The 115,343-nt window shown below is 32.9% G+C and carries 94 protein-coding genes, 1 tRNA gene and 20 pseudogenes (2 of these 115 cut by a window edge); 58 read left to right on the top strand and 57 right to left on the bottom strand.

Annotation, left to right across the window (positions count from 1 at the left end):
* On the bottom strand, positions 1–636 hold the 5' portion of the coding sequence (ald, locus tag P5P87_RS22010) for an alanine dehydrogenase (protein ID WP_278020619.1). 483 nt of this gene lie to the left of the window's left edge; only the first 636 of its 1,119 coding nucleotides appear in the window; it begins with the start codon at positions 634–636; its stop codon lies beyond the left edge, outside the window.
* Positions 637–837: 201 nt separating this feature from the next.
* Here ald and P5P87_RS22015 point away from each other — a divergent pair, with 201 nt between their 5' ends.
* A complete protein-coding gene (locus tag P5P87_RS22015; RefSeq protein ID WP_198858269.1) occupies positions 838–1,296 on the top strand; it encodes an Lrp/AsnC family transcriptional regulator in 459 nt (152 codons plus the stop codon).
* Between the two features lie 64 nt (positions 1,297–1,360).
* Here P5P87_RS22015 and P5P87_RS22020 read toward each other — a convergent pair whose 3' ends face one another.
* Positions 1,361–2,809 (bottom strand): glyceraldehyde-3-phosphate dehydrogenase, encoded by a 1,449-nt coding sequence (locus P5P87_RS22020; RefSeq protein WP_278020620.1) that lies wholly within the window; start codon positions 2,807–2,809, stop codon positions 1,361–1,363.
* Between the two features lie 203 nt (positions 2,810–3,012).
* Complete coding sequence (locus tag P5P87_RS22025) at positions 3,013–4,413, bottom strand: trypsin-like peptidase domain-containing protein (RefSeq protein WP_198858271.1); 1,401 nt, start codon at positions 4,411–4,413, stop codon at positions 3,013–3,015.
* Positions 4,414–4,574: 161 nt separating this feature from the next.
* Here P5P87_RS22025 and dapF point away from each other — a divergent pair.
* From dapF to P5P87_RS22045, 4 genes and pseudogenes are all read left to right on the top strand, one after another.
* A pseudogene (gene dapF / locus P5P87_RS22030) lies at positions 4,575–5,358 on the top strand (diaminopimelate epimerase).
* Between the two features lie 12 nt (positions 5,359–5,370).
* The gene (locus P5P87_RS22035) at positions 5,371–5,904 is read left to right on the top strand and encodes a GNAT family N-acetyltransferase (RefSeq protein WP_198858273.1); all 534 of its coding nucleotides are present in this window, start codon (positions 5,371–5,373) and stop codon (positions 5,902–5,904) included.
* A 10-nt stretch (positions 5,905–5,914) separates the two neighbouring features.
* Positions 5,915–6,955 (top strand): endolytic transglycosylase MltG, encoded by a 1,041-nt coding sequence (gene mltG / locus P5P87_RS22040; protein WP_278020621.1) that lies wholly within the window; start codon positions 5,915–5,917, stop codon positions 6,953–6,955.
* Positions 6,956–7,438: 483 nt separating this feature from the next.
* Entirely contained in the window at positions 7,439–8,077 is a 639-nt protein-coding gene (locus P5P87_RS22045) for a peptidoglycan-binding protein LysM (protein WP_278020622.1), read from the top strand.
* A gap of 42 nt (positions 8,078–8,119) precedes the next feature.
* Here the strand turns inward: P5P87_RS22045 and P5P87_RS26210 are convergent, their stop codons facing one another.
* The 12 genes and pseudogenes from P5P87_RS26210 to dnaA form a co-directional block, all read right to left on the bottom strand.
* Complete coding sequence (locus P5P87_RS26210) at positions 8,120–8,584, bottom strand: cobalamin-dependent protein (protein ID WP_422854078.1); 465 nt, start codon at positions 8,582–8,584, stop codon at positions 8,120–8,122.
* Positions 8,565–8,828: a methylmalonyl-CoA mutase family protein gene (locus P5P87_RS26215; RefSeq protein WP_422854104.1), complete on the bottom strand. Its 264-nt coding sequence runs from the start codon at positions 8,826–8,828 to the stop codon at positions 8,565–8,567. The genes P5P87_RS26210 and P5P87_RS26215 overlap by 20 nt, the downstream gene beginning before the upstream one ends.
* Positions 8,800–10,247, bottom strand: a pseudogene (gene scpA / locus P5P87_RS22050) (methylmalonyl-CoA mutase). The gene P5P87_RS26215 and the pseudogene scpA overlap by 29 nt, the downstream one beginning before the upstream one ends.
* Before the next feature lie 44 nt (positions 10,248–10,291).
* Complete coding sequence (locus P5P87_RS22055; protein WP_278020623.1) at positions 10,292–11,656, bottom strand: methylmalonyl-CoA mutase subunit beta; 1,365 nt, start codon at positions 11,654–11,656, stop codon at positions 10,292–10,294.
* A 14-nt stretch (positions 11,657–11,670) separates the two neighbouring features.
* Positions 11,671–12,003, bottom strand: a complete 333-nt coding sequence (locus P5P87_RS22060) for an FtsB family cell division protein (protein ID WP_198858278.1) — start codon at positions 12,001–12,003, stop codon at positions 11,671–11,673.
* Between the two features lie 156 nt (positions 12,004–12,159).
* Positions 12,160–12,768 (bottom strand): uridine kinase, encoded by a 609-nt coding sequence (gene udk / locus P5P87_RS22065; RefSeq protein ID WP_111363887.1) that lies wholly within the window; start codon positions 12,766–12,768, stop codon positions 12,160–12,162.
* A 371-nt stretch (positions 12,769–13,139) separates the two neighbouring features.
* Positions 13,140–14,022, bottom strand: a pseudogene (locus P5P87_RS22070) (SDR family oxidoreductase).
* Between the two features lie 77 nt (positions 14,023–14,099).
* Positions 14,100–15,226, bottom strand: a pseudogene (locus P5P87_RS22075) (methionine aminotransferase).
* 218 nt (positions 15,227–15,444) lie between these two features.
* On the bottom strand, positions 15,445–15,906 hold the full coding sequence (locus P5P87_RS22080; protein ID WP_278020624.1) for a hypothetical protein: 462 nt from the start codon (positions 15,904–15,906) through the stop codon (positions 15,445–15,447).
* Positions 15,907–16,156: 250 nt separating this feature from the next.
* Positions 16,157–16,871, bottom strand: a pseudogene (locus P5P87_RS22085) (SAM-dependent methyltransferase).
* A 67-nt stretch (positions 16,872–16,938) separates the two neighbouring features.
* Positions 16,939–17,394: pseudogene (locus P5P87_RS22090) on the bottom strand (low molecular weight protein-tyrosine-phosphatase); the annotation flags it as partial.
* A 7-nt stretch (positions 17,395–17,401) separates the two neighbouring features.
* The gene (gene dnaA / locus P5P87_RS22095) at positions 17,402–18,829 is read right to left on the bottom strand and encodes a chromosomal replication initiator protein DnaA (protein WP_095931847.1); all 1,428 of its coding nucleotides are present in this window, start codon (positions 18,827–18,829) and stop codon (positions 17,402–17,404) included.
* Between the two features lie 187 nt (positions 18,830–19,016).
* On the opposite strand from dnaA, the gene P5P87_RS22100 reads away from it, so the two are divergent.
* Complete coding sequence (locus P5P87_RS22100) at positions 19,017–19,421, top strand: acyl-CoA thioesterase (protein WP_177212343.1); 405 nt, start codon at positions 19,017–19,019, stop codon at positions 19,419–19,421.
* 31 nt (positions 19,422–19,452) lie between these two features.
* On the opposite strand, the gene P5P87_RS22105 is transcribed toward P5P87_RS22100, so the two are convergent.
* The 3 genes from P5P87_RS22105 to ribD form a co-directional block, all read right to left on the bottom strand.
* Positions 19,453–20,085, bottom strand: coding sequence for an IMPACT family protein (locus P5P87_RS22105; protein WP_198858284.1), 633 nt, complete (start codon positions 20,083–20,085; stop codon positions 19,453–19,455).
* A 139-nt stretch (positions 20,086–20,224) separates the two neighbouring features.
* On the bottom strand, positions 20,225–20,827 hold the full coding sequence (locus tag P5P87_RS22110; RefSeq protein WP_278020625.1) for an HAD family hydrolase: 603 nt from the start codon (positions 20,825–20,827) through the stop codon (positions 20,225–20,227).
* Entirely contained in the window at positions 20,820–21,866 is a 1,047-nt protein-coding gene (ribD, locus tag P5P87_RS22115; protein ID WP_278020626.1) for a bifunctional diaminohydroxyphosphoribosylaminopyrimidine deaminase/5-amino-6-(5-phosphoribosylamino)uracil reductase RibD, read from the bottom strand. The genes P5P87_RS22110 and ribD overlap by 8 nt, the downstream gene beginning before the upstream one ends.
* 130 nt (positions 21,867–21,996) lie before the next feature.
* Between ribD and P5P87_RS22120 the strand changes: the two genes are divergently transcribed.
* The 3 genes from P5P87_RS22120 (at position 21,997) to P5P87_RS22130 (ending at position 23,975) form a co-directional block, all read left to right on the top strand.
* Positions 21,997–22,482 (top strand): GNAT family N-acetyltransferase, encoded by a 486-nt coding sequence (locus P5P87_RS22120; protein WP_278020627.1) that lies wholly within the window; start codon positions 21,997–21,999, stop codon positions 22,480–22,482.
* Positions 22,483–22,566: 84 nt separating this feature from the next.
* A complete protein-coding gene (gene prmC / locus P5P87_RS22125) occupies positions 22,567–23,433 on the top strand; it encodes a peptide chain release factor N(5)-glutamine methyltransferase (RefSeq protein WP_278020628.1) in 867 nt (288 codons plus the stop codon).
* A 23-nt stretch (positions 23,434–23,456) separates the two neighbouring features.
* Positions 23,457–23,975 carry a hypothetical protein gene (locus P5P87_RS22130; protein ID WP_278020629.1) on the top strand — a complete coding sequence of 173 codons (519 nt, stop codon included), beginning with the start codon at positions 23,457–23,459 and terminating at the stop codon, positions 23,973–23,975.
* A 20-nt stretch (positions 23,976–23,995) separates the two neighbouring features.
* On the opposite strand, the pseudogene P5P87_RS22135 reads toward P5P87_RS22130, so the two are convergent.
* A pseudogene (locus P5P87_RS22135) lies at positions 23,996–25,241 on the bottom strand (ABC transporter permease).
* A gap of 244 nt (positions 25,242–25,485) precedes the next feature.
* On the opposite strand from P5P87_RS22135, the pseudogene hisS reads away from it, so the two are divergent.
* The 12 genes and pseudogenes from hisS (at position 25,486) to P5P87_RS22195 (ending at position 36,399) form a co-directional block, all read left to right on the top strand.
* A pseudogene (gene hisS / locus P5P87_RS22140) lies at positions 25,486–26,911 on the top strand (histidine--tRNA ligase).
* Between the two features lie 256 nt (positions 26,912–27,167).
* A tRNA-Trp gene (locus tag P5P87_RS22145) sits at positions 27,168–27,238 on the top strand.
* Between the two features lie 329 nt (positions 27,239–27,567).
* Positions 27,568–28,146, top strand: a complete 579-nt coding sequence (locus P5P87_RS22150) for a nucleotide exchange factor GrpE (RefSeq protein ID WP_198858292.1) — start codon at positions 27,568–27,570, stop codon at positions 28,144–28,146.
* A gap of 70 nt (positions 28,147–28,216) precedes the next feature.
* Complete coding sequence (gene dnaJ, locus P5P87_RS22155) at positions 28,217–29,326, top strand: molecular chaperone DnaJ (RefSeq protein WP_278020630.1); 1,110 nt, start codon at positions 28,217–28,219, stop codon at positions 29,324–29,326.
* Positions 29,327–29,487: 161 nt separating this feature from the next.
* Positions 29,488–30,417 (top strand): ABC transporter ATP-binding protein, encoded by a 930-nt coding sequence (locus P5P87_RS22160; RefSeq protein ID WP_198858294.1) that lies wholly within the window; start codon positions 29,488–29,490, stop codon positions 30,415–30,417.
* Between the two features lie 79 nt (positions 30,418–30,496).
* Positions 30,497–31,814 (top strand): annotated as a pseudogene (locus P5P87_RS22165) (ABC transporter permease).
* Positions 31,815–31,925: 111 nt separating this feature from the next.
* Positions 31,926–33,091: pseudogene (locus P5P87_RS22170) on the top strand (sigma-54-dependent transcriptional regulator).
* Between the two features lie 101 nt (positions 33,092–33,192).
* Complete coding sequence (locus tag P5P87_RS22175) at positions 33,193–33,852, top strand: DEAD/DEAH box helicase (RefSeq protein ID WP_278020631.1); 660 nt, start codon at positions 33,193–33,195, stop codon at positions 33,850–33,852.
* 85 nt (positions 33,853–33,937) lie between these two features.
* Positions 33,938–34,753: an alpha/beta hydrolase gene (locus P5P87_RS22180; protein WP_278020632.1), complete on the top strand. Its 816-nt coding sequence runs from the start codon at positions 33,938–33,940 to the stop codon at positions 34,751–34,753.
* Between the two features lie 13 nt (positions 34,754–34,766).
* The gene (locus P5P87_RS22185) at positions 34,767–34,985 is read left to right on the top strand and encodes a putative signal transducing protein (RefSeq protein ID WP_091133675.1); all 219 of its coding nucleotides are present in this window, start codon (positions 34,767–34,769) and stop codon (positions 34,983–34,985) included.
* Between the two features lie 55 nt (positions 34,986–35,040).
* Positions 35,041–35,862, top strand: a complete 822-nt coding sequence (locus P5P87_RS22190) for a Cof-type HAD-IIB family hydrolase (RefSeq protein ID WP_233074208.1) — start codon at positions 35,041–35,043, stop codon at positions 35,860–35,862.
* Positions 35,863–35,868: 6 nt separating this feature from the next.
* Positions 35,869–36,399: a GNAT family N-acetyltransferase gene (locus P5P87_RS22195; protein WP_278020633.1), complete on the top strand. Its 531-nt coding sequence runs from the start codon at positions 35,869–35,871 to the stop codon at positions 36,397–36,399.
* A gap of 78 nt (positions 36,400–36,477) precedes the next feature.
* Here P5P87_RS22195 and P5P87_RS22200 read toward each other — a convergent pair whose 3' ends face one another.
* Positions 36,478–37,002, bottom strand: a complete 525-nt coding sequence (locus tag P5P87_RS22200; protein WP_198858300.1) for a hypothetical protein — start codon at positions 37,000–37,002, stop codon at positions 36,478–36,480.
* 487 nt (positions 37,003–37,489) lie between these two features.
* On the opposite strand from P5P87_RS22200, the gene mtaB reads away from it, so the two are divergent.
* Entirely contained in the window at positions 37,490–38,824 is a 1,335-nt protein-coding gene (gene mtaB, locus P5P87_RS22205) for a tRNA (N(6)-L-threonylcarbamoyladenosine(37)-C(2))-methylthiotransferase MtaB (protein ID WP_278020634.1), read from the top strand.
* A gap of 178 nt (positions 38,825–39,002) precedes the next feature.
* Here the strand turns inward: mtaB and P5P87_RS22210 are convergent, their stop codons facing one another.
* From P5P87_RS22210 to P5P87_RS22255, 10 genes are all read right to left on the bottom strand, one after another.
* On the bottom strand, positions 39,003–39,515 hold the full coding sequence (locus tag P5P87_RS22210; protein WP_278020635.1) for a hypothetical protein: 513 nt from the start codon (positions 39,513–39,515) through the stop codon (positions 39,003–39,005).
* Positions 39,516–39,607: 92 nt separating this feature from the next.
* Positions 39,608–40,324, bottom strand: coding sequence for a 3-ketoacyl-ACP reductase (locus P5P87_RS22215; RefSeq protein ID WP_278020636.1), 717 nt, complete (start codon positions 40,322–40,324; stop codon positions 39,608–39,610).
* A 113-nt stretch (positions 40,325–40,437) separates the two neighbouring features.
* A complete protein-coding gene (locus P5P87_RS22220; protein WP_198858304.1) occupies positions 40,438–41,025 on the bottom strand; it encodes an LURP-one-related family protein in 588 nt (195 codons plus the stop codon).
* Between the two features lie 40 nt (positions 41,026–41,065).
* Entirely contained in the window at positions 41,066–41,350 is a 285-nt protein-coding gene (locus P5P87_RS22225) for an SIMPL domain-containing protein (protein WP_278020637.1), read from the bottom strand.
* Positions 41,325–41,774 (bottom strand): hypothetical protein, encoded by a 450-nt coding sequence (locus P5P87_RS22230; RefSeq protein ID WP_278020638.1) that lies wholly within the window; start codon positions 41,772–41,774, stop codon positions 41,325–41,327. The genes P5P87_RS22225 and P5P87_RS22230 overlap by 26 nt, the downstream gene beginning before the upstream one ends.
* A gap of 38 nt (positions 41,775–41,812) precedes the next feature.
* Positions 41,813–43,933 (bottom strand): vWA domain-containing protein, encoded by a 2,121-nt coding sequence (locus P5P87_RS22235; protein ID WP_278020639.1) that lies wholly within the window; start codon positions 43,931–43,933, stop codon positions 41,813–41,815.
* A gap of 80 nt (positions 43,934–44,013) precedes the next feature.
* Positions 44,014–44,982 carry a hypothetical protein gene (locus P5P87_RS22240; RefSeq protein WP_278020640.1) on the bottom strand — a complete coding sequence of 323 codons (969 nt, stop codon included), beginning with the start codon at positions 44,980–44,982 and terminating at the stop codon, positions 44,014–44,016.
* Positions 44,983–44,984: 2 nt separating this feature from the next.
* Positions 44,985–45,485, bottom strand: a complete 501-nt coding sequence (locus P5P87_RS22245) for an RNA polymerase sigma factor (RefSeq protein ID WP_198858308.1) — start codon at positions 45,483–45,485, stop codon at positions 44,985–44,987.
* 212 nt (positions 45,486–45,697) lie between these two features.
* Positions 45,698–46,165 carry a hypothetical protein gene (locus P5P87_RS22250; RefSeq protein ID WP_278020641.1) on the bottom strand — a complete coding sequence of 156 codons (468 nt, stop codon included), beginning with the start codon at positions 46,163–46,165 and terminating at the stop codon, positions 45,698–45,700.
* 10 nt (positions 46,166–46,175) lie between these two features.
* The gene (locus P5P87_RS22255) at positions 46,176–47,012 is read right to left on the bottom strand and encodes a DUF6929 family protein (protein ID WP_198858310.1); all 837 of its coding nucleotides are present in this window, start codon (positions 47,010–47,012) and stop codon (positions 46,176–46,178) included.
* Between the two features lie 92 nt (positions 47,013–47,104).
* On the opposite strand from P5P87_RS22255, the gene P5P87_RS22260 reads away from it, so the two are divergent.
* The 3 genes from P5P87_RS22260 (at position 47,105) to P5P87_RS22270 (ending at position 50,292) form a co-directional block, all read left to right on the top strand.
* Complete coding sequence (locus tag P5P87_RS22260; protein WP_278020642.1) at positions 47,105–47,989, top strand: PPK2 family polyphosphate kinase; 885 nt, start codon at positions 47,105–47,107, stop codon at positions 47,987–47,989.
* A 208-nt stretch (positions 47,990–48,197) separates the two neighbouring features.
* Entirely contained in the window at positions 48,198–49,247 is a 1,050-nt protein-coding gene (locus P5P87_RS22265; RefSeq protein WP_278020643.1) for a sensor histidine kinase, read from the top strand.
* A 331-nt stretch (positions 49,248–49,578) separates the two neighbouring features.
* Positions 49,579–50,292 (top strand): LytR/AlgR family response regulator transcription factor, encoded by a 714-nt coding sequence (locus P5P87_RS22270; RefSeq protein WP_278020644.1) that lies wholly within the window; start codon positions 49,579–49,581, stop codon positions 50,290–50,292.
* A gap of 2 nt (positions 50,293–50,294) precedes the next feature.
* Here P5P87_RS22270 and P5P87_RS22275 read toward each other — a convergent pair whose 3' ends face one another.
* Positions 50,295–51,230, bottom strand: coding sequence for a DUF6268 family outer membrane beta-barrel protein (locus P5P87_RS22275; protein WP_278020645.1), 936 nt, complete (start codon positions 51,228–51,230; stop codon positions 50,295–50,297).
* A gap of 166 nt (positions 51,231–51,396) precedes the next feature.
* Positions 51,397–51,914 (bottom strand): annotated as a pseudogene (locus P5P87_RS22280) (hypothetical protein).
* Between the two features lie 190 nt (positions 51,915–52,104).
* On the opposite strand from P5P87_RS22280, the pseudogene P5P87_RS22285 reads away from it, so the two are divergent.
* From P5P87_RS22285 to P5P87_RS22295, 3 genes and pseudogenes are all read left to right on the top strand, one after another.
* A pseudogene (locus P5P87_RS22285) lies at positions 52,105–53,491 on the top strand (MATE family efflux transporter).
* A 110-nt stretch (positions 53,492–53,601) separates the two neighbouring features.
* Positions 53,602–53,829, top strand: a complete 228-nt coding sequence (locus P5P87_RS22290) for a hypothetical protein (RefSeq protein WP_008468034.1) — start codon at positions 53,602–53,604, stop codon at positions 53,827–53,829.
* Between the two features lie 36 nt (positions 53,830–53,865).
* Positions 53,866–55,803 carry an LTA synthase family protein gene (locus tag P5P87_RS22295; protein ID WP_278020646.1) on the top strand — a complete coding sequence of 646 codons (1,938 nt, stop codon included), beginning with the start codon at positions 53,866–53,868 and terminating at the stop codon, positions 55,801–55,803.
* Positions 55,804–55,928: 125 nt separating this feature from the next.
* Here P5P87_RS22295 and meaB read toward each other — a convergent pair whose 3' ends face one another.
* The 3 genes from meaB to P5P87_RS22310 all read right to left on the bottom strand — a co-directional run bounded on the left by meaB (position 55,929) and on the right by P5P87_RS22310 (position 58,376).
* On the bottom strand, positions 55,929–57,023 hold the full coding sequence (gene meaB / locus P5P87_RS22300; protein WP_278020647.1) for a methylmalonyl Co-A mutase-associated GTPase MeaB: 1,095 nt from the start codon (positions 57,021–57,023) through the stop codon (positions 55,929–55,931).
* Positions 57,024–57,268: 245 nt separating this feature from the next.
* A complete protein-coding gene (locus P5P87_RS22305; RefSeq protein WP_177212378.1) occupies positions 57,269–57,910 on the bottom strand; it encodes an NAD(P)-dependent oxidoreductase in 642 nt (213 codons plus the stop codon).
* Between the two features lie 58 nt (positions 57,911–57,968).
* A complete protein-coding gene (locus P5P87_RS22310) occupies positions 57,969–58,376 on the bottom strand; it encodes an RrF2 family transcriptional regulator (protein WP_113679775.1) in 408 nt (135 codons plus the stop codon).
* 254 nt (positions 58,377–58,630) lie between these two features.
* Between P5P87_RS22310 and P5P87_RS22315 the strand changes: the two genes are divergently transcribed.
* Both P5P87_RS22315 and P5P87_RS22320 read left to right on the top strand, forming a co-directional pair.
* The gene (locus P5P87_RS22315) at positions 58,631–59,542 is read left to right on the top strand and encodes an AEC family transporter (RefSeq protein ID WP_278020648.1); all 912 of its coding nucleotides are present in this window, start codon (positions 58,631–58,633) and stop codon (positions 59,540–59,542) included.
* Between the two features lie 112 nt (positions 59,543–59,654).
* Positions 59,655–60,293, top strand: a complete 639-nt coding sequence (locus P5P87_RS22320) for a peroxiredoxin (RefSeq protein WP_198858320.1) — start codon at positions 59,655–59,657, stop codon at positions 60,291–60,293.
* Between the two features lie 188 nt (positions 60,294–60,481).
* Here P5P87_RS22320 and P5P87_RS22325 read toward each other — a convergent pair.
* The 4 genes and pseudogenes from P5P87_RS22325 to P5P87_RS22340 all read right to left on the bottom strand — a co-directional run bounded on the left by P5P87_RS22325 (position 60,482) and on the right by P5P87_RS22340 (position 65,740).
* Positions 60,482–62,720: pseudogene (locus P5P87_RS22325) on the bottom strand (cation:proton antiporter).
* Positions 62,721–62,933: 213 nt separating this feature from the next.
* A complete protein-coding gene (gene purB, locus P5P87_RS22330; protein WP_278020649.1) occupies positions 62,934–64,280 on the bottom strand; it encodes an adenylosuccinate lyase in 1,347 nt (448 codons plus the stop codon).
* Between the two features lie 69 nt (positions 64,281–64,349).
* The gene (locus tag P5P87_RS22335; protein ID WP_278020650.1) at positions 64,350–65,042 is read right to left on the bottom strand and encodes a sterol desaturase family protein; all 693 of its coding nucleotides are present in this window, start codon (positions 65,040–65,042) and stop codon (positions 64,350–64,352) included.
* Positions 65,039–65,740, bottom strand: coding sequence for an SIR2 family NAD-dependent protein deacylase (locus P5P87_RS22340; protein WP_278020651.1), 702 nt, complete (start codon positions 65,738–65,740; stop codon positions 65,039–65,041). Before P5P87_RS22340 ends, P5P87_RS22335 begins: the two co-directional genes overlap by 4 nt.
* 165 nt (positions 65,741–65,905) lie before the next feature.
* Here P5P87_RS22340 and cysC point away from each other — a divergent pair, with 165 nt between their 5' ends.
* The 4 genes and pseudogenes from cysC (at position 65,906) to P5P87_RS22360 (ending at position 68,820) form a co-directional block, all read left to right on the top strand.
* Positions 65,906–66,433, top strand: a complete 528-nt coding sequence (cysC, locus tag P5P87_RS22345; RefSeq protein ID WP_278020652.1) for an adenylyl-sulfate kinase — start codon at positions 65,906–65,908, stop codon at positions 66,431–66,433.
* 4 nt (positions 66,434–66,437) lie between these two features.
* Complete coding sequence (locus tag P5P87_RS22350; RefSeq protein ID WP_278020653.1) at positions 66,438–67,127, top strand: aspartyl/asparaginyl beta-hydroxylase domain-containing protein; 690 nt, start codon at positions 66,438–66,440, stop codon at positions 67,125–67,127.
* 1 nt (position 67,128) lies between these two features.
* Positions 67,129–68,097 (top strand): sulfotransferase family protein, encoded by a 969-nt coding sequence (locus P5P87_RS22355; RefSeq protein WP_278020654.1) that lies wholly within the window; start codon positions 67,129–67,131, stop codon positions 68,095–68,097.
* A 59-nt stretch (positions 68,098–68,156) separates the two neighbouring features.
* A pseudogene (locus tag P5P87_RS22360) lies at positions 68,157–68,820 on the top strand (TrmH family RNA methyltransferase).
* 156 nt (positions 68,821–68,976) lie between these two features.
* Here P5P87_RS22360 and P5P87_RS26220 read toward each other — a convergent pair.
* From P5P87_RS26220 to P5P87_RS22380, 5 genes and pseudogenes are all read right to left on the bottom strand, one after another.
* On the bottom strand, positions 68,977–70,086 hold the full coding sequence (locus tag P5P87_RS26220; RefSeq protein WP_422854105.1) for a hypothetical protein: 1,110 nt from the start codon (positions 70,084–70,086) through the stop codon (positions 68,977–68,979).
* Positions 70,084–72,320: pseudogene (locus P5P87_RS22365) on the bottom strand (preprotein translocase subunit SecA); the annotation flags it as partial. The gene P5P87_RS26220 and the pseudogene P5P87_RS22365, both read right to left, overlap by 3 nt.
* An 87-nt stretch (positions 72,321–72,407) precedes the next feature.
* Positions 72,408–72,629, bottom strand: coding sequence for a DUF2795 domain-containing protein (locus tag P5P87_RS22370; RefSeq protein WP_007138072.1), 222 nt, complete (start codon positions 72,627–72,629; stop codon positions 72,408–72,410).
* Between the two features lie 238 nt (positions 72,630–72,867).
* Entirely contained in the window at positions 72,868–73,437 is a 570-nt protein-coding gene (locus P5P87_RS22375; protein ID WP_095931074.1) for a cob(I)yrinic acid a,c-diamide adenosyltransferase, read from the bottom strand.
* Between the two features lie 82 nt (positions 73,438–73,519).
* Positions 73,520–74,212: an ABC transporter ATP-binding protein gene (locus P5P87_RS22380; protein ID WP_198858331.1), complete on the bottom strand. Its 693-nt coding sequence runs from the start codon at positions 74,210–74,212 to the stop codon at positions 73,520–73,522.
* Between the two features lie 292 nt (positions 74,213–74,504).
* Here P5P87_RS22380 and P5P87_RS22385 point away from each other — a divergent pair, with 292 nt between their 5' ends.
* Together P5P87_RS22385 and P5P87_RS22390 are read left to right on the top strand one after the other, a co-directional pair.
* Positions 74,505–74,762, top strand: coding sequence for a hypothetical protein (locus P5P87_RS22385; RefSeq protein WP_278020655.1), 258 nt, complete (start codon positions 74,505–74,507; stop codon positions 74,760–74,762).
* A 38-nt stretch (positions 74,763–74,800) separates the two neighbouring features.
* Complete coding sequence (locus tag P5P87_RS22390) at positions 74,801–75,166, top strand: DUF6565 domain-containing protein (protein ID WP_278020656.1); 366 nt, start codon at positions 74,801–74,803, stop codon at positions 75,164–75,166.
* Between the two features lie 53 nt (positions 75,167–75,219).
* On the opposite strand, the gene P5P87_RS22395 is transcribed toward P5P87_RS22390, so the two are convergent.
* The 4 genes and pseudogenes from P5P87_RS22395 to P5P87_RS22410 all read right to left on the bottom strand — a co-directional run bounded on the left by P5P87_RS22395 (position 75,220) and on the right by P5P87_RS22410 (position 79,479).
* Entirely contained in the window at positions 75,220–75,999 is a 780-nt protein-coding gene (locus P5P87_RS22395; RefSeq protein ID WP_278020657.1) for a class I SAM-dependent methyltransferase, read from the bottom strand.
* 22 nt (positions 76,000–76,021) lie between these two features.
* Positions 76,022–76,495, bottom strand: a complete 474-nt coding sequence (locus P5P87_RS22400; RefSeq protein WP_278020658.1) for an FKBP-type peptidyl-prolyl cis-trans isomerase — start codon at positions 76,493–76,495, stop codon at positions 76,022–76,024.
* Positions 76,496–76,562: 67 nt separating this feature from the next.
* A pseudogene (locus tag P5P87_RS22405) lies at positions 76,563–78,424 on the bottom strand (ABC-F family ATP-binding cassette domain-containing protein).
* 89 nt (positions 78,425–78,513) lie between these two features.
* Complete coding sequence (locus P5P87_RS22410; RefSeq protein ID WP_278020659.1) at positions 78,514–79,479, bottom strand: T9SS C-terminal target domain-containing protein; 966 nt, start codon at positions 79,477–79,479, stop codon at positions 78,514–78,516.
* Between the two features lie 138 nt (positions 79,480–79,617).
* On the opposite strand from P5P87_RS22410, the gene P5P87_RS22415 reads away from it, so the two are divergent.
* Complete coding sequence (locus P5P87_RS22415; protein WP_278020660.1) at positions 79,618–81,036, top strand: undecaprenyl-phosphate glucose phosphotransferase; 1,419 nt, start codon at positions 79,618–79,620, stop codon at positions 81,034–81,036.
* Between the two features lie 6 nt (positions 81,037–81,042).
* Here the strand turns inward: P5P87_RS22415 and P5P87_RS22420 are convergent, their stop codons facing one another.
* On the bottom strand, positions 81,043–81,780 hold the full coding sequence (locus tag P5P87_RS22420; protein ID WP_278020661.1) for a tyrosine-protein phosphatase: 738 nt from the start codon (positions 81,778–81,780) through the stop codon (positions 81,043–81,045).
* A 111-nt stretch (positions 81,781–81,891) separates the two neighbouring features.
* Between P5P87_RS22420 and P5P87_RS22425 the strand changes: the two genes are divergently transcribed.
* The 14 genes and pseudogenes from P5P87_RS22425 to P5P87_RS22490 all read left to right on the top strand — a co-directional run bounded on the left by P5P87_RS22425 (position 81,892) and on the right by P5P87_RS22490 (position 93,626).
* The gene (locus tag P5P87_RS22425) at positions 81,892–83,082 is read left to right on the top strand and encodes a DUF5009 domain-containing protein (protein ID WP_278020662.1); all 1,191 of its coding nucleotides are present in this window, start codon (positions 81,892–81,894) and stop codon (positions 83,080–83,082) included.
* A 406-nt stretch (positions 83,083–83,488) separates the two neighbouring features.
* Complete coding sequence (locus P5P87_RS22430) at positions 83,489–84,403, top strand: BamA/TamA family outer membrane protein (protein WP_278020663.1); 915 nt, start codon at positions 83,489–83,491, stop codon at positions 84,401–84,403.
* 31 nt (positions 84,404–84,434) lie between these two features.
* Positions 84,435–85,598: a glycosyltransferase family 2 protein gene (locus tag P5P87_RS22435; protein ID WP_278020664.1), complete on the top strand. Its 1,164-nt coding sequence runs from the start codon at positions 84,435–84,437 to the stop codon at positions 85,596–85,598.
* A gap of 84 nt (positions 85,599–85,682) precedes the next feature.
* A complete protein-coding gene (locus P5P87_RS22440; RefSeq protein ID WP_278020665.1) occupies positions 85,683–87,038 on the top strand; it encodes a dihydrolipoamide acetyltransferase family protein in 1,356 nt (451 codons plus the stop codon).
* A gap of 218 nt (positions 87,039–87,256) precedes the next feature.
* Positions 87,257–88,028: pseudogene (locus P5P87_RS22445) on the top strand (exonuclease domain-containing protein).
* A gap of 88 nt (positions 88,029–88,116) precedes the next feature.
* Positions 88,117–88,728, top strand: coding sequence for a fumarylacetoacetate hydrolase family protein (locus P5P87_RS22450; protein WP_111289096.1), 612 nt, complete (start codon positions 88,117–88,119; stop codon positions 88,726–88,728).
* The gene (locus P5P87_RS22455) at positions 88,728–89,072 is read left to right on the top strand and encodes an Hpt domain-containing protein (protein ID WP_008468078.1); all 345 of its coding nucleotides are present in this window, start codon (positions 88,728–88,730) and stop codon (positions 89,070–89,072) included. Before P5P87_RS22450 ends, P5P87_RS22455 begins: the two co-directional genes overlap by 1 nt.
* A 188-nt stretch (positions 89,073–89,260) precedes the next feature.
* On the top strand, positions 89,261–90,502 hold the full coding sequence (locus P5P87_RS22460) for a CinA family nicotinamide mononucleotide deamidase-related protein (RefSeq protein WP_278022823.1): 1,242 nt from the start codon (positions 89,261–89,263) through the stop codon (positions 90,500–90,502).
* 71 nt (positions 90,503–90,573) lie between these two features.
* Positions 90,574–90,811 (top strand): annotated as a pseudogene (gene rpmB, locus P5P87_RS22465) (50S ribosomal protein L28).
* 27 nt (positions 90,812–90,838) lie between these two features.
* Positions 90,839–91,021: a 50S ribosomal protein L33 gene (rpmG, locus tag P5P87_RS22470; protein ID WP_011963553.1), complete on the top strand. Its 183-nt coding sequence runs from the start codon at positions 90,839–90,841 to the stop codon at positions 91,019–91,021.
* A gap of 77 nt (positions 91,022–91,098) precedes the next feature.
* Positions 91,099–91,251, top strand: coding sequence for a DUF4295 domain-containing protein (locus tag P5P87_RS22475; protein WP_070261881.1), 153 nt, complete (start codon positions 91,099–91,101; stop codon positions 91,249–91,251).
* 189 nt (positions 91,252–91,440) lie between these two features.
* Positions 91,441–92,395, top strand: a pseudogene (ftsY, locus tag P5P87_RS22480) (signal recognition particle-docking protein FtsY).
* Positions 92,396–92,908: 513 nt separating this feature from the next.
* A complete protein-coding gene (locus P5P87_RS22485) occupies positions 92,909–93,349 on the top strand; it encodes a lipocalin-like domain-containing protein (protein WP_198858345.1) in 441 nt (146 codons plus the stop codon).
* Positions 93,330–93,626, top strand: a complete 297-nt coding sequence (locus tag P5P87_RS22490) for a DciA family protein (protein ID WP_095931056.1) — start codon at positions 93,330–93,332, stop codon at positions 93,624–93,626. The genes P5P87_RS22485 and P5P87_RS22490 overlap by 20 nt, the downstream gene beginning before the upstream one ends.
* A gap of 143 nt (positions 93,627–93,769) precedes the next feature.
* Here the strand turns inward: P5P87_RS22490 and P5P87_RS22495 are convergent, their stop codons facing one another.
* The 3 genes from P5P87_RS22495 to bshC form a co-directional block, all read right to left on the bottom strand.
* Entirely contained in the window at positions 93,770–94,189 is a 420-nt protein-coding gene (locus P5P87_RS22495; protein ID WP_012026941.1) for a nucleoside-diphosphate kinase, read from the bottom strand.
* 171 nt (positions 94,190–94,360) lie between these two features.
* Positions 94,361–95,632 carry an acyltransferase family protein gene (locus P5P87_RS22500; RefSeq protein WP_278020666.1) on the bottom strand — a complete coding sequence of 424 codons (1,272 nt, stop codon included), beginning with the start codon at positions 95,630–95,632 and terminating at the stop codon, positions 94,361–94,363.
* A gap of 123 nt (positions 95,633–95,755) precedes the next feature.
* Positions 95,756–97,345: a bacillithiol biosynthesis cysteine-adding enzyme BshC gene (gene bshC / locus P5P87_RS22505; RefSeq protein ID WP_278020667.1), complete on the bottom strand. Its 1,590-nt coding sequence runs from the start codon at positions 97,343–97,345 to the stop codon at positions 95,756–95,758.
* 272 nt (positions 97,346–97,617) lie between these two features.
* Between bshC and P5P87_RS22510 the strand changes: the two genes are divergently transcribed.
* From P5P87_RS22510 to P5P87_RS22530, 5 genes are all read left to right on the top strand, one after another.
* Positions 97,618–98,064, top strand: a complete 447-nt coding sequence (locus P5P87_RS22510) for an MFS transporter (RefSeq protein ID WP_278020668.1) — start codon at positions 97,618–97,620, stop codon at positions 98,062–98,064.
* Positions 97,976–98,440: an MFS transporter gene (locus tag P5P87_RS22515; protein WP_278020669.1), complete on the top strand. Its 465-nt coding sequence runs from the start codon at positions 97,976–97,978 to the stop codon at positions 98,438–98,440. The genes P5P87_RS22510 and P5P87_RS22515 overlap by 89 nt, the downstream gene beginning before the upstream one ends.
* Positions 98,391–98,897, top strand: coding sequence for an MFS transporter (locus tag P5P87_RS22520; protein ID WP_278020670.1), 507 nt, complete (start codon positions 98,391–98,393; stop codon positions 98,895–98,897). Before P5P87_RS22515 ends, P5P87_RS22520 begins: the two co-directional genes overlap by 50 nt.
* Positions 98,898–99,000: 103 nt before the next feature.
* The gene (locus P5P87_RS22525) at positions 99,001–99,255 is read left to right on the top strand and encodes an autorepressor SdpR family transcription factor (protein WP_198858349.1); all 255 of its coding nucleotides are present in this window, start codon (positions 99,001–99,003) and stop codon (positions 99,253–99,255) included.
* Positions 99,256–99,258: 3 nt separating this feature from the next.
* Positions 99,259–99,918 carry an SdpI family protein gene (locus tag P5P87_RS22530; RefSeq protein ID WP_278020671.1) on the top strand — a complete coding sequence of 220 codons (660 nt, stop codon included), beginning with the start codon at positions 99,259–99,261 and terminating at the stop codon, positions 99,916–99,918.
* A gap of 122 nt (positions 99,919–100,040) precedes the next feature.
* Here P5P87_RS22530 and P5P87_RS22535 read toward each other — a convergent pair whose 3' ends face one another.
* Genes P5P87_RS22535 through P5P87_RS22545 form a run of 3 tightly spaced genes read right to left on the bottom strand, consistent with a single transcriptional unit; the run spans position 100,041 to position 111,347 of the window.
* Positions 100,041–104,108 carry a DUF7948 domain-containing protein gene (locus P5P87_RS22535; protein ID WP_278020672.1) on the bottom strand — a complete coding sequence of 1,356 codons (4,068 nt, stop codon included), beginning with the start codon at positions 104,106–104,108 and terminating at the stop codon, positions 100,041–100,043.
* A gap of 8 nt (positions 104,109–104,116) precedes the next feature.
* Positions 104,117–107,533 carry a T9SS type B sorting domain-containing protein gene (locus P5P87_RS22540; protein ID WP_278020673.1) on the bottom strand — a complete coding sequence of 1,139 codons (3,417 nt, stop codon included), beginning with the start codon at positions 107,531–107,533 and terminating at the stop codon, positions 104,117–104,119.
* Positions 107,493–111,347: a hypothetical protein gene (locus tag P5P87_RS22545; RefSeq protein WP_278020674.1), complete on the bottom strand. Its 3,855-nt coding sequence runs from the start codon at positions 111,345–111,347 to the stop codon at positions 107,493–107,495. The genes P5P87_RS22540 and P5P87_RS22545 overlap by 41 nt, the downstream gene beginning before the upstream one ends.
* Before the next feature lie 187 nt (positions 111,348–111,534).
* On the opposite strand from P5P87_RS22545, the pseudogene P5P87_RS22550 reads away from it, so the two are divergent.
* A pseudogene (locus P5P87_RS22550) lies at positions 111,535–113,734 on the top strand (B12-binding domain-containing radical SAM protein).
* Here P5P87_RS22550 and P5P87_RS22555 read toward each other — a convergent pair.
* Positions 113,731–114,495, bottom strand: a complete 765-nt coding sequence (locus P5P87_RS22555) for an MBL fold metallo-hydrolase (RefSeq protein ID WP_198858354.1) — start codon at positions 114,493–114,495, stop codon at positions 113,731–113,733. The pseudogene P5P87_RS22550 and the gene P5P87_RS22555 sit on opposite strands and share 4 nt — an antisense overlap.
* 95 nt (positions 114,496–114,590) lie before the next feature.
* Here P5P87_RS22555 and P5P87_RS22560 point away from each other — a divergent pair, with 95 nt between their 5' ends.
* Positions 114,591–114,896 (top strand): GIY-YIG nuclease family protein, encoded by a 306-nt coding sequence (locus P5P87_RS22560; RefSeq protein WP_278020675.1) that lies wholly within the window; start codon positions 114,591–114,593, stop codon positions 114,894–114,896.
* A gap of 314 nt (positions 114,897–115,210) precedes the next feature.
* On the opposite strand, the gene P5P87_RS22565 is transcribed toward P5P87_RS22560, so the two are convergent.
* Positions 115,211–115,343: the 3' portion of a response regulator transcription factor gene (locus P5P87_RS22565; RefSeq protein WP_198858356.1), read on the bottom strand. It continues 554 nt past the right edge of the window; only the last 133 of its 687 coding nucleotides appear in the window; its start codon lies off the right edge, out of view — the gene reads right to left on this strand; its stop codon occupies positions 115,211–115,213.

Below are 115,343 nucleotides of genomic sequence, written 5' to 3' on the forward strand. Positions count from 1 at the left end.
AGGCATGATATCATCCAATTGACGTAAACGAGGTAAGCTTAAGTCCATAATTGTAACCTGAGCACCTAATCCAGCGACCATTTTAGCGACTTGAGTTCCTACGATTCCTCCACCTAAAACCAATACTTTTGCTGGTGGAACACCTGGAACACCGCCTAAAAGAATTCCTCTTCCTTTTAATGGTTTTTCAAGATATTTTGCTCCTTGCTGAATTGCCATACGACCAGCAACTTCAGACATTGGCACTAGTAATGGTAAACTTCTGTCTGTTTTTTCTACAGTTTCGTAAGCTAAACAAACAGCTCCTTTTTCTAACATTGCATGCGTTAATTCTTCTGAAGAAGCAAAGTGGAAATAGGTGAATAACAATTGATCTTTCTTGATTAATGGGTATTCAGATGCAATTGGTTCTTTTACTTTAATGATCATTTCAGCAATAGCGTAAACTTCTTCAATCGTTGGTAAAACAATCGCACCAGCTTCTGCATATTCTGCATCAGCAAAACCACTTCCTAAACCAGCTGTAGCTTGAACATAAACTGTATGTCCGTGTTTTTTCATTTCAGAAACACCTGCAGGAGTTAAGGCAACTCTGTTTTCATTATTTTTTATTTCTTTAGGAACACCTATTATCATTTTGTTATATTTTTTTGTTTTTATTGAAATTGTTTTACAAATCTACAGATAGAGAATAAATTATGGTTTAATGCTTTATAAATAAGAAAATATTATTTTATTTTTTATTTTTACAGAAAAATATTCTGTTTTGAAGTGGAATTGATTCTTCAAAAAGAAAAAATGACTAAATCGGACTAATTTTAATAAAACGTTTTCGTTATGGCTTTAGATGAAATTGACAAAAAAATACTACGTCTTTTACAAGAAGACGCGCACTACACATTAAAAGACATTGCAAACAAAATAAATCTGTCTTTGACTCCTGTTCATGATCGAGTGAAACGTCTTGAAAAAGATGGCATTATAGAGAAATATGTGACTATTTTAGATAAGAAAAAACTTGGAAATAATTTGACAGTTTATTGCCAGGTTACATTGACAAAACAGACTTATGATACTTCGGAAGGGTTTAATCAGTCGATTTTGAATTTACCGGAGGTTGTCGAATGTAATTATGTTTCAGGAAACTTTGATTATATGCTGAAAATCATAATTCCAGACATGGAAAGTTATCATCATTTTCACCAAAAAAAATTATCTATTCTTCCTGAGGTTTCTCTAATAAATACCGTTTTTGTGATTTCGGAGGTTAAAAGCACAACAGTTCTTCCTATTTAAAGTAAAACAAAAAACCATCAAGAAGATCCTGATGGTTTTAAGAAAAAAAGTTAGTTTGGTTGAATTAATAATAAGTATAACGTCTTACTTTGGCAATATATTTTGCTAAGCGAATTACTTGATGGCTGTAACCATATTCGTTATCGTACCAAATATAAAGTACTATATTTTTTCCATCCTTTGAAACAATCGTTGCGTTGCTGTCATAAATAGATGGAGCAGATGTTCCAACGATATCAGATGAAACTAGTTCGTTATTTAAAGAATATTTTATTTGCTCTACAAGTTCTCCTTCTAGAGCATATTTCTTCATAATTTTATTGATTGCTGTAATAGATGTAGGTTTCTTAACTTCTAAATTTAAAACTACAAGAGATCCATTTGGAACGGGAACTCGAATAGCATTTGAAGTTAGTTTGCCTTCTAATGATGGTAAAGCTTTCGCGACAGCACTTCCTGCGCCAGTTTCGGTAATTACCATATTTAAAGCAGCGGCTCTCCCACGACGGTATTTTTTATGCATGTTATCAACCAAATTTTGGTCATTGGTGTAAGCATGAATTGTTTCTAAATGCCCTTTAACAACTCCAAGAGTTTCTTCAACAACTTTTAGAATTGGAGTAATGGCATTTGTTGTGCAAGATGCGACCGAAAAAATATTTACTTCGTCGGGATTAAAATCGTTATGATTAACACCATGTACAATATTTGGAACTCCTTTTCCTGGAGCAGTCAGTAAAACTTTACTAGCTCCGTTTGAAGTTAAATGTCTTTTTAATGCTTCTTCGGTTGTAAATGCTCCAGTATTATCAATTACTAAAGCATCATTTATTCCGTGTGCGGCATAATCGATTTCTTCTGGTGAATTTGCTGTAATGATATGAACCGTTGTTCCGTTTATAATTAAGGCATTATTTTTAGCATCGGCTATTACAGATCCTTGAAAATCTCCATGAATGGAGTCATATCGCAATAGAGAAGCTCGTTTCTCTAAGCTCGTTGCATCGTTTTTATCGCGTGTTACAATTGCTCTCAGGCGCAATTGATTTCCTTTTCCAGTTTTCGACATTAGCTCTCTCGCTAATAAACGTCCGATTCTTCCAAAACCATATAAAACAACATCTTTTGGTTGAATCTCTTTTGAGGATTTTGCTTTTTTCAGCTTATCTATAACAAAATATCTTGCATCTGGATATCTTTCATCCTCTAGGCGATACTCATAAGTAAGTTTTCCTAAATCTATTTTTGCTGGCGGAAGGTCTAATGATAAGACAACTCTTGCGATTTCAACCGAATCAAAAATGGTGATTGGTTTGCCTACAAATTCTCCAGCATATTGATGAAGATTGATAATATCGCTAACGTTTTTATCCAATAATTGATTTTTGAATAAAACCATTTCGATTGATTTGTCATACCATAAATCGCTTATGATTTTAATTAATTCGACGCCGGCTTTTCTTCGGTCGACTTGTAAGGATACCTCTTTTTGGTACAATGATTTGTTACTCATAATTGAAAAAATAAAATGCTCACTATTTTAAAATTTTGCGCAAAAGTATCTATTTCAATCGATTTCGTAAACTATTTTAGCATTTATTTTTGAAAATAAAAAAGCCACCTTAATTTTCTTAAAATGGCTTTTTTGAAGTTTTTAGTCTCGGTCGCAGTTTTCAGTTTTTTTGATTCTTGAAAACTGTCACTGCAAACAGCGACTTAGATTATAATTCTGAAAATCTCTCCATTTCTGTTGATCATTTCAATTCTTACGCTTTGTCCTTCGTCTTTTTTGCTTAAAAGTTTAGAAACAGTTTCAACATTTGTTGCTTTTACATTATCAATGCTAAGAATAATATTTCCTAGTAATTCGTTTTGATATTGCATTAAATTCTCATTGCTGATGTTTTTAATTTTAACACCATAATCAATTCTGAATTTTTTCTTGTCAGTAGCATCAATGTTTTCTAATTCGATTCCTTTAAATTCGGCACTGTAAAACTCATTTTTGCTTAAAGTTACAGGAACCGTTTTGGTTTTTCCTTCTTTAATATAAGTTACTTTTACAACATCGTTTGGACGTTTTGTATTGATATAACCCGATAAATCAGCATAAGTTGCAATATTTTGATCATCCAGTTTTACAATAATATCTCCTTTTGTTAAACCAGCTTTTTCTGCTCCTGAGTTTTTAGAAACTCTATTAATATAGAATCCTTGTGTTTCTGTTACTCCCAATTCTTTAGAAGCAGTTGCATTCAATTCGCCTCCTTCAACGCCAAGAATGCCTCTTTGGACATTTCCATATTCCATGATGTCCTCAATAATTTTGCGAGCAATATTAGAAGGAACAGCAAAAGAATATCCAACATAAGAACCCGTCATAGAAGAAATCATCGTATTAATTCCAATTAATTCTCCTCTTGCATTTACTAACGCTCCACCGCTATTACCTGGGTTTACCGCAGCATCAGTTTGTATGAAAGATTGGATTCCGCTTTGGTCTAAATTTCTGGCTTTTGCCGAAACAATTCCTGCAGTTACTGTTGAAGTTAAATTATACGGGTTTCCAACTGCCAATACCCATTCTCCAACTTTCACATTATCAGAATTGGCAAAAGCGGTGTAAGGAAGTTTTTCATCGGCATTGATTTTTAAAAGAGCAATGTCCATTTTAGAATCTGTACCAATTAACTTCGCTTTGTATGATTTTTTATTGTTTAAAGTAATTTCAATTTCTGTCGCGTCTTTAATTACGTGATTGTTAGTCACAATGTATCCGTCTTCAGAAATAATTACACCAGAACCAGTTCCTACTTGTTCTTGCTGTTGCTGTCCGCCATATCCGTAGAAAAACTCAAGCATCGGATTGCTTACAGTTCTTCTTGAGACATTTTTTACGTGAACAACAGTATGTACCGTTTTGTCTGCGGCTTCGGTAAAATCTAATGTTTCAGCACCTAAACCAACATTTTTTCCATAAGAGTTAGGGGCAAGAGTTACAACAGAATTTCCTTTTCCAAAAAAAGAATTGTTGCTTTCAAATAATAACTTGTAAGCACCAAGAGTAATAGCACCACTTAACAATGACACTAAAAATAAGGCTGAAAATCTTTTCATATTAGAATTTGTAATTAAGTTATTAGAATTTAAGTTTCATGTTTTATTTAACGTAAAATTACTTCAAAAAATTATTTGGAAAAACGGTTTAACTCTCTTTAACAATGATTAACATTTCATTAATTAATAGTTCGTACTTTTGTATTTCTAACAACTAAAAAATGCAAGTAGAATTTTATAAATATCAAGGTACAGGAAATGATTTTGTAATGATTGATAACCGTACAAATTTCTTTCCAAAAGACGATGTAAAACTTATTGAACGTCTGTGTGACAGACGTTTCGGAATTGGAGCTGATGGATTAATTCTTTTAGAAAATGATACCGAAACCGATTTTAGAATGGTGTATTACAACTCTGATGGAAACCAAAGTTCAATGTGTGGAAATGGTGGTCGTTGTCTTGTTGCTTTCGCTAATCAATTGGGAGTAATTGATGATAAAACGACTTTTATTGCAACAGACGGATTACATCATGCTTCTGTTAATGCAGATTCAATCGTTTCGTTGCAAATGATTGATGTGAACGAAATTCAGAAAAAAGATTCTTATACTTTCCTAAATACTGGTTCGCCTCACCATGTTCAAATTGTAGACGATTTGGAACATTATAATGTAAAAGAAAACGGAGCAGACAATTCGTTACGGTGAATTGTATGGTGAAAAAGGCGACAATGTAAACTTTGTAAAAAAAGTAGATAACGATACTTTTTCTTTAAGAACATACGAAAGAGGTGTTGAAGACGAAACTCTTGCTTGCGGAACTGGCGCGACTGCAGTAGCGATTGCTATGAACGCAATTGGCGAAACAGATAAAACTTCAATAAACTTAAATGTTGAAGGTGGAAAACTTGTCGTTTCTTTTGATAAAGATAATGATGGTTATACCAATGTTTTCTTGACAGGACCTGCGAAATTTGTATTTAAAGGAACAATCGAGATTTAAATCTAAAATTGAATGATAACTTTAAAAGGCGATTCTATTTATTTGCGTGCACTCGAACCTCAAGATTTAGAGTTCATTTATTCTATAGAAAATGATGAGAATATCTGGGAAGTTAGTAACACGCAAACTCCATACAGCCGTTTTTTGATTAAACAATATTTAGAAAATGCCCACCAAGATATTTATGAGGCAAAACAACTTCGTTTGGCAATTTGTCAAGATGAAGATTTTCCTGCAATTGGATTGATTGATTTGTTTGAATTTGATCCTAGAAATAATAGGGCAGGTATTGGTATTGTAATTCAGAAAGAAGAAAATCAAGGTAAAAATATTGGTTCTGAGGCTTTAGAACTTTTAATTAATTATTCTTTTACCAATTTAAATCTACATCAATTGTATGCAAATATTGGCGTACAAAATGTAGCGAGTATTGCACTTTTTACTAAATTTGGTTTTAAGAAAATCGGAATAAAAAAAGACTGGATTTTGTATCATAATCATTATCATGATGAAGCAATTTTTCAGCTAATTAATAAACAAATTTAAACTTTAAGCTTTGAGTCTAAAAAAAATAATCACAATAACTGCAGTAGCCATAATTTCAGCTTTATTGATTTATGGTTTTATTTTAATCAGTAGAATTTTTAGTTCTAACACTAAATTTGAAGAAAAAGAAGTCTACGTTTACGTGCCTACAGATGCGAATTACACTGATGTAAAAAAGATTTTGGCACCTTACATAAAAAACTTTGACAACTTTGAAATGGTTGCTGAAAAAAGAGATTATCCGCAAAATGTAAAATCGGGTCGTTTTCTTTTGAAAAAAGACATGAACAATATTGACTTAGTACGAGCAATGCGTTCTAACATTCCTGTAAAATTAGTTTTTAACAATCAAGAGCGCTTAGAAAATTTTGCTGGAAGAATAGGCAAAGAAATCGAAGCGGATAGTTTGTCTTTAATGAAAGCCATCAAAGATTCTACTTTCTTAGCAACAAACGGATTTAACGAAGAAAATGTTTTTGCAATGTTTATTCCTAATACTTATGAAATTTATTGGAATACTTCCGCTGAAAAGTTTCGTGATAAAATGATTAAAGAATATCACAATTTCTGGACGGCAGATAGAATCGCTAAAGCAAAAGCACAAGGTTTAACCCTGGTTCAAGCTACTATTTTAGCTTCAATTGTCCATAAAGAATCAGTTAAAAAAGACGAAAGACCTCGTATTGCTGGTGTTTATTTAAACCGTTTGCGTTTAGAAATGCCATTACAAGCAGATCCAACAGTCATTTATGCTTTAAAATTAAGAGACAACGATTTTGATCAAGTTATTAAACGAGTTTTTTATAATGATTTGGTAATGAGATCTCCATATAATACTTATGTAAATAAAGGACTTCCTCCAGGACCAATTGCAATGCCTGATATTACAGCTTTAGAAGCAGTTTTAAACCCAGAAAAGAACGATTATATCTATTTCTGTGCAAGTGTTGATCGTTTCGGATATCATGAATTTGTCGCAACACTAGCAGAACATAATGTAAATGCAAAAAAATATTCAGACTGGATTGCAAGTCAAGGAGTAACAAGATAATCTGATTTGTTTAAATAATATTAGAAAACCGAAGTCAATTTTGCTTCGGTTTTTTTGTTTTTTTCTGATGTAAAAAAGTCTTTGAAATTGAAAAATTATGAAATTGCTATTTTGTGTATTTTTCGATTTGGCATAATAAAAAAATAACCATTTTTTAATGATGAATTTTATAAAATTCGAAAACCACCTTTTCAAAATCTGCATAAAAACTACATTTTTTATGTGGGTTAATTCTTTCTTTTTTGTAGAAAAAGCTTAAAATTTCTATAAAATGCGATTTTTTTTGACCCAAAATTTCAATTTTTAGAGCTGAAATAAGTCACTTCAAATCTTTCGGAATCCATTAGTATATCTGGGATGAAAGCGAATTGCGTTTTTAAGTGGTAAATGTTAAAGTGTTGATTTATAGTATATTTTGAAAAGACTTATCTTTGCACCGTAGAAATTTCAAGAGGGTGACAGCATCTTGAAGAAAAACAATTTATGATAAAGAAATGGTATTTTTATGCGAGTTTAGTCGTTATTATTACATTTTTAAGTTTGGGATTTATTCCCTCAGAAAAAGAAACCAAACCTTGGTTTTTAATTGAAAAAACAGATGGATCAGAATACATTTTTCCATCAAAAGAAAAAGATGATTATCCAAACACCAACGTCCCATACACAGGAAATCATCTAATAGGATTTAAAGAAGCAGTAGCTTTTAAAGAATCACAAGGGCAATACAGACTAGTAAATTCTCTTGGTTATATGGGCAAATATCAATTTGGTTCTAAAGCTTTAAGAGCAATCGGAATTAATGATAATAAAGCCTTTTTAAAAGATCCTGCGCTACAAGAAAAAGCTTTTATGGCTTTGTTAGCCAAAAACAAATGGATTTTACGTTACGAAATCGAAAAGTATCAAGGTAAAATCATCAGTGGTATTGAAATTACCGAATCTGGAATTTTAGTCGCAGCGCATTTAGGTGGTGCAGGTTCTGTAAAGAACTTTTTCAAAAACAAAGGAAGCAGACATTTTAGAGATGCTTTTGGAACTTCTTTGAAAAGCTATATGAGAGATTTTGCAGGTTACGATCTTTCTTTTATAGAAGCAGATAGTAACGCAACAGTAAACGACTAAATGAAAAAAAGAAAAATCCCTTGTAAAAAGGGATTTTCTTTTTTAATCTATTAAAGCTTCTAAGATTTTTATAGTCGCTTCACTTATTTTAGTTCCAGGACCAAAAACAGCCGATGCGCCAGCATCAAACAAAAATTGATAGTCCTGAGACGGAATAACACCGCCTACAATTACCATTATATCTTCACGTCCATGTTTTTTTAGTTCTTCTATTACTTGCGGTACCAAAGTTTTGTGTCCAGCAGCAAGTGATGAAACGCCTAAAATGTGAACATCATTCTCGACAGCTTGTTTTGTTGCTTCGGCCGGAGTTTGAAATAGCGGACCTATATCAACATCAAAACCAACATCTGCATAACCTGTAGCAACCACTTTTGCGCCTCGGTCATGACCATCTTGTCCCATTTTTGCAATCATAATTCTAGGACGTCTACCTTCTTGTTTAGCAAAAACATCTGCAAGTTGTTTTGCTCGCTCAAAATTCTCGTCATTTTTTATTGTCTGCACTATACACTCCGCTAAAAGATTTAATTTGTGCTTTAAAACGACCAAAAACAGTTTCCAATGCATTACTGATTTCGCCAAGTGTTGCTCTATTTCTAGCCGCTTCAATCGCGATTTCTAATAAATTACCTTGCCCTGTTTGTGCACAAAGGATTAATTTTTCTAGTGACTTATTTACTTTTTCAGAATCTCTAGTTTGTTTTATTCCTTCCAGACGTTCAATTTGTCTGCTTACGAACCAATTGATTGTCTACATCCAAAATATCCAACGGATCTTCTTTTTCTAAACGGTATTTATTTACGCCGACAATAATATCTTGTCCACTGTCAATTCTTGCCTGCTTTCTTGCCGCCGCTTCTTCAATTCGAAGTTTTGGAATTCGGCCTCAATCGCTTTGGTCATTCCGCCAAGTTCTTCGACTTCTTCAATTAGCTTCCATGTTTTTTCAACAATGTCGTTAGTCAAACTTTCAACATAATAACTTCCAGCCCAAGGATCTACTGTTTTGGTAATTTTGGTTTCTTCTTGAAGAAATATTTGAGTATTTCGAGCAATTCTAGCAGAGAAATCTGTTGGAAGTGCAATTGCCTCATCTAAAGCATTAGTATGGAGAGATTGTGTTCCTCCAAAAACCGCTGCAGAAGCTTCAATACAAGTTCTGGCAACGTTATTAAACGGATCTTGTTCTGTTAAGCTCCATCCGCTGGTTTGACAGTGCGTTCTTAAAGCCAAAGATTTTTCGCTTTTCGGATTAAACTGCTGTAATAATTTAGCCCAAATCATACGGCCGGCTCTCATTTTGGCAATTTCCATAAAATGATTCATGCCGATTGCCCAAAAGAAAGATAATCTTGGAGCAAAATCGTCAATGGTCATTCCTGTAGATAATCCAGTTCTAATGTATTCTAAACCATCTGCCAAAGTATAAGCCAATTCAATATCTGCAGTTGCTCCAGCTTCTTGCATGTGATAACCAGAAATAGAAATGGAATTGAATTTTGGCATTTTTTTGCTGGTAAATTCAAAAATATCAGCAATTATTTTCATAGAAGGGGTAGGAGGATAGATATAAGTATTTCTAACCATAAACTCCTTTAAAATATCGTTTTGGATTGTTCCTGCTAATTTTTCAGGACTAATACCTTGTTCTTCTGCGGCAACAATGTAAAAAGCCATAATTGGTAAAACGGCTCCATTCATGGTCATAGAGACAGACATTTCGTCCAATGGAATCTGATCAAAGAGTACTTTCATATCTTCAACAGAGTCAATTGCAACTCCAGCTTTTCCGACATCACCAACAACTCTTTCATGATCTGAATCGTAACCGCGATGCGTTGGTAAATCAAAAGCAATTGAAAGTCCTTTTTGGCCTGCGACTAAATTTTTTCTATAAAAAGCATTACTTTCTTCTGCGGTAGAAAATCCCGCATACTGGCGAATGGTCCACGGACGTCTGACATACATGGTAGCATATGGTCCGCGCAAATTTGGTGCAAAACCAGCTCCGAAATCAAGAAATTCCAATTCTTCGATATCTTTCTCCGAATAGTTTTTTTTGATTTCGATTCCTTCAGCTGTAATGAAGTTGTCAGAATTAGAATTAACTTCTGGTTCCTCACTTTTAACTTCTAGCTTTATATGTTTAAGGTCTTTTCTTGTCATTGAAACGCTTTGTTTGAATTTGTAATTAATTACTTTTTCTGAGATTATTCCAATTCCAGTCTTTCCTGCTCCATTTTCTCTGCCAATCTCTTTTCGATAATTGGTGTAATTAATGTTTTTCTTGGTTTGATTTTCACAAAAGGAAACAATTCTAAATCATGTTTCATTCTGTCTTCTTTGTTCGGATATTTGTTTGTTCCTAGAAGAATTTCTTTTTTAGAATCGAATGATTCTTGTTCTTTATTGGAACTTTCTTGAATTTTCTTCTTGATTGTGCCATCGTTTAAAAGTTTCAAGAATCCACCGTTGGCTTCAATTTCTTTAAATAACGCCAAACTTTTCTCAGCCAATTGCATTGTTAAACTTTCAATATAATAACTTCCGTCAGCTGGATTATTTACTTTGTCAAAATAACTTTCGTGTTTTAAAATCAAAAGCTGGTTTCTAGAAATTCGATCTCCAAATTCGTTGTCTTTATGGTACAATGCATCGTAAGGCAAATTGGCAATTACATCTGCACCACCCAAAATTGCCGACATACACTCAGTTGTTGTACGAAGCATATTTACGTTGTAATCGTAAATTGTTTTGTTTCGTTTAGTTGGAGTTACCAAGAAATGACATTTTATTTCTGGATTATATTCTTTAGCAATTAAATCAAAAAGCATTCGAAGTGCTCTAAGTTTGGCAATTTCGAAGAAATAATTGGTTCCAACTGAAATCTGAAAAACAATTGATTTTGTTTCGGCAGAAAAACGATTTAAATATTCGTTTGCGTGTGCTAAGCTGTAAGCAATCTGCTGTGTAATATTGGCACCTGAATTTTGATATAATCCTAGATCAACACTTAACAAATTTAGATTGGTTGTGTTTTTAAATAATAAAGACAATGTCTCAAAATTGTTTTTTTCGGGAGTTGTAAACCAATTTCCTTCGCGTGCTAATTCTCCAATTGGATCAAAATTACAATAGAAAATGGCTTTTTTCTGTATCGAGATCGTGTCTAATTTTTTAACGAAATCGATTGAGATGAAATTGAAATTAAAGTAAACGATTTTGTTTTCTAAAGGAAGATTCTCTAGTAATTTCTGAACATCAGTTTTTTCATTCTGAATTGTAAATCGTAAACTTTCAGCGCCTCTTTCTAAAGTGTTTAAAGCACGTTCGATAGATTTTTCTACATCGAAAACAAAGATATTCTGGCAGATTTTAAAATCTGAGGCTTGAGTTTTTACATTTGCGGCTTTTGTAAATTCATCTATATGATAAAAAGGTTTAACCTGAATATCTTCTGGCGAATTCCAAATAACAGTTTGATTGTAATCGGCTCCATCTAATTCAAACTGAATTTTTTGTTTCCATTGTTTGGATGAAATCGGATTAAAATCGTCGAATAGGTTAGTGGCCATTGTATTTTGTTTGATTATTCTTTGTCTTGAATGGTATCTCCTTCAAATTGTATGATATAAATATCTTCGCTATCTTTTTTCATGAAATACTTTTCACGTGCGTATTTCTCAATTTGTTCAGGATTTTTGAGCTGTTTGATCTGCTCCTGATCTTTTCTGATTTCTTCCTGATAATACTTTTTATTATCTTGAAGTTCATGAATTTGTTCATCTAAAAAACGATGATCAAAATAGGAGTAATTATCTAAAAATAACATCCAAACTATAAAAAATAGCAAAACCCAAACATATTTGTTTCCAAGGTATTTGAACCATTTTTTGTCTTTGTATGGATTTTTAAATTTCATTTTAAACGAATATTTCTTTTGTATTTGTTATCTCTAGCCCCGATATCTCCCGATTTAGAAAAACAAGGCTTTTTTGCCGTAGTTTTTCTTTATCGGGAATAAAGGCGAAAGCGGTAATAAGCTCCTAATTATTATGGTTTAAATTTACGATAAAAATTATGAAATACGCTGATTAATTACGGCCCGAACTACATCAATTGCTACCGTATTGTATTTATCATTCGGAATAATAATATCGGCAAATGCTTTAGTTGGCTCTATAAATTGCTCGTGCATAGGCTTTAAAGTAGTTTGATAACGATTTAAAACCTCGTCAATATCACGTCCTCTCTCTGAAATATCTCTTTTTAAACGACGGATTAATCTTTCGTCAGAATCGGCATGAACGTAGATTTTGATGTCAAAAAGCTCACGCAATTCTGGATTAGTCAAAATTAAGATACCTTCAACAATCATTACTTTTCTAGGATGTGTCGTAATTGTATCATCAGTTCTGTTATGCTGAATAAATGAGTAAACAGGCTGATCAATAGTTTCACCTGCTTTTAAAGCTTTTAGATGTTTTACTAACAATTCAAAATCGATGGCACGAGGGTGATCAAAATTGATTAATGCTCTCTCGTCAAAAGACAAGTTATGGTTTTCTTTATAATACGAATCTTGAGAAATTACACCAACTTCAGTGTCTGGTAATTCGTTCATGATTTGGTGTACAACTGTTGTTTTTCCGCTTCCAGTTCCTCCTGCAATTCCAATAATGAGCATAAAATTTTTGTTTGATATTTGTTTGGCAAAAATAATAATTTAACTGAATCGCTAAACATTTAAAATAATTTAACCATATAAGTAACCTAAGTAAATTTAAGCTAGAAAATATTTAAGCAAAATGTTACTTAACTGAAATTATTGCCGTTATATTGATAAAAGACCGAATTATTTGTTTTAAATCATTTAAGCAATATAAGTAAATATAAATAGTCTTTTTTTTTGACTTAAAGAACTTTAAAAATCCCACTAAACTTAATCTCTTATAAGAACTTATATGGTGAAAAAAAAATCCCGAAAGTAAACCTTCGGGATTTCGTGCAATCAGTATAGTTTTAAAAAAATATTCTGAATTTAGTAAGCACTTGTAATTATTTATTCTTTTTTGCTTTAATCATCATTTCAAGCTGATCCCAAAGTTCTTCTGGAATTGCTTCTAATAAATTGAATTGTCCAGCGCCTTTTAACCATTCACCTCCATCAATTGTGATTACGTCTCCATTAATATATGAAGAGAAATCGGAAACTAAATAAGCCGCTAAATTGGCCAATTCTTGGTGATCTCCAACTCTTTTTAATGGCACTTTTTTAGCCATGTCAAATTTCTCCGAAAGATCGCCAGGCAATAATCTGTCCCAAGCTCCTTTTGTAGGGAATGGCCCTGGAGCAATTGCGTTAGAACGAATTCCGTATTTTGCCCATTCTACAGCAAGACTTCTTGTCATTGCCAAAACTCCCGCTTTTGCCGTAGCACTAGGAACAACATAAGCAGATCCTGTCCAAGCGTAAGTGGTTACTATATTTAAAATTGTTGCCGACGTTTGTTTGGTATCGATCCAATGTTTTCCAAAAGCAAGTGTACAGTTTTTAGAACCTTTTAATACAATATCAATTACGGTATCAAATGCATTTGCTGACAATCTTTCGGTTGGCGAAATAAAATTACCTGCTCGCATTATTTAAAAGAACATCTACTTTTCCGAATACTTTTAAAGTTTCCTGAAGCATGTTTTCTACTTCTTCGTAATGACGTACATCACATTGTAAAGGAAGACATTTACCTCCAGTTTGACTTTCCAGTTCGGCTGCAGTAGTTTTTAACTTTTCCAGATCTCTAGAAGTTATGGCTACTTGAGCTCCTAATTCGAGAAAATATTTGGTCATAGCTTTACCTAAACCGCTTCCGCCGCCTGTAACGACAATGACTTTGCCTTGTAAAGCATCATCACGTAACATTTTATCTGTGTAGCTCATAGTTTTTCTTTTTTTTGCAATATTAATTAAATAAAATAGGATGCGCGCATAATAATGTTATAAAATTTCGATAAATTTTATATTTCACATAATTTTTTTGCTGCAGACTCGAGTGTGAAGTTGTCTTTGGCAAAACAAAAGCGAATAAGTTTTTGATCTTTATGATCGGAATAAAAAGTAGAAATAGGTATTGCGACAACACTATGATCGATGATTAGTTTTTTGCAAAAAGTAACATCATCTTCGTTTGAAATATTGGCATAAGAAGCAACCTGAAAATAAGTTCCTTCGCAAGGTTTTAATGCAAAACGGCTATTTTGGAGCAGTTTCTGGAAATAATCTCTTTTTCCTGATAGAATTTTCCAAGAAGATTTACATCAACAATATCTAAATATTCGCTAATTGCAAACTGAGAAATACTGTTTACGCTGAAAACCAAAAACTGGTGAACCTTTTTAATTTCTTTCATTAAATGTTCAGGAGCAATAGTATAACCAATTTTCCAGCCTGTTATATGAAAAGATTTTCCAAAAGAAGAAACCATAACGCAACGGTCTAAAAGAAAATCTTTGGTATGTGCCGAAATATGTTTTTCTTCGAAAGTAATGTACTCGTAAACTTCGTCAGACAAAACAATAAGTTTTGGATATTTTTCAAGAAGGTTTTTTAACTGAATAAAATCATTTTCGGTTAATATTTTTCCTGTCGGATTATGCGGATTATTGATGATAATCATTTTGCTCTTTTCAGAACAAGCTTTTTCTATTGTTTCCCAGTTTGGCGTGTAATCATCATTTAGGGCAACTCGAACAGGTTTTGCTTTACAGAGTAAAACAGGAGATTCGTAAGAATCGTAACTTGGATCTAGAATTATGACTTCATCATTTTCTTTTACTAAAGCCAATATTGTAGTAAAAATACCTTGCGTAGCACCGGCTGTTACTAAAAGTTCTGTTTCTGGATTAATTGTTCTATTGTATGAATCTTGAATTAACTTTCCAATTTTGTTCATCAACGGAGGATAACCTGCCATTGGGGTATATTGGTGAACATTTTCCTTAGCTAGTTTTGCAACGATATCTGTTAATCTTTCATCAACAGGAAAATTAGGAAATCCCTGAGAAAGATTTATTGCATTATATTCAGTTGCCATTTTAGACATTACTGTAAAAATGCTAGTGGTTACATTTGGGAGTTTACTCATAATTTATTCTAGAAATGTTACACATAAAAGTAATTGTTTTGAAATGAATTTGAACAATTTTTCTTTCTTTAAGAGCATAAAAAAAAGACATTAAAGAAAAACTATTTCATAAATAGCTGTTGTTTAATGTCTTTTGCGGAATTTTTTTAAGGATTATTTAATTATTTCTCCAGTTGGTTTTACCACTAGATTCTGAACGGTTTTGTCTTTTTTGATTTTTAGATTGTATTCTTTTTTTCAATATCACCTTCTTTTTGAGTATAAAGAAATTTGTCTTTTATAATGGTCCATCCTGGATATTCTTTATAAATAGAGTAAATGACTTTAGCAGGAAGCTGTACGTTTTGATAATTTTCAACCACACTAGTTAGTTTTCCATTTTCATTGTAAGTTGCAGACAAAGAACCTTTAGGAGATTCTAACACCACCAAGAATTCATTATAGCCTTGATAATCTTTTCCTAAATCATAAGAAATGAATTTTTGTTGAAGTGCTCTCACATTTTCATCAGGATTTCTGTCCGGCAAGTAAACAGAAAAATCTTTACCAGCACTTTTAATTACAACTGCAGGTAAATCGGCCATTTTAATTTCGTCCTCTTTTATATCACCGTTTTTAACTTGAGAAAAAGAGTTTGAGATTAAACCAAAAAATAATAATACAAAAAGAAATGTTCTCATGATATTTATTTTTAAATATTAAATTACTTAGGTTAATCTTAATGATTTAAAAATGATGAGGGTTTCTTGAAATGGTTTGATGCTTAAATCATTAAAGTTTAAGGCGCGAACAATTTTTTTTAGCTAATAAAATTACTTCTTTTGTTGATGTGGGAGAGTTAAATATATCTTTAAGGATTGTTAATTAAAAAGAATTTAATCAAAAAAAATGCGTCAAAAATTGACGCATATATTTTTAAAGAGATTACTGCTACATTTTATGGATAATAAAAATTGTAGGACGTTTATCAATGTCAATTTTTAACTTTTTCCAATCTGAAACTCGCATTGTTTTTATGAATTCTGTTGGCAAAGTAATATCTGTTGCAATGCATAAATGTGTTGACGGATTTAAAATCTGCAAAAGATCTTCAATCAATTTGTTGTTTCTGTATGGGGTTTCAATGAATAGTTGCGATTGGTTTTTATCCTGAGATAATCTCTCGAAATGGCGTATTGCCGATTTTTTTCTCGTCTTTATCTATCGGTAAATATCCATTGAAAGTAAAACTTTGCCCATTCATTCCAGAAGCCATCATAGCCAGTAGGATAGAAGAGGGGCCAACTAAAGGTACAACCTGTATTCCTTTTTCGTGAGCCAATTTTACAATTACAGCTCCAGGATCTGCAACTCCAGGACAGCCAGCTTCGCTCATTAGTCCCATGTTTTTGCCTTCTAATAAAGGTTTTATAAAATCTAAATGCTCACTCGGTTCTGTACGTTTGTTAAGAGTAAAAAGAACCAGTTCAGATTGTTTTTTTTCTGGATAAACGGCTTTTATTGATTTTCGAGCTGTTTTATCATTTTCAACAATATAATGGTCGATAACTTCTATCGTTCTTCTAACAGTTTGTGGCAAAACATCCATCGGATCGCTTTCGCCCATTGTGGTTGGAATTAGATATAATTTTCCGAAAGATTTCATGTGCTTTTGTTTTAAAATTAAAAAATTCAATTATCTCTTTTTTAGAAACAATTGAATTAGGAGTGTTTTTTAGCGACTGATCTGCAATTAAATCGGTTACTTCGTCCAGCATTTGATAAACGTTGTCAAAACCGTTTGTTGAGCCGTAATATGGATCTGGAACATCGACATTTTCGTCTGGAAATAAATCGTTTAAAATTAAACGAACCTTATTTTTATGTTCGGGAGTTTTAGCTAAATGAACCACATCGCGATAATTCGAATTATCCATAACATAGATATAATCAAATTTGTCAAAATCAGAAACTTGAATTTGTCTTCCTTTTTGCGCACTGATATTGATTCCGTTTTTTCTTGCAACGTCAATAGAACGTTTGTCTGGACAATGGCCAACATGCCATGAGCCTGTTCCTGCAGAATCAACTAAAAATTTATCTTGAGGTAATTTAGAGGCTAAAATCCCTTCTGCTAGAGGAGATCTGCAGATGTTCCCTAAACAAACCATTAAGATTTTTACAGGCATGGTACTTCTAAAGCGTTAGTTTTTTGTTGATGTCTTCGACAAACTTTTTAAATTGTTTGTCTGTAGAAACTAAATTGTCAACTGTTTTACAAGCGTGAAGAACAGTTGCGTGGTCGCGGTCTCCAATTTGTGAACCAATATTAGCAAGAGAAGCTTTAGTGAATTTCTTAGCAAAGAACATCGCTAGTTGTCTTGCTTGCACCACATGCCTCTTTCTGGTTTTAGATTGAAGTGTCTCAATATCTAATTGGAAATAGTCTGAAACAATTTTTTGGATATAATCGATAGAGATTTCTCTCTTTACGTTTTTAACAAATTTCTCTACAACACTTTTTGCCAATTCAATCGTAACTTCTTTTTTATTGAAAGAAGATTGAGCGATTAACGAAATAATAGCGCCTTCAAGCTCTCTAACATTTGATTTAATGTTTCGAGCAACATATTCTAGAATATCTTCTGGCATTTCTACACCATCACGGTATAAAATGTTTTTTAAGATTGAGATACGAGTTTCGTAATCAGGCTGATGTAATTCTGCAGATAATCCCCATTTAAAACGAGACAATAATCTTTGTTCGATGTCCTGCATGTCAACAGGAGCTTTATCTGAAGTTAAGATTACTTGTTTTCCGTTTTGATGTAAATAGTTGAAAATATGGAAGAATACGTCTTGCGTTCCTGATTTTCCAGACAAGAACTGAACATCATCAATAATCAAAACATCGATTAACTGGTAAAAGTGAATAAAATCATTACGATTATTCTTTTTAACAGAATCAATATATTGTTGTGTGAAAATCTCAGCAGAAATATATAAAACGGTCTTTTCCGGATACTTATCTTTTACTTCTACGCCTATAGCATGTGCTAGGTGTGTTTTGCCTAAACCAACTCCTCCAAAAATCAACAAAGGATTAAATGAAGTTCCTCCAGGTTTGTTAGCAACAGCCATACCTGCAGAACGAGCTAAACGGTTTGAATCTCCTTCTAAGAAATTGTCAAAACTATAGTTCGGATTTAACTGAGACTCAATTTTTAAATTTCTAATTCCAGGAATTACAAACGGATTTTTTAGCTCAGGATTTAAGTTTTTAAACGGAGCGTCAACCTCTTGCGGTTTCATTGGCACTCTGTTGGCACTTGGCAGCTGCTCGGTAAACGGCTGTTTATTGCCATAAGTGTTCTCCATTTTAATTTTATAGAGTAACTTTGCGTTTTTTCCCAGTTCTTTGGTAAGCGCAACTTTCAATAATTTTACGTAATGCTCTTCGAGCCATTCGTAGAAAAATTTACTCGGAACCTGAATGTATAATGCGTTATCGGTTAGCTCAACTGATTTGATTGGTTCGAACCAAGTTTTATATGCTTGGTCTTGAATATTATCCTTTATAAAGGACAAACAGTTTTCCCATACCGATTGAGCAGTTTTAGTCATAGATTCAGATAAATTTTTATTATTGTTATAAAGATTCTCCTAATAAAAAAGGAGCAATTTTATTCCGTATTTCGGGATAACAAATATGTGAACAAATTTCTGTAAAAAAAAATATTTTGGTATCTAATTTTATAAAAAAAAGTTGTAATGAGGCTTTTTAAATTCGAAATTTTTTAATATTTTATAAATGAAAAATCATCAGACTCAAGTACGAGTTCGTTACTCAGAAACTGACCAAATGGGAGTTGTTTATCACGGAAATTATGTGCCTTATTTTGAGATTGGACGCGTGGAATGGCTTAGAAATAAAGGGGTTTCGTATAAAAGCATGGAAGAAAGCGGAATTGGTCTTCCAATTGTCAACATGAATATCAATTACAAAAAATCGGCGAGATACGACGAACTTTTGACAATTCACACCACTTTCAAAAGTCACTCTTCTGTAAAGATCGAATTTGACTGTGCGATTTACAATGAGGCAAATGAGTTATTAACAACTGCGACGTTTATTTTAGTATTTGTTGCGTTAAAAACGGGTCGTCCAACTGCTCCTCCAGAGTACATTTTGGAAATATTTAAATCACTCGAATAATTGTTAAAACGAATAGGGTTTTGATGTTAAATTATACTAATTTAATATCGATTTCGAACATTAAATCAAAAATGCTGAACACCGTTTCGGCATTTTTTTTTCGCGTTTTTGTCACAATTTTGCCAATTGGCAGTCCTGAAATTTCATCCATTTCCATTTCCTGAGACACGATTTCTAATTTCTTTTCTTTGATAACGCGCATTACTTTATTCATGTTTTTGTAATCAAAAGAAATTAAAAATTCGACATCGATTGTCTTTTCAACGATTTCACAAATTTCCAAAGTCTGTTGTGCCGTTGTTCGATATGCGGCTATTAAACCGCCAACGCCTAATTTTACTCCTCCAAAAATTCGAACTACTACAACAAGAACGTTTGTAACTCCAAAAGATTGTATCTGGCCATAAATTGGTGCTCCGGCAGTGTTGCTTGGTTCACCATCATCATTGGCACGGTACGAAACTTTATTTCCGACGCCTAATTGGTAGGCATAGCAATAATGCACCGCATGCGGATGCTGTTTTTTAAGGTCTTCTATTATGGGTTTTACTTCGTCCTCATGATCTATCGGAAAAGCATAACCAAAGAACTTACTGCCTTTTTCTTTAAACAGTATTTCTTCAGATGCAGATGCAATAGTTTGATAAGTATCGTTAATTTCCAATTGTAAGGGTTTAAGTTTTTTTTAGCCACAGATTAAAAGGATTAAAAAGATTCTCACAGATTTTCTTTTAAAAAAGCAAAAAAAGAAATCTTTTTAATCCTTTTAATCTGTGGCTAAATATTTTTTACTAGAAAGTGTGTTACAATAATCCTTTGGTGAATAGATCAACAACATCTTCTTTGCCAACTTGAAGATTCCATACTTTGATTCCTAAAGTTGCGGCGCTGTCAGTATTTTCTGTTTTATCGTCAACAAATAAAGTGTTTTCTGCAATTAAATTATTCTGGTCCAAAACAAATTGATAAATTTTCGGATCTGGTTTTCTCATTCCAATATCAAAAGAAAAATATACTTTTTCAAAACAATTGTAAAAATCTTTATAAAAAGAAACGCCACTTTTTTCTTCAAAAGTATTGATGTGAATTGAATCGGTATTACTCAACAAAAACAAACGATATTTTTTTGATAACTCTTGAAGAAATTCCAAACGATAAAAAGGAAAATCTGCTAAAACAGCATTCCATGCTTTTAAAATATTTTCTCTTGAAGCGTTTGGCAATTGTTTTTGAAAACCAGCAATGAATTCTTCTGGCGAAATAGATCCCGTTTCAAAAGAGAGATTTAACTGATCCAGTTCGTTGTTCCATTCCTTCATCCCCAATTTTTGTAAACCAGAAATAGTAGCAGGTTTATCCAAATTGATAAAAATATCCCCAAAGTCAAAAATTATCGCATCAATCATAATTTCTAATTTGTATTAATTCGTCACCTAAAATATTGGTCTTTGAACTGTTTTTTCTTGAAATTTCTGGAGCTTTCGTTCCTTTTTCAAAACTTGTTTTTCCGATAAAAATTCGAGCTTCATCCCAAAGATTTTCATCTATAAAAGATTGAAGCGTTTGTCTTCCGCCCTCAATAATTACAGATTGAATTTGATTCTGATACAAAACGTCTAAAATCTGAGGAATGATATTTTTATCAAAATCAATTATCTCAAATTGAGTATTTTCTTTTGACGGTTTTGAATCTTTAGAAAAAATAATAGTTTTTACCGTATCATCAAAAATAAAACTGTTTTCGTCAATTCGATTATTTTGATCAATAACAATTCTCGTCGGATTATTTCCTTGCCAATCTCGAACATTCAATTTTGGATTATCATCAATGACGGTTTGTGTTCCAACAAGAATAGCTTGTTCTTCAGTTCTCCATTTATGAACCAATTGTCGCGAATATTGATTTGTAATCCAAATTGGTTTTCGGTCTTGATTCGAGACTTTTTCAGGAGCCAAAAATCCATCTTGACTTTCTGCCCATTTTAAAATAATATAGGGTCTCTTTTTTTGATGAAAAGTAAAAAAGCGTTTATTAAGCTCGTTGCAATCATCTTCTAAAACTCCGACAGTAACATTCGCACCAGCTTCAATCAATTTTAAAATGCCTTTTCCCGCTACTTTTTCATTTGGATCAACTGTACCGACAACAACATTGGGAATTTCATTGGCGATAATCAAATCACAGCAAGGAGGAGTTTTGCCAAAATGACTGCAAGGTTCTAAGCTTACATAAATTGTAGCTTTTTTCAACAGCGATTTATCTTTTACAGATCGCACCGCATTAACCTCTGCATGTGGCTCTCCAGCCTTTATGTGCCAGCCTTCGCCAATAATTTTATTCTCGTAAACAATTACGCTACCAACCATGGGGTTTGGATACGTTGTTCCAAGTCCATTTTGTGCCAGTTCGATGCGGCGTTTTATATATTTTTCATGTATATTCACAGTGCAAAAGTAGTTAATTTTAAGATTATCATTAACTGAAAAGGGTTAAGTTGTGAAACAATCCCGATAGTTATAGTAGTATTCAAAACTATCTTTACTTTTGTGTTTATAATGATTTAGAATAAAAAAAATGGTAAATTGGCTTATACGAGCAATTAAAAAAGAAGACAATCAAGCAGTTGCAAGTTTGATACGTTCTGTCTTTGATGAAATGGAAATTCCAAAAGTTGGAACAGCATATGAAGATCCTTATTTAGATTTGATGTTTGAAGAATATAGCAAACCCAATTCGGTATATTTTGTTGTTGAAAATGACGGAGAAATTGTTGGCTGCGCTGGAATTGCGCCTTTAGAAAATGGAAATCCAGAAATTTGTGAATTGCAGAAAATGTATTTTTTGCCCAAAACTAGAGGTTTAGGAATTGGAACACAGATGATGGAGAAATGTTTAGAACAAGCCAGAATTTTTGGTTTTGAAAAATGTTATATCGAAACTATGCCATTTATGCATGCTGCACAAAAGTTGTATAAAAAATCCGGTTTTGAATATTTAGATGCACCATTAGGTTGTACAGGGCATAATTCTTGTCCAGTGTGGATGTTGAAAGTTTTGTAGAAAAGTTGTAACAAATCTTAACAAACAAGACTTATTGAAGGGTTAGAATCAGCTTTGGCTGAATAAAATATTCAAAAAAATAAAATGAAAATTAAACAATATCGTACTCAGTTTATTAAAGAATTAGCTCCTTTTTACGATGCGTACGAAGCGGAGAGTTTTTTTTATTTAATTCTGGAAAATAAACACCAGCTTCGTCAGATTGATTTAGCTTTAAATCATGAATTGGCTTTTGATGAGAATGATTTTGTAGTGTGGGATGAACTTCTAAAACAACTTAAAAAAGAAGTGCCAATTCAGTATTTGCTTGGTAAAACAAATTTTTACGGTTTAGATTTTGAAGTGAATGAAAATGTTTTGATTCCGAGACCTGAAACTGAAGAATTGGTCGAATGGATTATTAACGAAAATACAAGTCGAGATAAAAATAAAAAGATAAGAATTCTAGATATTGGAACGGGAACGGGCTGTATTGCGATTTCGTTAGCAAAAAATCTTCCCAACGCAGAGGTTTTTGGAATTGATGTTTCTAAAAAAGCTATAGAAACTGCCAAAAGAAATGCTGTGGCAAATAATGTAGATGTTACTTTTATGTTGCTGAATATTTTAGAAGCAGAAGAATTTTCTAATCAGTTTGATATTATTGTTTCAAATCCGCCTTATGTTCGAAATCTGGAAAAAGTAGAAATCAAAAAGAATGTACTGGATTATGAACCACATTTAGCACTTTTTGTAGAAGATAATGATCCGCTTATTTTTTATAGAAAAATCGCTTCTTTGGCACAAAACGGACTTCAGAAAAAAGGGAAATTATATTTTGAGATCAATCAATATCTTGGAAAAGAAATGATTGAATTACTAGAAAATATGAGTTTTGAAAACGTTGAGCTTCGAAAAGATATTTATGACAATGATCGTATGATTTCGGGTAAGGTTTTGAAAGACTTATAATTTGATAATTCAGTTAGTATCTTATGGAATATCGAACTAACCCCAAAGAAAACTATATTGTAATTGATGGTTATTTTTCGTTAGACGGAATTAAATCTGTTAAAGATGTTGTTGAAAAACGTTTTGAAAATCGATTAAAAACAAATTTCTATAATGATTTTATGAATTGGTCTAAAGCTGAAAATGAAATTCTGTTAGGAACATTTCGATCGTCTGCTGCTTGGCCTATAAGTACAGATTTAGGATGTATTTTTGATTTTCGGAATCCAGACGAATTTGTTTATCAGGAATTTAAACTTATTCATTCTTTGGTGAATGGATGGATTCCAGCAGAAAACACTTCGATAGGAAATAATCATATTTTAGCTGTAAGATTTGAGAGTCAAATACCTGAAATACTACATAAACTTTATGAAGAAAATGAGTATCACCCAAAGGCTCCAATTGGTTGTCTTCAGTTAGGAGTGTGTCGCAAGAATGATTTTCCAATTATATTAGAAAATATAAAGAAGAGTCGTTTAAAAAGTAAAAACGATTATTAGATTGAAACCTGCGACTACAACTATTCGTAACGCAACGCTTCAATAGGGTCTAGTTTTGATGCTTTAATAGCTGGATATAAGCCAGAAACTATTGCCACCATAAAACTAGTTGCAAAAGCTACAAAAATCGCCATCCACGGAATTACGAAAGAAAAACTCATTGCGGTTGCTATAGCAAAGCCAAGTAGAATTCCTAAAACAATTCCAACCAAACCTCCAATTTGACCAATTAATAAAGTTTCTATAAAAAACTGAAAAGCAACAGTAGATCTTTTGGCTCCCAAAGCTTTGCGAACACCAATTTCTCGAGTACGTTCTGTAACCGAAACAATCATAATATTCATTAAAGCTATTGAAGACCCTAAAATAGTGATAATAGAAATAGTCCAAGTCTGCCAATCCTAAATATTGTGTGATGCTCAGAATTCGGTTAATTAAGTCATCGCTGCGTACTATGCCAAAATTGTTGTCGCGTACAGGACTTAACTTGCGAACTCTTCGCATTGTACTTGTAGCATTATCTATGGCTTCATCTAAAACTTCTTTTTTTGAAACCATCACACTAATGGTGTAATTGATATTTGGAGCTGTAAATAAAGATCTTGCAACTTGAATAGGAATTAATACTCTTAAATCCTGACTGTTTCCAAACGTAGATCCTTTTTCTTTAAGAACGCCAATTACTTTAAATCTTGCGCCTCGAATAGAAATGATTTTATCAATTGGATTTATATCTTTTAAAAGTCCTTTTTCAAAATCAGAACCCACAATGCAAGAATAAGTGTTGTTCTCAATGTCAAATTGATTAAAACTTCTTCCCAAACTGGTTTCCAGTCCAGAATTGGTAATAAAATGTTCATCAACTCCAACAATTGTAATTTCTGGATCTGTTTTTTCGCTTAAATATTTTACTTCAGCAGTTGTAGTTGCGGTAAAAGAGAGAGAGGTTTCGGTAAACGGATATTTGTATTTGTTTTTGAAGGCAACAGCTTCTGGATACGAAATAATTGGATTGATGACTTCGCGTTCTCTCCCGCCACGGTTTCGAACTTTATTCTCGTATTGGTTAATGTTAAAAGTATTAGCTCCCATCGAAGCAAAATCGCTAGAAATAGTATTTTCTAAAGCAGAAACAACAGTCAAGATGCCAACCAAAGCCGTAATACCTATTGCGATAATTAAAACGGTAAGAATAGTACGCAGAATTTGTGTTTTGATAGAACCAAAAGCAATTCGGATATTTTCTTTAAATAATTTTAGCATCATGACCAATTTGTCACGAAAATACGTTTTTTGTTACAAGTTTGTTTTCCAAGTGTTATTATTTATTTTAAAAAGTAAGATATTTGCAGACTTAAATTAAGTTGTAAGTTGGAAAATCATAAAGCCGAAAGTCTAAAGAACCAACAGTCTTAAAAAAAAATCTGGGAATAAAGTAATATTATAAGATTTTTAGATAAAGATTGGAACAATCTAAAATCTAAAATCAACAATCTAAAATAAAAAGAAGATGGCTTCAAAACCAAGCATACCAAAAGGGACAAGAGATTTTTCACCAGCTGAGGTGTCAAAACGTCAATATATTATTCAAACGATAAAAGCTAATTTCGAGAAATTTGGTTTTCAGCCAATCGAAACGCCTTCGTTTGAAAATTCAGATACCTTAATGGGGAAATATGGAGAAGAAGGAGACCGTCTGATTTTTAAAATTTTAAATTCAGGTAACTTTTTCTATAATAAAAGTAAAATTGAATTGCCAGAATCAATTGAAGAATTGCAATTGAATTCTGCTGAAAAAATAACTTTAGAGCAAAGAATCGAATTAAATAAATTCACAGGAAAAATTTCTGAGAAAGCGTTGCGTTACGATTTGACAGTTCCGTTTGCAAGATACGTGGTGCAACACCAAAGCGAAATTGAATTTCCGTTTAAAAGATACCAAATTCAACCAGTTTGGAGAGCTGATAATCCGCAAAAGGGACGTTTTAGAGAATTCTTTCAATGTGATGCTGATGTTGTAGGTTCAAAATCACTTTGGCAGGAAGTAGAATTGGTTCAATTGTACGATACTGTTTTTACTTCTTTAGGTTTAGAAGGTGTTACAATTAAAATCAATAACAGAAAAATTTTATCTGGAATTGCTGAGGTTATCGGTGCTTCTGATAAATTAATTGATTTTACAGTCGCGCTTGATAAATTGGATAAAATTGGTGAAGACGGCGTTAAAAAAGAGATGATCGAAAAAGGAATTTCTGAAGATGCTTTAGTTAAAGTACAGCCACTTTTTAGTTTCACAGGAAGTTTTGTAGACAAAATTGCACAGCTTTCAGACTTATTGTCTTCTTCTGAAGAGGGAATGAAAGGAGTTGAAGAATTGAAGTTTATTTGTGACAATGTTGCCGTTTTAGGTCTTTCAACTGCTATTTTGGATTTGGATGTGACATTAGCTCGTGGTTTAAATTATTATACGGGAGCTATTTTTGAAGTTGCAGCTCCAAAAACAGTTGCCATGGGTTCTATTGGCGGCGGAGGAAGATACGACGATCTGACTGGTATTTTTGGTTTGAAAAATATGAGTGGTGTCGGAATCTCTTTTGGTTTGGATAGAATTTATTTAGTTTTAGAAGAATTACAATTATTTCCAGAAACTGTTGCAAGCAACGTCAAAAGCGATATTCTTGAATTTTGGAGATAAAGAAGCTTTGTATGCTTCAAAAGCGATTCAGAAATTAAGACAGGAAAATATAAAAGTAGAATTATATCCTGACAGTGTAAAAGTTGGAAAACAATTTCAATATGCAGATAAACGTTTAATTCCGTTTGCCGTACTGGTTGGAGATCAGGAAATTAATTCAAATTCATATACGCTTAAAAATTTAGTGACAGGAGAACAGGTTTCTGTAGATTACGAAGGTTTGAAAAATGCATTAATCTAAGAATCAGATTTAAAAGATTTTGGTTCACGCAGATTAGAGCAGATTTAGTTTGAATTTTATATGGATGAAATCTACTCTAATCTGCCTAAATCTTTTTAAATCTACGTAAAATATTGAAAAATATTTTGCAGAGTTAACTGTCTGAAACAAAAGTTTTTGCTTGATATTCCTTGAGTCTAAAGGACTTTCTTTTAAAATCTCTGTCTGAAATAATTGCCAGTAAAGAAAAAAAGCTTTTAATTTGCGACCTCAAGTTACGGGCGTAGTTCAAGGGTAGAATAGCGGTCTCCAAAACCGTTGATGGGGGTTCGAATCCCTCCGCCCGTGCAAAAATAAGAAATGACAACTTTGTCATGTAAAGCTCAAACATAAAAAAAGCTTCGTCTCTATAGGCGAAGCTTTTTTTAATATAAGGTAAACTTGAATTAATAATTATTTTAGAGGCCGAAGCCAACCCTTAAATTCAATTTTTGGTGGTAATAATTTATGTTATTGGTCTCAAAGATAAGATAAACTAAAACGTAATAGTCTTAAAATTATAATAAATTTTTTCTGGGCAAATGCGTTTTTTAAGTGGCTCATAATTAATAAAGTGACAATTTGACATTTTATAAGATTTGGCAGTACTTTTGCAATCCAACAGAAAGAAATAAAAAATGAAGTTTAAGAATATTTTTAAAAATAAAAGTGATATGACTACGGAAAATACAGAATTCGATCAGGAATTAGATGATGCAACGATAGAGACTAACGCTAATGGAGAGCAATTAATTGTTGAAGAATTAAGTGTTGAGGAGCAACTAGCTCAAGACTTAGCTAAAGAAAAAGATAAGTTTTTGAGATTATTCGCCGAATTTGAAAATTATAAAAAAAGAACTTCAAAAGAGCGTCTTGATTTATTTAAAACAGCAAACCAAGAAGTTTTATTGGCGATGCTTCCAGTTTTAGATGATTTTGACAGAGCGACAGTAGAGATCAACAAGTCTGAAGATGAGAATTTGAAAAAAGGTGTTGAGTTGATTCACGAAAAATTGAAAAGCACTTTAGTTTCTAAAGGTTTAGAGCAAGTTGAAATTCAGGCAGGAGATGCTTTCAATGCTGATGTTGCTGAAGCAATTACTCAAATTCCAGCACCGTCTGACAAACTAAAAGGAAAAATTGTTGATGTTATTGAAAAAGGATACAAATTAGGAGACAAAATTATTCGTTACCCTAAAGTTGTTGTAGGAAACTAAAAAATGCAATAAGAATTTCAAATGCATTTTTGGATTTTGGAATTTTTAAGATTTGGAACTTAATCTAATTATGAAAAAAGATTTTTACGAAATACTAGGCATTTCAAAAAATGCTGACGCTGCCGAAATTAAAAAAGCATACAGAAAAAGTGCTTTAAAATACCATCCTGATAAAAACCCAGGCGACAAAGAGGCAGAAGAAAACTTCAAATTGGCAACAGAAGCTTATGAAGTTTTAAGTGATCCGCAGAAAAAAGCGAAATACGATCAGTATGGTCATCAAGCATTTGATGGTTCTGGCGGATTTGGCGGTGGTCACGGTGGTATGAATATGGATGACATTTTCAGCCAGTTTGGTGATATTTTTGGTGGTGGATTTGGTGGTTTCGGAGGCGGAGGCGGAGGTCCTCGTCGTGCGAAAGGAAGCAATCTTCGAATTAAAGTAAAATTGACTTTAGAAGAAATTGCAAATGGAGTAGAGAAAAAAGTAAAAGTAAAACGTAAAGTTCAGGCAAAAGGCGTAACGTATAAAACTTGTACGACTTGTAATGGTCAAGGACAAGTTATGCGTGTAACCAATACCATTTTAGGAAGAATGCAATCTGCGTCTACTTGTCCTACTTGTGGTGGTTCTGGTCAGATTTTAGATAAAAAACCTTCTGAGGCAGATGCTCAAGGAATGGTGCAAGAAGACGAAACAGTATCAATCAAAATTCCTGCAGGAGTTGTTGACGGAATGCAGTTAAAAGTTGCTAACAAAGGTAACGATGCGCCAGGAAACAGTATTCCAGGAGATTTAATTGTAGCGATTGAAGAAATTGAACACGAATTCTTGAAACGTGAAGGTGAAAACGTTCACTTTGATTTATATATCAGTTTCCCTGAAGCAGTTTTAGGATCTTCTAAAGATATTGAAGCTATAAACGGAAAAGTTCGTATTAAATTGGAAGAAGGAATTCAATCTGGAAAAATCTTAAGATTAAAAGGAAAAGGAATTCCAAGTTTAAATGGTTACGGAAGCGGTGATTTATTGGTTCACGTAAACGTTTGGACTCCAAAAACATTAAATAAAGAGCAAAAACAATTCTTTGAAAATGCTTTAAACGACGAGCACTTTGTTCCAAGTCCAGAGAAATCAGAGAAATCATTCTTTGAAAAAGTAAAAGATATGTTCTCATAATCTAAACTTTTTTAAAAGGTTATAATAAAATAAAAACCCATTCTAGTATAAATTAGAATGGGTTTTTTGTGTAATATAACACAATTTTGCTTCGAATTATTTACTTTTACAGTCGCTGAGCCTTAATTGGTAAAGTGACGCAGTAAATCCTTAAAAATAGCATGAGTAACTTACTTGAAGTACATAAGGTCGTAAAAAAATACGGCGATTATGTAGCACTTAACGAAGTTTCATTAAATGTGCCAAAAGGCAGTATATATGGACTTTTAGGTCCGAATGGAGCCGGAAAAACTTCCCTTATCAGAATCATAAACCAAATTACATTGCCAGATAGTGGCGAAGTAATTTTGGATGGAGAAAGATTGCAACAAAAACACGTACAAACTATAGGATATCTTCCAGAAGAAAGAGGTCTTTATAGCTCGATGAAAGTGGGCGAGCAATGTTTGTATTTGGCACAAATGAAGGGCCTTTCTAAAGCCGAAGCTAAAAAGCAATTGGATTATTGGTTTGATCGTTTAGGGATTCAAGGTTGGTGGAATAAAAAAATCCAAGAGCTTTCTAAAGGTATGGCACAGAAAATCCAGTTTGTTGTTTGTGTTTTACATAAACCAAAATTGCTGATTTTAGATGAACCTTTCTCAGGATTTGATCCCGTTAACGCAAATATTATTAAGGATGAAATTCTAGCTTTGAAAGAACAAGGCTCTACAATTATTTTCTCTACTCACAGAATGGAAAGTGTTGAAGAAATGTGCGAACATATAGCTTTAATTCATAAATCAAACAAATTGATTGAAGGTAAAGTGGCAGACGTAAAACGCCAATTTAGAACCAATAGTTTTGAAGTTGGAATCTTGACTAATAATGTTGAAGGTTTGATGTATGATATTACACAGAAATTTACAGTTTCGCCTGCTAGTTTTAAATCTTTAAATGATGATTTAAAATTAAACATTCAGATAGGAAATGCTTCACCAAACGAATTATTACATGTACTGACGCAACGAGGACAAGTAACACATTTCGTTGAGAAAATTCCAAGTGTAAATGATATTTTTATTCAGACAGTAACTGAAAACAAAATTTAAAAATTCCAATATAGAAATTCTAAATTCTAGGCTTTTAAAAGTTGGAATTTGGGATTTAAAATTTGAAAATTAATTATTTATGAGTATTATCTCGTTGATTATAAAAAGAGAATTTATTGCCAAAGTCCGCAATAAATCTTTTGTTGTCATGACTTTTTTGAGTCCGCTTTTGTTTGTGGCTATTGCTGTTTTTATTGGCTATTTGAGTTCAATGAAAGCAGAAACAAAACGTATCGCAATTCATGACGAAACTGGTATTTTTATTTCAGATTTTTTAAAAGAAAATAAAAAAGGAGCCGAATTTAAATATTTGAATTTATCTGAAGTTGATGTTAAAGCTTTAAAAGACAGCATTACCAAAGAAAATTTCAATGGATTAATTGTCATTCCGAAAACAAAAAATAATAAAGATTTAGAAAGTAAAGTCGAGTTTATTTCTAACAATAGTCCAAGTATTTCTTTTATCGAAAATACGCAGGATATTATCGGAAATAAAATCACAAAACTAAATCTGGAAGAAGCAAAATTAGACACTTTGGCTATTCAGAAAGCGCAATCAGATGTAAATATTCATTTGGTTAAAGCTTCGGGAGAAGAAAGTTTAAAAGGTTTAAACGAAATTAAAATAGGAATTGGCGGTGCATTTGGTTACCTGATCATGATGTTTATTATCATTTACGGAAATATGGTAATGCGAAGCGTAATCGAAGAAAAAACAAACCGAATTATTGAAATCATTATTTCGTCAGTAAAACCATTTCAATTGATGATTGGAAAAATTGTCGGAACTTCATTAGCAGGTATTCTGCAATTTATAATTTGGGCCATAATTGGTTTAGGATTAATGTTTGCGGCCTCGGCATTTTTTGGAGTAAATGTAGGGCCAGCTGCGAGAATTTCTCCAGAAATGATGCAAACCGCACAACATGAGTTTTCGGGATCTGCACAAATGTACATTGCCGAATTATGGAATTTGCCAATTGCAAGTATTTTAATCGGATTTGTAATTTATTTTATTGGAGGATATTTTCTGTACAGTTCGTTTTATGCGAGCAATTGGAGCCGCAGTTGACAATCAGACCGATTCTCAGCAATTTCTGCTTCCAATTTTAATGCCTCTGATTTTGAGCGTTTACATAGGATTTTTTACAGTAGTAAACGATCCTCACGGAAGTGTTGCGGTTATCTTTTCAATGATTCCGCTAACTTCACCAATTGTAATGTTAATGCGCATTCCGTTTGGTGTGCCGTGGTGGCAAATTGCAATTTCGGTATCATTATTGTTTGCTACATTTTTCCTTGTGGTTTGGTTTGTCGCTAAAATTTACCGAGTAGGTATTTTAATGTATGGCAAAAAAACCACTTGGAAAGAATTGTATAAGTGGCTAAAATATTAACTTTTAAAGTTGCTAAGATACTAAGGTTCTAAGATGCTAAGTTTTTTTTTAGCTTCTTGCAGAAAAACCTCAGTACCTTAGCATCTTAGAACCTTAGAACCTCAAAAAGAAATGAGTAAAATACTAATTGTCGAAGACGAAGCAACGATCAGAAGAGTTTTGGTGAAAATTTTATCAGAAGAAAATGATTCATATCAAGTTGATGAAGCTGAAGATGGAGTTGTGGGACTTGAAAAAATAAAAAACAACGACTATGATTTGGTTTTGTGTGATATCAAAATGCCAAAAATGGACGGTGTTGAGGTTTTGGAAGAAGCTAAAAAAATAAAGCCAGAAATTCCGATGGTAATGATCTCTGGTCACGGCGATATGGAAACTGCTATTCAAACGATGCGTTTGGGAGCTTTTGATTATATTTCGAAACCGCCAGATTTGAATCGTTTGTTAAATACTGTTCGTAATGCTTTAGATAAAAAACAATTAGTTGTTGAAAATAAAATTTTAAAGAAAAAAGTTAGCAAAAATTACGAAATGATTGGTGACAGCGAATCAATTAATCATATAAAAGTGATGATTGATAAAGTTGCTCCAACAGAAGCCAGAGTTTTGATTACGGGACCAAACGGAACAGGAAAAGAATTAGTAGCACATCAATTGCATGAAAAAAGCGAACGTTCTACTTTTCCTTTAATTGAAGTAAACTGTGCTCGCAATTCCAAGTGAATTGATCGAAAGTGAATTGTTCGGACATGTAAAAGGTGCTTTTACATCGGCAGTGAAAGATCGTGCTGGAAAGTTTGAAGCAGCAGACAAGGGAACTATTTTCTTGGATGAAATTGGAGACATGAGCCTTTCTGCGCAAGCGAAAGTTTTACGTGCGCTTCAAGAAAATATGATTACGAGAGTTGGAGCTGATAAAGACATAAAAGTTGATGTCCGTGTTGTAGCGAGCAACGAATAAAGATTTGAAAACAGAAATTGCAGAAGGCCGTTTCCGTGAAGATTTATACCATCGTTTGGCTGTAATTTTAATTAAAGTTCCGCCATTGAATGAAAGACGCGATGATATTCCTGCTTTGATTTCGCATTTTACAGAAAAAATAGCTTCTGAACAAGGAAATGCTGTTAAGTCGTTTTCGGCGCAAGCCATTAAATTATTACAAGAATACGACTGGACAGGAAATATTCGTGAGCTTCGAAATGTAGTAGAAAGATTGATCATTTTGGGAGGAAGCGAAATCTCAGAATCAGATGTGAAAATGTTTGCAAGCAAATAGGTACTTCGCGAAATAAGCTATAAGCTCTAGGCTTTAAGCAAAAAAAAGACACAATAAATTTGGCCTATAGCTTATTGCCTAAAGCCTAAAGCTTAAAAAAAATGAAACTAAAAAAAATAAACGAGAAATTACAAGACGCTTTAATTGAAAATGGTCTGACAGAAGCCAACGCTTTGCAGTTGGAAACTTTTTCTACCATAAAAAGTGGCGCTGACTGTGTTATTATTTCTCCAAAGGGAAGTGGAAAAACGACTACAATTGTTTTAAATGTAATTCAGCAATTGGCTGGACAAACAGAAGAATCTCCTCGAGCTCTCATTTTTGTTGAAGACAAAGCAAAGGTTCTGGAAATGGTTGAGCTTTTTAATAAATATGGGAAATACACCGATTTGGAAATTTATGGTGTAAATGAAAAAGGCGACATGGATTACGATAAAAACTACGTTTCTACAGGAGTCGATGTTTTAATTGGAACACCGACTAAATTAAACGATATGTTTAGTACAGCGGGGTACAATGTAAATCGCTTAAAAATGTTTATTGTGGATGATGCAGATCCGATTTTGAAACTGCGTCACGATCCAAAAATCACACGTATTTCAAACAGTATTGCTAAAGTGCGGCGAATTATCTTTTCTGAAGCTTTGACCGAACGTATCGAAATTTTGGCAGATAAAATCATGGTAGAACCTTATTTATTTGACATGGATGAAGACGGAGAAGAACTTGATGAAGAGGACGACGATATTGAAGAAGAGTAATATATAGTGACAGTTTGCAGTGGCAGTTTACAGTAACAATATTGTAAACTGCCACTTTTACTTAAATTTAATCAGAAATCAATCAATGGAAATTTTTAAAACACTTAAATTCTTGTCAATTGTACTTTTGTGCTTTTTTCTCGTTCTTTATGTTTTAGCGATTTCTTATGTGTATTTTAATCAGGTAGGGTTAGTTTTTCACGCTTCTCGATTGCCTAAAGATTATAAGTTTGATTATCAGCAGAAATTCGAAGAAATAAATATAAAATCGTTTGACGGAACAATTTTGAACGGATTATTATTTAAGGCAAAACAGTCAAAAGGTCTTGTTTTTTACCTTCATGGGAATGCTGGAACACTTGAAACTTGGGGTAAAATTGCAAAAATATACACATCATTAGGTTATGATATTTTTATTTTAGACTATAGAAGTTTCGGAAAAAGTGAAGGCGAAATTGAAAATGAAGAACAATTAACGGAAGATATATCAATTGTATATAAAAGTATTTCAAAAAGATATTCTGAAGATAAAACTATAATTGCAGGTTATTCTATAGGTTCTGGTTTTGCGGCAAAATTGGCTTTAGAAAGTAAAGCAAAAGCATTGATTCTTCAGGCTCCGTATTATAACTTTTTAGAATTATCAAGCTCAAGAGTTCCTTTTTTTCCTGATTTTATGAAGAAGTTTAGTTTGGAAACTAATGAATATCTGCCACAAGTAAAAAGTCCAATTTATATTTTTCATGGAACTAGCGATCAGTTAATTCCTTTTGAAAATTCAATAAGGTTAAAAAAGCTTTTAAAATCAAATGCTTATTTTTATCCATTAAAACATCAAGAACATATAGGTGTTAACGAAAATGAAGATTTTCAAAAACAATTAAAAGTAATATTAGAATAAAATAAAGAATGCTATGGGATTAATGAAAGTATTTTCGGGAAGCGAAGTATTAGCAATTGCTTTGCAAGAAAGATTAGAAGAAGCTGGAGTAGAGACAGTAAAAAAAGATAATATTCAATCGGCTCGTTTAGGAGGTTTTGGACAGACAGATTTGGCTGTTGAAGTATTTATACAAGAAACAGATTTCGCAAAAGCAAATCCAGTTATAGAAGAATTTAGAATGAGTCTTTAAGAAAAATTCTCCGTCTCCGTTTTCAGTCAATATTGATTAAAAACGGAGACGGAGAATGCAAACTATAAAAAAAATGCAATACAAAATGTTAGTGCTTGACATGGATGATACCTTGTTGACAGACGATCATAGAATTTCAGATTTAAATAAAAAAGTAATTTTAGAAGCTCAGGCAAAGGGCGTTTATGTGGTTTTGGCTTCAGGAAGACCAACTACAGCAATGACCGCTTATGCAAAAGAGTTGGAATTGGATAAAAACGATTCGTATATGATTTCGTTTAACGGAGCAATAATTAGCCGTGTAAAAGATGATTTTATTTTGTTTGAGCAAAAGTTAACTGTAGAGCAAATTCATGCTTTATACGATTATAGTGTAGAAAAGAAGGCACATATCATTACTTATTTAGATGATCAAATCATTAGCGAAACAGATTCTGAATTTATTGAGGTCGAAAAAGAAATCACAGGAATGGCACATCACAAAGTTTCAAGCTTTAAAGATTATGTAGACAGACCGGCAGTTAAGTGTATTTTATTGCAAGATCCAGCGTATTTAAAGACGTTAGAAAAAGATTTGATGGAGGCCATGCCACATTTAAGCGTTTCAATGTCTAAACCATTTTTTCTAGAAGCAGCGCAACAAGGAATTGATAAAGCCGCGAGCTTGAAACTTTTGGCTGAACAGCTCGGAATTCATCAAAGTGAAATTATAGCTGTAGGAAACGCAGGAAATGACTTGACAATGATAGAATATGCTGGTTTAGGTGTTTGGGTTGATAACGTTAATCCTGAGTTACGAGATAAAGCCGATGTAATTGTAGCTTCAAATAATGATGATGGTGTTGCTGAAGTAGTAACACGTTATATTTTAAACTAAACTAAAATGAAAAATCCAATTAAAACGGAACGTCTAATTTTACGGGAACTTGAACTTTCTGATGCTGAAGGAATGTTCGAATTGGATTCTAATCCGAATGTGAATTTATTTGTTGGAAATAGACCTGTAAAACATATTGATGAAAGTATTGAATATATCAAATTTGTTCAGAAACAATACAAAGATCTAGGAACAGGACGTTGGGCTGTTGTTTTAAAAGAAACAAATGAATTTATTGGCTGGTCTGGAATAAAGTTTATTACAGACGAGATAAATAATCATAAAAACTTTTACGAGTTAGGATATCGTTTTATCGAAAAACATTGGGGTAAAGGTTACGCAACCGAAGCAGGAAGAGCTTTTATTGATCATGCTTTTAATAAAATGAAAGTAGAAGTGCTTTATGCTTACGCAGATGCAGGAAACGAAAACTCAAGAAAAATTCTAGAGAAATTGGGCTTTCATTTTGTAAATTCTTTCGATTACGAAGAAGAACTAGAAGTTTGGTACGAACTTAAAAATCCGAACTTACTATAAAAAACGAATTCCAAATCTTTACATACTTAAAAGTCAATAAAGATTTGGAATTAATTAAAGAAGTAATATTTAAAAATATTATTTTTTAGCTACAGAAACAAAGTATTTATTTCCGTCACCCATAGTTAATTTTACACGCTCGTCGCAAAGATCAATTGCAAAATTTGCACTTTCGTAACAGCTGCAAGTTGTGTTTTTGTCTTTAGACATTTCTGTTTTACAGTTGTTGTTTTTAAAGCTTGCTAATTGTGGTGTGTATAAACTAACTAAATCAGTAGAAGCGGTTACTAAAGAAATGATACTTGCAGAATTATTGTTTGTAATTCTATATACAATTCTATCTGTATAGTTTACTTCGTTAACAGTTACTTTACGAATGTAGGTATAAGCTGTAGATCCTTCACCTGGTTCTTTAACTTCAAACTTAAACCCAACTGCACGAATAGCAACATCAAATTGCTGTTGTGAGTTTAAGCTTGCCCAAGTCGTCAATGTACTAATAGTAGGAAATGGATTTGCATTTGCGGCTGGAGCATTAGTTTGCGCTTGCGAACTAAATAAGGTTAAGAACATCAAGCAGATCGTGGGTAAAAATGCTTTCATAAAGCGTGGTATTTGTATTTTAATTTTGCCTACTCTCTTTGGTTTTCGGCTTTCCCATTTCATTTTGTAACACAAAACAACAACATAACGAGTAAAATTCAAAATTGTTATGCCTGAATTATTATTAAATTAATTAAAGCACCGTAAAATTCTTTACTATGAATTTATTGCCAACTGTATTCATAACAATGTAAATGTAAGAAATTTTGAATTTAAAAAATAAAAAAATGTATTTAATCGATAAAATTTGCTTTTAATCGATTGTTTTGTCGTTTTATTCTTATTGTAATGTTAAAATTTGAAAAATGATAGTTTCGTATTTTTTTTAAATAAAAATAAAAAAGTTTAACTTTTGAATGTCTCTAAATTAACATTAGCGCCAAAATATTGATTCGAAGTGAATTAATCGCTTTCTTTTGATGAATATTGTTTGTAAATTTGCGGACCTTAAATTTTTTGACAACGATTTCATTAATTTAAGCAGATTATGGAAAATAGAAAAAAAGTTGCCTTTTATACGCTGGGTTGTAAACTGAATTTTTCAGAGACTTCTACAATTGCCAGAAATTTTAATGACGAAGGTTTTGACCGCGTCGATTTTGAAGAAATAGCAGATATTTATGTCATTAATACTTGCTCTGTAACAGAAAATGCAGATAAGCAGTTTAAGCAAGTAGTGAAGAAGGCAATGAAGCTTAACGAAAAAGCTTTTGTTGCGACTGTTGGCTGTTATGCACAATTAAAACCCGAAGAATTAGCAGCAGTTGATGGTGTTGATTTGGTTTTAGGAGCAACAGAGAAATTCAAAATCACAGACTATATTCATGATTTGAGCAAAAATGATATGGGTGAAGTTCACTCATGTGAAATTGCTGAAGCCGATTTTTATGTAGGAAGTTATTCTATTGGAGATCGAACAAGAGCATTTTTAAAAGTTCAAGACGGCTGTGATTATAAATGTACCTATTGCACAATTCCGTTGGCAAGAGGAATTTCTAGAAGTGATGCTTTAGAAAATGTTCTAAAAAATGCCAAAGAAATTTCGGCGCAAAATATTCGTGAAATTGTTTTAACGGGTGTAAATATTGGTGATTACGGAAAAGGAGAGTTCGGAAACAAAAAACACGAACATACTTTTCTAGATTTAGTTCAAGCTTTAGACAAAGTAGAAGGAATTGAACGTTTGAGAATTTCGTCAATCGAACCAAACTTGTTGAAAAATGAGACAATCGAATTTGTTTCTAAAAGCCGAACTTTTGTACCGCATTTCCATATCCCATTACAATCTGGAAGCAATGATATTTTAAAGTTAATGAAGCGTCGTTATTTGCGCGAAGTTTATATTGATCGTGTAAACAAAATTCGCGAAGTAATGCCTCACGCTTGTATTGGTGTCGACGTAATTGTTGGTTTTCCTGGAGAAACAGATGAGCATTTCTTAGAAACCTATCATTTCTTAAACGAATTGGATATTTCGTATTTACACGTATTTACATACTCAGAAAGAGATAATACAGAAGCGGTAGATATGGAAGGCGTTGTTCCTTCAAATGTTAGAGCAAAACGCAGTAAAATGCTTCGAGGCTTATCGGTTAAAAAACGCCGTGCATTCTACGAAAGCCAGTTAGGAACAAACAGAACGGTTCTTTTTGAAAGTGAGAATAAAGAAGGATACATTCACGGATTTACAGAAAACTACGTGAAAGTAAAAACACCTTGGAATCCAGAATTGGTAAATACTTTGCAAGAAATCAATTTAACTAAAATAGACGAAGACGGAAGTGTACGTTTGGAGTTTTTGAATAAATTGGCGGAAGCTTAATTTTTTTTGAGATAATCCCAAAAGTTATCATATAGTTTGTCATTTCGACGAAGGAGAAATCCCCACAAGTAACTCCGCAACGAAAATCCAATTTTTGTCTAGCTTCTAGTGAAGATTTCTCCTTCGTCGAAAGGACAAAAAACAGAAAAGCCCTTTATTAAAAAGGGCTTTTTTATAACTATTTCTTCTGATCTTCAGGAATTAACAATTTCAAAGAATTAATATAATCTGTATCAAATTCGATCACTCGAATTTTTTCGGGATTAAAACCTAATTCTCCACCAAATTGACCTCGTGTATCTAAAAAATCTATTGTCAATTCTTCGTCGTTTAGACTAATTAATTTTCCTAAATAAGCAGATTTAGATGATTTTTTTGCGATTTGAAAAATGCCGTATTTCTCAGAAATATATTTGATAATAGAAGCTAAATCCCTGATTGGAATAATATCATCAGAATTTATTTTTAAACCTTTTAAACGAATTATTTTCTCAGTAAAAGCCAAATCGTGATCTCGGTTTACAGCTTCAATGTTTTTATTTCTAAGAATAACAAATCCATCCAAAACAAAATCTACAGGATTATTTCTGAGTAAAATCCAGTCGTCAGAATAATCGATTAGAAAACCAGAGAAAACTTGTTTTTTATCTTGAAATTCTATTTCGACCAATTGTCTTAAATATTGTTCCATATTTTTAGTTTTTGAAATTCCAATACTAAAATTCTAAATTCCAATAGCTTTGAGATTGGAATTTGGAATTTCAAAAAATTGGAATTTAATTTTTAAGGATTAGTAGACCAAATACTGCTGTTTTTAATAAATACTCTTCTATTTAATTTTAGTTGAGCAATAATTAAATCTGCCATATCTTCAGACTGCATTACTTTTTCTGGGTTTCCGTCAGTAAGATTAAGATCTTTTGCCATGTCAGTTGCAACTGTACTTGGCGTTAGCGCCGTAACACGAATATTGTGTTTTCTCATTTCCTGCATCAAAGAGTCAGTTAAACCTAAAACAGCAAATTTAGAAGCACTGTAAGCACTTGTCAAAGCGTTTCCGTTTAGTCCAGCAGTTGAAGAAATATTGATAATGTCTCCAGTTTGCCTTTCGATCATATTTGGGATAATCGCGCGAGTTGTATAATACGTTCCCATTAAATTTACCTGAATAATTCTTTCCCAAGCCTCTGGTTCTAATTCTAAGAACTTCCCAAAAGAAGCAATTCCAGCGCTATTAATTAAGATGTCAATACTTTTAAATTCTGCGATTGCTTTTTCAGCGGCAGCATTTATAGAATTAATATCAGAAACATCTGCAGCTAAAGCCAAAGTTTTTACGCCCAGTTTAGAAGTTTCTTCTGCCAGTTGATCGATATCACTTTTAGTTCTAGAAACTAAAATCAGGTTTACACCTTCTTTTGCCAAAGCAATTGCCACAGCTTTTCCTATTCCTTTTCCTGCGCCAGTAATAAAGGCATTTTTATTTTTTAAGTCGGTCATGATTGTATTTTTAGAAATGCAGAAAGCATCATTTTAAGTCTTACAAAAATAATATTTTGAAAACTAAAATGATGCTTTAAAAGATATTCTTAATCTAAGTTTAACAAGTTTTGTTATTCTTTTAGAACCATGTCAATACACATTACAGCTCCTAATATCAATTGTCTCAACGAACTATCAGCTGGAACTGAATCTTCAATTTGAAGCGCATAATTATCAGCAGTTGTAAAAAATTCTTTTCCTAATCCGGCCCATTTTTTATTTACTTGAGCCAATTGTTTGCCTTCATGTGAGAATTTAAAATCCCAACCCGTCCATTTTCCTTGAAGCGTTGCAACAGGTTTTTCGTTTTTATCCAGAATATCAAACTTTCCTCCAATAGAAAAGAACTTTTGTTTGAAAGTTCCAATCAAATGATCTTTTTCATCCAACACTTCGACAGTTGATCTAAAGATGGCAATATCTCTTCTTACCGTAATTAGCTTTTCGCCAGAAGCAGTTGTAATTTCAATATTAAATGGAGTTGCTCTTTTATAATCTGTAAAGCGGAATATTTTTGTGAAAAAACCAAGATTGTTTTCTCGGCAGTTCATAATAATTTGATTGTTTTCTGGATGATAGATATCGTAGTTATTTGCGGCTTTGAACATTCCGATATGTTCTTTTACTAAAAATAAATTTTGGCTTAAAATAGGATTCATGAATTTTGCGTGTAATTAATTTATTATGATTGTATTAAAATTATTCTATGAGAAATCGGACTTGTACTGAGCTGGATATTTTAATTTTTTCGAATTCTATAACAGGTTCGCTCGGTGCACTTTCACTTTCGTATCTTTTTCCACCATAACCAGTGTTTACGACAATACCAGCAGCTCTGCCATATAATTGTTGGGAAATATCTTCAAAATTGCTAATTTGTATAGAATTCCCAACTTTTTGATTTAAAGGTTTAGTAAAACTTTCTGCTGTTAGTTTCGCATTCAATATCGCTTTACCATTAATTAAAAGTTTGATTTTTTTCATCAATATTTTCAATTTTTTCAATGCGTACATTTGAAATCCCAATTTTTTCTAATCCAATAAAGACATTTGAAGTTTCGATTGCATTTTTAACTATGATAGAATACGATTTTGATTTAAAAATATCATTTTGCTTTAGTAAATAATTTTTAAAATTACTTGACATATCATTAATAGTAACTTCTTTTTCGATGTTGATTCCAATTTCCTTTAATTTTGAAAACATGTCTTTTTCTAAATCTTCTACCGATTTTTTCCCTTTGGAATCTTTCTCACTTAATAAAACATTGATCCATATTTTATTTGGAAGTACCAATGTGTCTGCCTGACCTGAAACTTCGATGAAGGGTTTATCAATTGAATTTTTAGTTTGAGAAAAAGAGTTTACACTTGCAAATGCTAATAACGCGTATAGTAGTTGTTTCATTGTTTATAAATTGAATTTCAAATGTAATACAATATTTATTAATTATACTGTTTAGAAGTTTCCACTAGACGAATAAACTCGGCTTTATAACCTTCTTCATCATTTGAATTTCCTTGCTTTGCCAGTTTTACAATTTCATCAGAAGATTTGTCAGCAATTAATTTTGAATCTCTCAATTTTAATCCAAACCAAGCTACGGCAGAACTAAACTTCATATCGTCACTTGCTTTTTCTAAAACAACCGATTTGTTTTCGATTACCTGAACCATTTCGATACTTTTTTCTCCATCAGGTTTTTTGTAACGAAATTTAATAGTGGCTAATTCTCCATTGTAATTATTAGAATTTGTTTCTGTTTTAGTGTATTTTAAGTTATCTGGCTGTTCGGCTAAATAATCGCTTTTTACTCCAGTCGGAATAATTTCATACAAAGCCGTAACGGTATGATTACTTCCTAATTCTCCAGCATCAATGGCATCATTCTTAAAATCTTCTGGACGCAATTTTCTGTTTTCATATCCAATCAAACGATAAGCCTGAACTTGTTTCGGATTAAATTCAATTTGAATTTTTACATCTTTCGCGATAGCAAACATAGAGCCTTTAAATTCTTTTCCTAAAAAACGATTTGCTTCTTGAATGTTATCGATATAAGCATAATTTCCGTTTCCTTTATCAGCCAAGATTTCCATTTTGCTGTCCTTGTAATTTCCCATTCCATAACCCAAACAAGTTAAGAAAACGCCTGTTTTTCTTTTCTCTTCAATTAATTTTTCCATATCAGAATTAGAAGAACTTCCAACATTAAAATCTCCATCAGTAGCCAAGATTACTCTGTTGTTTCCGCTTTTAATAAAATTTTCAGCGACAATTTTATAAGCCAATTCAATTCCTGCTCCTCCAGCTGTACTTCCTCCGGCTTGTAAATTGTCTAATGCATTAATAATTGTTTTTTTATCGTCTCCAGAAGTTGGAGGCAAAACCATTCCTGCTGCGCCAGCGTAAACCACAATTGCCACTTTGTCTTTTGGTCTTAATTCGTCAACCAAAATTTTCAATGATTGTTTTAGTAATGGCAATTTGTTCATGTCTTCCATAGACCCAGAAACATCAATTAAGAAAACAAGATTTGAAGCTGGTAAATCCTGAGTTGGAATATTTTTTCCTTGCAAACCAATTTTCAATATTTTGTTGTTTGAATTCCAAGGGGAATCGCTCACTTCTGTATTGATAGAAAACGGATGTTCATTTTTTGGTTGCGGATAAGTGTATTTAAAGAAATTAACCATTTCTTCAACACGTACAGCATCTTTCGGAACTTGCTGTCCGTTATTTAAAAATCGTCTGATATTGGTATAAGAAGCATTATCAACATCTATAGAGAAAGTTGAAAGTGGCGCTGTTTTCGGACTTTCGAAAGCATTTTCTACAAAAGAATCGTAATCTTCTTGAGTTGGTTCAGTAGGAATTGGCAGGATTTTCAACTTTTTATCCAATTCTTTTTCTGTTAGGTTTTTGTAGATTTCGTTTTTGGTTGAAATAATCACAACACCATTTGAAGCTTTACTTCCATAAATCGAAGTTGCAGCTTGATCTTTTAAAACCGAAACATTATCAATATCATTCGGATTTATTTTTGCCATTTGGTTGGCTTTTGCAGGAACTCCGTCAATAATATACAGCGGTTCATTTTTTGGAGAAACAGATTCATTTCCGCGAATAGTAATAGTTGGGCTTGGAGTGTAAAGGGAATTACTTTCAGCTTGAATTTTTGTTCTTTTTCCTTTACGTTCCGAGACTGAACCAGTTACCATTGATTTTTTTTGGACACCATATCCAACCACTACCACTTCTTGAAGTTGAGCATTATTTTCTTTTAGGACTACATTAATTATGTTAGAATCTTTAACATAAATAGTTTGAGAATCCATTCCTACGTAACTAAAAACAAGGGCATCTCCTTTTTTGGCTTGAATAGAGTAGTTTCCATCATAATCAGTTTGACTATATTTTTTAGTTCCTTTGATCGTTATCTGAACTCCAGGAAGCGGTAAATTAGATTTATCTGTGACAGTTCCAGAAATCGTTCTTTCTTGCGCCATACTTACGAAACATATAAGCATAGCAATGGCTGATGAAATAAGTTTTAGACTTTTCATGATTATAAGTTTTAAGAATTAATGTTGAGATTTAACTTTGTCAAAGTTTCAAACTTTGACAAAGTTCTGTGGTGACCTGCTTATTTTTTCGGAGCTGGTTTTCCGTTTTTAGTAGTAATTATAACAACTCCTTTTTTGCCTTTTTCGCCATATTTTTCCATCGCTTCAAGGTCTTGTAAAATCGTTATGGTTTTAATGTCTTGTTTATCTAAGGGAGCATACGGACTCGTTGGATTTTTTCCGAATAAATCATTTTCTGAATAATAAATTCCGTCAATGATATACAAAGGTTCGTCAAGAACTACAAGCGAATCTAAATTTTCTGGCTGTAAATTCGGAAGTTCGTTCTGAATCATTTTGTCTTTTTTGACATCGTCGCTGTGCGCAATTGCATTTCCGTTTAGAACGACTAAAGGAGTGCTTTTTCTAGCTTTTTGTGATGGCGGTACGGTAGAATAAGCAACTTTTGAAGACTCTCTTTCAGGATAACTTGAATAACCCATATCTGGAGTTACTTCTTTTTTGGATGAGGTATTGTCTTCTTCTCCAAATGTTTCTTCTAACAAGACTTTTTCAGGAATTGCTTTTTCTGCCACAATTTGTGGCGCTGGAATAGATTGAATTGGTTCGGTTTTATGAATGGTTGTTTCCTGAATTGCAACTCTTTCTTTATTTTTAGTTTTATTTTCTAAAATTTTAACTGCTTCTTCATTAGAAATTATTTGTGAATCTGAAGATGGAGTTGCAACTTTTTTATCTAAAATGGGGTGCTCTGGTTGTTTTATTTCTTTTTCTTCTAGAACAACTTTTGAAGTTTCTGCCGCAGTTTCTTTATTTGCATGCAAAAATTGATATCCTAAAGAAATAAGTAATAGAAGAGAAGTCGCAATCGCAATTTTTTTCCACAAAACGATTGTTTTTTTATCTTCTTTTTTGTCCAGTTTTTCTTCTACGCGCGACCAGACTTTTTCCATTCCTGGAAAGTCTTGAAACTCGACTTTTTGCGAAGCTTCTTTTATTTTATCGAATAATTTATCTTGATTGTCCATGACTATTTTGCTTTTTGATAATACAATTTATTAACCAGTTCTTTCAGTTTGGTCTTAGCGGCATTCAATTGTGATTTTGAGGTGCCTTCAGAAATCTTTAGCATTTCGGCTATTTCTTTGTGTCCATAACCTTCAATGACAAAAAGGTTAAAAACCGTTTTACAGCCGTCTGGAATGTGGTTTAATAAATTAAGCAAATCTTCTTCTTCCAACGTATTTAGTTCATCGACAGAAGGCTGAGAAATTAGCTTTACGTCGTCTAAATACATGTTGAAGTTGGTTGCTTTTCTAATAGTTGCCAAACAATGATTTACAGTTATTCTTTTAGCCCAAGCTTCAAAAGCATATGCTTCTTTTAACTGATCTAGTTTGGTGAAAATAGTAAAGAAAGAATCGGCCAAAGCTTCTTCTATTTCTTCTTCCTTCTTTAAATATCTTTTGCAAAGGCGGTACAACTTAGGCGCCATGTATTCATACACTTCGCGTTGGGCATCGCGGTGCATTTTTTTACAGTTTGCTATTTGAGTCTCGTTTATCACAATTGTTGTCTTTCTTATAAAGAGAGATAAAAAGATAAAAAGGTTGGGACGGAGGTGAAAAAAAATTTTTTAAGGTTCAGAGTTGCAAAGATTCAAAGTTGCAAAGGTTTATTGTAGAGACGCACTGCAGTGCGTCTAATGTTTAGTTTTTTTGAAATGATAAAATTAATTTATTTTTAATTTTGGTATTTCTGATACCAATCTTCAATTTTGTTAATTGATTCCTTATCTGTTTTAGGATTGCTGTTTAAGCCCAAATTAATTTTTGTTTTAGAAATGTAAGAGTTCAGAAAAATTATTGCAAAACCTCCAACTTCAGCATCTTCATTTGAAATAGTTGAAGAAAAGAAATTCATATATCCACAGCATTTTTCTTTAGAATTCATAATAGAAATTAGATATGGGATATCTTTTTGTTTTACCCAGTTTTCAGGAAATTCTCCAAGCAATGTAACAAAATTTAGTTGAGACTTTTTATTGTATTTTTCTTTAAAGAGAGTAATAAACGATTCTGGATTTAAATCTTTTGGAGATAAATTCTTATGATATTCTTTTTCTAGGCTATTTATTTTAAAGGCATAAAATAAATAGCCTCCAACGAAAAGACTAAGAACAATTATCAATAAAAGAATTACTTTTTTCATAAAAACTAAATTACTTAATCTGCAAAGTCAACTTATAAATCTTTGTTTCTAAAAGCTCGGTGTCATTATCTTCACAAAGTAAAAACTCTATTTTATTGTTTTCTTTTTTGTAGAAAGTCAGGCCTTCAAATTTATTGGTTGCTGTAATTTTTTGAGTGAAATCTATTTTCATCGTTTTAACATCGATTCTTCCAATGAAACTTCCTAAAATTGTGCCATCGTCATAAGTAGATTTGGTATCTTCTGCAGTTGAAAGGAAGTAGATTTTATCATCGACCAAAATAGCATCGGTAAAGCTAGAACGAACACCTTTTATTTTTGGGAGTTTATAATTGACAGAAATCAAGGCAAATTCTTCTCCTAGATTTTTGGCGTGAATGGTAAAAATCGTGTTTTTGTTAGAAACGCCGTTTCCGCGATTGAATAAATACCAATTTTCTCCGTCAAAAATTGCACCTTCCAAATTGAAATCTTCGGGTTTTATTTCTCCGAAATTCTGCATTACAGCGTATAAATCGACTAAATTATTCTTTTGTAAAATCGTTTTTGATTTGATATCAAACGCAATCATTTTATTTCGATTTTCGGTTGAGCCAGAACCAAAAACATACAAGGTGTCGTTGTGATGTGTTAAAGATTCAAAATCAGGTTTTAGATTCTTAGGAATATTTTGTGTTGGATTGTCAATTAAAGGATGCTGATTTAATTGTTTGTTTTCGATGTTATATTCATAAAGAAATCCGCTGTTGTCGCCAATTACGTAAAGAGAGTTATTATTTAAAAATAATCCTGATGCAGAACCGATTCCGATAATGTGAAATAATATTTCTAATGTGAATTTTTCCATGAAATGTTGTTTTTATTGCAATGAATAGTAGTTCCAATAGTTATCGGAATTCGTAAAATTACTATATTTATAAGACAAAAAATCAAAAAGATATGAAATCAATAGATCCGAAAGATTTTAAAGTTGTTGAGAAAATTAAGCTCAAGGAAATTCCGACTTTATTATCTATAAAAGCCGATGACGACGAAAAAGAAGAGAAATTAGATAAGGTTCAAGCCAAATTAAGCGATTTACAAGATGTAATGTATGCTCACAATAAATATGCGGTTCTTATTTGTCTTCAGGGAATGGATACTTCGGGAAAGGATAGCTTGATTCGTGAAGTTTTTAAAGAATTTAATGCACGTGGCGTAGTGGTGCACAGTTTTAAAACGCCAACTTCGGCAGAGTTAGAGCATGATTATTTATGGAGGCATTATATTGCACTTCCAGAAAAAGGAAAGTTTGCCATTTTTAATAGAACGCATTACGAGAATGTTTTGGTTACGCGCGTGCATCCTGAATATATTTTGGGAGAAAACTTGCCAGGAATAAATTCTGTAGACGATATCACACCCGATTTTTGGAAAAATAGAATTGAACAAATCAATAATTTTGAAAAGCATATTGCTCAAAATGGTACAATCGTGATGAAGTTCTATCTTCATTTAAGTAAGGAAGAACAGCGTCAGCGTTTATTGCGACGTTTGGAGGAAGAAAAACACAATTGGAAATTTTCGCCAGGTGATTTGAAAGAACGTGGGTATTGGGATGAATATATGAAGTATTATGAAGAAGCTATAAATAAAACATCGACTTCGCATGCGCCTTGGTATATTGTTCCCGCAGACGACAAAGAAATGTCTCGCTATATTGTAGCTAAAATTATTTGGGAAGAAATGAAAAAACACACTGATATTACAGAACCTGAACTAGACGAAAAAACAGCGGCAAATATCGAATTGTATAAAAAGGAATTAGGAGAGAAGGTGAAATAATGGAGATAATTAGTCAATCTGATAATTTTTTGAACCCCGATAGGTTGTTAAGAATCTGTCGGGGTTATTTTATATTCCATTGGTCAAAACAAAAACGCAGTTCGTCAAATTAATTTTGATAGTAATTGTGGTTTGTGCTTCTTTGTGGTTTGTTTGAAAAATATAGGACTACTTTTGAAGTTAAATTTTCTCAATAAATTATTTATAGATGATCGCAATCAATAAAAACAGGCATTGGATGTTTTTAGTCTTTTTTTGGAGCTTATTAGGTATCACGATTTGGGCGCAGATGATTGAAGACTATGATTTTTCGATCGCTACAATTCAAGCTATTTTAGTTTTGATTTGTTCTGCTGTTTTAGCTCATATTTTAAGTGATGTTATACTACCCAAAGCGCTAAAACAAAATAAAATGAGCTCGTTTGCAGTACAAAGCGTTGTTGTTGTATTGCTTTTGGCATTTTGTCTGTCATTGATTTATATTGTTTTTTCTGATTCGGTTATAAGAAGAAAAGCATATCCTGAAGAAGCAGATGTAGATTCTCTTCATTTTTTATGGTCGCGATTTTACGGTAACATTCCCTCAGCGATTTTAATTTGCGGTACTGCCTGCGGACTTCGATTTTATCAGGAACATAATGTTATCGAAAGAAATCATGCGCAATTGCGACAAGTTCATCTTGAAGCGCAAATAAAAATTTTGCAGGATCAGATAAATCCGCATTTAATGTTTAATGTTCTAAATCATATTCATATTCTAATGCAGAGCAATGTACAATTGGCGTCTGTTTTATTGGTTCAGTTTTCGGATATTTTGCGTTATCAATTGTATGAATGCAACAAAGAATATGTGCCTTTGCATCTTGAAATTAAATATTTGAAGGATTTAATTGCTGTTGAAAAAACCCGCTGGGGAAATGAATTGGAGGTGAAAAGCAAATGGAATATCGAAGACGGACAACTTCAAATCGTGCCATTGCTTCTAGTTCCTTTGATCGAAAATGCTTTTAAACATGTTTCGCGACTTCCAAATCAAAAAGGATTTGTGCATTTGTCTTGTGAACAGATTAATAAACAATTGAATTTTAGAATTGAAAATTCGTATACAGAGCAATATAAAATTCCGTCTAAAAGTCAGGGATTAGGACTTGAAAATGTAAAGAAAAGGCTGACGATTCAATATCCGGAAAAACATCAATTCAATATCAATAAAACAGATTCTGACTTTACAGTTACTGTGACTTTAGATTTGAAATGATTTTTTTTGCCACGAATTGCATGAATTAACGCGAATTTTTTATCTGCTACTTTGTGAACTTTGCGGTTAAATTTTTTGCCACAGATTAAAAGGATTAAAGGGATTTTTTGCGGCGAATTAGCACGAATTTTTAATCTGCTATATTTTGACATAACGCTTTGTGATCTTCGCATCCTTTATAAAAATTAAAACTTTGCGAACTTTGCGTAAATTTTTGTGCACTTTGCGGTTAAATTTTTTGCCACAGATTATCAGATTAAAAGGATTTCAAAAAAAATCTGCTAAATCTGCGGGAAACAAAAAACATTAAACCTGAAACAAAAACAATATTATGAACATGAAATGTCTCGTTATAGATGATGAACCTATCGCAAGAAACGGAATCGTAGACTTTATTTCTAAAATTGATTTTCTAGAAGTTGCCGGCACTTGCGCTTCGGCATTAGAAGCAACTTCTTATCTTCAGGAAAAGCAAATCGATTTGATGTTTCTGGATATCAATATGCCATATCTTACGGGATTGGAGTTTTTGGAATCGTTAGAAAAACCGCCTTTGGTAATTTTCACAACAGCCTACTCAGAACATGCTTTAGATGGGTATCGTTTGCAGGTTGTAGATTATTTATTAAAACCTATTACGTTTCAACGTTTTTATCAAGCTTCTTTAAAAGCTAAGCAATGGCATCAGATGATTAGCTCTCCAAAGCAAAATCAATTAGATCCGTTTTTATATGTGCGTCAGGAAGAAGGATTTCAGAAAATTTCTTGGGTAGACATTTTATATATAGAAGGAATGCAGAATTATGCTAAACTTCATTTTAAAGATAAGGTTCTTGTTATTCATCAGACCATGATTTCATTAGAAGAAACACTTCCCGCAGAAATTTTCTTTAGAATCCATAAATCTTTTCTTGTCAATATTACCCACATAGATTCTGTTTCCGGCGGACGATTATTTATAAAAGGACAAGAACTACCCATTTCAAGAACGCGCCGAGAAGCATTGCTGAAAGAGGTAGTTTATAAAAATTTATTGAGTAGGTAGGTCTAGAATTTCCATTTTAGAGCTAATGCTCCGTAAAAAGTTGTTGTGAATCTTGGATCGGCTATATCTTTCTCTTTAAAAATATCCTTAATCTTTCTATTCGTAGTAGAGAAATTACGAACTAGAGTGGTTCCTGCGGTTGGTTCCAGAGTCCAATGTTCGCCAAACTTAAGCTGTGGTCGTAAACCGGCAATAATTTGCTGATAACCCAATAACGAAGATTTATTTCCAATCTTGGTTTCGGCCGTCATACCGCTTAATTCTCCGACGAGTTTTAAATCAAAATTGTCATTCATGCGGTAACCTAATTCTACGCCTTCAGGAAAAGCAACTTTAAAATGTAGAGCACCTCTAGATTCCCAGTTAAAATAAATTCCAGGAAGTACCATTGGCACACCAAAACTATTAGTTAAAACTGGTCCTACACCCAAAGCCAGATTCGGGTTAAATTGTTTAATAAAAAGTACTCCACCTTGCATTAGGACATCATCTTTGTTAATCTCTACCATGTCTGTGTAAATACCTACCGAAGCCATGATAAATAACGACCAAGAAGAAGAAATAGATCGAATGTGCTTAATACCAATTTGAGTGTTTAGTAATTCATTCGGAAATCCGCCTTGAAACTCTGCTGGAAGATCTTGAATATTGTAGTTTCTGTTTTCCATTTTGGCATAACTTCCATTTGCAATAAGAGACCAAAGTCTAGGATGATTGTATTTGTCCATTTTTAAAGAAAGCGGTATTTCAAAAGCAATCTGGGCTCTTTTAAAATTACTTTCGGCATCTGTTTTTGTACTATCTATTGGTCGTACATATTTAGAAAAAGGAACGTAATCGACTTTAAATTCACCTGAAATTCCCGATTGAGATCGTGCAGCGAGAGTAGCCAATAAAAAAAGAAAAAGCTGCGAGAGATAAAAAACTGTTTTGTTCATAATTTGATTAATTTTTCTGCGAATTACCGCGATCTAAATCAATCCTAAAAAATCATTTGACTAATGGCATTTTTGTTTTGACCAATGGTAAAAAATAAAAAAACCGACAGACTCTTCAGACTGTCGGTTTTTTACCAAAAACAAAATAATAAATTAAACCTATTTTTTATAGTTTAAAACCATAAGCAACACGCAATGCTACCTGATTGGTTCTAAAATCATGATAATCTTCGTAACGAACACTTAAGTCAATGTACTTGTTGGCATAACCAATACCGAGCCCATAAAAAAGTTGTTTTATCGTAACCATTTGTTACTGCAAAACCAGCACCAAGTTCTCCTAAAACATAAAATTGATCTTTTAAAACAAACGCTTTAAAACCTGCTTTTGCGGGAATAAAACCAAGATCTTTTACGTTATTTCCAAGTTCATCTTTTCCCATAAATAAATTTGTAAATCCCGTTGTTAAGGTTAATGATGTTTTTTTAGAAAGATCGTACTGTAGACGTACATCTCCACCAAGAGACCAGTCATAATCGTTATCAGTAGGAAGTCCTCCATTTAATCCGACTCCTAATCTAAAACCCTGATCGTAATTTTCTACTCCGCTATCTTGAGCAAAAGTTGTGTTGGCAAATAAAAACGTGAACGCAGACTAGGCATAACATCTGTAATTTTTTCATGGCTTATATTTTTGAAATTTCTATAATGTAAAATTATATGCAAGGCATTTGGAGTTTGTTATACAATTTTTAAAAATCGTTACATAATATTGAGTCCGTCTTATTTTTGTCTTAAAATTGGGATATATTTTTATTGATAGGATAGAATTCGAAGCTTCTGACTATCTTTGCCGACTAAAATTGATTACAAGTGAATTTAAAGCAGTACACCAAAGAGTTTTCGTATAATTTAAGACTAGCATATCCCGTAATTTTGGGTATGGTCGGACATACTTTAATTGGTATTGTCGATAATATAATGGTTGGCAAAATAGGAAGCACAGAATTGGCCGCAGTTTCGCTTGGTAATAGTATGATCTTTATTGCAATGTCTCTAGGAATTGGATTTTCTACAGCAATAACTCCAATTGTTGCAGAAGGCGATGCAGAAAAAAACGATACAAAAATTAGATCTGCTTTTCATCATGGTTTATTTCTATGTACAATTCTCGGTTTAGTGCTTTTTACCGTAATTATGTTTGCTAAACCAATTATGGAGTTGTTGAAACAGCCAGCAGATGTTATTGTTCTTGCAAAACCATATTTGGGTTGGGTTGCTTTTTCTTTAATTCCGTTGGTAATGTATCAAGGATATAAGCAATTTGCAGACGGAATGTCATTAACCAAATATTCGATGTATGCTATGGTTATGGCTAATGTGCTTCATGTTGGAATTAATTATGTTTTGATTTATGGAATCTGGATTTTTCCAAAAATGGGAATTATCGGTGCAGCACTTGGTACCGTGATTTCGAGAATATTTTTGGTGATGTTTATGCACATTATGCTTTCGCGAAGAGACGATCTAAAACGCTTTTTTAAAGGTTTCAGTTTTAATGAAATAAAAAAAGCAACAATAGAAAAGATTATCAGCATCGGATTTCCTTCTGCAATGCAAATGCTTTTTGAAGTAGTTTTGTTTACAGCGTCAATTTGGCTTTGCGGAAATATCGGAAAAACAAGTCAGGCAGCAAATCAGATTGCGCTGAGCCTCGCTTCTATGACTTTTATGTTTGCCATGGGATTAAGCGTAACTTCGATGGTTCGTGTCAGCAATCAAAGAGGTTTAATGGATTATAAAAAGCTAATTGTTGTAGCACGTTCTATTTTCCTGCTTGCTATAATCTTAGAAACAATTTTTGCTATTTTCTTTATTATTTTCCACGATTATCTGCCTTATATTTTCTTAAATATGGAAAATACAGGACAGGTTTTAGATAACGAAGAAGTGATCGGAATTGCCTCAAAATTGCTTTTAATTGCAAGCAATTTTCCAGATTTCTGACGGAATCCAAGTTGTGGTTCTCGGAGCATTACGTGGATTGCAGGATGTAAAAGTACCAATGTATATTACTTTTGTAGCTTATTGGGTTATTGGTTTCCCTATTTCGTACTATTTAGGAGAATACACCGAATTGAAAGCTCAAGGGGTTTGGATCGGACTTTTGGCAGGTTTAACCGCAGCGGCGATTTGTTTGTATATTCGTTTTCATTACCTAACAAAGAGATTGATTATCGATTCAGATCTAAATAACTAAATTTGAATAAAAAATAAGTCGAAGATTGTAAAGTTTAAAGTCAAGAGAAATTCTTTTTAATCTGTATAATCTAGAACTAAAAAAATAACCATTAAAAAAAATAAATAGATATGGAATTACCTAAATTTTTACTTGGAGATAATACCGATTTTCCAGACGATATTTTTATCATTCACCTAGATTACCCAAGATTCATTATCAATTTGAAAGATGATGAGGTTGAGTTTTTGGAAGAACCGGAAGATCTTGACGAAGCTGAATTAAACGCCGAAATGGAGAGTTTAATCGAAAAAGCCAATGAGTTTTATGACAGAGAAATTAATCGTTACGAAGAGTAATCTATTTTCTAATCTTACGTTCTTATACTATTTTTAATGAAAAATTTACGTTTTTTAAAACCTATTTTCAGTTTTATATTGATCGGATTATTGATTACCACTTTAAGCCGAATCTTTTTGTTTTTTCTTTTTAAAGAAAGAGTAGTGCAGACGCCAGATTTCTGGTATATTTTTCCAATCGGATTACGAATGGATTTAATATTACTGTGTTATTTGTCATTTTTGCCAGCAGTTCTAATTACTTTTCTGCCAAATAAATGGATTAAATTCACCAACAAATTTCTGGTAATTTATAGTTTTCTATTTCTGTTTTTAATTCTTTTTGTAGAATTAGCTTCTCCAGATTTTGTAAAGCAATATGATACACGTCCGAATAAGATTTTCTTAGATTATCTTATTTATCCAAAAGAAGTGGTTGGAATGCTTTTAAAAAGTTATCTGACTTCAATCATTGTGACTTTTTTAATTCTTGGAGTTGTAGTTTATTTTGCTTTTAAAAAAGGGAAACAATTATTTTATACCACAAGTACAGAATATAAATTCAAATTAATGGTGTTTCCATTAATTGCTTTTTTATTGTTTTTCGGAGCACGTTCAAGCCTTACTTCAAAACGTCCTATTAATGCTAGTAATGCTGTTTTCTCAACAGATCAGCTTACAAATACTTTGGGATTAAATTCATTTTACACCGTTGCTTTTGCCGCGTATTCAATCAAAAATGAGGGAAATACCAAAATGTATGGTAAAATGGATGAAGCCGAAGCTATTGCTCGTGTAAAGAAATACATGATCGCAGGTCCAAGTGATTTTAGCGATAAAGACATTCCGTTTTTGCATGTACAGCAGCCAGATTCTGTTATGAAAAAGCCATATAACTTGGTGATATTTTTACAGGAAAGTTTAGGAGCAGAATATGTTGGAATTTTGGGAGGAAAACCATTAACTCCAGAATTTGATAAATTGTCTAAAGAAGGATTATTGTTCACCAATTTGTATTGCACAGGAACCAGAAGTGTTCGCGGAATTGAAGCAGTTGTAACTGGATTTTTGCCTTCTCCATCAGAAAGTGTAGTGAAGCTTGGAAACTCACAGCAAGGATTTTTTACACTTGCCGATGCTTTAAAACAAAAAGGCTACGATACAAGTTTCATTTATGGTGGAATGGCAAACTTTGACAATATGGCTTCGTTCTTTAACGGAAATGGTTTCACAGACATCGTAGACCAAACTGATTTTGAGTCTGATGGAAATAAATATGCTTTCAAAGGAACTTGGGGTTATTCTGATGAAGATTTGGTTACAAAAGCCAATCAGTATTTCAAATCAAAAGGAGATAAACCATTTTTCTCTTTAATGTTCTCGACTTCAAATCACGAACCATTTGAATATCCGGCTGGAAGAATTAAGCCTTACGATAAAAAGCCTAATACGGTAAATAATGCCATGAAATATGCCGATTTCTCAATTGGGAAATTCTTTGAAATGGCAAAGAAAGAACCGTACTTTAAAAACACGATTTTCATTGTAATTGCTGACCATAACACAAGAACTTATGGAAAAAATTTAGTGCCAATAAACAAATTCCACATTCCAGCATTTATTATGGGGCCAGGAGTTCCAAAAGGAGCTGTTTATGATAGATTGGCAAGTCAGATTGATATTCCACCGACATTGTTAAGCTACTTAGGAATTCCGTTTGAAACACCAATGGTAGGTAGAAACTTAAGCAAATTGGATCCTAAAGTGCAAGGAAGATCTATTATGCAGTTTAATGATATCAATGCATTTAGAGTTGAAAATCAGGTTGTGATCATGCAACCAAATTTGAAACCATTGCAGTTTGAAATCAAAAATGATACAACTTTAATTCCAGTTAAATTAAATGAAGAATTAGCGAAAGATGCTTTGGCGCATGTAATTACAGCAGGAAACCTTTATAAGGAAAATAAATATAAGCTTAGAGCTAAGAAATAAAGATGCTAAGGTACTAAGTTGCTAAGCTTCTAAGTTTTGTCACATTGAGCGAAGTCGAAATGCTATATAGTTCTTGACTCCGCTCGACCAGATAAGAAACCTTAGTAACTTAGCAACTTAGTATCTTAGAACCTTTTTTTAAAATACAATTTTAACAACTCAGAAGCAGTTGCAAAAGATGAAATCTCATTGTTTTGCACTGCTTTTTTGCTTTCTTCTAAAAGGGAAATGATTTCTGGCTGATTATAGAAATTCTGTTTCAATTGTTCGTTGATGGTTTCCATCATCCAGAAATGATTTTGTTCATTTCTTTTTTCTTGGAAAAACCCTGTTTCTTTCGTCATTTCAAAATAATCAGAAATGGTACTCCAGACTTCAGGAATTCCATCTTTTGTTAGAGAACTGCAAGTAGTAACTTTAGGTTGCCAGTTCGATTTTTTTGGAGGGAACAAATGCAAAGCACGATTAAATTCCAATTTCGCCTGATTTGCTTTTTTTATATTATCTCCGTCAGCTTTATTAATGACAATTGCATCTGCCATTTCCATAATACCGCGTTTAATGCCTTGAAGTTCGTCGCCTGCGCCAGAAATTTTCAATAGCAAAAAGAAATCGACCATACTATGAACGGCAGTTTCACTTTGGCCAACACCAACTGTTTCGATAATAATAGTATCAAAACCTGCAGCTTCACAAAGAATAATGGTTTCTCTAGTTTTTCGCGCCACACCGCCCAGAGTTTCACCTGAAGCACTTGGACGAATAAAAGCATTTTCGTCTTTAACCAATTCTTCCATTCGGGTTTTATCACCGAGAATACTTCCGTGTGAGAGCGAACTGCTTGGATCGACTGCTAGAACCGCTACTTTTTTTCCTAATTGTGTCAGATGTTTTCCAAAAGCTTCAATAAAAGTGCTTTTTCCAACTCCAGGAACACCTGTAATTCCAATTCGAACCGATTTATTGGCATGAGCTAAACAGCCTTGAATGACTTCGCCAGCTTTTTCAAAATGATCTGGATTAGTGCTTTCAATTAAAGTAATGGCACGGCTAAGAGAAGTTCTGTTTCCTTCTAAAATGTCCTTAATTAACTCTTGAGAAGTCGGCTGTTGCCTGCGTTTGCTTTTAATTTGATTTATAGCCGAAATATTGGTGATTTCGGGTGGTGAAATTCCAGTTTTTTCGGATATACTGCCAGATTGTTTATTGAAATTTGACAAAACGCACTTTTTAGAAATGTAAAAGTACAGAAAACAAAGACAGTTTCAAAAAGTTAGTTTGCCACCAATTACACGAATTACCACTAATTTGTTATTCTCAAAAGGAGTAAAAATAAGTTTGCCACGAATTACACAAATTTTCATTAATTTTTATTCAAAATAAGCAAAAGAATAATTCGTGGAAATTTGTGTAATTGGTGGCAAAAAAACTGAGAATCTTAGTACCTCAGAATCGTAGAAACTTTTTAGTAACCAGCTGTAAAGCGTACTTGGTGATGTTTAGGAGTTTCTACTTCGTCAGCAATAACAACTGCCAAATCTTCTACAGAAAGAATACTTCTTTGCTCGTCATTGAAAACAGGATTTTCTAAACCTAAACGATATTTTCCAGTTCTTCCTGTTTTAGTTCCAGCATGCATTTCGAAAGCTGGACTAAAGAATGCCCAGTCTAAATCTTTTTCTTCTTTAATAATGTTTAAATAATGTCTCGCTGCATTGGCTCCAGGGAAAATCTCTTTTGGAAAATCTGGAGTATCAACTGCCTGTAAATCTGGAGCAACATATAAACTTCCTGCTCCACCAATAGTGATAAAACGTTTTACTCCCGATTTTTTAACTGCTTCTTGAATAGCTTTAGAACCAGCTAAAAAGTCATCGTAAATATTTGGATTAGTCCATCCAGGGTTATAAGCATTAACCACAGCATCGTGACCTTTTAAGATTTCTGCCAAAGCATCTACATTAAAAATATCTGCAGCAACCCAAGTAGCGTTTGGAGTGTCTTTTGGAGTTCTTGCAATAGCAGTGATTTCATGTTTTCTATCTGCTAATTCGTTTAAAATTGCTGAGCCAACAAATCCTGTAGCTCCGATAAGTGCGATTTTCATAATATATAAATTTATTTAGTAATAAAAAATGTTACAGTTTTGGATAAAAAAATAGTTTTTAAAATTGATTCGAAAAATCTTCCAATGAAATTCCTTCAAGCTGTGCGCTCACTTTCTGATTCATTTCGCTATATAAATTCTCCAAATGCTGATTGATGTTTTTTCCAACAGGACAATCAGGATTTGGCTGATTTTTAGCAAAACCTAAACCAATCGTTTCAAAGGTCATTTCGAATATTTGTTTTAAAGTCAGTTCAGCAGCGTTTACTGCCAATTTTGTCCCGCCATTTTTTCCTTCTTTACTTTCTACGATATGATGTGCTTTTAAGTTGGCAATTTCTTTTCTGACCAATACTGGATTAAGATTAATACTTCCCGCAATAAACTCCGATGACAAATAATCATTTGGGAATTTATGGAGCAAAGTAAGAATGTGAATCGTTATGGCAAATTTACCTGAAATCATACTGTAATAAAATATGTTACAAATTTACATGTTTTTGCAACACAAAGTACTAATTTAACTAATTTTTGGTAAAAACAGATTACTAGAATGTAAAAAGTGATTGTTAATTATTTGAAAGTGAATGGTTTTTGGTATTGTGTTATAGGTTTAACAAAAGAAAATCAATAGTTGTGATTCCTTTAAAAGGGTTAATTACTATTTTCTTTTCACTTTTCACAAAATGGAAATAACTATTTTTGCTGTAATCTTACTATATGAACAACTTTATTCTAATATTTCTCTTTCTTTCGTTAGGTCTCGTTTTACAACAAGTAAAACAATTTCCTACTCATATTTATAAGACGCTTAATAAAATTGTTATTTATTTCTGCCTTCCTGCCATTACTTTATACCATATTCCGAAAATAAAATGGAGTAGTGAATTACTGTTTCCGATAGGTGCGGGGTGGATTACTTATATTTTGGCTTTTCTATTTTTTCATTTTTTAGGAAGAAGAAATGGATGGTCGAATAAATTGATAGGATGTTTGATTCTAACGGCAGGATTAAGCAACAGTTCTTTTCTTGGTTATCCAATTATAGAAGCTTTGTATGGAAAGAAAGGTTTAGAAACTGCCGTTTTGGTAGATCAGCCAGGAACTTTTGTAGTGGTTTCAACTCTTGGTGTTTTTACGGTCGCTTTTTATTCTAAAGGAAGCCCGAATGCATTAGGGATTTTCAAAAAGATTATTTTATTCCCGCCTTTTATCATGTTCGTTTTGGCATGTTTGATGAATATTTTTGATTATCATTTAAATGACAATTTTGAATCTATTCTGCTAAAAATAGGAAGTTTGGTAACACCTTTAGCTTTGCTTTCGGTTGGCTTGCAATTAACTTTTGATCGAAAAAGCCAACATTGGAAATTTTTACGTCTAGGACTTTTCTTTAAACTGCTTTTAATTCCTTTTGTCATTTTTGTATTGTATGTTTTTATTTTTAATCAGCATTCTGAAGTAATAAAAATTACCATCATGGAAACGGCAATGGCACCCATGATTACAGGTGCAATCTTGGCTTCAACATACGGATTAAAACCAAAACTGAGTAGTATGATGATTGGTTTTGGAATTCCGATTTCCTTTGTAACACTTGCTTTTTGGTACTTTGTTCTCGCTTTTATTTAGCAGTAAAATACTAATTATATCGACAAAGTAGAATTTTAACTTTTTTTAAGAAAATCAATGTTTTCTATATGCTTTTTTTGGTTAATTTTAGAGGAACTAAAAAAGATAAATTATGTCAACATTAAGATTAGGCGATATAGCACCAGATTTTCATGCAGAAACGACGCAAGGACCAATTAACTTTCACGAATGGTTAGGAGATTCTTGGGGTGTTTTATTTTCGCATCCAGCAGATTTTACTCCGGTTTGTACTACTGAATTAGGAACTGTAGCGAACTATGTTCCAGAATTCAAAAAAAGAAATACTAAGGTTATTGCTTTGAGTGTAGATGGCCTAGAGTCTCATAAAGAATGGATTAAAGATATCAACGAAACTCAAAATACAGAAGTGAATTTCCCAATCATTGCAGATGAGGATAAAAAAGTAGCAAATCTGTACGACATGCTTCATCCAAATGCAAGTGACAAATTTACAGTTCGTTCTGTTTTTGTTATCGGACCAGATAAAAAAATCAAATTAACGCTGACTTATCCAGCTTCTACAGGAAGAAATTTTGACGAATTACTTCGTGTAATTGACAGTTTACAATTGACTGCAAATTATAGTGTTGCAACTCCTGCAAACTGGAAAGATGGAGAAGATGTAGTTATTGCACCAGCAATTCCAGACAGTGATATTCCAGCTAAATTCCCAAAAGGACATACACCAATCAAACCTTATTTGCGTTTGACACCGCAGCCGAATAAATAGTTTTTTTGAGGTTCTAAGATACTAAGGTGCTAAGGTTCTAAGTTTTTGCTTTGAATTTTAGCATTTTTTATTTTGCCAAACGTAATAAAAAACACAAAGCGCTGAGATTTTCGATTTATGAAAATTTCAACGCTTTATATATAAAAGCTTAGAACCTTAGCACCTTAGTATCTTAGCATCTCAGAACCTTACTTCGCTGCCAACAAAGTATTCATTTTTTTCTTATCTCCTACAACCCAGAGAATGTCATTTTTCTCTAAGATTAAACTAGATTCTGGATTTAGAATACGATTTCCGTTTCTTTCAATTCCTACGACCATTCCGTCTGTTTTGGCTCTAAATTGTCCGATGCTTTTTTGAATGAATTCGTCTTGAGAAACTTCAAGTTGACGTAAAACAATATCGGTTTCTTCTACTTTTGCAGGTGGTTCTGTTTCGTTTTGAGTTAAGAATTTTGTGAATTCTGCAATTTGAGCGTCGGTTCCAATTACGCAAATTTCATCGCCAGGAAATAAACGTTCGGTTTTGGTAGGAATCGGAATAGTGACTTCTCCTCGTTTAATGTAAGCGATATTAATTCCCAACTGCTCACGAATTTTAAGCTCTTGTAAAGTCTGACCAACTAAATTGGATTCTTTTTTAATTTCAAAGAAAGACATGTGTCCGTCCCAAGGCATTAAATTAGCATATCTTCTGTCGATCTTTTTATTTTCACGATCGTTGAAGTTTTTCAAAAAGTGATTTTCAATTTTATGATATTGCTCGTTTAATTTTTTAGGGAAAATTTGATAAGCCCCAATGGCAATAATCAATGCTACAAAAGCAACCAAAGGAGAGAAAAAGATATTTAATAAAAACCCGACAAAGAACAAGCCAAGGCTCATTCTGATTAAGATAAGCATTAAAAGTGCGCCACGATATTTTCGCTCTTCCCAAAGAGCTTCAACTTCATCTACTTTTACACGACGAAGCGAAAGCGCCCACAAAAACGGTGCAATTGCAACTAAAGTCAGTAAAGCCGCCAAAGTATTTCCGAATCTTGTATCTGCAACCAATGGTGCAACAAATTTTGATGACAATAAAATAATTGCTGTAATAATAATGGTGTGAAGAATAATTTGTGTGATCGAAGAACGAAGTACAATCTGCCAAGTGCTTACAGATTTGATGGCTTGCGCATTCACACTATATCGGTTAATGTTTTTAACCCATTTTTTAGGCATTTTTGACTCTAGAAAGAAGGCAAAACGCTCTGAATATTTAATTAAGAATGGAGTAGTAAAAGTGGTAATTGCAGATACGGCAACAATAATAGGGTATAAGAAATCACTTGTAACTTTTAAAGTCATTCCAAGAGTGGCAATAATAAAAGAAAACTCTCCAATTTGTGCCAAACTCATTCCCGTTTGGACAGATTGTTTTAACGGCTGGCCAGAAATTAAAGCTCCGATAGAAGAACTGAATGCTTTTCCGAATATGGTTAACAAAGTGATTATAGCAACAGGAAGCGCATAATTTACCAATGTTACAGGATTAATTAACATCCCAACAGATACAAAGAAAACGGCTCCAAAAAAATCTTTTACGGGCTGAATTAAATGTTCAATTTTTTCAGCCATAGTCGTTTCAGCAATAATAGATCCCATAATAAAAGCACCTAATGCAGGAGAAAAACCAACATTTGATGCAAAAATTACCATCATTAAACATAGTGCCAATGAGATAATCAGCAAGCATTTCGTCAGTTAATAGGTGTTTTGCTTTTTTAAAGATTGTCGGAATAATAAATATTCCTCCTAAGAACCATATGATTAAGAAGAAAATAAGTTTTAAAACAGATTGCAGTAATGCTGTTCCTGAAACCTGGTCGCTTACCGCAATAGTAGATAATAAAACCAACATTAAAATGGCAACAATATCTTCTACAATTAAAGCTCCGAAAACAATTCCAACGAATTTTTTCCCTTTAACTCCTAATTCATCAAAAGCTCTGATAATAATAGTTGTGGACGAAATAGAAAGTGTTGCTCCCAAGAAAATACTATCCATTTTTCCCCAGCCCATCCACTGTCCGACGCAATAGCCAATTATGGTCATAAACATAATTTGCGTTATGGCCGTGACAGACGAAGTCCCTCCAACTTTCATTAGTTTTTTAAAGCTGAACTCGAGTCCTAAACTGAAAAGCAAAAATATCACCCCGATTTCGGCCCAAACTTCAACACTTTTCATGTCGGTTATTGATGGGAAAAAATCAAAATGGTTTCCAGCCAAAAAACCTGCAATCAGGTAGCCTAAAACCAAAGGTTGTTTCAATCTTCTAAATAATAGAACGGCAATTCCGGCAGTCATTAGGATTAAACCTAAATCACTAATTAAAGGTTGTAAGTGGTGTGTAGTTTCAGCAGCGGCGCTTAGTGCAATCATATGTGGCATTTTGGTTTTCGGTGAGCTTGATCCAGCTTTTCACTTAAAGTTTTTTGTTCAACTCTTGCTTTCTGAACAAAAGGTTTTTTTTTGTAATTCACTGAACTCCAACGAAAATAAAGCTAAGTGAAGTAATCTGGACTACTCCGAGTTAAATAAAAAAAGCTATCTCGATAAAGATAGCTTTTTTTGGTAAAATATTTGGTGTTTTTCTTAAATTCCTGTGTAGTTGCTAGGCGTTATTGCTAATAATTCTGCTCTAACAGCGTCTGAAACTTCTAAAGTTGCAATGAAGTTATGAATTGCATTTTTGTCAATTGCTTCGTTGGTTCTAGTCAAACCTTTTAGAGCTTCATATGGATTTGGATAAGCTTCACGACGTAAAATTGTTTGGATAGCTTCTGCTACAACTGCCCAGTTTTTCTCTAAATCTTCAGCAAATTTACCTTCGTTTAAAAGTAATTTATTTAAACCTTTCAAAGTCGCTTCAAAAGCAATAATAGTATGTCCAAAAGGAACACCAACATTACGTAAAACAGTACTGTCAGTTAAATCACGCTGTAATCTTGAAACTGGTAATTTAGCGACCAAATGTTCAAAAATAGCATTTGCAATTCCTAAATTTCCTTCAGAGTTTTCAAAATCAATTGGATTCACTTTATGTGGCATTGCAGATGAACCAATTTCTCCAGCTTTGATTTTTTGTTTGAAATAATCCATTGAAACATACGTCCAGATATCACGATCTAAATCGATGATAATAGTGTTGATTCTTTTTAAAGCATCAAAGAAAGCGACAAAATGATCGTAATGCTCAATTTGTGTTGTTGGGAATGAATGTTTTAAACCAAGATCTGTTTCAACAAATTTATTTCCGAATTGTTTCCAGTCAATTTGTGGGTATGCTACGTGGTGTGCATTAAAGTTTCCTGTTGCTCCGCCAAATTTAGTCGCAAACGGAATATTGAATAACAAACGCATTTGCTCTTCTAAACGCTCAACAAATACCAAAATCTCTTTCCCTAAACGAGTAGGAGAAGCTGGTTGTCCGTGTGTACGCGCTAACATCGGGATGTCTTTCCATTCAACGCTTAATTCTTTTAATTTTGCAATTACAGCAATTAAGGTTGGCATATAAACTTGCTCAAACGCTTCTTTTGTAGAAAGCGGAATAGCAGTGTTGTTAATATCTTGAGACGTTAATCCGAAGTGAATGAACTCTTTGTATTGAGATAAACCTAATTTTTCAAAAGCATCTTTAATAAAGTATTCAACCGCTTTTACGTCGTGGTTAGTTACTTTCTCTGTTTCTTTAATCCAAAGCGCATCTTCTGTTGAGAAGTTTTTGTAGATGTTTCTCAAGCTTTCAAATAAGCTAGAATCAATACCTTTCAACTGAGGCAATGGAATTTGGCATAACGCAATGAAGTATTCCACTTCAACCAAAACGCGGTATTTTATTAAAGCTTCTTCAGAGAAGAAAGGTGCTAAATTTTGAGTTTTATTTCTATATCTTCCATCAATTGGAGATATAGCATTCAATTCGTTTAGAGTAGTCATTGTGATGTTGTTTTTTCGAAAGGTGCAAATATAAGCTATTGTTAAAACTTCTGAAAGCTATATTCGTGCTTAAATTATGGTTTTAAAAATTTTATCCCAGATTGTGAAGTAAAAACCGTAGTTGCGAGATTCATTTTTATGATGATCATTATGGAATCTAGTAGTCGAAATCCATTTTGTAAAGTAATTACTGTACCAGAAAGATGGAAAGATATCTTTTTTTAAATGCCCAAATATTCCATAAGACAGATTTAGAATGAGATAAATAATGATACTCAAATAATTAAACTTCAAAATCGTAATTAAAAACAGCCAAATAAATCCAAAACCTAAAGTTTCAATAGGATGTAGAACATACAAACTGTAAACATTGGTTTCTACATGTGTATGATGCAGCTTATGAATTGGATAAATCCATTTTAAGTGATGAACTAGAAAATGAAAAATAAACATGAAAAAATCCATTAAAAGAATCAATAAAAGAGTATCAAAAATGATAAGTTGAATAGATGCCGAAAAATCTATTTTCAGGATTCCATAGCGATACAATTCAAATCCTATTAAAGTTATAAATGTATTACAGATCAATGTAGAAAGCACCCATTTTCGATCTTTATTCTTTAAAAAAGTGTTTTCTGGTTCCAGAATTTTTCCAATTAAAACAGATAATCCAACTAACACTGCATTTTCTACTAAAAAGAAAACAAAGAGCCAGAAGATATTGAATTGAGTTAATTGCTGTAACCAGCTTTCAAAAATCATGTTGTTTTTTCTAAGGTCAATAATTTTTCTCTCATATCGGTAACCCCTTCAGAAGCAAATTTTGCAATTGTTTCGACTTTATTTCGAAGATTCGGAATCGCAATTGGTTTTGGATCAATATAAAAAACAGGAGTTGTACTTGGTGTATAAGCGATTAATCCAGCTGCTGGATAAACTTGCAGTGAAGTCCCGATTACAGCAAAATAATCTGCAGTTTCGGTTATGTCAATTGCTTCTTCGAGCGCAGGAACTTCTTCGCCAAACCAAACAATATGCGGACGTAGTTGATTTCCGTTTGTATCTAAATCTCCTGTATGCAAATCTTCAGTCCAATCTAAAATTAGATTTTTATTCTGCGTACTTCTAACTTTTAATAATTCGCCATGCAAATGTAAAACGTTTGTGCTTCCTGCACGCTCATGAAGATCGTCAACATTTTGAGTGATAATTTGTACGTCGAAATCTTTTTCCAATTCGGCCAAAATTATGTGACCCAAATTCGGATTTACTTCTTTTAACTGCTGGCGTCTTTTATTATAAAAATCCAGCACCAATTCCTGATTTTTGTACCAGCCTTCTGGAGTGGCAACTTCCATTACATCATGTCCTTCCCATAATCCATCGCTGTCACGAAAAGTTTTAATTCCGCTTTCGGCGCTAATTCCTGCTCCTGTTAAAACAACAAGTTTCTTTTTCATTTTTGTTTATTAAAAGATAAAAATAGTGATTTCTATCTTTAAAAACTTAAGAAATAGCAAGGATTGGCGATTCTTTTTACAAGAAAATAATCCGTATTTATACTCTTTGTCTCTCATTATGAATTACTTATTTTTAATGATGTGTTTGAAAAAAGTGATGTTAAAATGATTTTAATTCAATTTACAGGTTTATCTGGTTCTGGAAAAACGACGTTGGCAGAAAATGTCAGACATCTTTTGCTTCAAAATAATTATGAAGCCGAAATTGTAGATGGCGATATTTACCGACAAACAATTTGTAAAGATTTAGGATTTTCTAAAGAAGATCGTTGCGAAAATGTTAGACGTCTTTTTAATGTTGGCCGAAGTTTGATCGACGAAAATAAAATCGTTTTGATGTCGGTTATAAATCCGTATGAAAACCTTAGAAATGAATTAAGATCTTTTCAATTTGTTAAAACAGTATTTCTGGATTGCGCCATTACTAGTTTGATCGAAAGAGATCCGAAAGGATTATACAGGAGAGCATTATTGCCCGATAATGATCAAAATAAAATTAGAAGTTTTACAGGAATAAGTGATGTTTTTGAAATTCCTAAAAAAGCAGATTTAGTATTAAAAACAGATGCAGAAAAAGTTTCGGTTTCTACCAATAAACTCTACAATTTTATACTTAGCAATTTAAACTCTTAAGATTATGAATCCTTCTTCCTGCCAACTTCCTATATCTTTTTCTGTAGATAAACTGCAAAATGATTTATTGGTTTGCGAAAAAAATCTGTGGACACCACATTTTAATACCAATCGATATGAAGGAAATTGGACAAGTGTTTCTTTGCGATCGCAATCGGGATTAGAAAATGATATTCTTTCTTTTCCGAATAAAGAATATAAGAATACGCCCCTGCTTGACGATTGTTCTTATTTTAAGGAAATAATGGATTGGTTTCAATGCGAAAAAGAAGCCGTAAGATTATTAAGACTCGGACCTCAAAGTGAAATTAAAAAGCACGTAGATAATGATACTTCTTATGAAGATGGTTTTTTTAGGATTCATATTCCTATTATTACCAATCCTGAAGTTTATTTTTATGTAGATCATAAATTGGTTCCAATGAAAATGGGGGAGTGCTGGTATGCTAATTTTCAGTTGCCGCATAGTGTGGAGAACAAAAGCAAAGAGCCTAGAATTCACTTAACATTAGATTGCATAAGAAATGAATGGTCTGATCTATTGTTTTCTAAAATAGGTTTTGATTTGAATTATGTGTCAAAATATGAATATTCAGAAGAGGTAAAACGACAAATTATAGCAGAGCTTTCTAGAAATCCTTCAGAAACTAATACGAAGATTATTGCCGAACTTCAATTGCAAATGAACTCATAAAATGGAAAATGTAAAAGACCTTATTTCGAATTGGATTCCAGTTAAATTGATTGAAAATGATAATCAGGTTTATTTCGAATGGCTTTATTTAGCAGACGTGCCTTTTATTGATCCTTTTTTTGATGAAACTATTGCGAAATGCCAAAGTCATAATTATAATTCGAAGCAATTTAAATTTATAAGTACAATACAAAATAGTATTGATTGGTCTAAAGAATTAGATTTTGTTGAGTTAAAGGGATTGGTTTTTCATGTATCAAGATGCGGATCTACTATGTTGAGTCAGTCTCTTGCAACTTCTTCTGAAAATATAATGGTTTCTGAAGCCTCTATAATCGATCAGATTCTAAGAACTGACGCTTTTGATGAGGATACTAAAACGCTTTTACTGAAATCAGTTTTAAAATTCTTAGGTCAGAAAAGATTTCCCGAACAAAAACATTTAATTATAAAATTAGATGCTTGGAGTGTTTTTAAAAGTTCATATTTAAGATCTATTTTTCCTGAAATTCCTTTTGCGTTATTGTATCGAAATCCGGGAGAAGTTTTAAGATCACATCAAAAGCAAGCGGGCATGCATATGGTTCCTAATATAATTCCGTTAAGTGTTTTTGAAATTACTTCTAAAGAGGTTCAAGAGGTGAGTTTTCGACAATATCAAGTTTTGGTTTTAGAAAAATATTTTCAAAGTTTTCTAGATTTTTATGAAATAGACCAAAATGTAATAATGCTCAATTATAATGACGGAATGAAAAATGTTATAGAACGGTTTGTAACTTTTATTAATGTTGATTATTCTGAGAACGAACTAAATGTGATGTTGGAACGTCTTAAAAGACATTCTAAAAATGAAAGTGCAGTTTTTAATGGAGATTCTTATAAAGATGATGTTTTATCTGCGAATTTATCTCAGCTCAACGTTTTGCACGAAAAGCTTAATGCTAATTTGATTGAAGATTTAGCTGACTGAAAATAAGGAGAAGACTTCTTTCTCTTTTATTTATTATTTTTGCGCCAAACATAAATAAAATGATTGATTTAGATTACCTCGCATTCTTAGAAAATATATTGACAGAAAATAGAAAAGCTAATTTTTTAAAAGTACTAGAAAATAGAACAAAACATTTTACAGTTGCAGTAGAAGATGTTTATCAAATGCACAATACAAGCGCGGTAATGCGAAGTCTGCGAAGTTTTTGGAATTCAGGAATTAAATGTAATTGAGCGCCGTTTTGGAAAAAGAATCGACAAAGAAATTGCTTTAGGCGCGCAAAAATGGGTAGATATTAATCGATTTGATTCGGTTTCAGGATGCCTTTCTGATCTTAAAAGCAAAGGATATCAAATTATTGCCACAACTCCACACGAAAAAGATTGTATGTTGGAAGATTTTGATATTACAAAACCAAGCGCATTATTCTTCGGAACAGAAAAAGAAGGTTTGTCAAAAGAAATTATGGACAACGCAGATGGTTTCTTAAAAATACCGATGGTTGGTTTTACAGAAAGTCTAAATATTTCGGTTTCGGCAGCGATTATCATTCAAAGCTTAACCAATAGATTAAGAAGATCTGATATTGATTGGAAATTGACAGAGGAAGAAATTTTAGTAAAACGTTTGCTTTGGGCGAAGAATTCCATTAAAGATGTTAAGAGAATAGAAGAGCGTTATTATCAGGATAATCCGCGATAATTTGTTTGCCACGAATTACACGAATTCTCACTAATTTTTCGGAAATAATTAAAAAGCAATTCGTGAAAATTCGTGTAATTCGTGGCAAAATAGAAAAATAAAAAAATCCCCGACTACGTTTGTAATCGGGGATTTTATATTTAGATTGGATTCTTATTAGTTAATTAAAACCCAAGTTCCAGCTGCGATTAAAGCTTCAGCTTTTTTATACTTCATTGTTTCTGTTTTACCAGTAGCAATTTCTTGAACTACAACAGTATCGTTTCTGTTGATTTTTGGCATATCTCTAACGATAGTTTCAGTAACTTGACGCTGTTGAGTTTCTCCAGCTTCACGGTTCATACTTTCGCTATTTGGAATTTCGTCTTTACTTAATTGTAAATTTTCTTTTGGACGTGCCACTTCTCTTGCTTCGTGAATTTCAGGAACATTTTGAGCTGGTAAATCACCTTTGAATAAGAATGAAATTACTTCTTTGTTAACGTTATCCAACATTCCTCTGAACAAGTTGAAAGCTTCTAATTTGTAGATAAGCAATGGATCTTTTTGCTCGTGAACAGCCAATTGAACAGATTGTTTCAATTCGTCCATTTTACGCAAGTGTTTCTTCCAAGCTTCATCAACAATAGAAAGAGTGATGTTTTTCTCGAAATCAGCAATCAATTGAGCACCTTCGCTATCGTAAGCTTTTTTCAAGTCAGTTACAACATTTAAAGTTTTGATTCCGTCTGTAAATGGAACTACAATTCTTTCGAAATGGTTGTTTGGTTCTTCGTAAACTCCTTTAATAATTGGGAAAGCTTCTCTTGCACTTCTTTCTGTTTTTTCAGTATAGAATGCTAAAGCTTCTTTATATACTTTTCCAGTAATTTCGATATCTGATAATTTTGTGAAATCAGCTTCAGAAATTGGAGATGTGATTCCGAAATAACGAATTAAATCAAACTCATATCCTTTGAAATCATTTGTAACTTTATTGTTACTTACAATTAATTCGCAAGTATCATAAAGCATATTAGCAATATCCAGTTTCAAACGCTCTCCAAACAATGCGTGACGACGACGTTTGTAAACTACTTCACGTTGAGAGTTCATTACGTCATCATATTCTAATAAACGTTTACGAACACCAAAGTTGTTTTCTTCTACTTTTTTCTGAGCACGTTCGATAGATTTAGTCATCATAGAATGTTGGATAACTTCACCTTCTTTCAATCCCATTCTGTCCATTACTTTCGCAACTCTTTCAGAACCGAATAAACGCATTAAGTTATCTTCAAGAGAAACGTAGAATTGAGAACTTCCGGATCTCCTTGACGACCAGAACGACCGCGTAACTGTCTGTCTACACGACGAGAATCATGACGCTCTGTACCAACGATTGCTAAACCTCCCGCAGCTTTTACTTCTGGAGATAATTTAATATCGGTACCACGACCAGCCATGTTTGTTGCAATTGTTACAACTCCAGCTTTACCAGCCTCTTCAACGATTTGTGCTTCTTGCTTGTGCATTTTAGCATTCAATACGTTATGAGTGATTCCTCTCATTTTAAGCATACGGCTTAATAATTCTGAAATCTCTACAGAAGTTGTTCCGATCAATACTGGTCTTCCTGCTTGAGATAATTCTGTAACATCTTCGATTACAGCGTTAAATTTCTCACGTGTTGTTTTGTAGATATAATCTTCTTTATCAATTCTTGCAATTCCACGGTTTGTCGGAATTTCAACAACATCTAATTTGTAGATCTGCCATAACTCTCCTGCTTCTGTAACAGCTGTACCAGTCATACCAGCCAGTTTGTTGTACATTCTGAAATAGTTCTGTAATGTAACTGTTGCAAAAGTTTGAGTTGCGGCTTCGATTTTTACGTTTTCTTTAGCTTCAATCGCTTGGTGAAGACCGTCAGAGTAACGACGTCCGTCCATGATACGACCAGTTTGCTCATCGACAATCATAATTTTGTTGTCCATGATAACGTACTCTACGTCTTTTTCGAATAAAGCGTAAGCTTTTAAAAGTTGAGTAAGAGTGTGGATACGCTCGCTTTTTACACCAAAGTCTTGGAATAATCTTTCTTTAGCTTCAGCTTCAGCGTCTTTGTCTAATTTTTGTTTTTCAATCGCGCCGATTTCTGTTCCAATGTCTGGTAAAACGAAGAAATCTGCATCAGTATCTCCAGAAAGGTATTTAATACCGTTATCTGTCAATTCTACCTGATTGTTTTTTTCTTCAATCACAAAATACAAAGCTTCGTCAACTTTGTGCATTTCGCGATTGTTATCTTGCATGTATTGATTTTCAGTTTTTTGAAGCAATTGTTTAATTCCTTCTTCACTTAAAAATTTAATTAATGCTTTATTTTTAGGTAAACTTCTGTAAGCTCTTAATAATTGGAAACCTCCGTCTTTAGTATTACCTTCTTTGATTAATTTTTTAGCTTCTGCCAAGAAACCATTTGCTAACTGACGTTGTTGTGCAACTAAGTTTTCAATTTTTGGTTTCAATTCGTTGAATTCATGACGATCTCCCTGAGGAACTGGTCCAGAAATGATAAGCGGAGTTCTAGCATCATCAATTAATACGGAGTCAACCTCGTCGACAATTGCAAAATTGTGTTTTCTCTGCACTAAATCGCTTGGCGAGTGCGCCATATTATCTCTTAAGTAGTCAAAACCAAACTCATTGTTAGTTCCGTAAGTGATATCGGCATCGTATGCTTTCTTTCTTTGTTCTGTACTTGGCTGGTGATTGTCGATACAATCTACAGATAAACCGTGGAATTCGAATAAAGGAGCTTTCCACGTACTATCACGTTTTGCTAAGTAGTCATTCACTGTTACTAAGTGAACTCCGTTTCCTGTCAAAGCGTTTAAGTAAAGAGGAAGTGTAGCAACCAAAGTTTTACCTTCTCCTGTTTGCATTTCGGCAACTTTACCTTCGTGTAATACCATACCACCAATTAACTGAACATCATAGTGAATCATGTCCCAAGTGATATCTTTTCCGGCAGCATTCCATTTGTTAGCCCAAACTGCTTTGTCGCCTTCAATCGTAATGTATGATTTTGTAGCTGAGAATTCGCGGTCTTTTGCAGTTGCAGTAACCTCAATATGAGAGTTTTCTTTAAAACGGCGAGCCGTTTCTTTTACAACAGAAAACGCTTCTGGAAGAATTTCCAATAAAGTTTTTTCAGAGATTTCATAAGCCTCTTTTTCAAGAGCGTCTATTGCATCATAAATGTCTTCTCTTTTATCGATGTCTTCGATGTTTTCTACTTCTGCTTTCAAAGAAGCAATTTTAGCATCTTTATCAGCTCTAGCTTCTTTAATTCTATCTTTAAAATAAACGGTTCTTCCTCTTAGTTCGTCGTTTGATAGACTCATTAAAGGAGCTTCGAATGTTTTAATTTTGTTTAAGTAAGGTTGTAAAGCTTTGACATCTTTTTGCGACTTATCGCCGACAAAGACTTTAATAATACTGTTTATGAAACTCATGATTTATTGTATTTCTTTATTATATAATATGTATTTGAACCAAAAAAAAGTCTCTATGATGAGAGACTTTTTTCTTTGGTTTATTTTTTAATATTCATCCTCATTCCAAAGATAATCTTCGTCTGTTGGATAATCAGGCCAAATTTCTTCCATTGATTCATATATCTCACCCTCATCTTCGATTGATTGAAGGTTTTCTACTACTTCTAATGGAGCACCAGCTCTAATAGCGTAGTCTATAAGTTCGTCTTTGTTAGCAGGCCATGGCGCATCACTTAAATAAGATGCTAATTCTAATGTCCAATACATCTGTTATCTGTTTAGTTTGTGCAAAAATAAATTTTTTACTGAAAAAGACAAGTAAATTTTGATTTATTTTAATAAAATTTAAGAACGTCAATTGCTAAATTCCAATTTTTAAATTCCAAACTCCAAAAAAGGCAGTTATAGCGCCTAGTTTCAGAATTTTTCTATGTAATTTAAATTCCTGGATTTTTACTTTTTCCTTGGAATTTGGGATTTCAAAAATTTGGAATTTCCAGAAGATTTATTTTCTGGGTATCCATTTCACTTCCTCCGCTTTTAAGTCTGAGGACAACTTTCGTGCCAAGACAAAAAGGTAGTCAGAAAGTCGGTTTAAGTACGTAATTGCTATTTCAGGAACGTGTTCATTATGACTTAAATGCACGGCTAAACGTTCTGCTCTGCGACAAATACAGCGTGCTATATGACAATGTGACACAGTTGGATGGCCTCCTGGTAAAACAAAATGCGTCATTGGCGGAAGGCTTTCGTCCATTTTGTCTATTTCGTTTTCGAGCAATTCAATATCGGAATCAATTATTCCGAGATTTTCTAAGCGAAGTTTTCCGTTTTTCAAAACTTCTTTTTCCTGTGGAGTTGCCAAAATGGCACCAACAGTAAAAAGTCGGTCTTGAATTTCGATTAAAATCGTTTTATAATGCGAATCCATTTCTTGATCACGGATTAGTCCGATATAAGAATTCAACTCATCAACGGTTCCGTAACTGTCAATTCTGATATGATCTTTTGGTACACGGGTTCCTCCAAAAAGTGCCGTTGTGCCTTTATCGCCTGTTTTGGTATATACTTTCATTTTTTTTAAGATGCTAAGGTTCTGAGATACTAAGATTCTAAGTTTTCTCTTTTTGCGATTAAACGATTAACCAAATAAACGGTTAAACAGATTTTCTTGTGTCGCTTTCAATTAAACCGTCTCTCAAACGAATAATTCTATGTGCATAAGCCGCGATGTCTTCTTCGTGAGTTACAAGAATTACAGTATTTCCTTGTGCGTGAATATCTCCAAAAAGTTTCATGATTTCTACAGAAGTTTTACTGTCTAAGTTTCCTGTTGGTTCATCGGCAAGAATGATCGAAGGTTTATTGACTAAAGCTCTTGCAACGGCAACACGCTGGCGTTGTCCTCCAGAAAGCTGATTCGGCTGGTGATCCATTCTGTCGGCCAAATTAACTTGTTTTAAAACTTCGGTGGCACGCGCAATTCTTTCAGATTTGCCGTAACCGGCATAAATCATTGGTAATGCAACATTATCTAAAGCAGTAGTTCTAGGCAAAAGGTTGAATGTCTGAAAAACAAAACCAATCTCTTTGTTTCTAATTTCGGCCAATTCATCATCTTTCATTTGACTGACATCTTTTCCGTTTAAAATATAACGTCCAGAGGTTGGCGTGTCCAAACAGCCTAATAAATTCATTAATGTTGATTTTCCAGATCCAGAAGGTCCCATTAAAGCAACATATTCGCCTTTTTGTATTTCTAGATTTATTCCTTTTAAAACATAAACCGTTTCATTGCCCAAAATAAAATTTCGTCTAATGTCGGTTATTTTAATTAATGGTTCAGCCATTTCCTTTTACAATTTTGGATTTAAAAGTACAAAACACTTTTCAATAAAAATTATAAGTAGTTGAGAATTGGTTTTTGTTACAAAAACGCTTTCAGAAATAAAGTTTTAAAAGAATATATTTTTTAAATAGAAATGAGTTATATGTTTTTGAATTGTTTTTATATAATTGTCATTATTTTGTTAATTTTATAGATTTAAGATATTTTTAATTTTCAAAACATGATAATAATGTAATTTATTGCGTCTTGGGTTTAGTAAATTTGATTAATCAATTAATTAAATAATCAAGATTATGAAAAATATCAAAATAGCTACAGGAATTGCATTATTAGTATTAGGGTTAACATCGTGTAAAGACGAGAAACAAGAAAAAGCTCAAAAAACAGTAGATAACTACGTTGTATATGTTGACTCTGTTAAAAATGTAGCCGCAGCCGATTTAAAAGACAATTGGAAAAGTGTAGAAGCAGAGTACGATAGAAGATCTCAAGAAGCGCAAGCGGCATTAGCAGACATTAAAGACAATGCTCTGCAGCAACAGAGAAAATAAATGCAAGTAAAATTAAATACGAGGAATTTAAAAATGAAATGACCGCCCAATTTGCCCCTCCAGCTCCTAGTCCGAAACAGCAGTTAAGAGATGCTTTGTTTGGTGCAGGAAGAATTGGTGATGATATGAGTTTTAGCTGGGTTAATGCCCAAAATATTCATAGCGTTTATCAGCAGTTTGTTCATACTGTAGAAAATAATAAAGACAAATATTCTAGAGAAGATTGGGATGAAATTAAATTAATGTACGAAGCTCTTGACAGTCGTAAAAATACAGTTGAAAAAGAAGGTTTGACAGCTGACGATAACCGAAAAATTGCTGGTTTGAAAATTAAATTTGCACCAATGTATAAGATAAACAGAATGGGAGCTAAATCTGAAGAAAATAAAGAAGCAAAAAAATAAGATTTTAAAATTTTGAATTAGTAAAAAAGACGATCATTTCTGATCGTCTTTTTTTATGCTCTAATTATAAAATGCTCTTTCGGCTGTTCTCTTCTAAAGAATACAAATCCCCACTGATAAGTATCAATGGTGACTTTTACTTTTGGATGATTTTTTATAATCCCCCAAGCTTCTTCCATATCTTCTGACCAATGAATATCATCAAAAATCCAAACAGAATCATTGTCGATTGTTGGCAATAAAAGGTCAAAATATTCTAAAGTTGCTTTCTTAGAATGATTTCCGTCAAAATATATCAGATTATAATTTGTTGCTTGAATGTTTTCAGAAATCAAAAAAGATTCAAATTCAGAAATTACATTTTCTACATTACTGCAATCAAATTCAGTTAGTTGATTTTGAGCAATATTTGCAGTATTTGGACAACCTTCTATTGTTACTACTTTCGCTTTCGGATTTCCTAAAGCTAATGCAGCAGTTGCTAAACCCAAAGATGTTCCTATTTCTAGAATAGTTGAAGGCTGAAAATAATGGGTTACACGAAACAATAATTCTGCACGTTTTGGCGAAATTCCTGCTGTTTGTGCGATTTTAGAAATTTGCCTTCTATTTGATTTAAAAACTCTTGAACCTGCTCCAAAATCGGTTACTTCAATGAAATTTTTATTCTCTAAAAGCGATTTTCTGTATTTTTTTAGAATGGCGTATTCTGGTTTAGATTTCTTATCATAAAAGCATTTAGTTAACAGGCTGAAAACAAATGGAGAATGCACTGCATGTTCGTTTTTAGAATGCCAAAGAAAAGTTAGATAAGATTTAATTTGAAAGAACATCTAGAAATTTAGCTATTGGATGTTAGTTTACTTTAATCAATTTTACGTCGAAAAGAAGTACTGATCCAGCTGGTATTCCAGGACGAGGAGAACTTCCGTAACCTAAATGTGCAGGAATAAGAAGAACGCCGCTTCCTCCTTCTTTAAAATAAGTAATTCCTTCTGTCCAACCTTTAATAACTTCATTAAGAGGAAAAGTCAATCCGCTATCTGTACTTTTGTCAAATAGGCTTCCATTGGAAAAATAACCTTTGTATGCAACAGTGACTTTTGAAGTAGCGGTTGGTTGCGCGCCTGTTCCTGGCTCGTTAATTATATAATACAGACCTGTAGTGCTTTTTGTTGCAATCAAATTATTTTTAGTCAGATAATCTGTGATTTCTTTGTCATTCTCTGCACTATAATCTTTTGGAGGGGTAACAGGTGTGTCTTTTTCTGTGCTGTTGCAAGAGATAAATAATGTTAAGGTAAATACAGCGACTAATAATTTTTTCATTTAGGGTATTTTTTTTAATATTTAATAAAGCGAAAGATAATCTTTGTGTAACCAAATTGAAGTCAGTCTATCCTTCCTGTTTGGCAGAAAGTTCAAACCAGCGTTCTTCCTTTGCATCAATCTTACTGATAATGTTTTGAAGTTCGTTTGCTTTTTTCTCAATATCAGCGTCGGCAACTTTTCCGTCAGAGAATAATTGTTCGATTTTAGCTTTTTCAGCCTCAAGATCTTTAATTTCTCTTTCGATTTTCTGATATTCTTTTTGCTCGTTAAAACTTAAATTTCCTGTTGGATTATTTTGTTTCCAATCTTTCTTTTCGGCTTTGTTTTCTTCTTTTTGGGCAACATCTGCACTGTCTTCATATGCTCTAAAGTCAGAATAGTTTCCGGGAAATTTTCGATTTCTCCTTGTCCTCTAAAAACAAATAAATGATCGACAATTTTATCCATAAAATAACGGTCGTGAGAAACCACCAATAAGCATCCAGGATAATCTAAAAGGAAACTTTCAAGAACGTTCAAAGTCACAATATCCAAATCGTTTGTTGGCTCATCGAGAATCAAGAAGTTTGGATTCTGAATTAGAACTGTACACAAGTATAAACGTTTTAATTCTCCACCGCTTAATTTTTCAACATAATCGTATTGTTTTTTAGCATCAAAAAGAAAACGCTCTAATAATTGCGATGCAGAAATAATCTTTCCTTTTGTCAACGGAATATATTCTCCGTACTCTTTTATAATGTCAATAACACGCTGTCCCGGTTTTGGATTAATCCCAGATTGTGTATAATAACCAATTTTGATAGTATCTCCTTTTACAACACGTCCGCTATCTGGCGGAATTGTTCCTGTCAAAAGATTTAAGAAAGTCGATTTTCCAGTTCCGTTTTTACCAATAATTCCGATTCTTTCTCCACGCTGGAAATCAAAACTGAAATTATCTAGAATAACACGATCTTTAAATTTCTTAGAAAGTTTATGAAGCTCAATAATTTTGCTTCCCATTCTTTCCATATTTATCTCAAGCTCAACTTTATTTTCTTTACGTCGGCTTTGTGCTTTTTCTTTAATAATGTAAAAGTCATCCTGACGCGATTTTGATTTAGTCGTTCTCGCTTTTGGCTGACGACGCATCCATTCTAATTCTTTTACAAAAAGGTTTTTAGCTTTGTCAATACTGGCATTTTCAGAAGTAATTCTTTCTTCTTTTTTCTGTAAGTAATACGAATAGTTTCCTTTGTATTGGTATAATTTTCCGTTGTCTAATTCAATAATTTCATTACAAACGCGTTCCAAAAAGAAACGGTCGTGCGTTACCATAAACAATGTAATGTTTTCTTTTGCAAAATAACTTTCAAGCCATTCGATCATTTCAAGATCTAAGTGGTTGGTTGGCTCATCTAGAATCAATAAATCTGGACGGTTGATTAGAATTATTGCTAATGAAAGACGTTTTTTCTGCCCTCCAGAAAGATTTTTCACTTTAAGTTTAAAATCTTCCAGCTTTAATTTAAAAAGAATCTGTTTGTATTGCGTTTCAAAATCCCATGCATTATGCTGATCCATTGCATCAAAAGCTTTTTGGTAAGCTTCTTCGTCAGAAGGATTTTCTAAAGCCTTTTCGTAAGCTTCAATAACTTTAAGCGTTTCATTGTCTGAAGCGAAAATGCTTTCTTCAATCGTAAGTTCATCTTGAAGGTTGTTGTCTTGAGATAGAAATGCCATTCTAATTCCTTTTCTTAAAACAACTTGCCCCGTGTCTGGTTCTTCCAAACCATTAATAATGCTCATAATGGTTGTTTTTCCGGAACCATTTTTTGCAATAAAAGCGATTTTTTGATCTTTATTGATTCCAAAAGAAATGTTGTCAAAAAGGACTCTTTCGCCAAATGACTTCGATATATTTTCTACAGATAAGTAATTCACTTTGTAATTATAAGTTATAAATTATGAGTTATGATGTATTCTAAAACATAACTTTCTGCAAAAGTAAACTATTATCTTACAATAGCGAATTATTTATCGAGATACAAACCAAGAACAGAACTCAGATTAAAATAATGAATTTGTTGCGGATTGTTCAAAATAGGTTTTCGAACGAGAGATTCGTTGGTAATAAAATAATGAAGTCCGTCTTTTGTTGCAATTCCTTCTACTTGATGAAAAGGAAGTCTTAAATCGATTCTTCGTTTATTTCCAGACAAGAAATTCTGATTTTTAAAATCGTAAAGCAGATAAAAGAAAGGTTTTCCAATTTTAGTGTAGCCGCACAAAACAATTAGTTTTTTGTTCTCCAAATAAGTGGCGCCAGTAACCAAACCTTTTGTGTCTAATGTCAATTTTAATTTTGCAATTTGAGATCCAGATTCTTTTGAAAGTGCATAAACAGTAGTTTTAGACGTTTTCCATTGTTTGGTAAACAAGTAAATGCTGTCTTTGGAAATAATAAAAGCTTCACAATCAAAATCGGTTTTGTTTGGTTTTGAAGGAGAAAAATCAGTTTGATCAGAATAAGTAAATGAAATGGTTTCTATTTTTGGATTTTGTTCTAGAAAAGACTTTTTCTCGATTTTAAGAATTCTTAAATCGGTTCTATTTCCAGCATAATTGTTTCCAAAATCGCCGATATAAATATAAGTATCGTCTTGAGAGATTTCTTCCCAATCATGATTGATAACTACCGGAAGAACAACTTTCTTTTTAATTCTTCCTAAAGTATCTAAACCATAAATTGTAGTGTCATGATCGTCGTTGTGTGTCCAAAGTAAATTTTCAAAAGCAATTAATCCTGAAGTTTCTTTTATAGAATCACTTAATCGAAAAGAATATTCTGGCGTGAGTTTCAAATTTTTGTAGGTGCAACTTCCATTATTTTGTTTAGATGACAAACTGTAATTCTCTGCCTGTGGATCTGTGCAACCAGAAATTTGGGCGTAAACCGAAGTGGTGATTGTTAAAAAGAAAAAAACAATTTTTAGCATGAGTGCAATGTTAAGTCTGCATAAGATAAAAGTAAAGTTTTAAATAATAGAATGAAATAAGTATAAAAAAAATATAATTTAAGTGTTATTTTGCATAAAAGTCTTTTTTATTCTTTTGGATAAAATCAAGCCCCCAACATGAAAATTCTACAAAAATTATCGCACTATCGAATTTCACGTTATTACAAACTTTTGTTTGTAGTAGTCGATATTGTTTTGTTGAATCTCGCAACTATACTTTCAGCATTGGCAAGATTTGGAAATTTGGATAAATTATTGTCTAAAGACGAAAAAACCATTTCGCTCGTAGCCATTTTGATTTGGGTGGCTTTATTGCTTCAAAAAGACTCTAATCGAAGTGTTAGGGTAGAACCAATAGAATCGATATTGTGGAGAACTATCAAAAAGATTTCAATTCACGCCGCTTTGGTTTCAATATTCGTTGTTTACCTAAAATATAATGATATTTCAAGACTTCGTTTGTTTTATTTCTACCTGATATTTTTTGGATTGCTGATGTTTTCCCGATATTTTTCAATGAAACTTTTAAAATATGTTCGAGCGCAAGGATATAATTTTAAAACCTTTATTGTTGTTGGCGTAAACGAGTCTGGAGAAAAAATTCGAAAAGTACTAGCGAAAGATTTGACTTACGGATATCGTTTTTTAGGATTTTTTGATGAAAAAAAGGATCAGAAAGTTGTTGATCCCAATTTGATTATCGGAGGTTTTGAAGATATTAAAGCATTTTTGAACGAGAATGAAGTAGATGAAATGTATGTGGCATTGCATATTGACAACATCGAAATCATTAACGAACTAACCAAAATTTGTGAGCAGAACATGGTTCGTATTAAATTTATTCCAGATTTTCAGCTGTATACAAAAGCAAGTAAAGTAGAGGTTGCGTTTTATGAAAACACACCTGTTTTAATGTTTCGTCCAGAACCTCTGGAATTTGCTTCAAACAGACTTCTCAAAAAGATTTTTGATATTTGTTTTTCAGGTTTGGTAATCTTGCTGGTTTTTCCGTGGCTGTTTCCAATTATTATGATTATTATAAAACTAGAATCGCCTGGTCCTGTGTTTTTTAAACAAGAAAGATCGGGTAGAGATAATAGATCTTTTACATGTCTGAAATTTAGAAGCATGTATATAAATGGTCTTGCTCATAATAAACAGGCACAAAAAGGAGATAGTCGTATAACTAGATTTGGTGGCTTTATTCGTAAAACTAGTATCGACGAATTACCTCAGTTTTTTAATGTCTTTTTTGGAGACATGTCGGTTGTTGGACCAAGACCGCATATGGTTAATCTTGCCAAAGAATACAGTGATTTAATCAATAATTATTTGGTGCGCCAATATGCAAAACCTGGAATTACAGGTTGGGCGCAAGTAAATGGTTTTAGAGGCGAAACAAAAGTTCTAAGCGATATGGAAAATAGAGTAGAATACGATATTTGGTACATCGAAAACTGGAGCTTTTTGCTTGATATAAAGATTATCGTAAAAACTGTTATCAATATTTTTAAAGGTGAGGAAAACGCTTACTAAACTTTTTTAGAATTTAAAGAATTGATTGTTAGCGATAATCTCTTTTAAAGAATCAATATTTTTAATTTTTACTTTTTCGTCAAAAGCTTCGATGTGTTTTTTATGATGAACATCGGTTCCGCAAAAAGTGTACATTCCTTTCGCTAAAAGTTCGTCAGCAATTTTCCCGATTTTAGAGCCATAATAATCTACAGTAGAAAGTAAATTTAGTTGAAAAATACACCCCGCATTTTTTAATTTTTCGTATTCAGAAAACGCATTGTGATAAAAAACATAACGTTCAGGATGTGCCAAAACAGGAATATAACCAGCTAATTGAATCTCAAAAATAGTTTTATAAATATTTAAAGGAGCGTTTTGATAAGACATTTCAACTAGGACATAATTGTCTTTTAAAGTCAAAAGTTTTTCTTCTCTGAAATGATTTTCGAACCAGCTATCTATAAAATATTCTGCCGCAGCCTGAAGAGGCATTTTAATTTTATTTTCTTCTAAAGCTTTTTGGGTTTCCTGAAGTTTGGACGCAATAATTTCTGGAGAATTCTCCCATACATAATGTTTAATATGAGGCGATGTAATAATTTGAGAAACTCCAAGTTTTTGCAAAGACAAAACCAATTCTGTTGATTTTGTAATGTTTCTTGCTCCATCATCAATCCCTGGCAAAACATGAGAATGAATATCTACAAAATTTCCGCCAAGCAGGTCTTTTAAAATGGGTTTTGATTTGAGGAATGATAACATGTGACAAAAATGTAAAAATCAGTTTTATAAGGCGCAAAATTAATCTAGAATTTGTAACCAGACATTTTAGAATTATGTTATATTTGATTTTTAGTAAAAAAGTAAAAAATTATGAAAATAAAAGAGAATCTGTTTAATCAGCGTATTGTTTCTATAGATGCTTTGCGTGGAATTACCATTTTTATAATGATTTTTGTAAATGAGTTGGCAAGTATACAAAAAGTGCCACAATGGATGAGGCATATGCCTGCAGATGCAGATGCCATGACTTTTGTTGATGTAGTTTTTCCTGCTTTTTTATTTATTGTCGGAATGTCTATTCCGTTTGCTTTTAATGCTAGACTTATCAAAGGAGACAGTCCTAAAACAATTTGGACGCATACATTAAAAAGAGCTATTGCACTTATCATAATTGGCGTTTTTATGGTCAATTCCGAATATGGTTACGATGCTTCTAAAATGATAATTACGCCAGTGCTTTGGGCACTTTTAGCATATGCAATGCCAATTCCGATTTGGAATAAATATCCAAAAGATTTTCCTGTTTGGTTAAAAAATGTGCTTCAATATGGAGGGATTTTAGTTCTTATAACATTGTATTTTTTATATGTTCGAGATACAGGAGAAAGAGGAATGACGCCAAAATGGTGGGGAATACTTGGTTTAATTGGTTGGGCATATCTTTTTACGGTTATTTACTATTGGTTAGTTTCAGGAAACTTACGGGCAATGATTGCATTTTTAGTTTTTTCTGTTGCGATGAATTCTCTTAATTTAATCGAAAATTCATTTGTGCACAGTACTCCTTGGCTAAGTTTTATAGCAGGACATCTTACACATGCTTCTCTAGTTTCGGCAGGAGTAATTATTTCATTGTTGTTTTTTGATAGAAAAGTCAGTCCCAAAATCAACTGGCCAGTAATTGGTTTTGCGGTTTTATTTGCAGTGACAGCGATTTTGCTTCGCCCATATTTCGGAATTTCAAAAATCAAAGGAACACCTTCATGGACTATGTTTTCGGCGACAATTTGTACGGTTTTATTTTATTTTCTGTATTGGCTAATGGAAGTTAAAAAGCAAACCAAATGGAGCGAATTTTTTATGCCTGCAGCAGCAAATCCGTTATTGATTTATATTTTGCCAGGTGTAATTTATTATTTCTGTAAGCTTATAAACGTTCATATTATTCCAGGATATTTCAGAGTAGGAGTTCCAGGAATCTTGTGGTCTTTATTATTTTCTGTCATTATGCTTTTTGTAATGAAAATCTTGAATAGATATAAAATCCAGCTTCATTTGTAGTTTTAGTCGCAGTTACAGTTTACAATCTGAAAACTGTAACTGCGATTAAAAATTACCACTTATAAACTTTCGAGCATAAACTTGTCTATATTCTTAATAAAATTTTAAATTTGTAAGAAACGGGTTTTAAGATATTGTGTGTGAATAGTTTAAAAATAAAATACATCTTAGTTTTATTTTTTATAGGATCGTTTTGTCAGGCTCAGAACGATAGTACAGCCGTGGAAACTCGGGATATCTTGGACGTCATTCATAAAATTTTTGATAAACAGGATACTATTCGTCCAGATAGAAAACGAAAACTGGCTTTTTCTTTATTGCCCGTTCGGTTGGTGTTAATTCTAGTAATGGTTTGGTTGTTTCTTTTCTAACTACTTTTTACTTGGGAGATGCAGAAAAAACTAAAATGTCCCAAATTACCTTTTCGCCTTATTTTAGTTTCAGCAATCAGTTTGTATTTCCCATCCAATCTTATATTTATACAAGTGATAATAAATGGAATCTTATTGGAGATTATCGGTATATGATTTATCCGCAGGATACTTATGGTTTGGGTGTAGATAATTCAGAAAAAGAAATGTCAACGCTCGATTATCAGCAATGGCGTTTTTATCAGTTTATTACAAGGCAGATTGTCGGGAATTATCGTTTGGGAGTTGGTTTTCTTTTTGATAATTATAAAAATATTTCTGAAGAATCTTATATAGACGGAGAAACAGATTATTATAAATACATGAATGGTGATTATTCTGACGAGACTTCTTTCGGATTTGCAATTCAAGGGTTATACGATTCAAGAGAAAATATTATTAATCCTGAACAAGGTTTGTATGTCGAAGCCGATTTACGACTCAATACCAGCGGAGTAGAAGGAGACAAGTGGCAGTCTATATATTTTGATGCTAGAAAATACCACTCTTTTAGCAAAACCAAACATAGAGTTTGGGCATCAAGAGCTTTTTTTTGGTCGACTTTTGGAGGAAAACCGCATTATTTGGATTTGCCAAGTATTGGTTGGGATCGAGAAGGAAAAACGGGGCGCGGTTTTACTAAAAACAGATATAGAAGCAATGCTTTGGTTTATTTTGAAACCGAATATAGAACCGATATAAGCCGTAACGGATTTTTTGGTGCTGTATTTTTTACCAATGTTTCTTCGGTTTCTAAACTTGATACTTATGAATTCAAAAAATGGAATCCTGCAGTTGGAACTGGAATTCGAATAAAATGGAACAAACGCAATGGCAGTAATCTCGCTTTAGATTACGGAATTAGTAAAAACGACTGGTCGCTGCGCTTGGGGTTATCAGAAAATTTCTAACTTCGGCCAAAATCTACAGACTCAATTATTCATGCAATTATCGATTGTTATTTTAAACTACAATGTGCGTTACTTTCTCGAACAATGCCTTTTAAGCGTTCAGGAAGCAATTGCGACAATCGACGCAGAAATTATTGTTGTTGATAATAATTCATCAGACGAAAGCGTTTTGATGATGAAAGAAAAATTTCCTAGCATAAAACTGATAGAAAACAAAGATAATTTTGGTTTTCCAAAAGGCAATAATATTGGTGTTCGTCAAGCGAAAGGAAAGTATGTTTGTATTTTGAATCCTGATACTGTTGTTGCAGAAGATACTTTTGTAAAGATTCTGGCTTTCGCCGAAAGGCAAAATAATCTCGGAATTATTGGCTGTAAATTGATTGACGGAACCGGTGAATTTCTTCCAGAGAGTAAACGCGGAATTCCAACGCCTTGGGTAGCGTTCACAAAAGTTTTCGGATTGTATAAAATCTTTCCTAAAACCAAACTTTTTAATCGGTATTACGCACAGCATTTAAATGAAAATGAAACAGGAAAAGCGACTATTCTCGTTGGAGCTTTTATGTTTCTAGAAAAAGAAGTTTACGAAGAGTTAAATGGTTTTGACGAAAATTGTTTTATGTATGCCGATGATATTGATTTGTCTTATCGAGCTTTACAAATCGGGAAAATAAATTTTTACTTTCACGAAACGACAGTTTTACATTATAAAGGAGAAAGCACTGTAAAAGACGAAAAATATATGATGCGTTTTCAAGAAGCCATGAATTTCTTTTATCAGAAGCATTTTAAGAAATCGCAGTTTTTTAGTGCCTTTATTCAAATTGGCTCTTTTTTGTTTTCTGTTGCAAAAAAGTTTCAAGGAAAACCAAAAGAAAATCCATTGCCAGAAAGTTATTTTTTATGCTCCGAAAATGAGAATTTCGCTAAAAAACTGGCTCCGATTTTGGAAAATAAAGTTGCTTTTTTAGATTTCAAAGAAGAAAAAATGGTAAATTCGTGCCTAATTTTAAAGGGTAAAAAGACAGAGATCATTTTGGATAATCACTATATTTCATTCAAAAAATGTATCGAAATCATAGAAACTCTTAAAGATAAGCAGGTTACTTTTAAAATTTTTCCCAAAAATATGGGTTTTATTATTGGAAGTAATTCAAGGAATGACAGAGGGCAAATCGTGAAAATTGAGTAAAAAATTATATTAAATGAAATTTATGTTTAAAATTTTCGTTAATTTCGCAATCTGAAAATCAAAAACATCTTTTAGATTAACAATATGGCAAGATTTGAATTAAAGCTTCCTAAAATGGGAGAAAGTGTCGCTGAAGCAACCATAACAAACTGGTTGAAAGAGGTTGGAGACAAAATTGAGGCTGATGAAGCCGTACTCGAAATTGCAACAGATAAAGTTGACAGCGAAGTGCCTAGCGAAGTATCAGGAATTTTAGTTGAGCAATTGTTTGGTAAAGATGATTTAGTGCAAGTAGGGCAAACTATAGCTATTATTGAAACTGAAGGAGGCGATGAGCCAAGTGCAGTAACAAATAAAGTTGAAGAAGTTGTGGTTCCTGCTGAAGTCGCTGAAATTGAAAAAACAATCGAAGCGGTTAAAGAAACAGTAACAACTTCTCAGGATTTTTCAAGTTCAGATAAATTCTATTCTCCATTAGTTAAAAATATTGCAAAGGAAGAAGGCGTTTCTTTAAACGAACTTGAAAATATTGCGGGTTCTGGAAAAGACGGACGCGTAACAAAAGAAGATATTCTAAAATATGTAGAAGCTCGTAAATCAGGTGCTGTTCAAGCTCCTAAAACAGTTGAAGTGGCTCCTCAAATTGTTGAGGCTCCAAAAGCGGAACCTGTGAAAGCAGTTGAACCAGTTGCTCAAAAAAGCCAGCAAGCAGTTCCAGTTTCTGTAAATGGTGCTGACGAAATTGTTGAAATGGACAGAATGCGTAAACTGATTTCGGGTTATATGACCGCTTCGGTTCAGACTTCTGCTCACGTACAATCTTTTATTGAGGTTGACGTAACGAACATTGTAAAATGGAGAGATAAAGTAAAAACAGCTTTTGAAAAAAGAGAAGGCGAAAAATTGACTTTTACTCCGATTATGATGGAAGCAGTTGCAAAAGCTTTAAAAGATTTTCCTGGAATGAACATTTCTGTTGACGGAGATTATATCATTAAGAAGAAAAATATCAATTTAGGAATGGCGGCGGCATTGCCAAACGGAAATTTAATTGTTCCTGTAATTAAAAATGCAGATCAGTTGAATTTGGTTGGAATGGCAAAAGCGGTTAATGATTTAGGAAACCGTGCAAAAGCTGGAAAACTAAAACCAGATGATACACAAGGAGGAACTTATACAGTTACAAACGTTGGTACTTTTGGAAGTGTATTCGGAACGCCAATTATCAATCAGCCACAAGTTGGTATTCTAGCTCTTGGTGCAATTCGTAAAGTGCCTGCTGTAATTGAAACTCCAGAGGGAGATTTTATCGGAATTCGTCAGAAAATGTTCTTGTCTCACTCTTATGATCATAGAGTTGTTGACGGAGCTTTAGGAGGAAGTTTTGTGAAAAGAGTAGCAGAATATTTAGAGGCTTTTGATGTAGATAGAGATTTCTAAAATTCATTTTAAAAATAAATTCAAATCCGATAGGTTTTAAACTTATCGGATTTTTTCTTTTGTAAGAAAAGAATTAAGTGAAAATGCGCAATCTTGATAAAGGCTTATTTTAGAAAAGTTAAAATCGTGATTTGAAAGCTTTTTTCGACAAAAAAAATCAGAATAAAGAGAGATATTCCGCTTTAAAAATTACATTTGTAAACTTATAAAAATTAGAAATGGAATTAAAACTTAACAAGCCAATTTGCTTTTTTGATCTCGAAACAACGGGAATTGATATCGGTAAAGATAGAATCGTAGAAATTTCAATATTCAAAGTTTTTCCTAACGGAAACAAAGAAAGTAAAACCTGGTTGGTTAATCCGACAATTCCAATTCCTCCACAAACAACTGCAGTTCATGGCATAACAGACGAAAAAGTAGCCAACGAACCAACTTTTGCAGAACTTGCTCCGCATATTCACAATATGATTAAAGATAGTGATTTGGGAGGGTTTAATTCAGATCGTTTTGATATTCCCCTTTTAGCAGAAGAATTGCTTCGTGCAGGAGTTGATTTTGATATGAAAAATAAAGTTTCTGTAGATGTGCAGACTATTTTTCATAAAATGGAAGAGCGTACCTTAAGTCGTTGCTTTGAAATTTTATTGTGGAAAAAATTTGGATAATGCGCATTCAGCAGAAGCTGATACAATGGCAACTTACGAAATCTTGAAAGCGCAATTAGATCGTTATCCAGAATTAGAAAACGACATGAAATCTTTATCTGAATTTACAACACGTAAAAAAATAGCAGATTTTGCCGGAATGATTGCTTTTGATCAAGATGACGAAGAAATTTTTACTTTTGGAAAACATAAAGGTGCAAAAGTGGAGAAGGTTCTAGAAACAGAGCCAGGATATTTCAGCTGGATCCAAAATGCTGATTTTCCTCTATATACCAAAAAAGTTTTGACAGCAATTAAATTAAGAAAATTAAATACGAAATAAGTTTCTAAGATGCTAAGGTTCTGAGATTCTAAGTTTTTTCAGATTCGTAGTATCTTAGCATCTTAGTATCTTAGCAACTTGAAAAAGAATGAAAATAATTTGTGTCGGCAGGAATTATGCCAATCATATAGAAGAGTTGAAAAACGAGCGTCCGAGTGAGCCTGTTGTTTTTATGAAGCCTGATTCTGCGGTTTTACTGAAACAGCATCCGTTTGTAATTCCAGAATTTTCTGAAGATGTTCATCATGAAGTTGAAATAATCGTAAAGATTAATAAAGTTGGAAAATATATTGAGCCAAAATTTGCTCATAAATATTATGATGAAATAAGTGTAGGAATCGATTTTACTGCTCGAGACTTGCAAAGTAAATTGAAAGAAAAAGGGCTTCCGTGGGAAAAAGCCAAAGCATTTGATGGTTCTGCGGTTATTGGTGATTTTTTGCCAAAAACTGATTTTGTTTCTATGGAAAATCTTAATTTTGAATTAAGAAGCAATTCAGAAACAGTTCAAAAAGGAAACTCTAGTATGATGCTTTGGAAGATTGATGAATTAATCTCACATGTGTCTCAGTTTTTTACTTTAAAAATTGGAGATATTATTTTTACAGGAACGCCGGCAGGTGTTGCGGCTGTAAAACCAAATGATGTTTTAGAAGGCTTTTTAGAAGATAAAAAATTATTCAGAATACAAGTAAAATAATGGCTTTAAAATACAACCTTTCGAAAGTATATGCGCTTTCAGATAACGATCCTGAATTTGTAAATCAGATTTTAACTTTATTTGTTACAGAAGTACCAGAAGATTTGAAACAAATTAAAGAAGGAATTAAAAAGAAGGATCATAAATATGCTTATTCGTACGCACACAAAATAAAGCCAACATTAGATTTAATGGGATTAAATGTGGCTTTTGAAGAAATTTTGCAAGTAGAAGCTTGGACAAAGGCTGAAGGCAAGAAAAAAGATATTATCGAAACTTTTAAAAGTATTAAGGTACAAGTAAAAGAAGCGATTAAAGAAATAAAAAAAGATTTTGATCTTTAATATAAAATTTGACTTATTCCTGTTTTAAAGGAATAAGTCAAAACATTTTTTAAATTTTGTAAACAGGCTTATAGTTTGTAAAAGCCGTTAATACCTTCCTCCAAAGACAAAATTTAAATTTTCTACTTATAAATTATTGGCTTATTTATTTAAGCAACAAAAATATTTCACTGATATGAAAGCGAGCAATTATTACTATTGGAGATGAAATCTTAATTGGCCAAATCGTAGATACAAATTCGGCTTTTATTGCTAAATCACTCGATAGAATTGGAGTTGAGGTGGCAGAAATGCTGTCAATTAGCGACGACAAAAAACATATATTAGATACTTTTGCTCAATTGCAAAATAGAGTAGATGTTGTAATTGTAACTGGCGGATTAGGTCCGACAAAAGATGATGTTACAAAGAAAACATTTTGTGAATACTTTAATGATGAGTTAGTTGTGGATCAAAAAGTTTTGGCTCATGTAACTGAATTGATAGAAGGTTTTTATAAAAGACCGATTTCTCAGCTAAACAAAGATCAAGCTTTAGTTCCGTCAACTTGTACTGTTTTGCATAATAAAGTGGGAACAGCGCCAGGAATGTGGATGAAGAAAGAAAATACCGTTTTTATTTCGCTTCCAGGAGTTCCTTACGAAATGAAATATTTGGTAGAAGAAGAAATAATTCCAAAAATTGTTCGTGAATATAAACGCCCTTATATTATTCATAAAACTATTTTGACTTATGGTCAAGGTGAAAGTTTAGTTGCAGAACGTATTGAGCAATGGGAGAATAATCTTCCAGAATTTATAAAATTGGCTTATTTGCCAAATCCGGGACGAGTTCGTTTGCGTTTGACCGCCAGAGGAACTAATAAAGAAGAGTTGGAAGAAGCAATAGAATCTAATGTTCAGTCTTTAGATGCTATAATCCATGATATAATTGTAGGCTACGAAGAAAACGAGACAATCGAAACAGTAATTGGTAAACTGCTTTCTAAACAAAGTAAAACTGTCTCAACAGCAGAAAGTTGTACAGGAGGAAGAATCGCTTCGCTACTGTCGTCTGTTCCGGGTTCGTCGGGCTATTTTAAAGGAAGCGTTGTTTCTTATGCGACAGAAGCAAAAGTAAATGTTTTGGGAATTCCCCAAAATTTGATTGATCAGTTCTCGGTCGTAAGTGCTGAGGTTGCTTCGGCTATGGCGCTGAGCGTGAAAGATTTGCTGAAAACCGATTATGCGCTAGCAACGACAGGCAATGCAGGGCCTTCAAAAGGAGATTCTGATGCCGAAATAGGTGCTGTTTTTATTGCTTTGGCAACTCCAAACGGGGTAATTGTGGAAGAATTTAACTTCGGACAACCTCGTGAAAAAGTGATAGATAGGGCATCTGTCAAGAGTTTAGAAATTTTGCAGAAAGAAATTTTAAAATTTGTGCAATAATTTTTTGCTACAATGGTTTATTTTTCTTTTCTTTGCACCCTGATTTTGAATAACGATAAAAGATAAGTATAATGTCAAGAGTTTGTGACCTTACAGGTAAAAGAGCGATGGTAGGAAATAACGTTTCTCACGCTATGAACAAAACTAAGAGAAAGTTTTCTGTAAACTTAGTTAAAAAGCGTTTTTATCTTCCAGAAGAAGATAGATGGATTACTCTTAGAGTAGCAAGCATCTACGATAAAAACAATTAATAAAAATGGAATCACTGCAGTTTTGAAAAAAGCGCAGTCAGAAGGATTTATCAAATAATCTTTTCCTAAATAAATATATAGCAAGATGGCAAAGAAAGGTAATAGAATCCAGGTAATTTTAGAATGTACTGAGCACAAAGCTTCTGGTGTTGCAGGAACTTCTAGATATATTACAACTAAGAACAAAAAAAATACTCCAGACAGATTAGAGATTAAAAAATTTAATCCAGTTTTGAAAAGAGTAACTGTTCACAAAGAAATTAAGTAATAATTAGAGATTTTTATAAATCTCAAATGGTTTAGCCATTTCGAGTTTTATGAAAAACTTCAAATAACATTTGAATCATGGCAAAGAAAACCGTAGCATCGTTACAAACAGCTTCTAAGAGATTGTCAAAAGCCATCAAAATGGTGAAATCTCCTAAAACTGGTGCATATACATTCGTAGAATCTATTATGGCTCCTGAAGAAGTTGATGAATTCTTGAAAAAGAAATAATTACAATTACATTATATAGAAAAGCTACTTTCATTTCGGAAGTAGCTTTTTTATTACCTATATTTGTCTAAAAATTTAAAGAATCGTAACAATTGGCCTTTTTTTGAAAAACAATTGCGCTTTCTTTAAAGATTTGGATTTCTTGCGTAAAAATCAAGAAATCTAATAAATCTAAATAATCTACAAAAAATGAGTTTTTTTAAAAAATTATTCTCTACCGAAAAAAAGGAGACTTTAGACAAAGGTCTTGAAAAAACAAAAACTACTTTTTTTCAAAGTTAAGTAAAGCCGTTGCAGGTAAATCTAAAGTTGATGATGATGTTTTAGATGATCTGGAAGAAGTTCTTGTGGCTTCTGATGTTGGGGTAAATACTACTTTAAAAATTATCACAAGAATTGAAAAGCGTGTTGCTGAAGACAAATATCTAGGAACAGAAGAGTTAAATCAAATTCTTCGCGATGAAATAGGTGCTTTATTATCTGAAACAAATACGGGTGAAGCAACAGAATTTGAAATCCCAAAAGATAAAAAGCCTTACGTTTTAATGGTTGTTGGAGTAAATGGAGTAGGTAAAACGACAACAATTGGTAAATTGGCTTATCAATTTAAAAAAGCAGGACATAAGGTAGTTTTAGGTGCAGCTGATACTTTTCGTGTCGCGAAGCAATTGATCAATTGCAAGTGTGGGCAGATAGAGTAGATGTGCCAATTGTAAGACAAAATATGGGAAGCGATCCAGCTTCTGTTGCTTTTGATACTTTGCAATCTGCAGTTGCTCAAAATGCCGATGTTGTTATTATTGATACTGCTGGACGTCTTCATAATAAAATCAATTTAATGAACGAGCTAACAAAAGTAAAACGTGTAATGCAAAAAGTAGTTGCTGATGCGCCTCATGATGTGCTTTTAGTTTTGGATGGTTCTACGGGTCAGAATGCTTTTGAACAAGCAAAACAATTTACTGCTGCGACAGAAGTTACTTCATTAGCTGTGACTAAATTAGATGGAACTGCAAAAGGCGGTGTTGTAATTGGTATTTCAGATCAATTTCAAATTCCTGTAAAATATATTGGTGTTGGTGAAGGAATTGAGGATTTGCAAGTCTTTAATAAATATGAATTTGTTGACAGCTTCTTTAAATAATTAATTAATGAAAAATATATCTGCTTTAACGTTTTATTTTGCTAGTGTACTATCTTTTGTTCTGGCAAATGTCTTAAAGGATAAAAATCTTTCAATATATTATGTTTTACTAGTTTTAGGAATAGTTTTATTCTTTTTGGGAGTTCTTAAAAGAATACGTTCTAATCGATAAATATAATTGAAAATTTATTGAGTCTTTAAATAGGATTCGTTTAGACGTTTCTATTTGAAGACTTTTTTTATGCTGTCTGCTTTGAAAAATAGTTGAATGTGTTTTCGATTTTTTGTTTCTTTTGATGATTATAAGACTATCTTTGTAGTCCAAGAAAAAATTTCTTCTGAAAGCAGGAATCCTTGCTTTGATAAGGCAGACATCTTTTTGCTTTTTTCTTTAAAAGACAAAAGAAATAATGGACGATAGCATATATGCAGTAGTAAACTGTATGGAGTAAATGGCTCCTAATTCTTAGACTTCATTTCGAGAAAAAAGAATAAAATTTAATAACTTTATTTATGAAAAACACTTTTATAGTTTTGTTTTGTTCACTTTTGTTTGTGAGCTGTAAACAGGAAGTAAAACCTGCAGATATTGCTAAATTGAATGGCTATTGGGAAATTGAAAAAGTGATTTTTGAGAAGGGCGAAGAGAAGGAGTATAAAATGAATGAGACTTTTGACTTTTTTCAAATTAAGAATAATAAAGGTGTCCGTACTAAAGTGATGCCGCAATTTGACGGTACATTTTTGACAACAGATACTTTTGAGAATGTTTCGGTGCGTTTTGCTGGAGAACAGGTTTTCTTAGATTATAAAACGAAATATGCAAAATGGAGCGAGGAAATTATCTCTCTTTCTGATGATGAATTAGTGGTTAAAAACTCACAAAAAATAGAATATCATTATAAAAAAGCTGGACCAGTAAACCTTTTGAACGATGGCGAAAAGACTAAATAACGAAAGTACTATTAGTGCTGTTTTACAGCAAATTATTCAAGTGAACAAATTGCAGCCAGGGATGGATCAAATTGATGTTCGCGACGCTTGGAAAAATCTTATGGGAAGCGGTGTAAACACCTATACTCGGAATGTTGTTCTAAAAGGAAGTACGCTTTATGTAGAATTAGGTTCTTCTGTTTTGCGCGAAGAATTAACTCACGGAAAATATAAAATCGTAAAAATGATTAATGAAGAACTTGGACGTGAGGTGGTGAAGGATGTTGTGCTTCGCTGATTTTAGATTTTAGATTTTAGATTTTAGATTTTAGATTTTAGATTTTAGATTTTTCCATATAAAAAAATCCATTCGCTTAGCGAATGGATTTTTTTATTAGTGATAGTTAGATTCAGCAATCTAATATCTACAATCTAATATTATTAGAATTGCTCTCTTCCTGCAAAGTGGAATGCGCTTTCGATTGCGGCATTTTCGTCGCTGTCAGATCCGTGAACTGCATTTTCTCCGATTGAAGTAGCGTATGCTTTACGAATAGTTCCTTCAGCAGCTTCAGCTGGATTTGTAGCTCCAATTAAAGTTCTGAAATCTTCTACTGCGTTGTCTTTTTCTAAAATAGCGGCAACAATTGGTCCACGAGACATGAATTCAACTAATTCTCCGTAGAAAGGTCTTTCTGCGTGAACTGCGTAGAATGCTTTAGCATCAGCTACAGTTAATTGAGTTAATTTTAATGAAACGATTTTGAAACCACCATTAGTGATCATTGCTAAGATATTCCCGATGTGTCCATTTGCAACAGCATCTGGTTTAATCATTGTAAAAGTTCTATTTGTTGCCATTTTATGTTTTATTAAATTTTGTGCAAAAGTATACTTTTTTTATGAATTGATTTTAATAAATTCATAATTTAAACATGCTGGAATGATGTTTTGAGCAAGAAATGCTGAAAAATTATTTTTTGAAATAAAAAAGACGCTTTATTGTGCGTCTTTAATATGGTTTTTTAAGCATTATACTTTAAAAATAAGTTTGTTCTTGTAGAATATCCATAATATAAATGTCCAGATTCCAACATATGTTAATGCGCCTGCTAAAGATGCAGTCATTGCATTACTAAAAAATGGTGCAATTCCGAAACGGTATAGATAATTTAGAAGGTTGATTTGGTCGCCTGGAAGTAACGGATGCTGAAAACTAATCATTATCAAAGCTTGAGGAATAATCTGCGAAGCAAAGAAAACTATCATAGGATTTACTCCCCAAATAATGAATAATTTGAAACCTTTTTTGTATTCTTTAATGTCTATGATGTAATACAAAATAGTTAAGCAGACAATTGCCAATCCTGTGGTGTATAAAACATAACTGCTTGTCCAGATTGATTTGTTTATTGGAAAAACCAAATCCCAGATTAGGCCAAAGAAAATAAGTGAAGTTCCTATCGTACCCATTCTTTGTGCTTTCTGAATTTTGGTTACAGAAAGCAATAAAATTTGTCCGATAAACAAACCTATTATTCCATTAACAATTGATGGTAATGTGCTTAAAATTCCCTCTGGATCCCAAGTTTTGGTTTCGTGATACATATGTCCTTTTAAGAAAACGCTGTCAATCCACGCGGCCAAATTTGTGCCTTGGTCTAAATTAGCTTCTCCAAATCCTGGAACAGGAATTAAAGTCATTACTGCCCAATATCCTAAAAGTAAAAAAGCTCCTGTAATAATTTGAGTTTTTCGAGATGTCTTTAAATACAAAAGTGAAACCACAAAATATACGACGGCAATACGCTGTAGAACCCCTGGAAGGCGAACGTCTTGATAGCTTTCAAATCCGCCATAAGCTAAAATGAAATAAATAGCCAATATCCCAAATGCAAAAATATTTTTTAGTCGTGTGCTGAAATTGCCCATTAATGCATAGCCAACAGCAAAAGTAATGATTAGACGTCCTATTAGAAGCGGGATTCCGTCTAAACCAAACAATTGAATTTTTCCAAAGAAATTAAAGAAAATCCCTAGACAGAACATTCTTAAGGAACGAATCAGGATTTTGTTGAATGTCGTTTCATCGTATTTTTTCTCTGGCATTGCAAGAGGAACTGCAACTCCCATTATGAAAATGAAAAACGGAAATACAAGATCAGTTGGTGTACAGCCATTCCATTGCGAATGTAAAAGTGGCGGATAAACATTTCCCCAATCACCGGGATTGTTTACAATAGTCATCAATAGAATTGTCAGTCCGCGAAAGACATCAAGCGAAATTAGGCGTTCTCTTACCATTAGGTTAGCTAGTTAATAGGTTATAAAATATAATTCTATTTGGTTTGAGAGAGTAATGATTTAGGAAATGTGCTGGTTATTTGTTCCTAAATCATTACTTTATAGTTTCTAAAGATAATTATTTTAGATTATTATGATGTCAAAATTATGTTCTAATGGCTTTAATTTCTGAATTAAAAGCGGAATTAATTGCTCTCCTTTTTCTAAATAAAATTCAGAAAAATTAGCTTGACGTTCCTGAAGACTATTGTTTGGAAACAATTCGCATTGCAAATCTGTAACTCGCTCCAATTGATCTGCCAGTTTTCTTTTTTGTGCTTTTAATAAACGTTTTTCTAGATTTTCTAAACCTTTCTTTTGTTTTACTTCTTGTGCTTTTACGGCACCAGAGAAAGATTTGTCTGTTTTTTCAGCCAATTCAAAAAGATAGGCAAACTGTTTTTCAAGTGCTTCTTTTTGCGGAGTTAAATCAATTGGAAATGGAGAAAGTTTATGTGTAATTTCGTTAACCAAGCTTTCAGATTTACTGAATAAATCTTTCCAAGTTAAATTTAAATTATCTGCTTTTTTAACTTGTTTTTCGGTTGCTAAAAGAACTGAATTTCGAACTAATAGTATTGGAAAAGTAATATTTACAGCTTCAAAGAAAGCTTTTAATTCTAGCCAATAAGCAATTTCTCCGCCTCCGCCTATGTAGCAAAGATTTGGGAGAATGATTTCCTGATATAAAGGACGCATGATTACGTTTGGACTGAACTTTTCAGGATTGCTTTCTAACAATTTAAATATTTCATCTTTAGAAAATGAGATTTTAGTGTTGTTAACCAAATATTTATCATTTTCAAAAATAATTCTTTCGCGAAGCTTATCTTCAATATAAAATAAATTAATCTCACGCGGATTTACTTGAACGGTATAAGCAGAAAGTTCTTCAATAGACTTTTGAACTTCTTTAAATGAAGTCTGATTTTCTAATTCTTCTTTTACATACGGAACAAAAGCGCGTTTTAAATCGGCATCGTCTGCATCTATAATTACTAAGCCGTAACTTGCAAAAAGTGCATTTGCTAAATAGCGAGTCGCATCGGCTAGATTTTCATGTTTTAAATAAGCATCTTTAAAAAGCTTTTTAAGTGCGTTTGCATTAGTACTTGAGCCTAATTCTAGAGAATAAACTTCAAATAATTCTTCTAAGCCTTCGGTTGATAATCTTCCGACTGGACCAGTGCTTTCAGCATTCCAACGGATTTTTTTTCCTTTAAAATTGAAATAATTGATTTCTTCAAAATCATGATCTTCAGTAGCCATCCAATAAACTGGAACAAAATTGTGCGAAGGATATTTCGACTTTAATTCTTTGGTTAAATTAATCGTAGAAATAATTTTATATAAAAAATACAGTGGTCCGCTAAATAGATTGAGCTGATGTCCAGTTGTAATTGTAAATGTGTTTTCGAGTGCTAAAAGCGAAATATTCTGTTTGGTTAAATCTGATGCTTCAATATTTTGATATTGTTTTTGCAGAGTTGCAACCAATGCTGTTCTGTTGTTATGGTCAAAATTCGCCGATTTTTCGGCTATTTGTTTTTCGAAATTTTCTAGGCTTGGGAAATTATTGTACAGCGGTTTTAACTCTGGTTTTTGATCTAAGTAATCTTGCATTAGTTTAGAGAAATATCCAGAAGATTGAAAGCTGATACAGTCGGTAGGCATAATTTTAAGTTTATTTTTGACAGCTGTAAATTTAATGAAAATATACAGTTAAAAACGCTTTTAACGAATGCTTAAGATTTGATTTTTGATTTTTATTTAAAAATACGTAAAATCAAGTTTTTATGTTTGATTAAAACACGTTGTTTTTAAATGGAAAACACATGAAATTTGTTAAAAAACGAGAAGTGTTTTAAAACTAATTCTTCTAAAGATGAATTATTAATAATGAAACTATATTTTTGTAATCAAAAAAAAAGTTATATCCGTTTTACATGAAAACTAACCCAAATAAAAAGAACTCTTTAAAACACGTTCTCTTTGGAAGCCTTATTGGTACCACAATCGAATTTTTTGATTTTTATATTTATGCCAATGCAGCTGTATTGGTTTTTCCGCAATTATTTTTTCCTAGTTCAGATTCGACAATGGCGACTCTTGAATCTTTAGCGACTTTTTCTATTGCTTTTTTATCTCGTCCGTTAGGGTCTGCTTTTTTTGGACATTATGGAGATAAGATCGGGCGTAAGTTTACTCTTGTAGCGACTTTATTGACAATGGGAATTTCGACAGTTACAATCGGATTTTTACCAAGTTATGCAAGTATTGGCGTAGCAAGCACCTTTATTATTAATGCTTTGCCGATTCGGACAAGGTGTAGGTTTAGGAGGAGAATGGGGAGGAGCTGTTTTATTGGCGATAGAAAATGCACCGCCAAATAAACGTGCGTGGTACGGAATGTTTCCACAATTAGGTGCTCCAATAGGATTGTTGCTTTCGGGAGGAACTTTTCTCCTGTTAACAGATTCCATGAGCAACGAAGATTTTATGAATTATGGTTGGAGAATTCCTTTTATTGCTAGTGCATTTTTGGTAATAATTGGTTTTTACATTAGAACTAAAATTACAGAAACACCTTCGTTTGAAAATGCTAAAAAACATGAAGAAGAAGTAAAAGTTCCGTTCTTGACTTTGGTAAAATCATATAAAAATCAATTGATTTTTGGAACATTTGCAAGCAATCACAACATTCTTGGTTTTCTATTTAATGACAGTATTTACACTAAGTTGGGCAACTTCAGATTTAGGAATCGTTAAAAGAGACGGATTATTGATTCAATTATTCTCTGTATTGTTTTTTGCTCTTTTCATTCCAGTTTCGGCTGTTGTGGCAGATAAAATAGGTCGACGTAAAATGCTTATCGTAGCGACAGCGGCTATTGCTATTTTCGGATTCTTCTTTTCTTATTTTTTAAGTATTGGAAATATTACGCAAGTAGCCATTTTTGCTTGCATCGGGATGTCGTTAATGGGTTTTACATATGGGCCTTTGGGAACTTTTTTATCTGAATTATTTCCAACGAATGTTCGTTATTCTGGTGCTTCGTTGACTTTCAATATGGCAGGAATTCTAGGAGCTGCTTTTGCGCCTATGATTGCAATTTATCTAGCTTCTACATATAGTGTGAGTTATGTTGGCTATTATTTAACTGCCGCAGCATTGATATCTTTAGTTTCGTTTATGGTTATTAGCAAAGACGAACATAAATTTTAAGAATCTCTTTTTAAAAATATTTGGAAGCAGTAATGTAAAAAATTACTGCTTTTTTTTGTTTGTTTAAAAAGTATTTAGATATTTGTCTAAATATATAAATGTAATGAATGATATTTTTAAAGCATTAAATGATGCAACTAGAAGAGAGATTTTGGATCTTTTGAAAGAAAAAGATATGTCGGCAGGTGAAATTGCAGATGTTTTTAATATTTCAAAACCAAGTATTTCTCATCATTTAGATATTTTAAAACGAGCCGATTTAATTACGTTTGAGAAAAATGGACAGTTCATCATTTACTCCATCAATACCACCATAATGGAAGATGTTCTGCAATGGATACTAACCTTTAAAAAATAAAAAATGAAACTAGAATTTAAAAAAGAGCTTCCTCTAATTGGAATTGTTTTGATCCCTTTTATTTATTTAGGCACAGTTTGGAATAGTCTGCCAGAAATAGTACCTATTCATTGGAATTCTAAAGGAGAAATAGATGGTTGGGGAAATAAATTTACTTTGATTGGAATGCTTTTTATACTTCCTGTTTTTACTTATTTAATTATGTCCGTCATTTCAAAGATTGACCCAAAGAAAAAGATGTCCTTGATGGGAGGAAAGCTATATCAGCTTAAATTTGTTTTGGTTCTTTTTATGTCAATTTTGGCTTTGTTTATTATTTATAGCACCAAGAGCCAATCTATTTCTATTCCGAGTTTTATCTTTGTTTTAGTTGGAGCTTTATTCGTGATTTTGGGCAATTATTTTAAAGTAATTCAACCAAATTATTTTATTGGAATAAAAACACCTTGGACACTAGAGAATCAAGAAGTCTGGAAAAAAACGCATTTATTTGCTGGAAAGCTTTGGTTTATCGCTGGTTTTATTATCATTGTCGGAAGCTTAATTTTTGAAAGTTCTGCCTTTTCTAAAGTATTTTTGACAATTGTATTTGGTATAGCTATAATTCCTATTGTTTATTCTTACTTAAAGTATAGAAGCTTGAAAAAGAATGGAAGTTTATAGATTTATTAATTATGATAAAAGTAATAGTTGCCCTGACAGAATTGTTGATAGACTATGTCATGAGGTCTTAATAAAAAAAGGTTCGTATTTTAAATACGAACCTTTTTTTATTAGAGTTAAAATTACCTTTTTAAAGAAAAGTGTCCTCTAAATTCTTTTCCATTAAATCTTGTAACCGTAAACCAATAATCTGAAGAAGGTTCTTGATTTCCTAAGTAATTTCCGTCCCAAGAAGTATTTAATCTTAGTTCTTTTATGAGTTTTCCGTAGCGATCAAATATTCTAATAGATGAATTAGGAGCCAAATAATTAGGATCGATTGTCCAAGTATCATTGTGGCCATCACCATTTGGAGTAAAGAATTTTGGATAAGGAAGTTCTTCAACAAAATGAATGCATTCTGATATTGTAGCTCCAAGAATATCTACCGTTACAGGAATTCTGTCACTTTCGCAGCCGCTGATTGTTTGAGAAGCATAGTAAGTTATTCCATCTTCAAGAGAAGTTGATTCTGATAAGGGATTATTTGATGAAGTGCTTTCGTACCATTTTATATTTTGACCATCTATAGCAATATTACTGATTTTGGCATTTTTTTGAATGCAAAATGATTGTGGCGAATCTGAAAATGGAATTGAAGTATCCTGAATTTTTACTGATACAGCAAATCTTTCACTTTCGCAGTTATTTACTGTTTGTGTTGCATAGTATATTCTGGTTTCTAATAAATTAGTTTCAGACAAAAGACTTCCATTAGTTGCAGAATCGTACCATTTTAAATCTGTTCCTTTTATATTAAGGTTCTCTAAAGTAGCAATTTGGTCAATACAGAATTGCTGACTACTATTACCGGTTGGTAAGGCAGTGTCATAAACGTGGACTAGAATTGGTACTCTATCACTTTCGCAACCAACAGTTTGTGAAGCATAATATGTTCTATTATCTTCCAATAATGCTGTATTTGATATAGGAGAAGCGGAAAAATTAGTATCGAACCATTTTATGTTTTGGCCTGTGATTTGAATGTCGTTAAGAGTCTTATTTTCTTTTTTGCAAAATGTCTGTTCTGTATTTGCATTTGGAACAGAAGGGGTATTAACGATTGAAACAGTGATACCAAATCTCGAACTTTCGCAATTGTTTTCTGTTTGAGAAGCGTAATAGGTTTGTCCGTTTTGTAGAGTGGTAGTTTCTGGCAGTAAAGAGCCATTTGTAGATGTGTCATACCATTTTATTGCGGCTCCAGTGATTTCTAGATTTACAATTGTTGGATTTTGTCCAGTACAAAAAGATTGTTTTGGATTTCCTGTTGGGGCTAAAGTATTTAGAATGTTAATAGTGACAGGAATTCTTTCGCTTTCGCATCCGCTTATAGTTTGTGAAGCATAATAAGTCGCTTTATCCTGAACTACAGTTGTAATTGGTACAAGTGTTCCTGCAGTTAGGTTACTGTACCATTTTATATTTTGCCCCGTTATATGAACGTCGGTTAAAGTTGCATTTTGCTGAACACAGAAAGTTTGTGGAGAAGATGCGTTAGGTAATGGTTGTTGTGTAATTGTAACCGTTTGATTTTGAGTTGATGTGTTGCCATTTCCATCATTGTAATTCCATACAATTGTGTAAGTTCCAGGCAAACTATAAGAAAGTGGATTTGTAGTTGTACCTGTAATTTGGCCAGCACAGGTATCAGTAGCAGTTGGAATTGTGTTAATAATCGTATTGCAATCTCCTGTTATTTTGATAAGGGTGGCTAAATTAGGAATTGGAGGTTCTGTATCTCTAATCACTACATTAATTTTTTTAGTACCATCACAGCCACCAGTTCCAGTAATTAAGCGACTATACTCTCCTGAATTAGCTAATGATGTATTGGTAATCGTTGGATTTTGATCTGTTGATGTAAAACCATTTGGACCCGTCCAAGCATAATTAGTCCCTCCTGATGCTTTTAGTTCTAGAGTTGAGTTAGGACATAGTGGAGAATTTGAAGATACTTCTCGTGCTTTAATATTAGGGTCTTCATTAAATTTCATTAAGAAATAATTTTTATCTCCCAAGATATTAGATTGATAAGAGTTTGTATCGGCAATATCATCGTTGAAACTTGATAGTCCAGCTAAAAAAATAGAACCTTCAGAATCTAAAGCCATTTTTAAAGTGTTATCATTGCCAATATATGTTCCCCAAATAAAATTGCCTTCTGTAGTAAATTTGCCTGCATATCCGTAATGAGTTCTAATGCGATCTGGTTTGTAAGAACACGGAGTAGTTAGATTATAATCAGTTTTAAAATCCATATTTCCACCTCCAATATAAAGAGAATTATTTTTAAAGATTATAGATGAAATATTAATGTCGCCTACATAAGTGCCCCATGTCCTTTGCCCAGAACTATTTAGTTTTGATAAAAAACCTTTGTAAAGATTAGAATTTGAGATTTCAAAAGTACCAGGTGTTGCAATATTATCAGAGCTATAGGTATAGCCGCCAATATAAATATTTTCGTCACTATCGATCTCGACAGATTCAATATTTTCCATTTGAGAACTACCACCATAATAACTTCCCCATACTCTTATACCATCTAATGAGAATTTACAAACATAACCTTCTCCTGGATATGTTGGATCTGGTTTTTCTTGAAAAACTCCAGACGTTGTCATATTGTTGGTACTATCACTACCACCTGCAGCAACCAGATAAGAATCTGCAACGACAATAGTACTAAAATTATCTTTTCCATTGCCCCCAACATATGTACTCCAGATTAGATTACCATCTTTATTATATTTTGTAATAAATGCATCAGTAGGTGCTGTGTATGGATTTGTCGAATTGCTAAGTTGATTTTGAAAATTGCTATTTTGTGCAATGTTTGTTTTGCTAGAAGTTGTGCCAACAATGTAAATATTATCATTATTATCGAGATCTAAGGCAGTTGCATAATCGCTGTCTTCACCTCCAAAATAAGTGCCCCATTGTCTTACTCCATTACTATTAAACTTTACTAAGAAAGCATCTGAAAACCCTTTTAAATCTGGTTGAAAGGATCCGATAGTACTAATGTTTGTTTCTGACCATGTATAGCCTGTAATTAAAACGTTATCTTGAGAATCGGTTTTTACTCCATTAACATAAATGGCTTGTGTACCGGCATAATAGGTTCCCCAAAGTCTATTCCCATTTTTATCAAACTTAAACAAAATGCCATTTGTAATTGAATTGACATAAGGGTGACTTCCGCTTGTTTGATGTGCTCCAGAAGTAGCATAAGAAGGACTTTGAGATGTTGTAGATCCTGAAACATAGGCATTGCCAAGAGAATCAGTTGTTAAATCAGCTACCCACCAATTTGCACCAGAATTTCCAGTTTCATCTCCATAAAATGTTCCCCAAAGCCTAGTTGGGACAGGATCGATTACAACTTTTTTTCCAATCAAAAAATTTGCAGAACGAAATCCATAAACATTATTTTGTAATTTTTGATACCCTATAGTAATCATCTTTTTATGCCCTTTTTCTTCAATCCAGCTTGCAGGAAGTGTTTCTTCCATTTTTCCAAAACGTACACTCATTTGGATTTTATTATCAACTAGATCTGTTTTGGCCCCATTAAATTTCAATTTTATATCAGAAATTTTTCCTTTGGGATGAATGACAAAATTATATTCAACCGTTTTTTGAGAATCCTTAGGAATTGTAAAAACAACATCAATATTGGGATAAATATTTTTGTAGGTAACCTGTTTATATTGATGAACCTCTAAAACTCCTTCAGGTTTGTCTGGAACGTTATAATAATTGTCAAAATCAGAAGATTTTTGTTCCGTAATTAATTCAACTTTAGGATTAGAATTAACAAAATCAATATCGACCCTATGAAAAACATATTCTAGATTAAATTCTTCTTTTTGATCTTTTTTTGGAATATGATAAAGCAATGTTTTTGCTGTTACTGAAGGAATGACAGGATTTTTTTTTACTTCATAAATATCATATGAAAATCCATTTTTTTTCAATTGAACATTTAATCCATTGGAATTAAGTAAATATAAAACGGAGGCGTTTGATTTTCCTTTTTGATCAACAATCTGACCTTTATTTTCTTTAAAACCTATTGATTGAGTTGTGTTTTGAGAGAATGCTAGAAAATGCCATAAAAGCAAAAAAGCGAAATATTTTTTCATATAATTTTTTATCTTTTTAAAGAAAAGTGTCCTCTAAATTCTTTTCCATTAAATCTTGTAACCGTAAACCAATAATCTGAAGAAGGTTCTTGATTTCCTAAGTAATTTCCGTCCCAAGAATTATTTAATCTTAGTTCTTTTATGAGTTTTCCGTAGCGATCAAATATTCTAATAGATGAATTAGGAGCCAAATAATTAGGATCGATTGTCCAAGTGTCATTATGGCCATCACCATTTGGAGTAAAGAATTTTGGATAAGGGAGTTCTTCAACAAAATGAATGCATTCTGATGTTGTAGCTCCAAGAATATTTATCGTTACAGGAATTCTGTCACTTTCGCAGCCGCTGATTGTTTGAGAAGCATAGTAAGTTATTCCATCTTCAAGAGAAGTTGATTCTGATAAAGGATTATTTGATGAAGTGCTTTCGTACCATTTTATATTTTGACCATCTATAGCAATATTACTGATTTTGGCATTTTTTTGAATGCAAAATGATTGTGGCGAATCTGAAAATGGAATTGAAGTATCCTGAATTTTTACTGATACAGCAAATCTTTCACTTTCGCAGTTATTTACTGTTTGTGTTGCATAGTATATTCTGGTTTCTAATAAATTAGTTTCAGACAAAAGACTTCCATTAGTTGCGGAATCGTACCATTTTAAATCTGTTCCTTTTATATTAAGGTTCTCTAAAGTAGCAATTTGGTCAATACAGAATTGCTGACTACTCTTACCGGTTGGTAGGGCAGTGTCATAAACGTGGACTAGAATTGGTATTCTATCGCTTTCACATCCAACAGTTTGCGAAGCATAATAGGTTTTATTATTTTCCAACAAAGTAGTATTTGCCAGTGCGGCAGCAGAAAAAGCGGTGTCATACCATTTTATGTTTTGACCTGTCATTTGAATGTTGCTTAATTTTGCATTCTCATTTTTACAAAACTCTAGATTTCCATTTGCAGTTGGAGCTACTGGTGTGTTTATAATTGAGATTGTAACTGCCAATCTAGATCCTTCACAATTATTTTCTGTCTGAGAAGCATAATAAGTTTTTCCATTTTCTAGATTTGTGGTTTCTGCTAATAAAGAACCATTGTTTAATGCGTTATACCATTTTATTGAAGTTCCCGTAATTTTAATAGTTGCTAAAGTTGCACTTTGTCCTGTACAAAATGTCTGATTTGCATCTCCAGAAGGAGCAGGAGTATCTTGAATTTTTATAGACACGGTAACTCTTTCGCTCTCACAGCCATTTATAGATTGCGAAGCATAATAAATCTTACCATTTTGAAGCAAAGTTGTATTGGACAAGAGAGATCCGTTTGTTAATGCGTCATACCATTTTATGTTTTGTCCTGCAATTGTAATTGAATTTAATGTCGCATTTTGTTGAATACAGAATGTTTGAGGGCTTACAAGAGTAGGCTTTGGAGTAAAATTTGTAAAAGGAGTTATAGTAACCGTGGTTGCATTTGAGATACAGCCCTTATTATTTTTCACTTTAATAGAATAAGTTTTTGGGTCAAGATTTGATTTCACTGCAGTTGTAACCCAGCTATCACCATTATCAAAACTGTATTCTGATGCAACATCGGTAATTGTAATAGTACCTTTAGGATTATTGCAATCGGGCTGGATAGTTGTAAATGCAGGATTGCTCGGATAATCTGTTGGAGGATTAATGGTCGCAGATAATGGAGCAGACTCACAGCCACGACTATTTTTAACTCGAACCATGTAGGTTCCAGCAACTAAATTACCCGAATTTGGATTGGCTGAATAATTTTTACCATTGTCAAAACTATATTGAGCGGCAGTACTTGTAATCGAAATTGAGCCAAATGGATTGCTGCAAGTAGTAGGTTGAGTAACATTTAAAGTTGGAATTGAGGGAGCATCTGGCGCTGCATTTATAGTTGCTTTATACGCAATAGATGGACAGCCATTTGTATATTTTATTCGGATAAAATAACTTCCAGGAGATAGACTGGCAGTATTGCTGTTGCTCCAATTAAGACCATCATCAAAACTATATTGATTTGCAACTGTAGTAACCATAATACTTCCAGTAGCCGAATTACAGCCCGTTGGTTCAGTAACTACAACTTGTGGCGCTTCGGGTATTACAGGTGCAGCTTGTATTGTCACAGGCACAGCAAGAGAAATACAACCAGATTTATTGATCATCAAATTATAGGTTCCTGCAGATAAATTAGATTTTGTTTTAGATGTTCCAAATGTAATTCCGTTATCAAAACTATAGAGATCAGCAGCGGTATTAATTGTAATTGATCCTGTAAAATTGGTGCATGTGGGCTGAGTTGTTGTAAAAGCAGGAGCTGCAAGCGGTGATAATGGCGATATCGTGACTTTAGCAAGATCTGAAACACAACCTACTGAATTTTTAATTTTTACAAAGTAAGTACCTGGAGATAGATCAGTTTTTGTATTAGAAAAAACATAAGTTAATCCATTGTCGTAACTATAAGTTGATGCATTTGTTGTAATGGTAATAGAACCTTTTGACGAGGTGCAATTTGGTTGTGTTGTAGTGAAATTTGGAGCCGCAATTGTAGTGCCAGAACTCAAGTTGGCAATAGTTGTTAATGATTCGCAACTATATGAATTTGTTTTGATTTTAATAATATATGTACCAGCTCCTACATTTACTTTCGTAGGACTCGTTGTCCAACTGTTTCCGTCATTGAAACTATAACTAATCGCGGGTGTTGTTATGGTAATGGTACCATCGGTTGCGCCACAAGAAGAAGGTTGAACTATCTTCACATCGGGTGCGGCAGGAATTGCAGGAGGAGTGTTTATATAAGTATAGCTACTAGAAGAGGTACAGCCTAAAGTATTTTTTATTATTACATTGTATGAGCCGTCAGCTAAATTTTTCTTTATAGGGTTTGTAGTCCAAGTTGTTCCTCCATCAAAACTATATTGGTCTGCAGTAGAATTTACGATTATAGTTCCTGTAGGATTACTGCATGTAGGCTGAATAGAAGTTATATTTGGTGACGGTAGGTAATACTTGTATATGTAAACATATTGTGAATTTGATTTACAACCTGTTACATTTTTAATAAGTACACTATAAGACGTATTTGCGGGATTTAATAAAATTGGATTTGTAGTCCAAGTGGTGCCTCCATCAAAACTATAACTGTCAGCAGGAGTTGTAACGGTAATGCTACCGTCGTTTCCGCAACTAGGTTGTACTACTTTTATGTTTGGATTGGGCAGATAATAAGGATTAATGTTTACTGATAAACCATAAGATTTACAACCTGTCGCGTTTTTTATCATAATGTTATAATAACCAGAAGTGAGTCCAGAAAGAACAGGCTTAGTTGTCCAAGTATTACCATTGTCAAAACTATAAAAAGCAAGCAACTGTTGCAATAGTAATGCTTCCATTAACGCCGCATGTTGGCTGGATTACTGTAAAATCAGGGTTAGGCAAATAATATTGTTGTAAGTAAGCGTATGCGTTGTATGGGTTAGATGTGCAACCAGAGGCATTTTTTACTACCAAAGAATAAGAGTTTGGACTAAGATTAGTAAATAAAGGATTAGTACTCCAAGTTCTACCTCCATCGATACTGTATTGTGCTTCAGTTGAAGTAAAGTTTATGCTTCCTCCAGTTCCACAAGTAGGTTGTGTTATTTTGAAGGTAGGATTGGGCAGATAAAACTCTTGAAGATATACTGAGTTCGAGTTAGAAACGCAACCTTGAGCATTTTTAATCACGGGGTAATAATATCCTGGAGATAGGTTAGAAAAAACAGGACTTGTTACCCAATTTGTCCCATCAAGACTGTAAAAGCTTGCAGTAGTATTAATTTTAATACTGCCTTTTGTTCCGCATCCTGGTTGAACTGTGGTTAAATTAGGTTGTGCCAGCATTGAAGAGTCCATATAAATGGAAATGTAATTGGATGTACAATTCCCTTTTTTTATCATTAAATAGTAAGATCCCTGACTTAAATTATTAAAAACCTTACTTGTACTCCAGGTTGAACCATAATCTATACTGTAATAATCTGCAGTAGTGTTGAATGTAATATTGCCAATATTTCCACAACTAGGGTTGGTAACTGTATAATCTGGATCAGGAAGCCTTGCGTTGTTAATTTGAACGCTTACCGAGTTAGAAACACATCCTAAACTATTTTTTATCGCAATGTTGTAATATCCATAAGAAGTAAGATTTGGTAATGAAGGAGAAGTTCCCCAAGTATAACCTCCATCAAAACTATAGAAACTAGCAGTTGTATTTATTTTAATGCTACCCGGAGATGTACAAGTGGGTTGAACAACAGTGTAATCGGGTACATCTATATTTGGATTATTTAAATAAGCAGTATTTGGATAAGAGGTACAGCCAAGGCTATTTTTTATAATTATGTTATAAATGCCAGGAGGTAATGATTTAGAATTTAAAGTTGTCCACGTTGCGCCATTGTCAAAACTATAAAAGTCGGATAATGAGTTGATAGTGATTTTTCCATTTGTACCACAAGTTGGCTGTTCCAAGCTAATAATCGGGGTATCCAAATAAGGCTGATATAAATAAACATAATTAGCAGAACTGATACATCCTGCACTGTTTTTTATTTTTATTTGATAGGTTCCAAAAGGTAAAGTTTTAACATTATTGCTAGTCCAAGTTGCCCCATTATCAAAACTATATGAATCTGCTACTGTAGTAATAGTAATGCTTCCGTCCCTTCCACAAACAGGCTGTTCAGTTGTGTATTCGGGATAGGAGTCCTTAAAATCATTTAAATAAGCATAGGAATAACCAGAAGTACAACCTAAAGCATTTTTTATTCCTAAAGAATAGCTTCCTGCATCTAAGTTGCTCATTTTGTTATTTGTAACCCATGTGGCTCCTCCGTCAAAAGTATAAAAATCAGAAAGAGTATTGATGGTTATGCTTCCTTTTGTATTACAAGCGGGTAGTACGATTGTATAAGTTGGAGTTTCTAAAGTATTGCTACTAATGAGTACATTATTTGCTGATGAAATACAACCTTGTAAATCTTTGGTTCGAATTTTATAAGTTGCAGGTAAAAGATTGTTAGCAGTAGGATTATTTCCCCAAGTTTTACCATCATCAAAACTATAGTACGAAGCTGGCGTTATAATAGTAATACTGCCTGTATCTCCACAAAATAAAGGATTGGTATAGCTGTAATTTGGATACGAAGTAGAAGCCGCTGTAATAGTAACACTTTGCGAATAAGAAGTGCATCCATTTACAGTCTTTATTTTTACTAAATAGTTTCCAGGGTATAAATTACTCTTTGTAGCGTTTGTCTCCCAAGTTGCGCCATCATCAAAACTGTATTGTGATGCCGGTGAAGTTACTTTTATCGTTCCTGTAGTTACAAAACAAGAAGGTTGCGTAATCTGCAAGGTAGGAGACACAGCAGTTTGGCTAGGTTCGATACTAACACTTGCATCGCTGGAACATCCAAAAGAGTCCTTCACAGTAACAGAATAATTTCCTAGCGAAGTTACCGTAATACTTTGGGTAGTTGCCCCTGTACTCCATAAATACGAAGCTCCTGAAGAAGCGGTTAATACAGTGCTTCCAGAGCAAACATTTAAAATACCTGTAATATTTGCTGTTGGATTTCTCACCTCTAAATTGGCAGAAATTATTTTATAACAAGTTGCATCCTTACTTACTCTAACAAAAATAGAAGCACTTGAACTTGGATAACTTGTAAAATTGGTGATAGCATTCAAGTTAGATTCTGCTTCATTATAATTTTTGAAATAACTAAAATTTAACCCCGTTGTAGAAGGAACTATTAAAGAATTTAATGTAGATAAATTAAAGTTTTCAGTTCCGTCGCGGTTGGCATCACATTGAGATATTTTTGCAGTTGTTACATTAATAGTACAACTTGAAGAGCAATTTAAAAAAGAAATATCCCAACCAGGATTTGCATCAGGATCTGTAGCAGAATCAAATGTGGTTCCGGAGCATGAAGTCCCAGAAATGTTATAATCTATTTGTACGCCTACATTATAATTAGCATTTGTAATATTTGGAAAATCACTGGTTTTTAATGTAAAACAAAATTTTTTATTTGTTGTGTCTAAGCTTGAAGTAGTTGATGTACTGTAAACAGACACATTATTACTGTTGTAAACATTTAAAGTGATTTTTTTTACTGATGCAGAAATTCCTCCAGAATTAGGAATTGTATAATTGCCACAAACTGAAATTGGTAAAGTCGGACAAACTTTATTCAAAGGATCAAGCTCTATAGAACCTTGCAAGTTTTCTGCAGAGTGTAAGGTACAAACATCATCAATATACATATACCCAAAATGCCCGCCCAATCCACATCTTGAAGCCATAAATTCAACGGTAAACTCCTCATTATTTGGAATTGATGAAATGTCCAATATTCCAGATTGCCAATTGGTAGTATATAAAGTAACAAAATCAGAATATTGACTTGGAACCTTACTGAAAATACAATTTTTTTCGTCTCCAACCAAACAAAATTCACTCACAACTTTTTTGTTTTTATCTAAAATACGTGCTTTTACAAAAGCTTGATTATCCGTATGGCTATCGTCGTATACACTTTGCAGTACAGCTTTGTAATTAAATTTTAGATAATTTTCATTATTGGTTTTAAACCTTTTGCCTTGAACAATAGAGCCATAGGTAGAGGAGTTCTCATAATTGATTTTAAGAGCATATTGGTCAAATGCTTTAATGTCTCCCATATAAGGGTCAATTAAATTGGAAGAAACAGTAGTTGCCATAATATCCATATTATTAGGATTATAGCGATTAATATACGAGTCGGCAGTATTACTTATTGATTGGCATTGCGTTGGACCAGGAGGATCGCCAATTGTACAAAGAAAATTCTTAAGATAACTGTTTCCGTTGACCGTTTCATATTGCTCAAAACCTGAATTAGTACACATTTCTACGCCTTGAAGAGTCGCTGCTGTTTTTGAAGTCAAATTTCCGTTGCCTGAATTAAAAATTGCCTTTTGCAAATTCAAGACTTCTGCCTTCATCTTTTCCTCTCTGATTTTCAAAAATTGCTTTTGCTGTTCCAAATTTTGAATTAGATGGCCATCTTTATCTTCTAATAATAAATTACGGGAAGAATTTGGATTAATTTCTTGCGAAAAAACACAAGAATATTTAATAAAAACAATAAATAAGAGTAAAGTTCTAAGCTTCATTTAAGGAAATTTTGTTGGCAAATATAGCCAAAATACAATGCCATAAATATGAAAAGAAAATGTTTTTGTAAGTTTAATATCAATAATAAAAATTTAAAATAGTAAGAGATGTTAGCCAAATAATTCGGATTTATTTCTTTTGTCGAATAATTCTAAATATCCCTTATTTTTGCAAAAAAAAACTCTTTTGAAAACGAAACTTTTTGTAATTACGTCGCCTTTTACACAACTGAATACACCGTATCCGGCAACGGCGTATATAAAAGGTTTTTTAAACACTAAAAGTATCGAATCGGTTCAGGCAGATTTGGGTATTGATGTGATTTTGGAATTGTTTTCAAAAAAAGGGCTTATTGATTTGTTTGAAATCTCAAGCTCTAAGTTTCAACTTGACTCTGAAATCTCAGATAATTCTAAACGTATTTTTGCTCTTCAAGACGAATATATCAAAACAATCGATTCTGTAATTCAGTTTTTGCAAGGAAAAAATCCAACTTTGGCTTTACAGATTTGTCAGGAAGATTTTTTGCCAGAGGCCTCTCGTTTTGCACAGCTAGAAGAATTGGATTGGGCTTTTGGAACAATGGGAACTCAAGACAAAGCAAAACATTTGGCAACGTTATATCTTGAAGATATTTCAGATTTTATTGTAGAATGCGTCGATGAAAATTTTGGTTTCAGCCGATATGCAGAACGTTTAGGACGAAGTGCCAATTCTTTTGATGAGTTATACGAAGCTTTACAGCAAAAACCAACTTACATTGATTCGATTTTAATTTCGCTATTAAAAGCTAAAATAGAAGCGATAAAACCGACTTTATTTCTAATTTCTGTTCCTTTTCCAGGGAATTTATATAGCGCGTTTCGTTGCGCACAATGGGTTAAAGAAAATCATCCTGAAATAAAAATTTCAATGGGAGGCGGTTTTCCAAATACCGAATTACGTTCGCTTTCTGATAAACGTGTTTTTGAGTTTTTCGATTTTATTACTTTAGATGATGGGGAAGTCCCAATCGAAGAATTAATTTTTCATTTAGAAAATCCAGATTCCGATTCTTTTAAAAGAACTTTTTATTAGAAAACGGAGAAGTCGTTTACAAAAACAATTCTTTAAAACACGATTACAAACAAGCTTATGTAGGAACACCAGATTATTCAGATCTTCCTTTAGATAAATATATTTCGGTTATCGAAATTGTAAATCCGATGCACAGAATGTGGAGCGATGGAAGATGGAATAAACTCACAATGGCGCATGGCTGTTATTGGGGAAAATGTACTTTTTGCGATATTTCTTTAGATTATATAAAAGTTTACGAGCCAGTTGCGGCAAGTTTGCTTTGTGATCGAATGGAGGAATTGATAGAAAAAACAGGTCAAAACGGATTTCATTTTGTTGATGAAGCCGCACCGCCAGCTTTAATGCGTGCTCTAGCTCTTGAAATTCTAAAAGAAAACTCGCCGTAACATGGTGGACAAATATCAGATTTGAAAAAAGCTTTTCAAAAGATTTATGCTTGTTACTGAAAGCTTCTGGCTGTATTGCTGTTTCAGGTGGTCTAGAAGTTGCTTCAGACCGATTATTGAAATTAATTGATAAAGGAGTTACAGTAGAACAAGTGGCAAAAGTAACCAGAAACTTTACCGAAGCAGGAATTATGGTTCATGCGTATTTAATGTATGGATATCCAACACAAACGATTCAGGAAACGGTTGATAGTTTAGAAATGGTTCGCCAATTGTTTGAAGCTGGAGTTTTACAATCTGGTTTTTGGCATCAATTTGCTCTTACGGCGCATAGTCCAGTCGGATTATATCCAGAGAAATTTGGGGTGACCAAGAAAACAGAAGTAATAGGAACTTTTGCGAATAATGATATAGAATACATTGATTCTACAGGAATCAATCACGATAAATTCAGTTTCGGATTAAAGAAATCGCTTTTCAATTTCATGCATGGAATCTGTTTTGATTACGAATTGCAAGATTGGTTCGATTTTAAAATTCCGAAAACAAAAATTCATCCCGATTTTATTTTTAATGCCTTAGAAGAACAAAACGATTTCAATACAAAACCAAATGCAAAAGTGGTTTGGTTGGGCGGAAAACCTTCAGTGTCTTTATTTACGAAATCGAAAAAAGGAAGAAGTTGGGAAATGATGTCATTGACTTTTCACGATAAAAAAGAAAGTTTCGATATTCAAACCAGCAAAGAAGAAGGCGAATGGCTAGTTGCGATTTTATCAAAAATAGCCGTTTCAGGTTCTAAAAATTATACTTTTCAAGAAGTCAAAACTGATTTTGAAACCGAATTGGAAGATTTCGAATTGTTCTGGTACTCTAAACCTATAAACACTTTGCGTGAATTTGGATTATTGGTACTTTAATATTCAATACATTCTCCATCATTTGGGATAGAAGTTTTAGTTAAAAGACCATGATCTGAAAGAGCCGTTTTTAATTGAAGTCTTGTTGTCGGACAATGGTTTAAAGCCTCTAAATGATTTGCAAGAACTTTTCCAGGAGCAAGTGTGACAAATTTTAAAATGTCATCCATTCGCATTAATAATGGCTGTCCAATATCAAGTCTTGCAGTTCCGCAGGCTACAATCGAAATATCAGGTTTAAATTGCGTTAAAACCTTTTCTACATGTGCTGTAAAAATAGTATCAGAACTAATATAAATTGATTTTTGATCGGCTAATTCAATAAGAAATCCCATGACATTTCCCATTAATTTGGCGATAAAACCATAACCATGAATAGCTGGAATTCCAGTAATTTTTCCGTCTAAGAACTTTTGTGGTTCCCAATATTCTAGAGTCTGAATTACACTAAGTCCTCTTTGAACGAGCGCTTTTTCGTCTTTAGAACTGCAAATAACAGGAATGCTCTTTCGTCTTAAAAAAACCTCGCCGGCTTTATCAATATGATCTGCATGCAAATGTGTAATCAAACAATGCGTAACTCGACTTAAGATGTCGCGACTGTTTTTTGGCAGTGCCACCAACGGATTTCTTTTCGGTTTATATCTGAAAATAGTAAAAGGCGGAATTGTTTTTCTTTTACCTAACATTGGGTCAACTAAAATGACATGCTTCTCTGTTTCAATTACCAAAGTGGCATTTCGCAAATGATGTAATTTCATATCCAAGAAAATTAGATACTAAAAATACAAAGTTTTTCTAAAATTAATTTACAGATTTTTCTTTATTTTTAGTAGTATTGTCATTATTTAAATTTATGCATTTACAAGAAGGTTTTCATACTTATTTCATTTATATTTTGACAAATAAATCGAAATCTGTCTTTTATGTTGGAGTTGCTAATAATTTAAAAAAGAGATTAATAAAGCATAAAGAGAATGTTTTATTGAACCATAAAACTTTTGCTTCGAAATACAATGTTGAGTTCTTACTTTATTATGAAAAATTTACTTGGATTCAAGAAGCGATTGCGAGGGAGAAAGAAATTAAAGGATGGAGGAGAGAGAAGAAAATTGATTTAATTAAAACTATAAATCCTGAATTGAAATTTTTGGAATATTAATTCGAAGACAAAGTTTTTCAAGCCTAGTTTGTCATTCCGACGGAGGAGGAATCTCCCTAAGTAGCTCGCCAAAGATTGGAATAGCTTTGTGGAATATTGTCGTGGAGATTCCTCCTCCGTCGGAATGACAAAACTTTGTGGTTACAGGTATGTTATTTAAAGTTTTTCAAGCCTAGTTTGTCATTCCGAGGAACGAGGAATCTCCGTAAGTAGCTCGTCAAAGATTGGAATAACTTTGTGGAATATTGTCATGGAGATTCCTCCTCCGTCGGAATGACAAAACTTTGTGGTTACTTTACTTTAAGAAAAAAAGTTTACCCAATAGAAAATCTAAACCCAATTCCATGTAGGTTTTCAATCGAAATGCCTTGCTCGTTGGCTAAGATTTTACGCAGTCTCGAAATAAAAACATCTAGACTTCTTCCCATAAAATAGTCATCTGTTCCC

Origin of the sequence: Flavobacterium ginsengisoli, assembly GCF_029625315.1 — a bacterium.
Lineage (GTDB): Bacteria > Bacteroidota > Bacteroidia > Flavobacteriales > Flavobacteriaceae > Flavobacterium > Flavobacterium ginsengisoli.

Excerpts from the sequence above, each read along its gene's own strand:
- P5P87_RS22015 (WP_198858269.1), top strand. The coding sequence starts at position 838 with ATGGCTTTAGATGAAATTGACAAAAAAATACTACGTCTTTTACAAGAA.
- P5P87_RS22020 (WP_278020620.1), bottom strand. The coding sequence starts at position 2,809 with ATGAGTAACAAATCATTGTACCAAAAAGAGGTATCCTTACAAGTCGAC.
- P5P87_RS22025 (WP_198858271.1), bottom strand. The coding sequence starts at position 4,413 with ATGAAAAGATTTTCAGCCTTATTTTTAGTGTCATTGTTAAGTGGTGCT.
- P5P87_RS22035 (WP_198858273.1), top strand. The coding sequence starts at position 5,371 with ATGATAACTTTAAAAGGCGATTCTATTTATTTGCGTGCACTCGAACCT.
- P5P87_RS22045 (WP_278020622.1), top strand. The coding sequence starts at position 7,439 with ATGATAAAGAAATGGTATTTTTATGCGAGTTTAGTCGTTATTATTACA.
- P5P87_RS22055 (WP_278020623.1), bottom strand. The coding sequence starts at position 11,656 with ATGGCCACTAACCTATTCGACGATTTTAATCCGATTTCATCCAAACAA.
- P5P87_RS22060 (WP_198858278.1), bottom strand. The coding sequence starts at position 12,003 with ATGAAATTTAAAAATCCATACAAAGACAAAAAATGGTTCAAATACCTT.
- udk (WP_111363887.1), bottom strand. The coding sequence starts at position 12,768 with ATGCTCATTATTGGAATTGCAGGAGGAACTGGAAGCGGAAAAACAACA.
- P5P87_RS22080 (WP_278020624.1), bottom strand. The coding sequence starts at position 15,906 with ATGAGAACATTTCTTTTTGTATTATTATTTTTTGGTTTAATCTCAAAC.
- dnaA (WP_095931847.1), bottom strand. The coding sequence starts at position 18,829 with ATGACTAAAACTGCTCAATCGGTATGGGAAAACTGTTTGTCCTTTATA.
- P5P87_RS22100 (WP_177212343.1), top strand. The coding sequence starts at position 19,017 with ATGAAAAATCATCAGACTCAAGTACGAGTTCGTTACTCAGAAACTGAC.
- P5P87_RS22110 (WP_278020625.1), bottom strand. The coding sequence starts at position 20,827 with ATGATTGATGCGATAATTTTTGACTTTGGGGATATTTTTATCAATTTG.
- P5P87_RS22120 (WP_278020627.1), top strand. The coding sequence starts at position 21,997 with ATGGTAAATTGGCTTATACGAGCAATTAAAAAAGAAGACAATCAAGCA.
- prmC (WP_278020628.1), top strand. The coding sequence starts at position 22,567 with ATGAAAATTAAACAATATCGTACTCAGTTTATTAAAGAATTAGCTCCT.
- P5P87_RS22130 (WP_278020629.1), top strand. The coding sequence starts at position 23,457 with ATGGAATATCGAACTAACCCCAAAGAAAACTATATTGTAATTGATGGT.
- P5P87_RS22150 (WP_198858292.1), top strand. The coding sequence starts at position 27,568 with ATGAAGTTTAAGAATATTTTTAAAAATAAAAGTGATATGACTACGGAA.
- dnaJ (WP_278020630.1), top strand. The coding sequence starts at position 28,217 with ATGAAAAAAGATTTTTACGAAATACTAGGCATTTCAAAAAATGCTGAC.
- P5P87_RS22160 (WP_198858294.1), top strand. The coding sequence starts at position 29,488 with ATGAGTAACTTACTTGAAGTACATAAGGTCGTAAAAAAATACGGCGAT.
- P5P87_RS22175 (WP_278020631.1), top strand. The coding sequence starts at position 33,193 with ATGAAACTAAAAAAAATAAACGAGAAATTACAAGACGCTTTAATTGAA.
- P5P87_RS22180 (WP_278020632.1), top strand. The coding sequence starts at position 33,938 with ATGGAAATTTTTAAAACACTTAAATTCTTGTCAATTGTACTTTTGTGC.
- P5P87_RS22185 (WP_091133675.1), top strand. The coding sequence starts at position 34,767 with ATGGGATTAATGAAAGTATTTTCGGGAAGCGAAGTATTAGCAATTGCT.
- P5P87_RS22190 (WP_233074208.1), top strand. The coding sequence starts at position 35,041 with ATGCAAACTATAAAAAAAATGCAATACAAAATGTTAGTGCTTGACATG.
- P5P87_RS22195 (WP_278020633.1), top strand. The coding sequence starts at position 35,869 with ATGAAAAATCCAATTAAAACGGAACGTCTAATTTTACGGGAACTTGAA.
- P5P87_RS22200 (WP_198858300.1), bottom strand. The coding sequence starts at position 37,002 with ATGAAAGCATTTTTACCCACGATCTGCTTGATGTTCTTAACCTTATTT.
- mtaB (WP_278020634.1), top strand. The coding sequence starts at position 37,490 with ATGGAAAATAGAAAAAAAGTTGCCTTTTATACGCTGGGTTGTAAACTG.
- P5P87_RS22210 (WP_278020635.1), bottom strand. The coding sequence starts at position 39,515 with ATGGAACAATATTTAAGACAATTGGTCGAAATAGAATTTCAAGATAAA.
- P5P87_RS22215 (WP_278020636.1), bottom strand. The coding sequence starts at position 40,324 with ATGACCGACTTAAAAAATAAAAATGCCTTTATTACTGGCGCAGGAAAA.
- P5P87_RS22220 (WP_198858304.1), bottom strand. The coding sequence starts at position 41,025 with ATGAATCCTATTTTAAGCCAAAATTTATTTTTAGTAAAAGAACATATC.
- P5P87_RS22225 (WP_278020637.1), bottom strand. The coding sequence starts at position 41,350 with ATGAAAAAAATCAAACTTTTAATTAATGGTAAAGCGATATTGAATGCG.
- P5P87_RS22230 (WP_278020638.1), bottom strand. The coding sequence starts at position 41,774 with ATGAAACAACTACTATACGCGTTATTAGCATTTGCAAGTGTAAACTCT.
- P5P87_RS22235 (WP_278020639.1), bottom strand. The coding sequence starts at position 43,933 with ATGAAAAGTCTAAAACTTATTTCATCAGCCATTGCTATGCTTATATGT.
- P5P87_RS22240 (WP_278020640.1), bottom strand. The coding sequence starts at position 44,982 with ATGGACAATCAAGATAAATTATTCGATAAAATAAAAGAAGCTTCGCAA.
- P5P87_RS22245 (WP_198858308.1), bottom strand. The coding sequence starts at position 45,485 with ATGCACCGCGATGCCCAACGCGAAGTGTATGAATACATGGCGCCTAAG.
- P5P87_RS22250 (WP_278020641.1), bottom strand. The coding sequence starts at position 46,165 with ATGAAAAAAGTAATTCTTTTATTGATAATTGTTCTTAGTCTTTTCGTT.
- P5P87_RS22255 (WP_198858310.1), bottom strand. The coding sequence starts at position 47,012 with ATGGAAAAATTCACATTAGAAATATTATTTCACATTATCGGAATCGGT.
- P5P87_RS22260 (WP_278020642.1), top strand. The coding sequence starts at position 47,105 with ATGAAATCAATAGATCCGAAAGATTTTAAAGTTGTTGAGAAAATTAAG.
- P5P87_RS22265 (WP_278020643.1), top strand. The coding sequence starts at position 48,198 with ATGATCGCAATCAATAAAAACAGGCATTGGATGTTTTTAGTCTTTTTT.
- P5P87_RS22270 (WP_278020644.1), top strand. The coding sequence starts at position 49,579 with ATGAACATGAAATGTCTCGTTATAGATGATGAACCTATCGCAAGAAAC.
- P5P87_RS22275 (WP_278020645.1), bottom strand. The coding sequence starts at position 51,230 with ATGAACAAAACAGTTTTTTATCTCTCGCAGCTTTTTCTTTTTTTATTG.
- P5P87_RS22290 (WP_008468034.1), top strand. The coding sequence starts at position 53,602 with ATGGAATTACCTAAATTTTTACTTGGAGATAATACCGATTTTCCAGAC.
- P5P87_RS22295 (WP_278020646.1), top strand. The coding sequence starts at position 53,866 with ATGAAAAATTTACGTTTTTTAAAACCTATTTTCAGTTTTATATTGATC.
- P5P87_RS22305 (WP_177212378.1), bottom strand. The coding sequence starts at position 57,910 with ATGAAAATCGCACTTATCGGAGCTACAGGATTTGTTGGCTCAGCAATT.
- P5P87_RS22310 (WP_113679775.1), bottom strand. The coding sequence starts at position 58,376 with ATGATTTCAGGTAAATTTGCCATAACGATTCACATTCTTACTTTGCTC.
- P5P87_RS22315 (WP_278020648.1), top strand. The coding sequence starts at position 58,631 with ATGAACAACTTTATTCTAATATTTCTCTTTCTTTCGTTAGGTCTCGTT.
- P5P87_RS22320 (WP_198858320.1), top strand. The coding sequence starts at position 59,655 with ATGTCAACATTAAGATTAGGCGATATAGCACCAGATTTTCATGCAGAA.
- purB (WP_278020649.1), bottom strand. The coding sequence starts at position 64,280 with ATGACTACTCTAAACGAATTGAATGCTATATCTCCAATTGATGGAAGA.
- P5P87_RS22335 (WP_278020650.1), bottom strand. The coding sequence starts at position 65,042 with ATGATTTTTGAAAGCTGGTTACAGCAATTAACTCAATTCAATATCTTC.
- P5P87_RS22340 (WP_278020651.1), bottom strand. The coding sequence starts at position 65,740 with ATGAAAAAGAAACTTGTTGTTTTAACAGGAGCAGGAATTAGCGCCGAA.
- cysC (WP_278020652.1), top strand. The coding sequence starts at position 65,906 with ATGATTTTAATTCAATTTACAGGTTTATCTGGTTCTGGAAAAACGACG.
- P5P87_RS22350 (WP_278020653.1), top strand. The coding sequence starts at position 66,438 with ATGAATCCTTCTTCCTGCCAACTTCCTATATCTTTTTCTGTAGATAAA.
- P5P87_RS22355 (WP_278020654.1), top strand. The coding sequence starts at position 67,129 with ATGGAAAATGTAAAAGACCTTATTTCGAATTGGATTCCAGTTAAATTG.
- P5P87_RS26220 (WP_422854105.1), bottom strand. The coding sequence starts at position 70,086 with ATGCGTTTATTCGGTTCTGAAAGAGTTGCGAAAGTAATGGACAGAATG.
- P5P87_RS22370 (WP_007138072.1), bottom strand. The coding sequence starts at position 72,629 with ATGTATTGGACATTAGAATTAGCATCTTATTTAAGTGATGCGCCATGG.
- P5P87_RS22375 (WP_095931074.1), bottom strand. The coding sequence starts at position 73,437 with ATGAAAGTATATACCAAAACAGGCGATAAAGGCACAACGGCACTTTTT.
- P5P87_RS22380 (WP_198858331.1), bottom strand. The coding sequence starts at position 74,212 with ATGGCTGAACCATTAATTAAAATAACCGACATTAGACGAAATTTTATT.
- P5P87_RS22385 (WP_278020655.1), top strand. The coding sequence starts at position 74,505 with ATGAAAAATATCAAAATAGCTACAGGAATTGCATTATTAGTATTAGGG.
- P5P87_RS22390 (WP_278020656.1), top strand. The coding sequence starts at position 74,801 with ATGACCGCCCAATTTGCCCCTCCAGCTCCTAGTCCGAAACAGCAGTTA.
- P5P87_RS22395 (WP_278020657.1), bottom strand. The coding sequence starts at position 75,999 with ATGTTCTTTCAAATTAAATCTTATCTAACTTTTCTTTGGCATTCTAAA.
- P5P87_RS22400 (WP_278020658.1), bottom strand. The coding sequence starts at position 76,495 with ATGAAAAAATTATTAGTCGCTGTATTTACCTTAACATTATTTATCTCT.
- P5P87_RS22410 (WP_278020659.1), bottom strand. The coding sequence starts at position 79,479 with ATGCTAAAAATTGTTTTTTTCTTTTTAACAATCACCACTTCGGTTTAC.
- P5P87_RS22415 (WP_278020660.1), top strand. The coding sequence starts at position 79,618 with ATGAAAATTCTACAAAAATTATCGCACTATCGAATTTCACGTTATTAC.
- P5P87_RS22420 (WP_278020661.1), bottom strand. The coding sequence starts at position 81,780 with ATGTTATCATTCCTCAAATCAAAACCCATTTTAAAAGACCTGCTTGGC.
- P5P87_RS22425 (WP_278020662.1), top strand. The coding sequence starts at position 81,892 with ATGAAAATAAAAGAGAATCTGTTTAATCAGCGTATTGTTTCTATAGAT.
- P5P87_RS22430 (WP_278020663.1), top strand. The coding sequence starts at position 83,489 with ATGTCCCAAATTACCTTTTCGCCTTATTTTAGTTTCAGCAATCAGTTT.
- P5P87_RS22435 (WP_278020664.1), top strand. The coding sequence starts at position 84,435 with ATGCAATTATCGATTGTTATTTTAAACTACAATGTGCGTTACTTTCTC.
- P5P87_RS22440 (WP_278020665.1), top strand. The coding sequence starts at position 85,683 with ATGGCAAGATTTGAATTAAAGCTTCCTAAAATGGGAGAAAGTGTCGCT.
- P5P87_RS22450 (WP_111289096.1), top strand. The coding sequence starts at position 88,117 with ATGAAAATAATTTGTGTCGGCAGGAATTATGCCAATCATATAGAAGAG.
- P5P87_RS22455 (WP_008468078.1), top strand. The coding sequence starts at position 88,728 with ATGGCTTTAAAATACAACCTTTCGAAAGTATATGCGCTTTCAGATAAC.
- rpmG (WP_011963553.1), top strand. The coding sequence starts at position 90,839 with ATGGCAAAGAAAGGTAATAGAATCCAGGTAATTTTAGAATGTACTGAG.
- P5P87_RS22475 (WP_070261881.1), top strand. The coding sequence starts at position 91,099 with ATGGCAAAGAAAACCGTAGCATCGTTACAAACAGCTTCTAAGAGATTG.
- P5P87_RS22485 (WP_198858345.1), top strand. The coding sequence starts at position 92,909 with ATGAAAAACACTTTTATAGTTTTGTTTTGTTCACTTTTGTTTGTGAGC.
- P5P87_RS22490 (WP_095931056.1), top strand. The coding sequence starts at position 93,330 with ATGGCGAAAAGACTAAATAACGAAAGTACTATTAGTGCTGTTTTACAG.
- P5P87_RS22495 (WP_012026941.1), bottom strand. The coding sequence starts at position 94,189 with ATGGCAACAAATAGAACTTTTACAATGATTAAACCAGATGCTGTTGCA.
- P5P87_RS22500 (WP_278020666.1), bottom strand. The coding sequence starts at position 95,632 with ATGGTAAGAGAACGCCTAATTTCGCTTGATGTCTTTCGCGGACTGACA.
- bshC (WP_278020667.1), bottom strand. The coding sequence starts at position 97,345 with ATGCCTACCGACTGTATCAGCTTTCAATCTTCTGGATATTTCTCTAAA.
- P5P87_RS22510 (WP_278020668.1), top strand. The coding sequence starts at position 97,618 with ATGAAAACTAACCCAAATAAAAAGAACTCTTTAAAACACGTTCTCTTT.
- P5P87_RS22515 (WP_278020669.1), top strand. The coding sequence starts at position 97,976 with ATGCTTTGCCGATTCGGACAAGGTGTAGGTTTAGGAGGAGAATGGGGA.
- P5P87_RS22520 (WP_278020670.1), top strand. The coding sequence starts at position 98,391 with ATGACAGTATTTACACTAAGTTGGGCAACTTCAGATTTAGGAATCGTT.
- P5P87_RS22525 (WP_198858349.1), top strand. The coding sequence starts at position 99,001 with ATGAATGATATTTTTAAAGCATTAAATGATGCAACTAGAAGAGAGATT.
- P5P87_RS22530 (WP_278020671.1), top strand. The coding sequence starts at position 99,259 with ATGAAACTAGAATTTAAAAAAGAGCTTCCTCTAATTGGAATTGTTTTG.
- P5P87_RS22535 (WP_278020672.1), bottom strand. The coding sequence starts at position 104,108 with ATGAAAAAATATTTCGCTTTTTTGCTTTTATGGCATTTTCTAGCATTC.
- P5P87_RS22540 (WP_278020673.1), bottom strand. The coding sequence starts at position 107,533 with ATGGAAGCATTACTATTGCAACAGTTGCTTGCTTTTTATAGTTTTGAC.
- P5P87_RS22545 (WP_278020674.1), bottom strand. The coding sequence starts at position 111,347 with ATGAAGCTTAGAACTTTACTCTTATTTATTGTTTTTATTAAATATTCT.
- P5P87_RS22555 (WP_198858354.1), bottom strand. The coding sequence starts at position 114,495 with ATGAAATTACATCATTTGCGAAATGCCACTTTGGTAATTGAAACAGAG.
- P5P87_RS22560 (WP_278020675.1), top strand. The coding sequence starts at position 114,591 with ATGCATTTACAAGAAGGTTTTCATACTTATTTCATTTATATTTTGACA.